We start from the raw sequence: 112,216 nt of genomic DNA, 5'->3' as shown, positions 1-112,216 counted from the left end.
TGATGTCCACGCCGTCGAAGGAGGTGTAGGGGAAGAGCTCCTTGGCCGCCTCGGGGAACGCCGCGTCGCCGGTGCCGACGTCCAGCCAGCTCTCCGGTTCCGGGAAGCGCAGCATCGCGCGGGCGGTGGCCAGCAGGCGGGCGCGGCGGGGGCGGTCCTGGGGCGGGTAGTGGAGGAGGCCGGGGTTCTGGAAGGCGTGGGCGCAGTCGCCGCAGGCGTCGAGTGTGAAGCCGTCGGTGCGCAGGCGGGTGCGCAGTCGGGTCGAGCCGCACCAGGGGCAGTCGTCGCGGCGCGGGGCACGGCAGAGGTCCGTGCCGTGGAAGAGGGCGGACATGGGCGGCTCCGGGCGCGAGAGAGATGCGACATTCAGCTGCAAAACGGAACGTATGGGATCGCGATCTTGGGTGCAACGACGTGGCCGCGATGTGGCGGCGATCCGTTCGACCGGGGCCGGTACTGTTCGGCGAATGAGCTCGCTTAATCTCGACGACTTCACCGATCTGATCGAGCGCCCCGACGGCGGGGTCCGCCGCGACGCCGAGGCGCGCCGGGAGCGTCAGATCGTGCCGCCCGGGTCGCTGGGCCGCCTCGACGACCTGGGTGAGTGGCTGGCCGCGGCGCAGGGCGTCGCTCCGGTGCGGCCGGTGGAACGGCCGCGGGTGGTGCTGTTCGCCGGTGACCACGGGATCGCCGAGCTGGGTGTCTCGGCGCGGGCCGCGGGCAGCGCGGGGCAGTTGGTGCGGGACGTCCTGGAGGGCGGCCGGCCGGTGTCGGTGCTCGCCCGGCGGCTGGGTGTTCCGGTGCGGGTCGTGGACCTGGGTCTCGACTGCGACCCCGGGACCCTGCCCGAGGACGTCGTGCGGCACCGGGTGCGGCGCGGCAGTGGGCGCATCGACATCGAGGACGCGCTGACCCTGGAGGAGGCGGAGGCCGCCTTCCGGGTCGGCGTCCGGATCGCCGACGAAGAGGCCGACTCCGGTACGGATCTGGTCGTGCTCGGCGATGTGAGCGTGGGCGGTACGACGGCGGCGGGCGTGCTGGTCGCCGCGCTGTGCGGGACGGACGCGTCCGTGGTGACCGGGCGGGGTGGGCTCGCCATCGACGACCTGGCCTGGATGCGCAAGTGCGCGGCGATCCGGGACGCGTTGCGGCGGGCCCGGCCGGTGCTCGGGGACCAGTTGCAGCTGCTGGCGACGACGGGCGGGGCCGACCTCGCCGCGATCACCGGTTTCCTGCTGCAGAGCGCGGTGCGGAAGATGCCGGTGATCCTGGACGGCGTCGTCGTGGCCGCGTGTGCGCTGGTGGGCCAGCGGGTGGCGTTCCGGGCGCCGGACTGGTGGCTGGCGGCCCACGACAGCGGCGAGCCCGGCCAGGCGAAGGCGCTGGACCGGATGGCCCTGGAGCCCCTGCTCTCCCAGGGCGTGAAGGTCGGCGAAGGACTGGGCGCCCTGCTGGCCCTCCCCATGGTCCAAGCGGCGGCATCCCTGGCAGCGGAGCTACCGGAAACGACGGAAGTGAAACTGCCGGAAACGACGCAGGAGGCACTGCCGGAACCGGCCCAGGAGGAACTGGAAAAGCCCGAAAACTGACCCTGCCCGCCGCGGTCAGCGGTCGTCCGGGGTGTGGCCGGTGTTTGGGTTCGGTGTGCCGCCGATCCAGTTCTGGAGGGTTCGGGTGGGGCCTGACCAGCGTTTGTCGTGGCGGGTGGCGCGGAGGGTGGATTTGGCTCGGGCGCGGGGGCGGCGGGTGTAGAAGCGGCGGGACCACAGGGAGCCGGGGCGGGCCAGGCGGAGGGCGCCGATCAGGGCGACGACGGGGACGATCACCCCGAAGACGGCCAGGAACGTCTTGCCCTTGGAGAGGGCCACCAGGGAGAGCAGGAAGTTCACGGCGACGGTCCAGATCACGCTGCCCCGGCCCTGGACTTCGTCCTCGCTGAGGTCGTTGACGCCGAACGGCGAGAAGCCGGACAGGACGAGGCCGACCAGGGCGGCGGTGAGAACGACGACCTCGACGCTCCGGCGGCCCTCCTCGGTCCAGTAGACGTCGGCCAGGTGCAGGATCAGCGCGAACTCGTCCAGGACCAGTCCGGCGCCGATGCCGAACACCACCGCGCACAGGGCCGCACCGAAACCGTTCCGGCCGCTCGCGACCGCGCCGAACCCGCCGATGACGGTGAGGATCACGCCGGGGACCACGTGGTGGATGTGCACCCCGCCGGCCTGGACGTTCCCGAAGGGGCCCTTGCCCGCCCGGATCAGGCGGGTGACGACCCGGGTGACGACGAAGGTGAGCACGAAGGCGGTGAGGGCGAGGAGCAGGGGCAGCTTGCCCGGTTCGATGATGTTGCGCTCCAGCCATGACCCCATGGGGCGAGTGTGCCCGGGCCGGGACGGGGCCGCGGCCGGTGTTGGGCCGTGGGAGTGGTGCGGCTAGCCTGCCCGGATGTCCCGCGCTCCCGCCCTCCACGGCCTCCGTTTCGCCTTCGGCACCCTCACCGTTCTCCCGGTCGGGGTCGAGCGGTGGGACCGGGACGCCGCGCGCGGCGGCATGCTCGGCGCTCCCGTGGTCGGGCTGGTCGTCGGGGCCCTGGCCGGCGCCCTCGGGCTGGTGCTGCTCTGCCTCGGCGCCGGGCCGCTGCTCGCCGCCGTCGCCTCCGCCGCCGTACCCGCTCTGCTCACCCGGGGGCTGCATCTCGACGGCCTCGCCGACACCGCCGACGGGCTCGGCAGCGGCAAGCCCGCCGAGGACGCGCTGCGGATCATGAAGCAGTCGGACATCGGGCCCTTCGGCGTCATCACCCTGCTGTTCGTCCTGCTCGCCCAGGTCGCCGCCCTCGCGCAGCTCTACGCCGACTCCTGGGCCCGCGGTGCCCTGGCCGCCCTCGTCAGCGCCGTCGCCGCCCGGCTGGCGCTCACCCTCGCCGCCCGTGCCGGGGTGCCCGCCGCCCGGCCGGAAGGGCTCGGCGCGGCCGTCGCCGGGGTGGTGCCGGTGCGCTCGGCGGTGGCCGTGACCGTCGCCGTCGCCCTGGGCACGGGCGCCGCCGGGGCGCTCCTGGGCGCCGGTGACGCCGTACGCGCCCCCCTCGCCGTCCTCGCCGCCCTCGCCGTCGCCGAACTGCTCCTGCGCCGCTGCGTCCGGCGCTTCGGCGGGGTCACCGGCGATGTCTTCGGCGGGGTCGCGGAGACCGCCGCCACCGGGGCCCTCGTCGTGCTGACGCTCGGCCTCTAGCAGGGCTCGCGCCACGCCCCCAGCTCGTACTTCTTCAGCAGCGAACTCAGGCCCAGCCGACGGGAGTCGGTGCAGAAGCGGCTGGTCGGCAGCTCGTACTCCACGTGGAAGACCGCCTTGTCCGCGTCGATGAACGGCTTGAGCGCGCCGCACTCGCCGTACTGCGCGCACTGCTCGTTCACCGCGAAGTCGAAGTCCCCCACCAGTTCCGGGATCTGGTCCAGGTCGTTCTTCAGGCCGACGGCCAGGCCCCGGTCATGGGCCAGCTTCGCGATCAGGCGGTTGTAGCGGAGCTGGTCGCGGGCGGTGAGCAGGAAGCCGGTGCGGTTGCGGTAGCCGTCCATGTTGTCCGGCTCCACCGCGTCGAAGCCCTTGTCCCGGCACATGTCGAGCCGGGCCGCCATCAGCGGCTCCAGTACGTCCGTACGGCGGATGTCCAGCCAGCGCTCCCCCTCCCAGCCGTTGCCCCGGCCCAGCACCTCGTCGGGGAACTCCGCCGCGTCCGGGCGGAACTCCTCCCAGGCGCCGGTGGAGAGGTAGCAGATCACCCTGCGGCCGTCCCGGTGCAGGCCCTCGACCGTCCGCTCCGAGTGGTCGAAGCCGTCGATGTCGTAGACCGGCACGTCGACGGAGGTGTCCAGGCGTCCGCTCAGCTGCCACTGCCAGTCCGTGCCGGGGCGGGGCTGCCAGCGGGCGCCCGGCGGCTTGCCGTCGGAGGCGGTGGTGCAGCCCGCGAGCAGCAGGACGAACAGGGCGGCCAGCGCGTACAGGCGTCTCACCGGGCGGGCTCCAAGGCGTGCGGCAACGTACCCCAGGGATGATCTCCCACTCCGGGCACCGCGCAGTGCACGGTGGCCCCGCGCGCCCGCGCCGGCCGCTCCGCGTCGACGCCCGCCGGGACGCCGTACAGCAGATGGCATACGCGCACCCCGGCGCCGTAGCTCTCCTGCCGCGGGGGCAGTTCGCGGTACGTCGACCAGGTGCCCTCGAAGGTGACCAGCACGTCGGCGATGCGGCCGTAGGAGGGGTGCGGTGGGGTGCCGTGGTTGAGGACGAGGGTGGCGCTGCCGAGGCCCCAGGCCGCGACCGCGAGCCGCTGGTAGTGCGCGAACTCCTCCCGGCCGGTGGCGACTTGGTCGAGGAAGGCGCCGTCGGTGCCGTACCAGTCGCGGTGCCGGGTGAGGTCGCGGAGCACGTCGGCGTGGGGACGGCGGCCGTAGCCGGTGTCGGTGTAGCCGAGGACCCGGACGTCCGCCGAGCGCAGCCGGGCGGCGAGGTCGGCGAAGGCCGGGTCGGGGCGGTCGCCGGGACCGCTGGCCGGGTTGAGGATCACGCCGTAGAGGCGCGGCGCGGCGGCGACGACCGCGTCCCACTCGGCCGGGCGGACGGCGGGGTGCTCGTAGTAGGGCACCAGCAGGTTCTTCATCTGTGGGCGGTCGCCCTTCCCAGCAGGACGCACACCAGTGCGGACTGCGCCACGGCCGCCGCCCCGTACACCGCCACGCCCACGGTGTGCGGGCCGCCGGTGTGGGTGACCAGGGCGAGCGTGTGGGCCAGGGCGGCCAGGACGCAGATCAGGGCGGCGCCGGTGACCGCGCCGAACGACTGGAGCAGCAGGCCCGTCCACATCACCACGCCGAGCAGGAGCAGTCCGGCGAGCCGGAGGCCGGAGACGGCGGGGGCGTGCGGCCACAGGGCGGTGGTGACGAGGTTGAGAGTGAGCAGGGCGGCCAGGTAGGCGGCGAGGCAGACGGCGACCGTGCGGGCGGTGGTGCGCCGGAACGCCCTCGGGGTGCTGCTGGCCCGCAGTCCGGCGAGGGAGCGGCTGCGGAAGCGGTGCAGGAGCCATTCGGCGGGGCCCATGCTGAGGGTGAGGGCCACGGCGGCGGGGGCGGCCACGGCGGAGCGCCCGTCGCCCGCGAGGACGTCGCCGAGGGCCGCGTACACGACCAGGACCCCGGTGCCGAGCCCGAAGAGGGCGTAGGGGAGGGAGGCGGCGAGGGGGACGGTGCCCGGTTCCGGGGCCGCCGTCGGGGTGCCGCCGCGCGGTGCCGCCGCCAGCACGGCCAGTACCGCCACCGCGGCCGCCGAGCCGAGGAGCAGCGACAGTCGTGCCGCGTCCGGCACGGGGTGGACCAGCGCCAGGACCGCCCCGGCCGTCATCGGCAGCAGGGCCGCCAGCAGGGCCCGTTCGCGGCCCAGCACCAGCAGGGCCGTCGCCGCGCCCAGGTAGCAGGACTGCCCCGCCGCGAAGGCGACCGCCGCCGGGGCCGCCGTACCGGCGGCGAGCAGGGCCACCAGGGCGCCCAGCAGCGCCCCGGCCGGCCCGCCCAGCAGCAGGGAGCGCCGGGCCGCGGCCCTGTCGCCCAGCCCCAGCCAGGTGTACGCCCGGTGCGCGAGACCCTGGTTCCAGGCCCAGCCGAACAGGGCGGCGGCCAGCAGCGGAACCGTGCCCGCCGGGAGGCCGTGGTCGCCCGGGGGGCCCGCGAGCAGGGGGGCGCCCAGGACGTAGCCGAAGCCGGGCAGGGCGAAGACGACGCCCCGCAGGAGACAGCCCAGGAGGCCGGCCCGCCACGGGTCGGGGGCGGGGCCCTCGGGCTCGGGGTAGCGGCGGGTCACCCGCTCGTACAGCTCCTCCGCCAGCGCGAAGGAGTTCCTGACGCCGTAGCGCTCGCGTATCTGGTCGTCCGAGAGGCCGTCGGACTCCAGCAGCGCGGCGATCTCGTCGGGGTGGACGGCGGCGGCGACGAAGTCGTCGAGCCGCTCGGCGAGTTCGTCGACCGGGTCGGGTCCGGCCCGGCCGGGGGTGCGCTGCCGGGGGATCACGGGCAGGGTGCCGGGGGCGCCCGGGGGCATCCGGAGGCCGCCGCTCACCAGTCGGTCCCGTCCGTCGCGACCTTCTCGTACCAGGGGTCGCGCAGTTCGAGGGTCCAGTCGGCGACGGTCTCGACGGTCGGCTCGTACACCTCGGGCAGACCCGCGAGTTCCTGGTAGATCGTCCGGAAGGCGTCCACGGAGCGGCGCAGGGTGAACCGGTCGATCACCCGCTGCCGGGACAGCTCGCCCAGGGCCAGGCGGCGTTCGCCGTCCCTGAGCAGGGTGAGGGCGGCCGCGGCCATCTTCTCCGGCTCGCGCGGCGGGACGACCAGTCCGGTGTCGCCGACCGCCTCGCGCACTCCCCCGACGTCCGTCGAGACCGTCGTACGGCCGCAGGACATGGCCTCGATGATCGAGAACGGGAAGCCCTCGGAGATCGACGACAGCATGACGACGTGTCCGGCGGCGTAGGCGCGCCAGACCTCGCTGATGCGGCCCTCGAAGGTGAGGCCGTCGGTGACGCCGAGTTCGGCGGCGAGCTTCTCCAGTCTCGTCCGGTACGCCTCGCCGCCGGGCGGGACCGGGCCGAACAGCCGCAGCCGGGTCTCGGGGAGTTCGGCGCGGACCATGGCGTAGGCGTGGAGCAGGGTCTCCAGGTCCTTGATGGGGTCGACCCGGCCGCACCAGGTGAGGGTGGGGATGTCGGGCTCGGGGCCGGCGTGCGGGAAGGCATGCGGGTCGACGCCGTTGTAGACCGTGCGGATCTTGCCGGTGTCGGCGCCGCCGCGCTCCTCCCAGCGGCGGTTGTACCGGTTGCACGGTGTGATCAGGTCGGCCGCCCGGTACCCGTGTGAATTGAGTTCACGGTAGAAGCCGAGCATGAACGCCTTCACCGGCCAGCGCTGTTCGGCGCTGCGATAGCCCAGGTAGCGCTCGCGCAGATAGATGCCGTGCTCGGTGAGGAGGAACGGTACGCCGTCCAGCCGGTGGGCGGCGAGCGCGGGCAGCGTGGCCAGTCCGCTGCTCACCGCGTGCGCCACCGAGTCCTCCGGGATCCGCGTGCCCAGCGGGCGCAGCGCGTGTTCCAGCAGGTCGGTCGCGGTGAGCGCGTCGTGCACGGTGGGCCCGGCGGCGGCCGTCGGCAAATGCGGCATCGTCCAGATCCACAGCAACGACCGCAGCGCGGACTCGGAGCGCAGCGCTGCGGACAGCTGCCCGGCGCGGGCGAGCTGGGCCAGCTCGTACAGCGCCTCGCCGAAGTCGCAGCCGGCCTCGGGGTCGAGGAAGGAGAGCAGGAAGCGCTCGTAGGAGTCGAGGAAGCGGCGGCGGGCCCGGCCGAAGGGGGCCCGCCGGTGTCCCGGACGCGGCCCCCAGGTCGGCACCGTGACATGCCGGCGGACGTTGGGCGGCAGCTCCCAGGTGACGGGTTCGCGGCCGCTGCCGGTGAGCGAGACGATGTCGAAGTCGACCTCCGGCATGCCCTTGACGAGCTGGTCGCACCAGGTGCTGACGCCGCCGTGGACGTGCGGGTAGGTGCCTTCGGTGAGCATGGTGACATGAAGGCCCGATCGCCTCATGCGTGAGTTCCCCCCTGCAGAACGGGTCTTACGGACCGACCGCGCACCCCGGGTGGTCAGGTTCCGGGGTGCGCGGGCCGGCTCAGGCCGACGGAAGCTTCAGCGTCAGCGCCGACTGCAGCGTCGCCGGTGTGGTCCAGGCCGAGCGCTCGCCCGCGTACGGCGTGCCGAACACGGTGGTGCCGAGCACCAGCTGCTTCCTGGTGCCCTCCGGTGCCGTCACCGGGATCTGGGTTCCCGACGGGGCGCTCACCGTCACGGTCGTGCCGATGCGGTACGCCGTGACCCGGTTGTCCGCCACCGCCGTACGCCAGGCCGCGCGGCGCTGGAGCTCGGTGCCGATGGCCTTCTGGGTGAGGTTCTCCACCGGGGTGTTGTCGGCGAACAGTGCCCGGTAGTCGGCCAGCACCTTCTCCATCACCGGGTAGAGGAGCCGGTCCTCGGCGAGGTTGGACTGGTGGGCGTAGTGCGGGCGCGGGTCGTTGCCGACCACGTGCCCGAGGGCGATACGGGCCTCCTGCGGGACGATGTACTCGTCGAAGCCGGTGGCCGGGTCCAGCGGCTCGTCGAGGCAGGTGGAGGCGGGGTTGGTCGCGCAGAGACCGCTGCCGCCGTCCTCCGCGGAGGCGTAGATCCAGTTGTACTCGTCGGCCATCTCGGCCTCGGTGCCGGTGTTGTAGTACACGTTCATCGGGTGCCGGGGCACGGTCAGGGCGGCGCCCACCGCGCGCTGCTCGGGCTCACGGGAGTTGTCCGAGGCGATCCACTTCACGCCGTTGTCGGCGAGGGCGCCGGCCAGGTTCGGGTTGTCGACCGGCTGCTGCGGGAGCGTCTTCAGCCCGGAGTGCTCGCCGGTGACCAGCTCGGTGCGGTCGACGGGGAGGCCCTTGGCCACGGCCCAGTTGTGGTTGTCGCGGATCTGCGCGGCGATCTCGGCGCGGCTCATGTACTTCGTCGAGCCGTCGGCGTTCTTCGCGCAGCTCCACGGCACGGTCGAGGTGTCCTGGACGCAGCCGAGGAAGGGGTGCGTCCAGGTGTGGTTGATCCAGCGGTACTGCGCCTTGTCGGCGAGCATCCGGGCGGCGAGCGGGTCGGTGCCGCCGTGCTCGGTCTTCCACTCCTCGCCGGAACCGGCGTTGAAGACCATGTCCATGGTGAAGCCGTGGGTGCGCTGCCACTGGGCGGCGTACCCCGCGTCCTCGGCCGTCATGCGGATCGGGTCGGTCTCCTCGCCGCCGCCGACGCAGTCGATGTCGCCGGGGGTGCAGTTGCGCTCGGTGTCCCAGCGGGCGTCGGGGGCGAAGACGTCGTCGACGTGCACCGCGAAGTAGTTGCGGTCCTGGCCGAGGTGCACGCCCTGGGTCAGCCACTCGACGATGCCGCGGGCCAGGACCCGGAACTGCTGCTGGTGCTGGTTGTAGGCGAAGGTCACCACCAGCTCGCGGCGCCCGTCGTGGGCGTACTCCCCGATCAGGCTGCCGCGCCCGGTGCCGTCGGGCACGGGGACGTCGACGTAGCTGGTGAAGCCGGCGCGGGGGCGGGCGACGTAGCCGTAACTCTCCTGGATCGTGGGGGCGTTGTCCTCGAACCGGAACGCGCCGTCCAGGTAGCCGAAGGACGAGGACTTCCCCGCGTCGGTGACGGCGGCCCGGCGTCCGTCGAGGCTGCCGGACCAGCCGCCCTCGGTGGTGAAGTCGAGGCCGACCCCCGGGTGCGCCCAGGTGTAGGCGTCGACCTGCGGGATGCCGTAGGTCCGCTCGTAGGTCTCCAGCGCGGTCTGCTCGGCGGAACCGCTGCCGAACGGGGCCTCGTTCGGCAGGACGACGCCCTGGAACTTGGCGCGCGGGCGGCCCCCGACCGTGTCGCTGAGGAACGCGGCGGTCACCGCGGGGCGTGCCGAATCGTTCAGGTCGATCGTCGTGTACGGGATGCCGGTGCCGCGCAACTGGGCGGCGATGGCCCGCACGGCGCTGCCGCCGTCGTCCACCACCAGCACCCTCAGGTCGACGCGCGGATCCACGGCCGCCGAGGCGCCGGGCACCCCCGGTCCCAGCGTCATCACTCCCGCGACCGTCAGGGCGGCCGCGGTCCTTCTCCATCTGCGCGCACGGTGCGCCATGTGTCGTCCCCTCCCCCAGAAGCCCCCCCTGGACGGAACCGAATCGGGGAGGATCCTTGGCAATCATGCGAAGCGGCGAGCCACCGGCTCACCGGAACGCGATGAGTGTGTCCCAGCTCACCGGGAGTGAGGGCCGGTAAGCGGCCATGACGCCACCGACAGGTGAACGCCCGCAGGAATGAGCGAACGGACCGTACGCGCGTAGGCTCGTCCCGAGTGTCAGCCGCACCGGGGAAGGCCCCGCTGAGCCCGCACCCGTTCAGCCGAACAGGGTCGGCCCGCGGGCCCGGTCGACCCACACCTCTCGGCCACTGCAACTTCACATCGGAAGCGAGATTTCACCACCGTGACTGCTCTCACTCTCAGCACCGCCGCGGCGCCCGGCCTGCGGGCCGACGCGATCGTGATCGGTGTCGCCAAGGGCGCCAAGGGCCCCGTGGTCGCCCCGGGCGCCGAAGCCCTGGACAAGGCCTACGACGGCAGGCTCGCCGGCGTCCTGGAGACCCTCGGTGCCTCCGGCGGCGAGGGCGAGGTGACCAAGCTCCCGGCCCCGTCCGGCTTCAAGGCCCCCCTCGTGGTGGCCGTCGGCCTCGGCGCGGAGCCCGAGAAGGACGCCGGGTACGGCGCGGAGGCGCTGCGCAAGGCCGCGGGTGCGGCGGCGCGTGCGCTGGCCGGCTCGAAGAAGGCCGCCTTCGCTCTTCCCCTCGCCGACGCCGCGGACGCCGGTGCCGTCGCGGAGGGCGCGCTGCTCGGCGCGTACTCCTTCGACGCGTACAAGGACAGCGGCAAGGACGGCAAGGGGCCGCTCGGCGAGGTCACCCTGCTCGGCGGGAAGCCGCGGGACAAGGCGTTCAAGGCCGCGCTCGAACGGGCCGCCGCCGTCGCCGAGGAGCTCAACCGCGCCCGTGACCTGATCAACACCCCGCCGAACGACCTCAACCCGGAGGCGTTCGCCGCGGTCGCCCAGGTGGCGGCCAAGGAGCACGGCATCAAGGTGCAGGTGCTCGACGAGAAGGCCCTCCAGAAGGGCGGCTACGGCGGCATCCTCGGCGTCGGCGCCGGATCCGCGGCGGGCCCCCGGCTGGTGAAGCTGTCGTACACGCACTCGAAGGCGAAGAAGCACCTCGCGTTCGTGGGCAAGGGCATCACCTACGACTCGGGCGGCATCTCGCTGAAGCCCGCCGGGCACAACGAGACGATGAAGTGCGACATGAGCGGGGCGGCGGCGGTGTTCGCGGCCGTCGTCGCCGTGGCGCGGCTGGGTCTGCCGGTCAACGTCACCGGCTGGCTGGCGCTGGCCGAGAACATGCCCTCCGGCACCGCCACCCGCCCGGGTGACGTGCTGCGGATGTACAGCGGCAAGACCGTCGAGGTGCTCAACACCGACGCCGAGGGCCGGCTGGTGCTGGCCGACGCCCTGTGGGCGGCCTCGCAGGAGAAGCCGGACGCGATCGTCGACGTGGCGACGCTGACCGGCGCGATGGTGCTGGCGCTGGGCAACCGGACGTTCGGCGTCATGGCCAACGACGACGCCTTCCGTACGGCGATCGTGGAGGCCGCCGAGGAGGTCGGCGAGGCGTCCTGGCCGATGCCGCTGCCGGACCACCTGCGCAAGGGGATGGACTCCCCCACCGCCGACATCGCGAACATGGGCGAGCGGATGGGCGGCGGCCTGGTCGCGGGCCTCTTCCTGCGGGAGTTCGTCGGCGACGGCATCACCTGGGCGCACCTCGACATCGCGGGCCCGGCCTTCAACGAGCAGGGGCCGTTCGGCTACACGCCGAAGGGCGGCACGGGCTCCGGTGTGCGCACCCTGGTGCGGCTCGCCGAGCTGACGGCCGCCGGCGACCTGGGCTGATCCGGTCCGGCGGGGCCTCGCTCGCGGGTAGCGCGAGGCCCCGCCGCTCGAGGACGGGTGGATCACCGCCGCGTGTGGTGTCTCACACGTCGGCCCGCCGTCTCGCCCGATGCCGACAAGTGCGAAGATGGGGCTCGGCAGGACAGGGCCCCCACCGAAGGGCCGAAAGCAAAGAGCGGCCGGACACCAGCCGCCGACCGGTCACTGGAGACCGGCGTGGCGCACATGCATGGAGGACGTGACGTGGCGAACGACGCCAGCACCGTTTTCGACCTAGTGATCCTCGGCGGTGGTAGCGGTGGTTACGCCGCGGCCCTGCGCGGGGCACAGCTGGGCCTGGACGTCGCCCTGATCGAGAAGGACAAGGTCGGCGGCACCTGCCTGCACCGGGGCTGCATCCCCACCAAGGCCCTGCTGCACGCGGGCGAGATCGCCGACCAGGCCCGCGAGAGCGAGCAGTTCGGCGTGAAGGCCACCTTCGAGGGCATCGACGTCCCGGCCGTCCACAAGTACAAGGACGGCGTCATCGCCGGCCTGTACAAGGGGCTGCAGGGGCTCATCGCCTCCCGCAAGGTGACGTACATCGAGGGTGAGGGCCGCCTCTCCTCGCCGACCTCCGTCGACGTCAACGGCCGCCGTGTCCAGGGCCGCCACGTCCTGCTGGCGACCGGCTCCGTGCCGAAGTCGCTGCCGGGCCTGGAGATCGACGGCAACCGCATCATCTCCTCGGACCACGCCCTCGTCCTGGACCGGGTGCCGAAGTCGGCGATCGTCCTCGGCGGCGGTGTCATCGGCGTCGAGTTCGCCTCCGCCTGGAAGTCCTTCGGTGCGGACGTCACCGTCATCGAGGGCCTCAAGCACCTCGTCCCGGTCGAGGACGAGAACTCCTCCAAGCTGCTCGAGCGCGCGTTCCGCAAGCGCGGCATCAAGTTCAACCTGGGCACCTTCTTCTCGAAGGCCGAGTACACCCAGGACGGTGTCAAGGTCACCCTCGCCGACGGCAAGGAGTTCGAGGCCGAGCTGCTGCTGGTGGCCGTCGGCCGCGGCCCCGTCTCCCAGGGCCTGGGCTACGAGGAGCAGGGCGTCGCCATGGACCGCGGCTACGTCCTGGTCGACGAGTACATGCGCACCAACGTTCCGACCATCTCCGCCGTCGGTGACCTCGTCCCGACCCTCCAGCTCGCGCACGTCGGCTTCGCCGAGGGCATCCTGGTGGCGGAGCGTCTGGCCGGTCTGAAGACCGTCCCGATCGACTACGACGGTGTCCCGCGGGTGACCTACTGCCACCCGGAGGTCGCCTCCGTCGGCATCACCGAGGCCAAGGCCAAGGAGATCTACGGCGCGGACAAGGTCGTCGCTCTGAAGTACAACCTGGCGGGCAACGGAAAGAGCAAGATCCTCAACACCGCGGGCGAGATCAAGCTCGTCCAGGTGAAGGACGGTGCCGTGGTCGGCGTCCACATGGTCGGCGACCGCATGGGCGAGCAGGTCGGCGAGGCTCAGCTGATCTACAACTGGGAAGCGCTGCCCGCCGAGGTCGCCCAGCTCATCCACGCCCACCCGACGCAGAACGAGGCGATGGGCGAGGCCCACCTGGCCCTCGCGGGCAAGCCGCTGCACTCGCACGACTGATCCCTCGGTCGACGAAGCGACGACACAGACTTCCGCAATCCGTTAGGAGCAACCGAAACCATGCCGGTTTCCGTAACCCTTCCGGCGCTCGGCGAGAGCGTCACCGAGGGCACTGTCACCCGCTGGCTGAAGGCCGAGGGCGAGCGCGTCGAGGCCGACGAGCCGCTGCTCGAGGTCTCGACCGACAAGGTCGACACCGAGATCCCCTCGCCTGCCGCCGGTGTCCTGGCCTCCATCAAGGTCGCCGAGGACGAGACCGTTGAGGTCGGCGCCGAGCTGGCCGTCATCGACGACGGCACGGGCGCGCCCGCTGCCGCCGAAGCCCCGGCCGCCGAGGCTCCGGCCGCCGAGGAGGCGGCCCCGCCGGCTCCCGAGCCGGCCCCGGCCGCCCAGCCGTCCACGGAGCAGGCGGCTCCGGCCCCGGCTCCCACCGCCGAGGCCGCTGCCGGCTCCGGCTCCGCCGAGGGCACCGACGTCGTCCTGCCCGCGCTCGGTGAGTCCGTCACCGAGGGCACCGTCACCCGCTGGCTGAAGTCGGTCGGGGACAGCGTCGAGGCCGACGAGCCGCTGCTCGAGGTCTCCACCGACAAGGTCGACACCGAGATCCCGGCGCCCACCTCCGGTGTGCTGCTGGAGATCACGGTCGGCGAGGACGAGACGGCCGAGGTCGGCGCCAAGCTCGCCGTCATCGGCGCGCCGGGTGCGGCTCCGGCCGCTGCCCCGGCTCCCGAGGCCCCGGCCCCGGCTGCCGCTCCGGCGCCCGAGCCCGAGCCCGCTCCGGCCCAGGCCGCCCCGGCCCCCGCCCCGGCTCAGGCTCCCGCTGCTCCGGCCGCCCCCGCCGCCCCGGCCCAGGCCGCTCCGGCTCAGGCCGCTGCCCCGGCCCCCGCGCCGGCCGCTCCCGCCGCTCCGGCCCAGGCCGCCCCCGCTCCGGCCGCTCCGGCGCCCGCCGCGCAGGCCACCGACGAGGGCGCCTACGTCACCCCGCTGGTGCGCAAGCTCGCCGCCGAGAACAGCGTCGACCTGGCCACCGTCAAGGGCACCGGCGTCGGCGGTCGCATCCGCAAGCAGGACGTCATCGCCGCCGCCGAGGCCGCGAAGGCTCCGGCTCCGGCCGCCGCGGCTCCGGCCGCCGCCGCCAAGAAGGCCCCGGCACTGGAGGCTTCCCCCCTCCGCGGCCAGACCGTCAAGATGCCCCGCATCCGCAAGGTCATCGGCGACAACATGGTCAAGGCGCTGCACGAGCAGGCGCAGCTGTCCTCGGTCGTCGAGGTCGACGTCACCCGCCTGATGAAGCTGCGCGCCCGCGCCAAGGACGCGTTCGCGGCCCGGGAGGGCGTCAAGCTCTCCCCGATGCCGTTCTTCGTCAAGGCCGCGGCCCAGGCGCTGAAGGCCCACGCGCCGGTCAACGCCAAGATCAACGAGGCCGAGGGGACCATCACCTACTTCGACACCGAGCACATCGGTATCGCGGTGGACTCCGAGAAGGGCCTGATGACCCCGGTCATCAAGAACGCCGGTGACCTCAACCTCGCCGGTATCGCCAAGGCCACCGCCGACCTGGCGGGCAAGGTCCGGGCCGGCAAGATCACGCCGGACGAGCTGTCGGGCGCGACCTTCACCATCTCCAACACCGGTTCGCGCGGCGCGCTCTTCGACACGATCATCGTGCCGCCGGGCCAGGTCGCGATCCTCGGCATCGGCGCCACGGTCAAGCGCCCGGCCGTCATCGAGACGGAGGAGGGCCCGGTCATCGGCGTCCGCGACATGACGTACCTGACCCTGTCCTACGACCACCGCCTGGTGGACGGCGCCGACGCGGCCCGCTACCTGACGGCGGTCAAGGCGATCCTGGAGGCGGGCGAGTTCGAGGTCGAGCTCGGCCTGTAACTCAGCTGGGCTTTCTGCCTGTACGGCGCCCCGTCCGGAAATTCTCCGGGTGGGGCGCCGCTGTTACGGAAGGCCGACGGCGACGCCCCATGAGCGCGGGCTGTGTCGATGTGCGACACCGCCGCATGGGCGCGATCAACCGCACACGAGCCTCGGCCGCGCGACGCCACTCGCAGCCGAGCCACTGGGCGCGGCTCGCGCCGTACGCCGTGTAAGCCTCGTCTCACCTGCGTGAAAGCCCCCCTGTGCGCCCCTCCGAGACGGACCGACGGCCGTATTGTCTAAGCGTCAAACGCGCGCCCTAAGGAGCCCTCATGACCGCGCCCGTCGTCCACTCGCTGCGCGAACAGATCCGCGAGCACATCCTGGAAGGGATCATCAGCGGACGCTGGCAGCCGGGCGAGCGGATCGTGGAGCGGCGGATCGCGACCGAGCTGGAGGTCAGCCAGACGCCGGTGCGCGAGGCGCTGCGGGAGCTGGAGTCGCTGCGGCTGATCGAGTCGGCGCCCAACAAGGGCGTACGGGTCAGGAATCTGACCGCCGCCGATCTCGAGGAGAGCTACCCGGTACGGGCCGGCCTGGAGGCCATCGCCGCGGAGCTGGCGGCCGCGCGGCTCGCGGAGGACTGTTCCGCGCTGGAGCCGCACGTCGCCGCGCTGTACGAGGCGGACCGGAACGCCGACGGGACGGCGCAGGTGCGGCACACCGTCGGTTTCCACCGGGAGATGGTGCGGGCCGCCGGGAATTCCGTCCTGCTGCACACCTGGGAAGGGCTCGGCATCGAGGTCTTCACCGCCCTCTCCATTCGCTGGCTGGGGACCGTCCAGCAGTCGTACGCCGAGGAGCACGAGGAGCTCGTGCAGGCCTTCCGGCGGCGGGACCCGCGGATCGCGGAGCTGGTCAAGGCGCACGTCCTCGGCTGCGCCCCGCGCCACGAACCCTGAGCGGACCCCCGCTCATACGTCGTCCGACCTGCATAAACAGACGGCACCCGGTGTCTCAGGGCGAGGCACCCCGTGCCGACTTTCTCGTTATCGAGAGGTTTTCCCCTTCAACCCTTTGATCGATCATCGATCAGGGAGTTACAGTCGCCGACGGGTCTGAACCGAGACCCACGCCCTGTCCTGCCAAAGACCAAGGGCACCCCCGAACCCTTACCGATGAGGGAACCCCCTTCGACTGAGGAAGGCGGCGACATGACCGACCCCAACGCCATCCAGCCGAGCGAGCTCGACCAGCTCCACGACCGGGACCCGGAGGAGACCGCCGAATGGCAGGCCTCCCTCGACGCGGTCGCCAGGGCGGCCGGCCCGCACCGTGCGGCTTACCTGATGCGCCGCACCCTGGAGCGCGCGGAGGGCACCGGCATCGCGCTGCCCAAGCTGCTGGAAACCGACTACCTGAACACCATCCCCACCGCCGCCGAGACGGCCGTCCCCGGTGACGAGGAGATGGAGCGCAGGATCACCGCCTGGAACCGCTGGAACGCGGCCGCCATGGTGACCCGGGGCTCGAAGTACGGCGTCGGCGGCCACATCGCCACCTTCGCCTCCGCCGCGTGGCTGTACGAGACCGGCTTCAACCACTTCTTCAAGGGGAAGGAGGCGGACGGCTCCGGTGACCAGCTCTACATCCAGGGCCACGCCTCCCCCGGCATCTACGCCCGCGCCTTCCTCGACGGCCGGCTGAACGAGCACCACCTCGACCGCTTCCGCCAGGAGTCCGGCGGCGACGGCCTCCCCTCGTACCCGCACCCGCGCCGCCTTCCCTGGCTGTGGGAGTTCCCGACCGTCTCCATGGGTCTCGGTCCGCTCTCCGCCATCTACCAGGCGCGCTTCAACCGGTACCTCACCCACCGCGGCATCAAGGACGTCTCCGCCTCCCACGTGTGGGCGTTCCTCGGCGACGGCGAGATGGACGAGCCCGAGTCGACGGCGGCCCTCGCGCTCGCCGCCCGCGAGGAGCTGGACAACCTCACCTTCGTCATCAACTGCAACCTGCAGCGCCTGGACGGCCCGGTCCGCGCCAACTTCAAGATCGTGCAGGAGCTGGAGGCCCAGTTCCGCGGCGCCGGCTGGAACGTCATCAAGACGCTGTGGGGTACGGCGTGGGACGAGCTGTTCGCGCTCGACACCACCGGCGCGCTGGTACGCCGGCTCCGCGAGGTACCGGACGCGCAGGTGCAGACGTACCAGACGCGTGACGCCGCCTACATCCGCCAGGACTTCTTCGGCAAGGACCCGGCGCTCGTGGAGATGGCGAAGCTGCTGAGCGACGACAAGATCCTGGAGTGCTTCCACCTCTCCCGCGGTGGTCACGAGGCGCGCAAGGTGTACGCCGCCTACAAGGCCGCCGTCGAGTTCAAGGGCGCGCCGACCGTGATCCTGGCCCAGACCGTCAAGGGCCACACCCTCGGCGAGGGCTTCGCGTCGAAGAACGCCAACCACCAGATGAAGAAGCTGACGGTGGACGAGTTCAAGACGATGCGTGACCTTCTCGAACTGCCCATCAAGGACAGCGACTTCGTCGACGGCCAGGTCCCCTACGGCCACCCCGGCGCCGACTCCCCCGAGGTCCGGTACCTCCAGGAGCGCCGCGCGGCCCTCGGCGGCCCGGCCCCGGCCCGTCGTACGCACGTGCTGGCGCCGCTGCCCGCGCCCGCCGAGAAGGCCTTCGCCTCCTTCGACAAGGGCTCCGGCTCGCAGAACGTCGCCACCACCATGGCCTTCGTCCGCCTGGTCAAGGACCTGGTCCGCGACAAGGAGTCGGGCAAGCGCTGGGTGCCGATCGTCCCCGACGAGGCGCGCACCTTCGGCATGGAGAGCCTCTTCCCGTCCCTGGGCATCTACTCGCCCAAGGGCCAGACGTACGAGCCGGTCGACCGTGACCAGCTGATGTACTACAAGGAGGCCAAGAACGGCCAGATCCTCAACGAGGGGATCACCGAGGCCGGTTCGATGGCCGACTTCATCGCCGCGTCCACCGCGTACTCCACGCACGGTGAGGCGATGATCCCGTTCTACATCTTCTACTCGATGTTCGGCTGGCAGCGCACGGCCGACCAGATGTGGCAGCTCGGCGACCAGCTCGGCCGCGGCTTCCTGATCGGCGCCACCGCCGGCCGGACGACGCTGACCGGTGAGGGCCTGCAGCACGCGGACGGCCACTCGCCGGTGATCGCGGCGACGAACCCGGCGGCCCTGACGTACGACCCGGCCTTCGCCTACGAGGTCGCGGCCATCGTCAAGGACGGTCTGCGCCGGATGTACGGCGAGGCGGCGCCCGGCGAGGACCCGAACGTCTTCTACTACCTGACCGTCTACAACGAGCCGCTGCCGCAGCCCGCGAAGCCGTCCGGGCTCGGTATCGACGAGGGCATCGTCAAGGGCCTGTACCGCTTCAACACGGCCGAGTCGGCGGGTGTGACCGTCCCGGCGAACGCCCCGCGCATCCAGCTGCTGGGCTCCGGTACGGCGATCCACTGGGCGCTGAAGGCGCAGCGGATGCTCGCCGAGGAGTGGGGTGTCGCGGCCGACGTCTGGTCGGCGACGTCCTGGACCGAGCTGCGGCGCGACGCCCTGGAGGCGGACGCGGCGCTGCTGCGGGGCGAGGAGCGGGTGCCGTACGTCCGGCAGGCGCTCCAGGGCGCCGAGGGCCCGGTGCTGGCGGTCTCCGACTACATGCGGCAGGTCCCGGACCAGATCGCGCAGTGGGTCGAGCAGGACTGGTCCTCGCTGGGCGCGGACGGCTTCGGTCTCTCCGACACCCGTGAGGCGGCCCGCCGCCACTTCGGTGTCGACGCCGAGTCCATCGTGGTCGCGGCCCTGGCCCAGCTCGCCAAGCGCGGCGAGACGCAGGCCACGGCGGTGAAGGAAGCGCGCGCCAAGTACGGCCTGTAGGACAACGGCCCGCAGGGGCACGGCCGGTAGGACAGGGCGTCAAGGAGGAGGCCCCCCACCTCGGTGGGGGGCCTCCTGCATGATGGCCGTATGCGCGCCGCCCGCCTGATCAAGATGGTCCTGCTCCTGCAGTCCCGGCCCTCCATGACCGCCGCCGAGCTGGCCCGGGAGCTGGAGGTGTCCGAGCGGACCGTGACGCGGGACGCGCAGGCGCTGTCGGAAGCGGGGGTGCCGGTCTACGCGGACCGGGGGCGGGCCGGGGGGTACCGGCTGATCGGGGGGTACCGGACGCGGCTGACGGGGCTGCACCGCAGCGAGGCCGAGGCGCTGTTCCTGAGCGGGGTGCCCGGTGCGCTCCGGGAGATGGGCCTCGACGACGCCGCCTCCGCCGCGCGGCTGAAGGTGTCCGCGGCGCTGCTGCCCTCCCTCAGGGACGCGTCCCGGACCGCCTCCCAGCGGTTCCATCTGGACGCGCCGAACTGGTTCAAGGAGCCCGAGACGCCCGCGCTGCTGCCCGCCGTCGCGGAGGCCGTGTGGGACGACCGTCGGGTGGTGGCGGTGTACCGGCGGGGCGAGGGCGAGGTGCGGCGGGAGCTGGAGCCGTACGGGCTCGTGCTGAAGGCGGGGGTCTGGTACCTGTGCGCGCGGGTCGCCGGGCACGGGACGTACCGCGTCTACCGCATCGACCGGTTCGCCGCCGTGGAGGCCGGGGAGGAGCGGTTCGAGCGGGACGAGGAGTTCGATCTGCCCGCCTTCTGGGAGGAGCGGGCCGAGCAGTTCGCGCGGTCCCTGCTGCGCGCGGAGGTGGTGGTACGGCTGTCCCCGGACGGGGCGCGCAGGCTGCCGTACCTCCTCGATCCGCTGTCCGCGCGGGAGGCGCTCGCGCGGGCCGGTGAGCCGGACGGGGACGGGTGGGTGCGCGTGACGGTGCCGGTGGAGTCCGAGGAGGTCGCGCACAGCCAGCTCGCGTCGCTGGGTCCGGAGGCCGAGGTTCTGGCCCCCGACTCCCTGCGGGCGCGCTTCGCGGCGGACGCGCGGCGGCTGGCCGCCCTGTACGGCACGGAACAGGCGCGATAACAACCGCGGACGCCCGATAACAATCCGCACCACTCCACGTGCGCCCCACCCGTCAAGGGCCGATGCTGGACCCGTGATGGACGAGACGGAGTTCTGGGAGCTGGTGGACGCCACGCGCGAGGCCGCCGAGGGCGACCCCGAGGAGCAGGCGGACCTGCTGGTGGACCGGCTGCTGCAGCTGGACCCGGAGATGGTCCTGGACTTCGCCCGCCACTTCGAGGCCCGCTACAACCGCGCCTACACCTGGGATCTGTGGGGCGCCGCCTGGGTGCTGCTGGACGGCGCGAGCGACGACGCCTTCGACTTCTTCCGGTGCTGGCTGATCGGCCAGGGCCGGGAGGTGTACGAGGGCGCGGTGCACGACCCCGACGCGCTGGCCGACCTCCTGGACGAGTTCGACGAGGAGCTCGACGGCGACGGCGAGGAACTCGGCTACGCGGCCGACGAGGCCTACGAACAGCTCACCGGCACCGTCGCCCCGGACCTCGGCATCCCGCCCGCCGCCACGGAACCGCAGGGCACCCCGGTCGACTTCGAGAACGAGCCGGCCCTGGCCGAGCGCTACCCCAGGCTCTGGGAACGCTTCCGGGCCTAACCCTCGCGTTCGGCTCACCCCGTTGCCGCGTCCCTTGGTGCCGCACGCTCAGTGGCGGCCCTGGAGGTGGGCCGCCAGTTGGCGGATCTGGGGTAGCCGGGCGCTGAGGGCCGCGCCGGGGCAGCTGGTCATGTAGCCGTCCCGGTGTCCCGCGAGGGCGTGCAGGGTGGCGCGGGTGCCGCGCGGGTAGCGGCTGAGGCTGTTGCTGGAGACCAGACGGACCTCGGCGCGCGGGTCGGTGCCGGACAGACCGAGTTTCCAGGCGGCCAGCGCGGCGATGGAGTCCGTCATGGCCTTGGGCACCTCCGCGCCGGCCGTGAAGGTGCCGAGGGCGGCGATCCCGGCGGTGCGGTGGTTGAAGCCCTGGGTGTGGGCGCCGGTGACGGCGCGGTCGACGCCGCCGGCGCGGCCCTCGTAGATGGTGCCGCAGCGGTCGACGAGGAAGTTGTAGCCGATGTCGTCCCAGTCCCGGGAGCCGGTCTGGCCGGTGTACAGGTAGCGGAGGATGCGGGGCGCCTCGGCGCAGTCGTAGGCGTTGGGCGAGTCGGTGTGGTGGAGGAAGACGGCCACGACCTTGTCGTCGTAGCGCGGTGGCGGCTGGGAGCGCCGGGTGTCCTCGTCGAGCCAGGCCGAGCGCGGCACGATGGGCGGCCGGGTGGCGCTGTGCAGGGCCGCGGGACGGGCCGCGAGGGCGCGCCCGGCCGCGGGGCGCTCCACGCCGCTCGCGCACAGGGCGAGGGCCGTGACGGCGGCGAGCCCCGGCAGACAGCCGAGTGCGGCGAGCGCCGGACGGGGTATTCGGCCGGGACGACGCCTTCGTGCCCCCCGCGTTCTTCGGAAGGCCGGTCGGAAGACACGCATGGACCCACTGTCCGACGGATCCGCTCCGCCCGCGATGTGTGCTCTGCCACCCGGTGGAACCATCGTCATGGTCTGCGGCGTTTTCCGGGTACACGCGCGCGTGGCTGATCACAGCACCTGTTCCGTGCGTACTGGATGGTCCGAGAGAAAGGCGGCTCCGTGGACCTGCTCGACATCCTGCTGTTGCTCGCGATCCTCGCCTACGCGGCTTCCGGCTACCGGCGCGGTCTGGTCGCCGGGTGCGTCTCGCTCGCCGGGTTCGTGGGCGGCGCGGTCATCGGTGTGTGGGTGCTGCCGTGGGTGATGGAGCTGGTGACGCCGGGGACGACCGCGGCGACGGTGACCGCGGTGCTGACGGTGCTGGTCCCGGCGGCGGTGGGGCACGAGCTGGCGGGGCGTCTGGCGCTGCGGCTGCGCCGCGAGCTGGACCGGGGTCCGCTGCGGGTGGCGGACGGCATCGGCGGGGCGGTGGCCAACTCGGTGGCCGTGCTGATCGTGGCCTGGGTCGCGGCGAGCGTGCTGGCCGCGTCCTCCTCGCCGCTGCTGACCTCGGCGATCCGGGACTCCCGGGTGCTGGGGACCGTGCAGGACGCGATGCCGGACACCACCCCGGCCTGGTTCTCGGGGGCCACCTCGGCGCTCACCGAGGCGGGCTTCCCGCAGGTGTTCAACCCGTTCGAGAACGAGTCGGCCGCCGAGGTCGCCCGGCCCACCGGCGACAGCGTCACCGCCGCCGCCACCGGCGCCGCCCAGCGGAGCACGGTCAAGATCGAGGGCGTCTCGGGCTCCCAGGGCCGCGAGGGCAGCGGTTTCGTGTACGCCGCGCGGCATGTGATGACCAACGCCCATGTGGTGGCCGGCATCGACGAGCCGAGCGTGCGGGTGGGCGGGGTGGGTCCGGCGTACGACGCCCGGGTGGTGCTGTTCGACCCGGACAAGGACGTGGCGGTGCTGTACGTGCCCGAGCTGAGCGCGCCGGTGCTGAAGTGGGACGACAGCGCGGCGCGCGGCGACTCGGCGGTCGTCGCCGGCTATCCCCAGGACGGCGACCTGAACCTCCAGGCGGCCACGGTCGCCAACCGGGTGCAGGCGACGGGCCGGAACATCTACAACGACGAGACCGTGACCCGGGAGATCTACTCGATCCGCTCCACCGTCCGCCCGGGCAACTCCGGCGGCCCGCTGCTGACCACGGAGGGCCGGGTGTACGGCGTGGTCTTCGCCCGCTCCACCTCCGACGCCGAGACCGGCTATGTGCTGACCGCGGACGAGGTCGCCGAGGACGCCGAGCGGGCGGCAGAGGCGACACGGGCGGTGGACACGGGCGAGCTGGTCACGTCGTAGAGACCAGAACCTCGCAGAGACCAGAACCTCGTAGAGACCAGAACCTCGTAGAGATCAGAGCGCGCGCCCCATGGCGACGTCGTCGACGTAGACGCCGTCCAGGCAGAACTCCTCGGGCAGGACGCCCTCCACCACGAAGCCCTCGGACTCGTAGAGCTTGCGAGCCGGGGTGTTGTGGCCGAGGACGCGCAGGGTGAGGCGGCGGGCGCCGCGGCGGCGGGCCTCGGCCACGGCCGCCCGGATCAGCGCGCGCCCCACCCCCAGGCCGCGCGCCTCCTCGGACACGGCGAGGCCCTGGATCTGCCGGACGTGCGCGTTCGAGGCGAGCGGGGTGGGGAAGGCGAGTCGGATGTAGCCGACGAGGCGGCGGTCCAGCTCGGCGACCAGGTAGTCCTCGGGGAGGTGGCGCTCGTCGAAGAAGGCGCGGTACGGCGGTTGCGGGCGGGGCGTGACCGCGTGCAGCGTCGACCAGGTGTCACGGTCGAGCCGGGCCAGCCGCTCCTCGTCGGCGGGCGCGGCGGTGCGTATGCGCGGCTGTCGGGACTCGGACATGCGGGTCACCCTACGGCGGTGGCGGACCGGGCAGGCGGGGCGGCGGGCGGAGGATGGGGCCATGGAACACTCGAAAATCGTGGTGGCGGGCGCGTCGGGGCTCATCGGCGGCGCCGTGGTCCGGTCCCTGAGGGCGGACGGGCACGAGGTGGTGCGCCTGGTGCGGCGCGCGGCGCGGGCGAAGGACGAGGTCCGCTGGGACCCCGAGGCCGGGTACGTCGATCCGGCCGGGCTCGCCGGGTGCGACGCGGTGCTCAACTTCGCGGGGGCCGGGGTGGGCGGGCGGCGCTGGACGGACGCGTACAAGCGGCGGATCCGGGACAGCCGGGTGCGGGGCACGGCGACGCTCGCCGAGGTCATGGCGGCGCTGCCCGAGCCGCCGCGGGTCTTCGTCAACGGCAGCGCGATCGGCTACTACGGCGAGACCGGCGACCGGGCCGTCGACGAGAGCGCGCCGCCGGGGACCGGCTTCCTGCCCGAGGTGTGCGTGGCGTGGGAGGGCGCGGCGGCGCCGGCCGAGCGGGCGGGGGTGCGGACGGTGTTCGTGCGCACGGGACTCGTGGTGGCGCGGCAGGGCGGGGCCTGGGGGCGGCTGTTCCCGTTGTTCAAGGCGGGGCTCGGCGGGCGGATGGGCGACGGCAGCCAGTACTGGTCGTACGTCTCGCTGCACGACGAGGTGGCGGCGATCCGGCATCTGATGGCGGCCGACGGGCTGTCGGGGCCGTTCAACGTGACCGCGCCCGAGCCGCTGACGAACCGTGAGATCACCGAGGTGATGGGGCGGGTGCTGCGCCGGCCGACGCTGTTCGCGGTGCCGGCGCCGGTGTTGCGGACGGTGCTCGGGGAGATGGCCGGGGATGTGCTCGGCAGCGCACGGGTGGTGCCGAAGCGGCTGCTGGAGTCGGGGTTCAGCTTCGCGTTCCCCGATGCCGAGGCGGCCGTACGGGCCGCGCTGTGACGAGGTGAGCCCGGTCGGCTGACCGCATGCGACCGTTGTGCGACCGTGCCCTGCCGATGCGCGACTTCCGCTGACCGATTGCCGCCCTAACCTCGACCCGAACTCGGGTATTCCCGGAGCCTGTTGGGGGCATGACGTCTCCACCGGCCGCGCAACCTCGAGGAGGGGCACGTGCTTGAGCCCGCGTACCAGGCGGACGTCGTCGTGGTGGGAGCCGGGATCGCCGGCCTCGCGGCGGCGCAACGGCTGACCAGTGCAGGAGTGAGCGTCACAGTCCTGGAGGCCGCCCATGAGGTGGGCGGCCGCATGTCGACCGAGAAGGTCGACGGCTTCCGGCTCGACCGCGTCGGGCAGCTGATGTCCACGTCGTACCCCGAACTGAGACTGACCCCGGGACTCGACGCGCTCGCCCTGCGCACCTTCGCCCCCGACATCCTGCTGCACAGCGACGGACGCCACCATCGCGTGGGCGCTCCGGCGTCCCAGGGTGGCGCAAGGGGCGCACTCCACACGGTGCGCGCCCTGGCGAGCGCCCCCCGGCCCACGTCGGCGCCCCGCGCGCCGCTGGGCACGGCGGTCGACCAGGCGCGGCTCGCCGCGGCGCTGGCCCGGCTCGCGGGCACCCCGGCCGCCCGACTGCTGGCCCGCCCGGAGTCGACGGCCGGGCGGTCGCTGACGGCCCGCGCCCTGCCCGCCCGCACGGTCGACACCTTCGTACGGCCGCTGCTCTCGGCCCTGCTGGGCGATCCGGAGCTGACGGTCTCCAGCCGGTGCGCGGACCTGGCGCTGCACTCCTTCGCCAAGGGGCGGCTGTGCGTGCCGGAGGGGGGCGCGGAGACCCTGCCCCGGCTGCTCGCCCGGTCCCTGCCCGCCGGGACCGTGCACACGGGGGTGCGGGTCACCTCGGTCTCCACGACCTCGGTGACCACCGCGGAGCACGGGGTGTACCGCTGCCGCGCCGTGCTCCTCGCCACCGGCGCACGCAGCGCCGCCGGCCTGCTGCCCGGGCTGCGGGTCCCGGACTTCCATCCGGTGACGGTCGTCCACCACACGACGGACGAGCCGCCGTCGAGCGGCGCCGCACTGCTCCTCGACGCCGACCGGGGCGGCCCGGTGGCGCACACGGCGGTGGCCAGCGCGGTGGACCCGGCCCGGGCCCCGGCGGGCCGCGCCCTAGTGTCGTCGACGGTGCTCGGCGCACCGCCCGCGGACCTCGACACCGCGGTCCGCAGGCATCTGGCCCGCCTGTACGGCACCTCCACCACCCGCTGGGAGACCCTGGCCGTCCACCACACGGCGGACGCGGTGCCGTCCATGCGCCCCCCGCACGACCGGCACCGCCCGGTGCGCCTGCTGGCGGGCCTGTACGTCTGCGGCGACCACCGGGACACCAGCACCGTCCAGGGCGCCCTGCACTCGGCCCGCCGCGCGGCGCGGTCGATCGTGAGCGACCTGGGAGTGACCGGCTCCCTGCACCGGGCGGACCCCCTGCCGGCGGCCCAGGCGGCCTGAGGCGGGCCGGCCGGCCTACCCCAGCGCGGCCACCTTGTCCCGGTACCCGCGCACCGGGGCGGCGTCCTTGTACGGTTCCAGCCTTCGCTCGAAGTCCCGGATGTACTCCACCGCCCGTACCGACCGCATCTCCGCCGCCTGGCCCGCGGCCTCCACGCCCAGCGCGCACGCCTGGTCGAGTTCGCCGAGGCCCAGGCGTGCGGTGGCGAGGACCACACGGCAGAACAGGCGGCTGCGGGCGAAGGCGGGGGCCCGCAGCTGCAGGGACCGCTCGGCGTGCTGCGCCGCCGCCCGGAACTGCTGCAGGTCGCGGTGGCAGTGGCCGAGTTCGTCGGCCAGCTGCGCCTCGTCGAAGAACCGGGCCCAGTGCGGCACCTCGTCGCCGGACCGCACCGCCTCCAGGGCGCGCTCGGCGCGGGCCAGGGACGCCGTACAGGCCCGTACCTCCCCCATCACCCCGTGCCCGCGCGCCTCGGCCGCGTGCAGCAGGGCCTGGACGGTGGGCGGGGCGGTCGTGCCGACGCCCTGCTGGGCCACCCGCGCGAGCTGCACCGCCTCCCGCCCGTGCCCGAGGTAGACGGCCTGCCGGCTCATGGTGACCAGCACGTACGAGCCGTACGCCCGGTCCCCGGCCGCCTGTGCCAGCCGCAGCGACTGGACGTAGTACCGCTGCGCGAGCCCGTGCGCGGCGATGTCGTACGACGTCCAGCCCGCGAGCCGGGTCAGATCGGCGGCCGCGGCGAACAGGCGGCGGCCGGTCTGCTCGCCGTAGGTGCCGCGCAGCATCGGCTCGCACTCGTGTTCCAGGTAGCGCACGAGGGCCTGGCGGGCATGGCCGCCGCCGTACATGTTGTCCAGGGTGCGGAAGAGCTCGCCGACCGAGCGCAGGGCGTTGATGTCGCCGCCGGTGACCTTCTGGCCGGGGCCGCGCTCGGCACCGCGCTGCCGGGGCACCGAGGAGCGGTTCTGCACCGGCACCCGGACCGGCGCCTCGCCGCGCGCGACCCGGTCGTCGGGCCGGCCGATCAGCCAGTCCCGGCTGGGCACCACCAGTCCGGCCGGGGTGAAGGCGATCTTGCGCAGCTCGGCATGGCTGCCGGAGTCCTTGCGCCACAGCCCGCTGACGATGTCGACGGCCTCCTCGGGGGTCGCGGCGAACTCCAGGCCCGCGTAGACGGGGGCGCAGGCGTCCAGACCGAGGTCCTGGGCGGTGAGCCGGCGGCCGAGGCGGCGGGTGAAGACCTCGGCGATCAGGGCGGGGGTGGTGCCGCGCGGCTGCTGTCCGCGCAGCCAGCGGGTCACGGATGTCTTGTCGTATCGCAGGTCCAGCCCGTGTTCGAGTCCGAGCTGGTCCACGCGACGGGCGAGACCCGCGTTGGAGAACCCCGCTTCTGCGATGAGCGCGGCGAGCTGGCGGTTGGGGGTGCGCTGCGCGGGTCGTTCCGTCATCTGCGGTGCGGTCTCCTGCCTTCCAGGCCTCTGACTTGCCCGGATTGCCTGTGAGCAGCCCTTATGGCCTCAGTGAACGGCGCGAATGTAGCGGAGAGTGAGCAGGCCATCGCACATTTCGTCACCCGTTCATCCGATCGTGTGAGGATTGCCCGCAAGACTGACGCTCGACCGGCAGTCGTACAGTGGCGTAGGCACCCTTCGTGCCTTACGACGTCCAGGGAGGCGCTTGCCGTGAGTGAGTTGCGGTTCGTCCGGATGGGGTTCGGAGCGAACGCCGTCGAGTACCAGCAGGCCTGGGACGAGCAGCGCCGGGTGCACGCGGCCCGGTTCGCCGACGAGATCCCCGACACCGTGCTGCTCCTCGAACACCCCCCGGTCTACACGGCCGGCCGGCGCACGGCGGACAACGAGCGGCCGCTGGACGGCACCCCGGTCATCGACGTGGACCGCGGCGGCAAGATCACCTGGCACGGTCCGGGCCAGCTGGTCGGCTACCCGATCCAGAAGCTCCCGCGCCCGGTGGACGTCGTGGCGCATGTACGGCGGCTGGAGGAGGCCCTGATCCGCACCTGCGCGGAGTTCGGCCTGGAGACCACCCGCGTCGAGGGCCGCAGCGGAGTGTGGGTGCTCGGCGACCCGGTCGAGCGGCGTCCCGCGCTCGGCGGTCTCTCGCTCGACTTCGACCCCCGGCTGCAGGACGAGGAGTTCGACCCGCGGCTGAACGGCCCCGAGTACGCCCCGTCCAACGCGGGCCAGCGCCGCGAGGACCGCAAGATCGCCGCGATCGGCATCCGGGTCGCCAAGGGCGTCACGATGCACGGCTTCGCGCTGAACGTGAACCCCGACAACAAGTGGTTCGACCGCATCATCCCGTGCGGCATCCGGGACGCGGGCGTCGCCTCCCTCGCCGCCGAGCTGGGCCGGGACGTGACCATCGACGAGGTGCTGCCGGTCGTCGAGCGGCACTTGACCGACGTCCTGCGGAACGCGGAGCTGAAGCCGCGGGAGATCGAGCGGGCGGCCGTCTGACGCCGGGAATCCGCCATCGGGCCGTGGGGTTGGCCTGACAGCAGGGCTGAGTAAACACGGGCGTACCCTGGTGTACGCCGAAGAATCGAAGCTACAGGGAGCCGATGTGTCCGCAGTCACACCCGACGGACGCAAGATGCTGCGCCTTGAGGTCCGGAACGCCCAGACCCCCATCGAGCGCAAGCCCGAGTGGATCAAGACCCGGGCGAAAATGGGTCCCGAGTACACCAAGATGCAGAACCTCGTGAAGAGCGAGGGCCTGCACACGGTCTGCCAGGAAGCCGGCTGTCCCAACATCTACGAGTGCTGGGAGGACCGCGAGGCGACCTTCCTCATCGGCGGCGACCAGTGCACCCGGCGCTGTGACTTCTGCCAGATCGACACCGGCAAGCCCGAGGCCCTCGACCGCGACGAGCCGCGCCGCGTGGGTGAGTCCGTGGTCACCATGGACCTGAACTACGCCACCATCACCGGCGTCGCCCGCGACGACCTGGAGGACGGCGGCGCCTGGCTGTACGCCGAGACGGTCCGCCAGATCCACCAGCAGACCGCGGGCCGCGAGGCCGGCCGCACCAAGGTCGAGCTGCTGGCCCCCGACTTCAACGCCGTGCCGGAGCTGCTGCGGCAGGTCTTCGACTCCCGCCCCGAGGTCTTCGCGCACAACGTCGAGACCGTCCCGCGGATCTTCAAGCGCATCCGCCCCGGCTTCCGCTACGAGCGGTCGCTGAAGGTCATCACCGAGGCCCGCGACTTCGGCCTGGTCACCAAGTCGAACCTGATCCTCGGCATGGGCGAGACCCGCGAGGAGGTCAGCGAGGCGCTGCGGCAGCTGCACGAGGCCGGCTGCGAGCTGATCACCATCACCCAGTACCTGCGCCCCTCCGTGCGCCACCACCCCGTGGAGCGCTGGGTCAAGCCGCACGAGTTCGTGGAGCTGAAGGAGGAGGCCGAGCGGATCGGCTTCTCCGGCGTGATGTCCGGGCCGCTGGTGCGCTCGTCCTACCGCGCCGGACGGCTGTACCAGATGGCCGTGGAGAAGCGCGGCTCGTACGTCGCCTCGCAGGCGGTCTGACGGCACCCAGTGCCACCGTGCGCGTGTGAACCTGCGCACAAGCAACTACCGCCCGGTAGCGGCCGATTGACGCGGTCCTGGGCGTCCCCGCAGATAGGGGCGCCTTCAGGACCGCGTCGTCGTTTTCGAGCCACACCTCGGGGCTTCATTCGCGTTTGACCGGCCGGTCACGCCCTGGTAACACCAAACAGTGACGCTGGACTCACAGCACGTACATCCGAACCTCCGAGGGGGGACCTCACTCATGCAGGCCGCGCCGGTACGCGCCACCGCCATTCCGTCCTTCAGCACTGCACTCCGTGCCGTCGAGTCGCTGCTCATGAGCGGCGGCCAGCGCACCGCCCGCCGCAATGCCTGGACGTCCGTCCTGGAGGACCGCCGCCGGGCCAAGGACCGGGTCGAGGCGCAGCAGATCCTGGAGCGGGTGCTCACCCCCGGTCCCTGACCGTTCGGTGACCGGCACTGCCGTCGTCGGCGCTCGCGGGGCCACGTAGACTTCGTGCCATGGCGAGAAGTGACAGCGCGGCGGATGCCGCTAACCCCGGGCGTCTGAAGCAGATCGCCCTGACGTACAAGATGACCCGCAGGGCCGACAAGAAGATCGGCTTCGTGCTGGCGGGCGTCTTCCTCCTCATCCTCGGTGTCTTTCTCGCGATCGGCTTCCTGATCGGTCACCCGATCTACCTCGGCATCCTGGGGGTGCTGCTCGCTTTCCTCGGCACGGCGATCGTGTTCGGGCGGCGGGCCGAGCGGGCCGCCTTCGGTCAGATGGAGGGCCAGCCGGGCGCCGCCGCTGCCGTACTGGACAACATCGGCCGGGGCTGGACGACCACCCCCGCGGTGGCGATGAACCGCAGCCAGGACGTGGTGCACCGGGCGGTCGGCAAGGCCGGGATCGTGCTGGTCGCCGAGGGCAACCCGAACCGGGTGAAGAGCCTGCTGGCGGCCGAGAAGAAGAAGATGAACCGCATCGTGGCGGACGTGCCGGTGCACGATCTGATCGTGGGCGTCGGTGAGGGCCGGGTCGAGCTGAAGAAGCTGCGGACGACCATGCTGAAGCTGCCGCGGGTGCTCTCGGGCCCCCAGGTGACCGCGACCAACGACCGCCTGAAGGCCATGGGCGACCTGATGAGCAACATGCCGCTGCCGAAGGGGCCGATGCCCAAGGGCATGAAGCTCCCCAAGGGCGGCCCGAAGGCCCGCTGAGCCGCAAGTCCGCTGAGCCGCAAGCCCGCTGAGCCTCAGGCCAGCGTTCTGAAGGACCGGTCGTAATAGACCAGCGGGGCTCCTTCACCCAGTCGTACACCCGTCACCCGGCCGATCAGGACCGTATGGTCCCCGGCCGGGTGACGTGCGTGTACGGCGCATTCCAGCACGGACGGGGCCCGCTCGACCGTCGGCAGTCCGCCGGGGCTCAGCCGCAGTCCGGCGGAGCCGAACTTGTCGGTGCCCTTGGTGGCGAAGCGCTCCGCGAGCGGGCGGTGGACCGGGGAGAGCACGCTCACCGCGAAACGGTCGCAGCGGGCGAAGGACGCGGCCGAGTCGGCCGAGTTCGCCAGGCACACCAGGACCATCGGCGGCTCCAGCGACACCGAGCAGAACGAGCTGGCGGTGAAGCCGCGGGGGGTGCCGTCCGGGCACCGGGTGGTCACCACCACGACACCCGAGGGGAACCGGCCCATCGCGGCCCGGAACTCCTCGGATGCCACCTCGGATGCCACCGCCGTGTCCGGTATGTCTGTGTCCAGCTCGGTCATGACGCGACTATCCGCGAGCCCCGCCGCCCCGGCAACCGGACGTCAGCTCCGGTCGGACAGGGCCCAGGCGCCGTAGGCGGCGCCCGTGGACTCGAAGGAGAGCGCCACGTGGGAGGCGGCGCTGTTCACGTCCCGCCAGAAGCGCTGCACCGGGTCGGTCGAGGACTGGCCGGAGGTTCCGCTGCTGCGGAAGACCCGGTCGACGGCCGAGACCAGCAGTTCCACCGCCAGCGCCAGGTCCCGGGCCCCGCGGACCGCCGCCTCGCCCCCGGCCGGGGACTCCGTCCCGTCGGCGACCGCCGCGGTACGCCGGACGAGGAGTTCCGCGGCGTCCGCCTCGGCGGCCGAGCGGGCCAGCGAGACCTGCGCCGAGGGCATCTCCCGTACGGCCCTCCCCCGCCGGTCGACCCGCGATCCGGTCCGCTCGACCCAGGCCCGCATGGCGCCCCGCACGGCGCCGACCAGCGGGGCGGCGAAGGGCAGCGAGTTCACGGCGTGCATCGGCACGATGTGGCAGCGGGCGTCCGAGGCGGGGGCGCGGCCGGCGTGCACGGCGGAGCGGGCCAGGGTGCGGTGCCCGGGCACGAAGACGTCGGAGAGCACCAGGGTGTCGCTGCCGGTGCCCCGCATGCCCACGGAGTACCAGCTGTCGGCGATGGTGAAGTCGTCCCGCGGCACCGCGAAGTACCGCACCTCGGGCCGCCCCTCGGGGTCCGCCGACGGCTCGTCGGGGACGGGCGCGCAGGCGAGCGCCCAGTCGGCGAAGTGCACCCCGCTGATGTACTTCCACTCACCGCTCAGCCGCCAGCCGCCGTCGACGCGGCGCGCGGTGCCGGACGGCATCAGAGCCGCGGCGAGCAGGGCGTCGGGTCCGGCCGCCCAGATCTCCGCCTGACCCCGCTCGGGCAGGAACGCCGCGTAGCGTCCGGCGTAGGCCGCCAGGGAGGCCGCCCAGGCGGCGGAGGTGCAGCCCTCGCCGACCCGGAAGACCGCCGAGGTCAGTTCGGTGAAGCCGCCGGCCGTGCCGCCGTGGGCGAGGGGAACGAAGTGCCGGGCGAACCCGGCGTCCCGCACCGCGTGCACCACCTGGGGCGAGAGCCGCCGTGCCTCCTCGGCCTCCTCGCTGTGCCGGGCCGCGATGACGGCGACCTCGGCCGCCCGGTCCACGATCGTCGACATGCTGTCGTACGACACTGTCCAACCACCTCCGCCAGAGTTGGCGGCAGTGTTTCGAACACCATTCGACGTCGTGGGGACCCCGGGCCGTGACCGCCGCGACGGTCACCCGACCGGCGTCAGATCCGGACCTCGACCGTGCGGGCCAGCCGGTCGTGCAGGCCGCGGCCGTCGCGGTCCCAGATCAGGGCCGGGACGGCGAGGCAGAGCAGGACCGTGCGCAGCAGGGCGCGCGGCGGATTGACCCGGCCGGTGTCCAGGGCGAGCACCCGCAGACCGAACAGGCGCTTGCCGGGCGTGAAGCCGACGCTGCCGAGGGTCAGGGCGCTCATCACGAACAGGATGAGCAGCGCCCAGTTGCCGGTGGTGCTGTCGTAGCCCTCCGTGATCAGGCCGTATGCGATCAAGAGGCACAGGCCCCAGTCCACGGCGAGGGCGCCCAGGCGCCTGCCCGGACGGGCGATGGAGCCGGGCCCGTGCTCCGGCAGACCGAGTTGCTCTCCCCGGTATCCGAGGTCGATACCGGCGTCCTCCATGGCCGCGCGGGGCCCGGAGAGCCACGATCCGATTGCTTGCCTGTTGTCCACCCGTCCACGGTACTGCGCCCCCATATGACCGAGGACAGTCGGGGTGCGTCGGGGCTACGGTGGAACGAGGGCCGGTTAACTTGTGCGAAACAAATGGGTCACGCCAGAGAAATCACGCGTCCCTAGGGTCGAGGTCAGCGTGTGCCACCGCACTGGCCGCACGAACGAACTACCACCCCGGCACGGACCGTCGGGAGTAGGAGGAGCTGGATGTTCCAGAACGCCGACGAGGCCAAGAAGTTCATCGCGGACGAGGAGGTCAAGTTCGTCGACGTCCGCTTCTGCGACCTGCCGGGCGTCATGCAGCACTTCACGGTGCCCGTCGAGGCGTTCGACCCGGACGAGGAGCTCGCCTTCGACGGTTCGTCGATCCGCGGCTTCCAGGCCATCCACGAGTCCGACATGGCGCTGCGCGCTGACCTGTCGACCGCCCGGGTCGACCCGTTCCGCCGCGACAAGACGCTGAACGTCAACTTCTTCATCCACGACCCGATCACGGGCGAGCAGTACTCCCGTGACCCGCGCAACGTGGCGAAGAAGGCGGAGGCCTACCTCGCCTCGACCGGTATCGCGGACACCGCGTACTTCGGTCCCGAGGCCGAGTTCTACGTCTTCGACTCGGTCCGCTTCGCGACCTCCGCGAACGAGTCCTTCTACCACATCGACTCCGAGGCGGGCGCCTGGAACACCGGTGCGCTGGAGGACAACCGCGGCTACAAGGTCCGCTACAAGGGCGGCTACTTCCCGGTCCCGCCGGTCGACCACTTCGCCGACCTGCGCGCCGAGATCTCCCTGGAGCTGGACAAGCAGGGCCTGAAGGTCGAGCGCCAGCACCACGAGGTGGGCACCGCCGGCCAGGCCGAGATCAACTACAAGTTCAACACGCTGCTCGCCGCGGCCGACGACCTCCAGCTCTTCAAGTACATCGTGAAGAACGTGGCCTGGCGCAACGGCAAGACCGCGACCTTCATGCCGAAGCCGATCTTCGGTGACAACGGCTCGGGCATGCACGTCCACCAGTCGCTGTGGAGCAACGGCGACCCGCTGTTCTACGACGAGGCCGGCTACGCGGGCCTGTCGGACATGGCGCGCTACTACATCGGCGGCATCCTCAAGCACGCCCCGTCGCTGCTGGCCTTCACCAACCCGACGGTGAACTCCTACCACCGCCTGGTGCCGGGCTTCGAGGCGCCGATCAACCTGGTGTACTCGCAGCGCAACCGCTCCGCTGCGATGCGTATCCCGATCACGGGCTCCAACCCGAAGGCCAAGCGCGTCGAGTTCCGCGCGCCCGACTCCTCCGGCAACCCGTACCTGGCCTTCTCGGCCCTGCTCCTGGCGGGCCTGGACGGCATCAAGAACAAGATCGAGCCGGCCGAGCCGATCGACAAGGACCTGTACGAGCTGGCTCCCGAGGAGCACGCGAACGTCGCCCAGGTCCCGACCTCCCTCCCGGCCGTCCTCGACTCCCTGGAGCGCGACCACGAGTTCCTGCTCGCCGGTGACGTCTTCACGTCCGACCTGATCGAGACGTGGATCGACTTCAAGCGCGCCAACGAGATCGCCCCGCTGCAGCTGCGTCCGCACCCGCACGAGTTCGAGCTGTACTTCGACGTGTGATCGACGCCTGAGCCGTTGTGCCGGCGCCCCCGTTCCTGTTTCTCAGGGCGGGGGCGCCGTCGTATCGTGGGGGTACGGCTGTTCGAGAAGGGTCTGCGGGGATGTCCGAACGGGACGACGGCGAGCGGGAGTTCGACATCAAGTGGGCGGACGCGGCCGCGCACAAGGAGCCGTCCGCGCGGGCGCGGATGCTCGCCGCCCGGTGGAAGGAGAACCCACCCGGCCCCGTGCCGTTCCGGGGCGACCCGGATCCGGTGCGGCACAGCCGGCGGCGGTCCTGGATATCCACCGCCGTGGTCCTGGGGAGCATCGCGGCGATCATCGTGCTGCTGGGGTACGTGAACCTCAGGGGCACCTACTAGCTTCGGGGCGCCCCTGGGTCACGAACCTTCGCTCAGCTGTTGCGGCCGCGGTCCTGGCGGCGGAACTGCATGGGCCGCTCGCGGCGGTAGCGGCGCTCCCACTTGGCCTGCGTGTCACGACGCTGCCGGTACGCGCGGTAGTCCGACGGCATCGAGCCGGGTCCGCCGCCCGACCGGGGGGTCGGCGACGCGACGCGCCCGTACCGCACGTACAGGAAGAGCACGGCGACGGCGGCGAGCCAGTAGAGCGGGTTCCCGAATCCCATGACAACCAGGACGACGGTCCCGGAAAGAACGATGGTGCCCATGACGGCCTCCCCTCCGTGGGCGTGGGTGGCTGAGATTAGTCCAGGCTAGGGAGCCGAGCACTCGGCGTGCATCCCCTTTTCCACCGGCCTAGAGTCGGATCGATTGCGCAAATGCCGCAATACGGTCGTACGGGAAGATTCTGTACGGGAAACAAGGGGTGCCCCACCATGAGCGATCTCTTCGTCATCGCCTATCACGACGTCGCCACCGCGAGCCAGGTCCGCGACAAGCTGTTCGAGCTGTCCAAGCAGCATCTGGTGGAGCTGGAGGACGCGGTGGTCGTCGAGCGCCACCAGGACGGCAAGATCAAACTGCATCAGGCGGTCAACCACACGGCGGTCGGCGCGGCCGGCGGTGCGCTGTGGGGCGGTGTGATCGGACTGCTCTTCCTGGCCCCGCTGCTCGGCGCGGCGGTGGGCGCGGCGGCCGGTGCGGCCGGGGGCGCGGTCACCGACACGGGCATCAACGACGACTTCATGAAGGACCTCAGCGCGAATCTGCGGCCGGGCGCCGCCGCGCTGTTCGTGCTGGTGAAGAAGGCGGCCGACGACAAGGTGATCCCGCAACTGACACCGTACGGTGGCGAGTTGGTGCAGACCTCGCTCAGCAAGGCCGACGAGGACCACCTGCGGGAGGCCATCGCGGCGGCGACCCGGAAGACGGAGCCCGCATGACGGCGCAGGTCTAAGCCCCTTGTTCGGACTCGCCCCGCCGGGATTGTCAGTGGCTTCCGTCAGGATGTGGTGACGGCTGTGACGGGTGGAGGTCGGAGGTCGGACATGGGTGACGGCGGGCCGCGGTACATCGGGGCGGCCGAGCGGCGGGCCCGGCTGGCGGTGCGGCATCGGCTGGCCGGGGAGGCGCGGGCGGGGAGCCCGGAGGAGGTCGCCGGGTCGCTGGTGGCGCTGCACGGTACCGATCCGGCGACGGTGTTCCTCGCCGTCGGGGCGCGGCTGGCGGACCCGGCGAAGACCGTCGCCGGTACGGAGCGGGCGCTGTACGAGGACCGTTCGCTGGTGCGGATGCACGGCATGCGGCACACGGTGTTCGTGTTCCCGACCGGGCTCACCGCCGTCGTGCACGCCTCCACCGGGCTCGCGGTCGCCGCCCGGGAACGCGCCTCGCTGGTCAAGGACATGGCGAAGGCGGGGGCGCCGGACGCGGAGTGGCTGCGGGAGGTGGAGGCGTCGGCGCTGTCCGCGCTGGCGCGGCGCGGGGAGGCGACGGCGGCCGAACTGGCCCGGGACGAGCCGCGGTTGAGGGAGCAGTTCGTGTACGCGGCCGGGAAGAGCTACGAGGGGGTGCACACCGTTTCGTCGCGGCTGCTGAGGGTGCTGGGGATCGAGGGGAAGGTCGTACGGGGGCGGCCGCTCGGTTCGTGGACGTCGACGCAGTTCCGGTGGGCGCCGGCGCCGGAGCATCCCGAGCTGGACCCTGCCGGGGCGCAGGCGGAGCTGCTGCGGCGGTGGCTGGCGGTGTGCGGGCCTGCCACGGAGGCGGATCTGAAGTGGTGGACGGGGTGGCGGGTGACCGAGGTGCGGCGGGCGCTGGCGGCGATCGGGGCGGAGGCGGTGGGGCTGGACGAGGGCACCGGATATGTCGTCGCCGGGGATGCCGGGCCGGTGGCGGAGCCGGGGCGGCCGTGGGCGGCGCTGTTGCCGGGGCTGGATCCCACGGCGATGGGGTGGCAGGGGCGGGACTGGTATCTGGCGCCGTCGCTGCGGGGGGCGTTGTTCGACCGGAGCGGGAACGTGGGGCCGACGGTGTGGTGGGACGGGCGGGTGGTCGGGGGGTGGGCTCAGCGTCCTGACGGGGAGATCGTGTGGCGCCTGCTGGATTCCTCCGGGGTGGGCCGGGAGGCGGAGACGGCGATCTCGGCCGAGGCGGAGCGGTTGCGGGAGTGGGTGGGCACGACCCGGTTCACGCCCCGCTTCCGCACACCGCTGGAGCGGGAACTGGCGGGGTGAGGGCCGGGGCCGGGCGGGGGCCGGCACGGAGTGGGGGCTGAGGTGCGGGTGCGGGTGATTCCCGACGCCGCTGGAGCGGGAGTTGCGGACCGAGGACCGGGACCGAGCCCCTGCTGCCGGCGCGGCCTGGAGTGCGGGTGCGGGTGCGGGTGAATCCGGACGCCGCTGGAGCGGACCTTGGCGAGACGAAGGCCGGGGTGCGGGTGCGGGTGCAGGGGAATCCGGACGCCGCTGGAGCGGACCTTGGCGAGACGAAGGCCGGGGTGCGGGTGCGCGTGAATCCCGACGCCGCCGGAGCGGGAGTTGCGGGCCGAGGACCGGGACCGAGCCCCTGCTGCCGGCACGGCCTGGAGTGCGGGTGCGGGGGAATCCGGATGTCGGCGGAGTGAGGGGGAGACCGGGGCGGGCTCCGGCGCGGAGTGGGGGCCGGGGTGTGGGTGTGGGTGAGGGTGGATTCACTCGCCCGCGCCGGCGGGGTGCCGGGGCCTCGCGGAGGCAAGGCGCCCGGCATGGGGCTCAGCGGTTGTAGCGCATGAACGCCCGCACCATGTGGCACGTCGTGTCCGACGGGGGATGGATGCCGATCTGCTCCGCGGTGTCGCGGATCGTCTCGTTGCGGGCCTGGTTCGGGACGTAGACCCCCGAGTCGAGCAGGGCTATGGCGAGGCGCATGGCCTTGAGGCGGCGGTTGTGGGTGACGTACCACTCGCGGGGGCGGCCCGCGGGCAGCGGGCGCTTCTCCAGCGGGACGTACGGCAGGTCCAGCAGGACCGGGCGCTTCGCGGTGGACTGGGTCGGCTTCGGCTTCAGTGCGGCAGCGGGCACAGGCATCCTCCTGTCGCGGTCAGGGCGCCGTCCGTCCGGACGCTCCGGCGACACCCTCGAACACTGCTTCCAGTCTACCGCCCACCACTGACAATCAGCAGAGCGCCCGCGCCATCAAACGCCCTGGTGAGAAAGGGGATTGACGGTCTGCCACAGCGGATCAGGGAGGGGCTCCTGGGGCCACAGGAAATCGAACAGAGGTGACCTCCGTCCCCATCCGCTTACCGTTGGCGACATGGAGATCTGGATCAATCCCGCCTGTTCCAAGTGCCGCGGCGCCCTCACCGTGCTGGACGCCGAGGGCGCCGACTACACCGTCCGCCGCTATCTGGAGGACGTCCCGAGCGAGGACGAGATCCGCGCCGTACTCGACCGGCTCGGCCTCGAACCGTGGGACATCACCCGCACCCAGGAACCCGCGGCCAGGGAACTCGGGCTGAAGGAGTGGGCGCGGGACGAGGCCTCCCGCGACCGGTGGGTCAAGGCGCTCGCCGAGCACCCGAAGCTCATCCAGCGCCCGCTCATCACCGCCGACGACGGCACCGCGGTCGTGGGGCGCACCGAGGAGGCCGTACGGGACGCGCTGTCCCGAAAGTGACGCGGGCGCACGGTTGTTGAGGGTTTGTCGCTCGGCGTGAACCGCGGCCGGGCGCCCTGTTACCCTCCGCCGCCATGACGTCCCCTGAGCACGGAACGCCGTACGGTCATCCCGGCGGCCCGTACGTGTACCCCGGCCCCCCTGACCCGCACGCCGCCTGGGTCGCCGAGCAGGAGCTGATACGCCGGCGGCGACTGCGCCGGACCGCGGCCGGGGTCGCGGGCGGGGTGCTGGTCGGGGCCGTGGTGGCCGGAGCCCTGCAGTTCGTGGGCGGCGACGGCGAGGCCCCGGCGGTGGCCGCGGACGCGACACCGAGCGCCGCCGCCGGGCCGTCCGGCGCCGAGGGCGTCCCCCGTGTCGACGCCGGCACGCCCTCCGGCGTCCCGAGCGCGCTGGCCTCGCTGCTGGAGCGCCCGATCATCAGCGCCGACCAGGCGTTCCCGCGGGAGACGGTCACGCTGGAGGACGGCTCCACCTTCGAGCGCGTCGACCGGGCCACCACCACCGACTGCGCGCGCGGGATGTCGCAGGCGCTGGCGGAGCTGATCGAGCAGGGCGGGCCGTGCGCACGGATGACCGCGGCCCTGTTCACGGACGCGGACCGGCGCTCGCAGGTGACGGTGTCGGTGCTGAGCTTCGAGCGCCCCGAGGACGCCTCGCGGGTGTTCATGATGGCCTCCATGGACCCGGTGACGTACCAGGTCGTCTCGCTGGACCCGGCGCCGGAGGCGGGGCTGCCGACCGTGCCGCCGGGGTCGCCGGGGCTCTTCGAGCGGCTGATGACCGTGCGGTCCGTGGTGTTCGCCAACGGGCAGTGGGGCGACGGCTCCGAGATGCGCCAGGAGGAGCTGACCCGTCAGACCCAGGGGCTGCTCCAGTACGTGAACGACGACGTGGTGGCCTACGAGGACGCCGCGCCCCAGGAGTGACCCAGGAGTGACCCAGCGGGAGTGGACCAGCAGAAGTGGACAACTGCCTTGTGGCACAGGTCACTTCGATCACTCCCGCAACCCCTGAGCAACTTCGTTCGGTATCTCGTACCTAGCGGCATACAGCTCCCCACCTCCCAGGAGGCGCGTATGTCACGCAGGAGAACCCTCAGCACGAAGAAGAAGGTGGCGCTGCTCGTCAGCGCCGCGACGGTGGCGGGCGGCGGTGCCTTCGTCATGGCGAGCACCTCGAACGCCGCCCCGCCGAAGACCGCCGCGGAGTCGAGTGTCTGCCAGGGACTCGCCACCGCCCTCGGCAACAATCTGCGGTTCATCGAGGAACAGCGGGCCAAGCCCGACGTCCAGTCGGCGGCCCGGATCACCAACCGCGAGGCGGTCGTCGCGCAGATCAAGGTCCAGCAGGAGGCGTCCGGGTGCGTCGTCGGGGAGTCGGCTCAGGGCTCCCAGGCCGCTCCGCCCGCCGCGCCGCCCGCGCAGTCGCAGCCGCCGGCGGAGCAGGCCCAGCCCTCGCAGCCACCGGCGGCGGCCGGGGAGCAGGTCTGCAACGGTTCCACCGTCACCCTCTCCGGGGAGGGCGGCGCCCCGGCCGCGTCCAGCAACCAGTTCCCGGCCGGCACCAGGCTGAAGGTCACCAACCTGGACAACAACAAGTCCACGACGGTGGAGGTCACCTCGGTCTCCGGCTCCTGCGTCCTGCTGAACAACGCCGCCTTCGAGCAGGTCCGCGAGCCCGGCAAGTTCCTGATCCGCCGGGCCGTGATCGAGAAGGTCGGGTGAGCCCCTGACCTTCCGCGGCGGAGCGGCGACCGGCTGTACCTCGGGGGGCAGCCGGTCGCCGCTCCATGCCCCTCGCCGCCACGGTTACGGCTCACAGCGTGAGACGCACCACAGCACCACCAGGTAACACGGGGTTCACATTCGAGCAATGACCGGGAAATCGCCTGTTGACAGGCTCGCGGGCATCAACGCGGCGCCCCAGTGCCGCAGCGCCGCAGCACCCGCAAGTGCGCCTAGAGACCCACCCCGAAGGATGTGGCCCGTGAGCTTCAAGGCTGAGTACATCTGGATCGACGGCACCGAGCCGACGGCCAAGCTGCGTTCGAAGACCAAGATCCTTGGCGACGACGCGAAGGGTGCCGAGCTGCCGATCTGGGGCTTCGACGGGTCTTCCACCAACCAGGCCGAGGGCCACGCCTCGGACTGCGTGCTCAAGCCGGTCTTCTCCTGCCCGGACCCGATCCGCGGCGGCGACGACATCCTGGTCCTGTGCGAGGTCCTGAACATCGACATGACCCCGCACGCCACGAACACCCGTGCCGCGCTGACCGAGGTCGCCGAGAAGTTCGCCGTCCAGGAGCCGATCTTCGGCATCGAGCAGGAGTACACGTTCTTCAAGGACGGCTACCCGCTCGGCTTCCCCAAGGGCGGCTTCCCGGCCCCGCAGGGCGGCTACTACTGCGGCGTCGGCGCCGACGAGATCTTCGGCCGTGACGTCGTCGAGGCCCACCTGGACAACTGCCTGAAGGCGGGTCTGGGCATCTCCGGCATCAACGCCGAGGTCATGCCCGGCCAGTGGGAGTTCCAGGTCGGCCCGCTGGCCCCGCTGGAGGTCTCCGACCAGATGTGGGTGGCCCGCTGGCTGCTCTACCGCACGGCCGAGGACTTCGGCATCGCCGCGACCCTGGACCCCAAGCCGGTCAAGGGCGACTGGAACGGCGCCGGCGCGCACACCAACTTCTCCACCAAGGCGATGCGCGAGGGCTACGACGCGATCATCACCGCGTGCGAGTCGCTCGGTGAGGGCTCCAAGCCGCTCGACCACGTCAAGAACTACGGCGCCGGCATCGACGACCGCCTGACCGGTCTGCACGAGACCGCCCCGTGGAACGAGTACTCCTACGGCGTCTCCAACCGCGGCGCCTCGGTCCGTATCCCGTGGCAGGTCGAGAAGGACGGCAAGGGCTACATCGAGGACCGCCGCCCGAACGCCAACGTCGACCCGTACGTGGTGACCCGGCTGATCGTCGACACCTGCTGCACCGCCCTGGAGAAGGCCGGCCAGGTCTGATCCGCCACTGCCCGGCAAGGGGCGCCCGCCGTCATGGCGGGCGCCCCTTCCGCTTGCCGGGCGGCGGCGCTCTGCTGACGGCAGACGCCTGTTCCCCTGCGCGCCCGGGCCGGGCAGAGTCACCCCATGAGACTTCTGGTGCTGGGTGGTACGGAGTTCGTGGGGCGGGCCGTGGTCGAGGCGGCACTCGGCCGGGACTGGGAGGTGACCGTCTTCCACCGGGGGCGGCACGAGGCCCCGGCCGGGGTCAGGGCGCTGCACGGCGACCGCACCGCCCCGGGCGGGCTCGCCGCGCTGGAGGAGGGCGAGTGGGACGCCGTCGTCGACACCTGGTCGGCGGCGCCCAGCGCGGTGCGGGATGCCGCACGGCTGCTGCGGGACCGCGTCGGGAGGTACCTGTACGTGTCCAGCTGCTCGGTGTACGACTGGGCCCCGCCCGCCGGTTACACCGAGGACGCGCCGACGGTGAGCGGCGCCTCCCCCGACGCCGGGCAGACCGCGTACGCCGAGGACAAGCGGGGCGGCGAGCTGGCGGTGCTGGACGCCTTCGGCCCCGACCGCGCGGTGCTGGCGCGGGCGGGGCTGATCATCGGCCCGTACGAGAACGTCGGCCGGCTGCCCTGGTGGCTGAACCGCACGGCCCGCGGCGGACCGGTGCTGGCGCCGGGGCCGCGGGAGCTGCCGATCCAGTACATCGACGCCCGCGACCTCGCCGACTGGCTCCTCGGCGCCGCGGAGCAGCGGCTGAGCGGCCCGTACAACCTGATCGGCCCTTCCGGACACGCCACGATGGGCGCGCTGCTCGACGCGTGCGCGGCGGTCACCGGCGGTACGGCCGAACTGCGCTGGGCCGAGCCGGAGGTGATCCTGGAGGCCGGGATCGAGCCGTGGGTCCAGTTGCCGGTGTGGGTGCCGCCGAACAGCGATCTGCATGCCGCTCTGCACGGCGCCGACGTCTCCCGGGCCGTGGCGACGGGGCTGCGCTGCCGTCCCGTCGAGGAGACCGTCGCCGACACCTGGAGCTGGCTGCGGAGCCTCGGCGGGACGGCGCCGATGCGCGCGGACCGCTCGACGAAGGGGCTCGACCCGGAGGTGGAGGCGAAGGTGCTGGCGTCGCTCGGTGGTCCCGGTGGTGTACCTGGCGACACCCCCTGAGCGGGGGCCCGGCCCCGTGACCCGGTCCCCGGGCTCGTCCAGACTTGCGCCATGACCACCACAGAGACGCACAGCAGGGCCCGCGGCATGACGCTCGCGGCGGTACGGGGACTGGGGCTGGCGCTGGTGCTGCTGCCGGGGGCGGTGCTCTGCTTCACGCTCTCCCTGGTGTCCATCGCGCTGATCCCCATCGGTGTCGGGATCGTCACCACGCCGTGGGTGCTCACGGGGGTGCGGGCGTTCGCGGACTGGCGGCGGGTCGTCGCGGCCCGGTGGGGCGGGGTGCGTATCCCTTCGGCGTACCGGCCGATACCGCCGGACGCCAACCCCTGGACCCGCACCTTCGCCATGCTCCGCGACCCGGCGACCTGGCGGGATCTGCGGTGGCTGCCGTTCGACATGACGGTCGGCTTCGTCACCGCGCTGCTGCCGGCCGTGCTCGTGCTGTACCCGCTGGAGGGATTCGCGCTGGCACTGGGCCTGTGGCGGATCTTCCCCGACGGGTACTGGTACGGATTCGTGCCGATCACCGGGCAGGCGTCGGCGTTCGGCGCGGCCGCGCTGGCCGCCGGGTTGCTGGTGCTCGCGCACTTCTGCAGCACCCGGCTGCTGCACACCCACTTCACGCTCACCCGGGCCGTTCTCGCCTCCAACCAGGGCCGGCTCGCCGAGCGGGTGCGCGTGCTGACCGAGACCCGGCGGGACGCCGTCGACACCTCCGCCGCCGAACTGCGCCGTATCGAACGCGACCTGCACGACGGGGCGCAGGCCCGGCTGGTGGCGATGGGCATGGACCTCGGCACCGTCGACATGCTGCTCGACAAGGACCCCGAGCAGGCCAGGCAACTCCTCGCGCAGGCCCGCAAGTCATCCGTCGACGCGCTCGCCGAACTGCGCGACCTGGTGCGCGGCATCCATCCGCCGGTCCTCGCCGAACGCGGACTGGGCGATGCCGTACGGGCGTTGGCGCTGCGGCTGCCGGTGGCCACCGAGGTGACGGTGGAGCTGCCGGGGCGGGCGCCGGCGCCGGTGGAGTCGGCCGCGTACTTCGCCGTCAGCGAAGTCCTCACCAACGCGGTCAAGCACTCCGGCGCCGACCGCATCTGGATCGACCTGCATCACGGCGAGGGCATGCTGCGGGCCACGGTCACCAACAACGGCAAGGGCGGCGCGGTGATCGGCGCCGGATCGGGGCTGGCCGGGGTGGAGCGCCGGCTGGGTACATTCGACGGCGTCCTGGCCGTCAGCAGCCCCGCGGGCGGTCCCACCCTGGTCACCATGGAGCTCCCTTGCGCGTTGTCCTAGCCGAAGACCTGTTCCTGCTGCGCGACGGACTCGTCCGGCTCCTTCAGGCCCACGGCTTCGAGATCGCGGCGGCCGTCGAGAGCGGACCGGAGCTGCAGCGGGCGCTGGCCGAACTGAAGCCGGACGTCGCCGTGGTGGACGTGCGGCTGCCGCCCACGCACACCGACGAGGGCCTCCAGTGCGCGCTGCAGGCCCGCCGGGACCGTCCCGGCCTCCCGGTGCTGGTGCTCTCCCAGCACGTGGAGCAGCTCTACGCCCGTGAACTGCTCGCCGACGGCGACGGCGGGGTCGGCTATCTGCTCAAGGACCGGGTGTTCGACGCGGAGCAGTTCACGGACGCCGTACGGCGGGTCGCGGCCGGCGGGACCGCGATGGACCCGCAGGTGATCCAGCAGCTGCTGACGCGGCGGGCGGCGGAGGACCGGCGGCCACTGGACCGGCTCACCCCGCGCGAGCGGGAGGTGCTGGAGCTGATGGCGCAGGGACGGACCAACGCGGCCATCGCGGGCCAGCTCGTCGTCACGGAACGGGCCATCGCCAAACACACCTCCAACATCTTCGCCAAACTGGATCTGGAGGTGTCGGACGACGACAATCGCCGCGTCCTGGCGGTTCTCGCCTATCTGGACCAAGGGCGGTGAAATGACAAGCGCCGAAGGGCAGTTGCCGTGAAATTCGTGGGACTGCTGAACACCCGTGGGACTGCGTCCGTATGGAAGGGAGCCGCTTCACTCCTGTCGGGCGCCTCGCTGCCCCGCAAGGAAGTCAGAGGAGTTCCATGGGACGCAACACACGAAAACGCCGTACGCCGCTGGCCACCAAGGCCATTGCCGCATCGGCGGCCCTAGCGCTCGGTGGGGGCGGGCTGATCTGGGCGAACTTCTACGCATCCGCGCACGAGTCGGGCCCGGACCAGAACCGGACGAGGTCCGCCGGCGCGCAGATCGCCACGATCGACTGCCCGGACGTCGGCCAGAAACTCACCGAGGTGCCGGGTCAGGCCCGTGGCGAGGTCGACGGCGAACTGGCCACGATGGACCAGCAGATCACCGAGGCCTACCAGCGGCTCGCGACGACGCGTGACGCCCAGGCCCGGGACGCCGCCTTCGTCCAGAACGCCATCCTCCAGCCGCTCAAGGACCGGCGGAAGGTCATCATCGACCGCATCCAGCTGGAGATCAACCGCGTCGGTGGCAACGCCTCGGAGGACCTGGACAACCTGTCCGGCTGCACCGGCACTCCCGCCGAGCAGCCGCAGACCAACGACGGCGGGACCGGCCAGGACCAGGGCGGCGACGGCGGCCAGGACCAGGGCCAGGAGGGGGACGGCCAGGACCAGGGTGACGGCCAGGACCAGGGCAACGGCGGACAGGCCGGCAACGGCCCGACCGCGGACGACTTCGTCGACATCACCCAGGTGCAGGCCAACGCCCAGCCGGGGGTCGGCGCCAACGGTCTGAAGGCGAACGGCAGGTCCGGCTCGCGCGGCAGCTTCACCACGAAGTGCGGCACCAACAGCAACGACAACCACAACACGGACAACGTGATCGTGGCCCCGGGTGTCAGCAACGGCGCCCACCACCTGCACGACTACGTCGGCAACCAGAACAACGACGCCTTCGCGAGCGACCAGGACCTGGCGGGGGCGCAGACCACCTGCCAGAACCAGGGCGACCGGTCGTCGTACTTCTGGCCGGTGCTGCGTCTGCAGGACGGCACGCAGGACTTCGACCAGAACAACGCCGGCGGCGGCACCGAGGGCAATGTCGGCAAGATCCTCGAACCCGTCCAGGCCCAGCTGAAGTTCGTCGGCAACAAGCGGGGTCCGGTCGTCGCGATGCCGCAGGCGCTGCGCATCATCACCGGCGACGCGAAGGCCTTCGTCAACGGCAACGCCAACGCCAACGTCAACTGGAGCTGCACCGGCTTCGAGAACCGGGTCCAGCTTAAGGACAAGTACCCGATCTGCCCCGAGGGCAGTGACGTGGTCCGCACGTCCAACTTCCAGAGCTGCTGGGACGGCCAGAACATCGACAGCGCCAACCACCGCACCCATGTGGCGTTCGTCCAGGCCGACGGCACCTGCGCCAACGGCTTCAAGGCGATCCCCCAGCTCCAGGTCCGGCTGGTCTACGACGTTCCCCCGCCGACCGTGGAGAACGGCCAGGTGGTGAACCCGTACGCGGTGGACACCTTCCCGGAGCAGCTGCACAAGCCGATCACCGACCACAACGACTTCATCAACTTCTTCTCCACGAGGCTGATGAACAAGATGGTCAACTGCATCAACAACGGCCAGCGCTGCCGGTGACGCCACTGCCGGTGACGCCATGAAGAAGGCCGGCGGTGAGGATTCCTCACCGCCGGCCTTCGCGTGTCTCAGTGGCCGCCGCTGTGCACCGAGTGGTCCGTGCCCTCCTCGATGTCCCCGCCGAGCGTCTCGCGCAGCGACGTGAGGGTGCTGGTCTCGTCGCCCACGGCCACCCACTTGCGGCCGACCAGGTAGTGACCGCCGTAGTCCTTCGCGCCGTTGATCCACTCGCGCTGGCCGCGGTCGGTGGCGAAGGTGGCGAGGATGAATCTGCCGTCGGGGTTCTTGCAGATGGCCTGCCGGATCTCGTCGGCGTCGGTCTGTATGTCGGGCCTGCACTTCACCTCGGCGGCCAGCTGCTCCAGACTGCCGGACGCCGTCTGCGGTACGGCCGCCTCGTCACCGCCAAAGCCGCACCCCGCGAGCGTCAGCACCGCCACCGCCGCGAGCATCGGTCGGGTCACCTTCATCAGTTCCTCCATACAGGGGCCTCCCGGTGGATACGGCTCCCGCGCGCGGAGCACTCAAAATACCGCTGCCCCGGTGCACGCCCGCGTGCGAGAGTGCTGCGGTGGACCAGGACTGGGAAGACCGCATGACCGCCGCCTGGGCGGGCTTCGACGACTACACCGAGGAGGAGGCGGACGACTTCCGGGCCGTGATCGACGCCCTGGTCGCCGAACTCCCGGACGACAGCCCGGTCGGCCCCTTCGAGCGGGCCTGCGCCTGGGACTCCACGGGCCACTCCGACCGGGCCGTGCCGCTGTACCGGGAGGCCCTGGCGCGAGGGCTCACCGGCTACCGGGGCCGCCGGGCGAAGATCCAGCTGTCCAGCTCGCTGCGGAACACCGGACGGGCCGAGGAGGGCGTCGCGCTGTTGACGCCCGAACTGCACGCACCGTCGGACGAGTTGGACGACGCGGTACGGGCCACCCTCGCCCTGTGCCTGTCCAGCCTCGGCCGGGACCGCGAGGGCCTTTCCCTGGTGCTGGGCGCGCTCGCGGCCCATCTGCCGCGCTACCAGCGGTCGATGGCGAACTACGCGCGGGCCCTGATGGAGCCCGGCGACTGAGGTCACCCGGTTGGCGGTGACCAACCAACGCGTCGCTCGTTTGGCTGGACGTGCAGTCACAGGATGTCGCCCCGCGCCCCACGCCCTCCTCCGCCACCGGCCCCGTCGTCGACGTCGACGTCGACGTCGACGTCGAACAGGCCGAGGCCGCGCTCGTCGAGCACTATCCCCGGCTGGTCCGGCTCGCCTATCTGGTGCTGCCGCCCGGGCTCGGCCGCAACCGCCGGGTCCTGACCGCCCACGCCCTCACCCAGCGGGCCCTGCCCCGCGGCCGGACCTCCGCCGCCGTGATCCCGGCCCAGGCGACCGGCCGGCCGGGCGACCCCGGGTACGCCTTCGTCCGCCTCCAGGTGGTGCGCACGGCGCTGGAGGCGGGCCTGCCGCTGGCCCGCAAGGCGTGGCCGAAGCGGTCCCAACTGCCGCCGCTGTTGCCCCAGGTGTGGGGCCTGCGGCTCTTCCCGCGCTCGGGCGGCGCCGACGAACTCGCCCTGGACCAGCGGCTCTCGGCGCTGACCGGCCCGGGGCGCGCGGCGTACGTCCTGCGCGGTCTGGAGAAGCTCCCGGACGGCGACGTACGCGAACTGCTGACGGCGGCCGGGGTCGAGGACGTGGAGGAGGCGCTGGAGGAGGCGGACGGCCTGCCCGCCGAGTACCCGCTGCTGGACTCCCCCGAGTTCGACCCCTGCTCGCTCCAGGCCCGGCCCACCGATCTGATGCGGCGCAGGCAGCACATGCGGGCCGCGCTGGTGGCCGGTGCCGCGCTGGTGGTGTGCGGGGCGCTGCTCGGGCTGCCCGGTGAGGGCTGGGGCCCCGACGGCGCGGCGGCGCCCTCGTACGCGCGGAACCCGGCCGCCGAGGCCGCCCTCGACCCGAACCGGCTGCTGAAGGTCCCGCCGGCCGCCTGGCAGTCCGCGTCCCGCCGCGACTTCTCCGTCTGGCCCGCGCGCGGCGAGCTGACCGACGACCGGGCGCTGCTGCGCCGGGCCCTCGCCGTGTGGGCCCGCCCCGGCGGGACGGTCAGCGTCTCGGTCACCCCCGGCACCTTCTCCGGCGGCCCCGCGGGCCCGCCGCAACTGCTGTACGCGGGCGCCGTGGACAACGCGCGCGTGGTGATCCTCTACGACGGACTGCGCATCGCCCGCTACGCCGAGCCCAAGGACGGCACGGCCGGTGCCGCCATGGACTTCGCGCGGGTCGACAACGCCACCGGCGCCGAGGCGAACGCCGTGGTGCTGGGGCGGGCCGACGTCAACGTCCGCTATCTGATGGCGCCGTGGGTGAAGAAGGCCGCCGAGCGGGACCTGCTGAAGCCGGGCTCCGGGGCGATGGCGCTCCCCCTGACCGACGGGGTGACCGCACCGCTGGCCAGCCCGGCCGCCCAGCAGTCGAACTGCACGTCCTGGAACGTGCTGGAGGTGACCGACGGCGACGGCACCCGCCTGATGTCGGACCTCGGCGAGCTGGTCCCGGCCCGGCTGACCACCGGCCGCCCGGGCTCGGTCAAGGACGCCTCCGGCGCCGAGGAGCTGCGGACCTGGGCGCCGTACGCCTGCTCGCTGTCGGCGGTGCGGGCGCAGGGGGTGCGGACGGTGAACGCCTGGGAGTACGCGCGCCAGCCGCTGCCGGACGCGAGCGGCACGGCCGACTGGGCGTGCACCCGCGCCGAGACCTGGCGGGGCGGCGGCACGCGCGTGCTGGCCCAGTTCCGCACGCCGGGCGGCACCCACGGGGCGGTGGCCGCGAAGGCCGAGAACGTCCCGGCGTGCGGTCCGCGCGATCCGCATGTGCTGGCCGGGGTGCTGTGGAAGTCGCAGGGCGGGTCCTGGTACCTACTGGCGGCGGGCAGCCGGGACACGGAGTCCATCCGGACGTCGGGCGGGGTGAGCGCGGCCGCCGAGGGCTCGGTGCTGGCGGCGAAGACCCGGCAGGGGGCGCAGGCCGAGCTGAAGGGCACCCTCGAGGACGGGCGGGCCATCAACGCGCTCGGCTAGATCGCGAAGGCGGCAAGAAGTCGGTGCAGGAGGGTTTCCCTCGGACTTACCCGTCAGTACATTGACGCCATGTCTAACAAGGCCAGGTCTGACCAGCAGGCCCGGGGGCCCCTGCCCGTCGAGGACGAGTGGACCGCGCTCAAGGCGCGCAAGGTGTCCTTCTCGTGGGACGGCACCCCGCTGCACTGGGTGCCGGGTGACCCGTTCACCTCGCACACCATCAATGTGCTGCACCTGCTGCTGCCCGCGGGTGAGCGGTGGTTCGTGCAGGTGTACAAGCAGGTGCTGCCGTACATCCGGGACGAGCGGCTGCGCGAGGACGTCATCGGGTTCATCGGCCAGGAGGCGATGCACTCCCAGGCCCATGACGAGGTCCTGCCGCATCTGAAGGAACAGGGGCTCGATCCGACGCCGTACACCGCGCAGGTGGACTGGCTGTTCGAGAAGCTGCTCGGGGACCGGACCCTGCCGCCGGGCCGGGCCAGGCGCTGGTGGCTGATGGAGCGGGTCGCGCTGATCGCGGCCATCGAGCACTACACCGCGTTCCTCGGCCACTGGGTGCTCAACGCCGAGGAGCTGGACCGCCGGGGCGCCGATCCCACCATGCTGGACCTGCTGCGCTGGCACGGCGCCGAGGAGGTCGAGCACCGGTCCGTGGCCTTCGACCTGTTCCTGCATGTCGACGGCGGCTACCGGCGGCGGGTGCGGACCTGGGCGACGGCGTTCACGGCGCTGGTGTTCCTGTGGCAGCGCGGGGCCCGCTTCTTCATGGCCAACGACCCGACCCTGCTGGACGGCAAGGCGAGTTTCCGGGCCTTCTACGTCCGGGGGCGGCGCGGGGTGCTGCCCTCCACCGGGGACATGCTCCGCTCGATCCCCCGCTATCTGAGCCGGGAGTACCACCCCTCCCAGGAGGGCTCCACCGAGCAGGCGGTCGCCTATCTGGCCTCCTCCCCTGCCGCCGTCGCCGCTGTCGCCGCCGTCGCCACCGAGAAGGAGAGCAAGTGATGCCGAGGCTCAGCACGGTCGTGGTCGTCGCGGGCGCGGCGCTGCTCGCGAGGCGGGCCCTGCGCCGCCGTGTCCAGGCCGCGCCGCTGTGGCCGATGCCGGCGCTGGACGAGCCGGTCTCCGGGCGGCCCCGGAGCCGGGCGCTGCGGCTGCTGGTGACCGCGCACGAGCCGATCGCCGACGGGGTCGTGAAGCTGCGCCTGGAGGGGCACGGCCTGCCCCGGTGGGAGCCCGGCGCCCATCTGGACCTGGTGCTGCCCTCGGGGCTCGTGAGGCAGTACTCGCTGTGCGGGGACCCGGAGGACACCTCCTCGTACACCGTCGCCGCCCGGCTGGTCGAGGACGGGCGGGGTGGTTCGCGCGAGGTGCACGAACAGGTGCAGGAAGGCGTCGAGCTGGAGGTGCGCGGGCCGCGGAACCGCTTCCCGCTGGTGGCGGCGCCCGGTTACGTCTTCGTCGCCGGGGGCATCGGGATCACGCCGATCCTGCCGATGCTGCGGGCGCTGCCCGAGGGCACCGACTGGCGGCTGCTGTACGGCGGGCGGACGCGGGCCTCGATGCCGTTCCTGGAGGAGGTCGAGAAGCTGGACGCCGGGCAGGGCCGGGTGACCGTGGTCGCCGAGGACGAGGACGGACTGCCCGATCTGGTCCGGCTGTTCGCGGCGGCGCCCGAGGACGCGGCCGTCTACTGCTGCGGTCCCGAAGGGCTCATGGCGGCGGTGGCGGAGCGGGCGCCGGGGGTCCGTACGGAGCGGTTCGCGCCCCGCGCCCCGGCCGGCGGCGACGGCTCGTTCGAGGTGGAACTGCGGCGCAGCGGACGGGTGCTGACCGTGCCGGCCGGCTCGTCCGTGCTGGCCGCCGTGCGGGCCGAGCTGCCGGACACCCTCTACTCCTGCGAGCAGGGGTTCTGCGGGACCTGCCAACAGCGGGTGCTGGAGGGCGAGGTGGAGCACCGGGACGAGCTGCTGACGGACGCGGAGCGTGACGACTCGATGCTCATCTGTGTGTCGCGGGCACGCGGTGAACGCCTGGTGCTGGACATGTGAACATCCTTGGCCGGTGCGGCCCGTTCGGGGGCCGAATCCGATCGGTAAGGTGTTCGTATGAGTACCGGGGTGCGCCGCAGAATGGGCGTCGAGGAGCGACGGCAGCAGCTGATCGGCGTCGCCCTCGACCTGTTCAGCCGCCGCTCGCCCGACGAGGTCTCCATCGACGAGATAGCGTCGGCCGCGGGCATCTCCCGTCCGCTGGTCTACCACTACTTCCCCGGCAAACTGAGCCTGTACGAGGCCGCGTTGAAGCGGGCCTCGGACGATCTAGCGTCCCGGTTCGTGGAGCCGCAGGAGGGTCCGCTGGGGGCGCGGCTGCTGCGCGTGATGCGCCGCTACTTCGACTTCGTCGACGAGCACGGCCCCGGTTTCTCGGCGCTGATGCGCGGTGGCCCGGCGGTCGGCTCGTCGACGACGAACGCGCTCATCGACTCCGTACGGCAGGCCGCGTACGTCCAGATCCTGTCGCATCTGCGGGTGCAGGACCCGCCCGCGCGGCTGGAACTGGTCGTCCGGTCCTGGATCTCGCTGGCCGAGTCGACGGCGCTGATCTGGCTGGACGGCCGGCGCATCCCGCGCGCCGAGCTGGAGGTGCAGCTGGTGCACGACTTCGCCGCGCTGGCCGCCGTGAGCGCCGCCTTCGACGAGGAGATGACGGCGCTGCTGCGCCGCGTCCTGAAGGACGAGACGGCCGACGGCCCCTTCAGCGACCTGGCCGCCCGGCTCATCACCCTGGCGTCCTAGATCTCGCCCTTGCGGTAGGAGGGGTCGAGGTCGCGGACCTCGGCGGAGACCTGCACCCGGTAGCCGTCCTCCGGCTCGACGAACTTGCGCAGCAGGTCCACCACCGCCTCCGTGAGCTCCGCCTTCGTCTCGTCGGTGCGTCCGGCGAGCAGGCCGATCGAGACATGCACCAGGCCGTGGCCCTCGACGTCGGCGCCGACCGCCACGTCCTCCCCGCGCACGACCTGCGTCTTGCACGCCTCCAGGCGTGCGGCCGCCTTCTCGACGACCAGTTGGTGCAGCGCGCTCGCGAACCCCTCCCAGTCGACATCGTCCCGCCCGGTCCGGGTGACGAGGATCTGTGGCATGGGCACTCCTGTTCTACGGCGACACCGCTCACCCTAGCCGCAGCGCCAGCATCGCGATGTCGTCCTCCCGCTCATGGCCGAAGCAGCCCAGCAGGGTGTCGCACAGTGAGGCGAGGTCCGCCGGGGCCGCGCTCGCGGCGGTGCGGAGCTGGTCCATGGACACGGCGAGGTCGACTCCGCGGGTCTCGATCAGACCGTCGGTGACCATCAGGAGGCGGTCGCCGGCGGCCAGCTTCACCTCGGTGGGTTCGGGCCGGTCGAGGCCGAGGCCGAGCAGCGGACCGCGCACCTTCACGTACTCGGAGTCGCCGTCCTCGCGCAGGACCAGCGGCGGGATGTGGCCCGCGTTGGCGATCCGCAGGCGCCCGGAGTCGGGGTCGGTCAGCACCAGGCAGACGGTCGCCGTGACCTCGGGGTGGTAGTGCTGGAGCATCCGGTCGAGCCGCTCCGCCAGCACCCGGGGATCGCCGTCCTCCACGCAGTAGGCGCGCAGGGCGTGCCGGATCTCGACCATCACCGTGGCCGCCTCCAGCGAGTGCCCGACGACATCCCCGACCGCGGTGAGAATGCCGTCCGGGGTACGCAGCGCCGCGTAGAAGTCGCCGCCGATCTCGGTCTCCCGGGTGGCGGGCACGTACCGCACGACGAGGTCGACGCCGGGCAGCGGAGGCAGGCGTCGCGGGGCGGGCAGGAAGCTGCGCTGGAGGGTGAGCGCGATGTGCCGCTCCGCCCGGTACATGAACAACGGTTCGGCGGCGAAGGCGGTGGCCTGGGCGAGCCGGAGCAGCGACACGTCGTCCAGCGGGGTGTCCCGGGCCGGGGTGGCCACGCACACCGGTGTCCGCCCGTCCTGGGTGAACGCCAGCACCAGCCGGGCGTCGTCCTGCCGGCCGGACCGGAAGAACCCGGCGGGCCACAGCGGGGCGGGCACGACGGTGCTGTGCACTCCGGTGCGGCCCTCGGCGATCCGGGTGATGAGCCGGGCCACCGCCTCGTGCGCGCTGGTGTCCGGCATCGCGAGCCGGCTCCTGGAGGTGCCCGAGTCCATCTCGCCGTTCGGGCCGAGGACGAAGACCACGGCGTCGGTGCCGGTGATCCGCGCCGCGCCCTCGGCGGCCGCTTCGGCAAGCTCCCGCGGGCAGCGGGCGGCCTGCACGGTGACGATCGCCTCGGACAGCAGGGTCAGCCGGTGCGCGAGGAGTTCGAAGCCGCCGCGGCGGCGCGCGCCGCGCACCGCCGCCCGCACCACGGCCTGGATCTCCTGGGGTTCGGCCGGCACGCTCAGATAGGCGTCGCCGCCCGCGTCCAGGCCCATGCACCGGTCGTTGGGGCCAATGGCGGCGGCGGAGAAGTGGACGACGGGCAGATCCGCCGTGGAGGGCCGGGCCCGCACCTGGCGGCACAGCTCGAAGCCGCTCATGTCCGGCAGTCCGACGTCCACGAGCGCCACATCCGGCAGGGCCCCGCCCCGCAGCCGCGCCTCGAGTTCGAAGAGCGCTTCGCCGCCGCTCGCCACCGGCACCACCCGGTGACCGGCGCGGCGCAGCACGGCGCCCATCGCGTATCGGTTGGCCGCCACGTCGTCCACGACCATCACGGTGGTCGCGCTCGGCCGCTGGTCGTTACCGTCCATCACCGGTGGCCCTCAGAACGCAGAGAGGGTGGAGCGGACCCCGGACAGGGACCGCTCCACCCAACTTAGTGCGATGTCAGGCAGTTCGCGAGAAGACTGCCACCGTGCGCCCCGGAACGGCGAAGGTCCCGGATTCCTTCTCGTACGACGATGTCCTGACGATAGGATCCGCGCCGGCGGCCTGCACCTCGTGCAACACGTATCCCTTTCCTGCCAGTTCGCCGATCCGCTGTTCCTGCGGCTCGGGCGTCGCGTTGAACACGACCACGAGGTCGCCGAGCGTCATGGTGATCACGCCGGGCGTCTCGTCCTTCCCGGACAGCGGGAAGGCGAGCTTCGACTGCACCTGCTCGGCCGAGCCGAGCGAGAAGGCGGCCTCCGTGGACCGGATCCGCAGCAGGTCCCGGTACGCCGCCGAGGCGCCGTCGATCTGCTCGCACCCGACCTTCACCGTGCCGAGCAGCGGTGTGGCGTACGGCCACTTGGACTGGTTGTCGGCGGCCATCGGCAGTCCGCGGCCGAAGCCGTTGCCGTCGGCGCAGTTCCAGTGGATCGCGTTGAACCAGTCGCCGCTGTCGTAGGAGTTGCGGTCCAGCGACTTGGAGCGCAGCAGGTCGGTGCCGGCCTGGGAGAGCGCCGGACCCTGCGAGAGGGTGGCGGTCGCCATGGCGAGGACCTGCATGCGGGCCCGGTCGTCGGCGCCGACCGTGCTGGGCAGCTTGAAGGCGAGGGCGTCGAACAGGGTCTCGTTGTCGTGGGCGTCGGCGTAGGCGAGGGCGTCGCCGGGCGCGTCCGCGTATCCGGCCGGCCGGCCGTTGTAGTCGACCTCGGCGCCGGTGACCTCCTTGCCGTCGGTGTCGGTGAACCGGTATTTCGCGAGGTTGCCGGACAGACCGACCTTGATCAGATCCTGGTAGTGCAGCAGCCGGGCCTTCTGCTCGGCCGTGGTGCCGTTGTTCTTCGAGGAGTTGGGCTCGGTGTACAGGCCGGACGCGAAGCCCTGGACGCCGGGGTCCTCGTCGAAGGGGCCGCCGCCACGTACGGCGTCGCGGGCCCGGTCGGAGAAGGTGGCGATGCCCGTCCCCGCCATGTTCTGCTGCGTGGCCTGGGTGAAGCGGGCGTCGTCGGCGACCTCGCCGAAGTTCCAGCCCTCGCCGTACAGGATGATCTTCTTGCCGTCGACGCCGTCCTTCTCAAGGGTCAGGGCGTCGAGGGCCTCGCGGACCGCGAGGATGTTCTCCTTCGGGTGATGGCCCATCAGGTCGAAGCGGAAGCCGTCGACCTTGTACTCCTTGGCCCAGGTGACGATCGAGTCGACGACCAGCTTGCCCATCATGGCGTTCTCGGTCGCGGTGTTGGCGCAGCAGGTGCTGTTGGCGACCGAGCCGTCGGCGAGGAGCCGCTGGTAGTAGCCAGGCACGATCCGGTCCAGGACGCTCGTCGCGGCCTGGCCGCCGGCGGCGGTGTGGTTGTAGACGACGTCCATGACGACCCGCAGGCCGTCCTCGTTCAGCGCCTTGACCATCTCGCGGAACTCGATGTTGCGGGCGGTGCCGTCCGGGTCGGTCGCGTAGGAGCCCTCGGGGACCGTGTAGTGGTACGGGTCGTAGCCCCAGTTGTAGGCGTCCTTCGCGGCGATCTTCGCCACGCACTCCTGCTGCCGGTCGGAACCGGCCGGGAAGGAGGCCAGGTCGCAGCCGACGGTCGCCTGGTCGGCCTTCTTCTCGGGGATGGTGGCGATGTCGAAGGCGGGCAGCAGGTGGACGTAGGAGGTGCCCGATTCGGCAAGCTTGCGCAGGTGCTTGGAGCCGTCGCTGAGCTTGTCGGTGAAGGCCAGGTAGGTGCCCCGCTGGGCGGCGGTGCGGTCCTCGACCGAGAAGTCCCGGACGTGCAGTTCCTGGATCTGCGCGTCCTTCAGCGGCACGGCCTCGGGCTTGGTGTACGTCGTCCAGCCCGCCGGGGTCAGGGACGTGTCGGCGAGGTCGACGAGCAGGCTGCGCTCGGAGTCGGCGGTCAGGGCGAGGGAGTAGGGGTCGGTGACCTTGTTGGTGACGACCTCGCGGACGCTGGGCGCCCACACCTTCACGACGTACCGGTAGGGCTTGTTCTTCCAGGACGCGGGGCCGGTGACGGACCAGACGCCGGTGGCCGAGTCGCGCTTCATGGCGGCGGTGGCGCCACCGATCTCCAGCTTGACCGACTGCGCGGTCGGCGCCCAGACGGCCAGCGTCGGGCGGCCCTTGCGGAACGTCGGGCCGAGGTCGGCCCGCGTGCCGTCGTAGAGGTCGTCCAGCACTCCCCCGATCTGCACGCCGGTCGCCGCGAGCACCGCCCCGTTCACGGCTCGTTGGGAGGCGACGACCTGGCCGCGCAGGGCCTCGCGGACCCGGTCGCGGTCCCGGGGGTCGACCGAGTAGGCGGTGTACGACTTCAGGTGCGGGAACTTCGCCTTCTGGGCGTCGGTGAGCGTGCTCTTGGTCAGCCGGAGCCAGCGCTGGTCGGCGCCGGTCAGCGTGCCGTCCTCGACGGCGATGGAACCGGTGCGCGAGTACAGCAGCTGGGTGGAGGCTGCCGCGTCCGAGCCGTGCCAGGCGACCGTGTTCCGGTCGATCCAGACCGCCTTGGAGGTGGTCAGGTCGAGGGCGGCCGCGCTGCCCGCGGGCTGCGGCAGGAGGTACTTCTCCTGGCCGTTCAGCAGCCACACCTCGTGGCCGTTGGCCGTGAGGTCCAGCGACTGGTCGGAGGGGAGGTCCTTCTCGTCGCCCTTGTGGATGATGTAACTGAGGCTGCCGGCACCCTCGGTGAGCGGCACCTCGTACACCGCGCCGAAGGCGTCGGTCCGCACCGGCTTGAGCGGGTTCGACCACTCGGTGGGGTTCGCGGCGCCGGTCCAGACGTGCAGGCCCCAGCCGTCGTAGTCGCCGTCGGCGCGGTGGTAGTGCAGAACGGCCTTGGACGTGTCCTGCGCCGGGTACTCCGGCCGCTCGGTCACTACGTCCTCCTTGCCCTGCTCGATCCAGATCTCCCCGGTCTTGGTGACGTCGATCGTGCGGTCGGCGGAGACGTCCTTGTTGCCGTCCTTGTCGATGACCAGGAAGCCGACGCTGGAGGCGCCGGGCTTCAGCTTGACGTAGGCGAAGGCGCCGTAGGCGTCCCGGCCGATGAAGGGGTGGCTGTCCGGCCACTCGGTGGACTCGCCGTCGGCGAGGTCGCCCCAGGCGTACAGGCCCCAGTCGGTGTAGTCACCGTCGGCGCGCTTGTAGTGGACGATCGCGTAGTCCCGGGAGGAGGCGGTCGGGATCTCCGGGGCGGGCGGGGTGCCGGTGGTGGACGCGGCCGTCGCCGAGGCGGTGCGCCCGGCGGAGTCGATCACGACCGCCTTGTAGCGCAAGGCGGTGCCGGGTGCGACGTCCTTGCCGATGGTGTGGGTGACCTTGTAGGGGGCGTGGTCGGCGGAGCCGAGCGTGAGCCACTTGCCGGTACCGGTCTGGGCGGCGAAGACGACCCGGTTGAGCTGACCGCCGTCGACGTCGGCGGAGATCTCCACGGTGCCGGTGGCACCGGCGGCCGGGGCCTTGAGGGTGAGCGCCGGCTTGGCGGCGGGGGCGGCGAGCCGGCCCGCGGCCTTGAGGACGATCGCGGAGCCGGCCGGGACGGTGACGGTGAGCTTCTTCTCGGCGTCACTCCTGAGGGAGTCCTCGGTGCCGTGGATGCCCTGGAAGCGCATGCCCGCCGAACCGGTCGCGAAGGTCGCCGACTTCGCCTCGTCGGCGTTGTTGAAGGCGACGACGTACTCCGTCGTGTCGGTGGCGAAACGGGAGAAGGCGTAGACGCCCGCGCCGTCGGCCGCGTGGCGCTCGGTCTGGACGCCGTCGGTCAGGGCCGGGTGGGCCTTGCGCAGCTTCGCGAGAGCACTGATCTGCCGGTAGAGCGGCGCACCCGTGTCGTAGGCGTCGCTCACGTGGGTGCGGTCGGTGCCGATCTGGTCGTCGTCCAGGTAGTCGGCGGTCTTGGAGGCGAACAGGGTCTGGCGGGCGTCCTTGTCGCCGCCGGCGCCGGTGAAGCCCTGCTCGTCGCCGTAGTAGACGACCGGGTTGCCGCGGCTGAGGAACATCAGCTCGTTGGTGAGCTTCGCCTTCTTCAGCAGCTCGGCGTCGGTGGCGTCCTTGTCGTCCTGGTTCAGGAAGTACCCGATGCGGCCCATGTCGTGGTTGCCGAGGAAGGTGACCTGCTCGTACGCGTTGGCCTTGCCGGTCGTGTACTTGTAGTCGTCGGCGAAGACCGAGGCCAGCCGCTGCGCGCTGCCGCCCTGGGAGGCGTACTGACGGGCCGCCTCCTGGAAGGGGAAGTCCAGCGTGGCGTCGAGGCCGCCCTCGGTGACGTACGGGGCGGTGATGTCGGTGTCGGCGGAGTAGACCTCGCCGAACATGAAGAAGTCGTCCCGGCCCTGCTTGGCCGCGTAGGAGTCGAGGGCGGTGGCCCACTGGGTCCAGAACTCCATGTTCACGTGCTTCACGGTGTCGATGCGGAAGCCGTCGATGTCGAAGTCCCTGACCCACCGCTGGTAGATCTTCGCCATGCCTCTGACCACCTCGGGACGCTCGGTCCACAGGTCGTCGAGGCCGGAGAAGTCGCCGTGGGCGGAGCTCTCACCGGCGAAGGTGGAGTCGCCCCGGTTGTGGTACATCGTCGGGTCGTTGAGCCACGACGGGACCTTGTTGTTCTCGGACACCTTCGGGGTGCGCGGGAAGGAGTCGGTGTCGGTGTCCGGGAAGCCCGCGGAGCCGTCGGCGTAGTCGGCGTCGTCGAAGGGCTCGCCGTCCTTCGTCAGGTACGGGAAGGCGCCCTTGGCGAGGTAGCCGTAGGACTTCTCCGCGTAGTCGACGACGTCCGCCGTGTGGTTGGTGATGACGTCGAAGTAGACCTTCATGCCCTTGGCGTGCGCCTTGGCGATCAGGGTTTCGAGGTCCTTGTTGGTGCCGAAGTGCGGGTCGACCTGGGTGAAGTCGGTGATCCAGTAACCGTGGTAGCCCGCGGAGGCGTTGGCCCCGGTGCCCTGCACGGGCTGGTTCTTGAAGATCGGCGCCATCCAGATGGAGGTGGTGCCGAGGCCCTTGATGTAGTCGAGCTTCCGGGTCAGGCCCTTGAGGTCGCCGCCCTGGTAGAAGCCCTTGTCGGTGGGGTCGTAGCCGGTCGCCAGGCGCGAACCGGTCAGACCGCCCTTGTCGTTGCCGCTGTCGCCGTTGGCGAAGCGGTCCGGGAGCACGAAGTAGAACTGCTCGCGGGTGACGTCGTGCCGGGCGGGCTCGGCCGCCAGCGTTGCGTCGGAGGGGGGCGCGGGCGGGGTGTCGGCCCCGGCCGCGAGGGGCTGGACGAGCGCCGCGGCCAGCGCGGTCACGGTGACCGCGGCGACCCGTCCGGCATACGCGGTACGACGCCTGGGCGGCGCCAACCATCTAGGTATCACTGACGTGAACTCCTTGCGATACGGCTCTGTTGGGTCCGACCCCGCGCGACCGTATCGCCGCCGTAAGCGTTACAGCAAGAGTCCTGAAATGATTGGCAAGAGCTTTCAGCTCTGCAGGCCGCTCCGGCTCAGCAGCTGGACTTGCCGGCGTAGATCGCCAGGGCGGTGCGGGCGCCCAGGGTGGCCGAGAACTGACCGCTGGAGTTCACGGTCACCGTCGTGTTGTTCTGCACGTTGCAGTACGTGCCGGCCGGGAGGGAGGTCTGGTAGGTGCGGGTCAGACTGCCCGGCTCGTGGTTGATGGCGACGTAGCCCTTGCTGCCGCGGCCGAAGGCGATGGCGTCGGCGCCGTTGTCCCACCAGTTGGTGACGGCCTGGCCGCGGGTGGCGTTGCGGAAGGCGACCATGGACTTGATCTCCGGCCAGGCGTGCTGGCACTTCCAGCCGTTCTGCCAGCAGGCGCTCACCTGGCCGCCGTTGGGCGGGCCGGCGTCGTGGTCGGTGAACTCGTAGCCGGAGTTGATGTCGGGGGCGCCGTAGGGCCAGGCCAGCATGAAGACGTTGGCCAGGGTGTAGGTGGCGTTGTCCTTGTAGCTGAGCGTGGAGCCGTTGCGCTCGGTGTCATGGTTGTCGACGAAGACACCGGAGACGCCGCTGCTCAGGTAGCCCCAGCCCTCGCCGTAGTTCTTCAGGTAGGCGAGGTTCTCGTTGGTGAAGACCCGCTTGAGGTCGTAGGCGTAGCGGAACTCCTGGACGTCGCCGTTGCCGGTGTACTCGGTGGGCTGGACGGCCTCTCCGCTGCCGAAGATGACCTCCTGCTTCCAGTACGCGTTCGGGTTGGCCAGCCGCGACTTGATGTCGGCGAGGTCGGCGGCCGGCATGTGCTTGGCCGCGTCGATGCGGAAGCCGTCCACGCCGAGGGAGAGCAGGTCATTCATGTACCCGGCGATGGCGCCCCGGACGTAGGACTCACCGGTGTCCAGGTCGGCGAGGCCGACCAGTTCGCAGTTCTGGACGTTCGCGCGGTCCGCGTAGTTGGTGATCTGCGCGGTGCAGTTGTCGAAGTCGTAGGAGGAGTACAGGCCGGGGTAGGCGTACTTGGTGTACGACGAGCCGCCGGTGCCGGTGCCGCTGCCCGCGGACATGTGGTTGATGACGGTGTCGACGACGACCTTCACCCCGGCCGCGTGACAGGTGTTGACCATGTTCTGGAACGCCGCACGGTTACCGAGCCGACCGGCGATCTTGTAGCTGACCGGCTGGTACGACGTCCACCACTGCGCGCCCTGGATGTGCTCGGCGGGCGGGGAGACCTGGACGTAGCCGTAGCCGGCCGGGCCGAGGGTGTTGGTGCACTCCTTGGCGACGGAGGCGAAGTTCCACTCGAACATCACCGCGGTGACGTCCTTGGTGCCGGGTGGGGAGGCATGGGCGGTGCCGGGGACCAGAGCTCCGGCCGCCGTGGCGGCGAGCGCGGTCGCGGTGACGGACCATCTCGATATCACGGGGTACTCCTTGTGGGGACAGCAGGCGTCCTTGCCTGGTGTCCGCGGAACGTACCGCTAACGAAACGTTTACAGCAAGAGTCTTGAAACCAGCGGCAAGAAATTTCATTGAAGACCGGACATGACGGAGGGCCCGCCGAAGCGGGCCCTCCGTGGTGCGTGACCGTCAGGCCGTGGTCCACCACACCGTGGTGTCGGACGGGACCTTGGCCTCGCCCTCCACCTCGGCGACCTCGCCGCTGGCGAGCAGGAGGCGGCCGTGGACCGGGGTGGTGATCGACTCGCCCGTCGTGTTGGCGACACAGACGAACTCGCCCCGGCGGAAGGCCAGGACGCCCTCGGGGGCCTTCAGCCACTCCACCGCGTCCCCGGCGCCCAGGTCCGGGTGGTCGCGGCGGGCGGCCAGGGCCGCGCGGTACAGCTCCAGGGTCGAGCCCGGGGCGCCGGACTGCGCCTCCACGCTCAGCTCCGCCCAGACGGGCGGCTGGGGCAGCCAGCTGCCGCCGCTGCCGAAACCGTACGAGGAACCCTCGCGGGTCCACGGGATCGGCACCCGGCAGCCGTCGCGGAAGCCGTCCTGGCCCTCGCCCCGGAAGTACGCCGGGTCCTGGCGGACCTCGTCGGGCAGGTCGACGACGTCCGGCAGGCCCAGCTCCTCGCCCTGGTAGACGTAGGCCGAACCCGGCAGCGCAAGCATCAGGAGCGTGGCCGCGCGGGCGCGGCGCAGGCCCAGTTCGCGGTCGCCCGCGGTGCGGATCTGGGTGCCGAGGCCGGGCGGGTTGGCGAAGCGGGTCGCGTGGCGGGTCACGTCGTGGTTGGACAGCACCCAGGTGGCCGGGGCGCCCACCGGGCGCATCGCCTCCAGGGTGCGGTCGATCACCGTGCGCAGCTCCGCGGCGTCCCATTCGGTGCTGAGGTACTGGAAGTTGAAGGCCTGGTGCAGCTCGTCGGGGCGGACGTAGTTCGCGGTGCGCTCCACGGTCGGGGTCCAGGCCTCGGCCACGAAGATGCGCTCGCCGGCGTACTCGTCGAGGATCGTGCGCCACTGCCGGTAGATGGCGTGCACGCCGTCCTGGTCGAAGAACGGCATGACATCGTTGCCCAGCAGCTTGAGCTGATCGTGCGCCCCGAGGTCGGGCAGGCCGTCCGCCTTGACCAGGCCGTGGGCCACGTCGATGCGGAAGCCGTCGACGCCGATGTCCAGCCAGAACCGCAGGATCGAGCGGAACTCGTCGCCGACCGCCGGGTGGTCCCAGTTGAAGTCGGGCTGCTCGGGCGCGAACAGGTGCAGGTACCACTCGCCGGGCGTGCCGTCGGGTTCGGTGACCCGCGTCCAGGCCGGGCCGCCGAAGATCGACTCCCAGTCGTTGGGCGGCAGTTCGCCGTTCGCGCCCTTGCCGGGCCGGAAGTGGTAGCGGTCCCGCAGCGGGGAGCCGGGGCCCTCGCGCAGCGCCCGCTTGAACCACTCGTGCTGGTCGGAGGAGTGGTTGGGCACCAGGTCGACGATGATGCGCAGGCCCAGCTCATGGGCGTCGCGGATCAGCGCGTCGGCGTCCAGGAGGCTGCCGAACATGGGGTCGACGGCCCGGTAGTCGGCCACGTCGTACCCGGCGTCGGCCTGCGGGGAGGCGTAGAAGGGGCTCAGCCACACGGCGTCCACGCCGAGGTCGCGCAGGTACGGGAGTCGGGAGCGTACGCCTTCCAGGTCGCCCATGCCGTCGCCGTTGCTGTCGGCGAAGCTGCGCGGATAGACCTGGTAGATCACCGCGTCCCGCCACCAGTCGCGGCGATGGGCGACGGTGGCTACGGCGGAGGTCGGTGCCGGGTCGGCGGAGTGCTGGCTCATGATGTCCTTGGGAGATCTGACGGAGTCATCGGGTCAGGGTGCGTACGGCGGCAGGGTGTCGTGCCGAGACGGCCGCGGTGGCAGCGGGGTCGGATGGCCGCCGCGGCCGTCTCGAGTCAGGGGAGGGCAACGCCGTTCGGGGGCGCGGGGAACTGCGCGACAAGCCACGACGGCGCCGCAGCCGAACGACGGCAGTTCCACCCCAGCGGCTCTTACCCCTTCGTGCCGCCCGCGGTGAGGCCGGTCACCAGGTTCTTCTGCACGAGATAGAAGAACGCGGAGACAGGTATCGCGATCAGAACCGCGGTCGCGGCCATCAGCTGCCGCTGCGCATCGTGCTCGCTGACGAAGGTCTGCAGAGCGACGGCGAACGTGTACTTCGTGTCGGACAGCATGAACGTCGAGGCGAAGGCGACCTCACCGAAGGCGGTGATGAAGCTGTAGAAGCCGGCGACCGCCAGACCGGGCTTGGCGAGCGGCAGGATCAGCCGCAGGAACGTGCCGAAGGGGTTCAGCCCGTCGACGCGTCCGGCCTCGTCGATCTCGAACGGGATGGTGTCGAAGTAGCCCTTGAGCAGCCAGGCGCAGTACGGCACCGCGGTCGAGCAGTAGACCAGGATCAGACCGAGGTAGCTGTCGACCAGCTGGAGGTCGGAGAGGATCTGGTACATCGGCACGATGAGCACGGCGATGGGGAACATCTGGGTGACCAGAAGGACCCACATGAACTTCCGGTAGCCCGGGAAGCGCATCCGCGAGACCGCGTACCCGGTGGTCGCGGCGATGATCACGCCGATGACCGTGGTGCCGAGCGAGACGATCAGCGTGCTCCACAGCCAGTGGAAGAAGTTCGTCTCCTGCAGCACGAACGAGTAGTTGTCCAGCGTCATCTTCCCCCAGATGCCACCGGGGTGCAGGTAGTCGTCCTTGTCCGGGCCGAGCGAGAGGAAGACCAGCCAGGCGATCGGGAAGAGGGCGACGAGGCTCGCGACGATCAGGATGCCGTGCGAGACGAGCGAGCCCGCGAGACCGGGCTCACCGCGCCGGATCGCCTTGCCCTGGGTGGGGGCCACACGGATCTCCTTCTTCGCCTCGGCGGAGGTCTCAACGGTAGTGGTGCTCATAAGAACTCCTGCCTCAGATCGCGAGCTGCTGGTCATTGCGGTTCAGCCAGCGGCGGTAGAAGGAGGTGAAGACGATCAGGATGGCGAGCAGCAGCATGCCGTAGGCGGCCGACTGCGCGAAGTCGCGCGGCTGCTGTCCGAAGCCGAGGTAGTAGGCCCACGTGACGAGGATCTGGGCGTCCGGGGCGGTGTCGCCGAAGAGCAGGAAGATGATGGCGAACTGGTTGAAGGTCCAGATGATGCCGAGGAGCACGACGGTGGAGCTGACCGAGCGCAGGCCCGGCAGGGTGACGTAGCGGAACTGCTGCCACTTGGTCGCGCCGTCCATCTCGGCCGCCTCGTAGAGGGTGTTGTCGATGGACTGCAGTCCGCCGAGCAGCGAGAGCATCATGAACGGCACACCGCACCAGGTGTTGACCATGATCGCGGCGAACCGCTGCCAGAAGGTGTCCTCCAGCCACAGCGGGGTGGGCAGGTGGAGCGTCTCCAGGAAGGAGTTGATGACGCCGCCGTCGGCGAGCATGAAGCGCCAGCCGAAGACGGTGACGAAGGTCGGCACGGCCCAGGGCAGGATCAGGATCAGCCGGTACAGGGTGCGGCCGCGCAGCTGCTGGTTGAGCAGCAGGGCGAGGCCGAGGCCGATGGAGTAGTGCAGGGCGACACAGGCGGCCGTCCACACGATCGTCCAGATGAAGTGCGACCAGAACCGGTCGTAGGCGGTCTCGCCCCACAGGATGTCGGCGTAGTTGTCCAGGCCGATGAACTTGTAGGTGGCCTCGATCTCGTTGGCGCCGATCGTGCGGGCCGTGTTGAGGCTGTTGGCGTCCGTGAGCGTCAGATAGAAGCCGTAGCCCAGGGGGTACAGCACGAGGACGCCGAGCACGACGATCACCGGCGTGATCATCGCGTAGGCGTACCAGTGCTTGTGGTACGAGTGCTTCAGGCGCTGGCCCAGCCCGGGCCGCGGCGCGCGGTCACCGCGGCGCTTGCCGGTGGCGCGGTCGATGGCGACTGTCATGGTTCTTCGACACCTTCTGGGAGATCACGGTTGGGCCAGGCCACAGGCCGGTGGCCGCCGGGTCCGTCCCCTGTCGGGCGGGACCCGGCGGCCACGGACGATCACTTGCTGAAGTCCGGCACCAGCTTGGCGATGGCGGTCTCAGCGCTGCTCAGGCCCTCGTCCAGGGACTTCTTGCCGCCGGCGATGGCGAGCAGCTCGGTGTCCACCGGACCCCACAGGGAGCTGTACTCGGGCAGGGCCGGGCGCGGCTGGGCGGCGGCGAGCACCGTCTGGTAGCCGGCGATGCCCGGGTCGGCCTTGACCTCGTCGGTGTAGGCGTCGTCGCGCGTGGGAAGCGTGGAGTTCTTCAGCGCGATGGTCTCCTGGGCGTGCGCGGAGGTCATGAAGTTGACGAACTTCAGCGCGGCCTCCTGGTGCGCGGCGTCGGAGCCGGCGTACACGGAGAGGTTGTGGCCGCCGGTCGGGGCGCCCGCCTCGCCGGAGGAGCCGGCCGGGACGGTGGCGATGCCGAGGTTCGCCTTGTCCTTGAACGCCGAGCCCTTGTAGAAGTTGGTGATCTCCCACGGGCCCTGGATGATCGAGGCGACCTTGCCGCTGACGAACGCCTCCTGGATGTGGGCGTAGGCGTCGGCGGTGGTGTCGGCCTTGTGCAGGCCCTTGCCGTCGAAGAGGTCCAGCCAGGTGCCGTAGGCCTTCTTGGCCTCGGCGGAGTTCACGGTGATCTTCTTGGCTTCGGCGTCGACGGTGTCGGTGCCCTCGCCGTAGAGGAAGGACTGGGCGTAGTAGGCCTGGGTGGAGCCCCAGTAGCCGTCGACGCCGGTCTTCGACTTGATCGTGGCGGCGGCCTTCTTCAGGTCGTCCCAGGTCTTGGGGGCCTCGACGCCGGCCTTCTCGAACAGTTCCTTGTTGTAGACGAGGGCGAGCGTGTCCGTGGTGAACGGGACGCCGTAGGTCTTGCCCTCGTACTTGGCCTGCTCGATCAGGTTGGGCTTGAACTTGCTCTCGTCGGCGAGGGCCTCGGTGCCGTCCAGCGGCAGGAAGAAGCCCTTCTTGGCGAAGGCGGGGGTCCAGCCGACCTCGGAGCGGAGGATGTCCGGGGCGCCCTTGGAACCGGCGGCGGTGTCGAACTTGTTCTGCGCCTGGTCGAAGGGGACGTTGACGTACTTGACCTTGATGTCCTTGTTGGCGGCCTCGAACTCCTCGACCAGGGCCTTGTACGTCGGCGCCTCGTTGGTGGCGTTGGAGGTGTCCCACCAGGTGAGGGTGACCGGACCGTCGGCCTTGTCGCCGCTGTCGCCGTCTCCGCCGCAGGCCGTCGCCGCGAGGGCGAGGGACGCCACCAGCGCGGTGGCCGCTATGCCACGCCGCATGAGTTCTCCTTGAGGGTGAAAAGCCCGTGTGGTGCAGGCGGCGGCCCCGTCTGCCGCTCCTGCTGTCTTGCCGACTGCGCCGATGGGGGTGCCCCCACGCCTTCGAGGCAGTGGGGGAGGCCGCCGGGCGTCGGAAACGTAACAGCCAGGTAAGCGTCGCGAAAGAGCTTGCAGAAAAAAAGTGCAAGGCATCACCGAAGTTACCCGGACGTGACCGCTCGGCGACCGCCGTGAGACCGTTGTTCTGCGGGGTTGAGCGGCCAAGGACGGGGTTGTGCAAGACTCTGCAAGCTCTTGCCATCGGTTTCACGAGGGGACGCCATGTCGCAGCAACCCGCAGCGCGCCGGTCGAACGCCCGCACCCGGCGTCCGATTGGTGTGCAAGGTGACATACGGCCGGTACAGTCCAGTGCCGTGACCACACGGCTTGCTGACATCGCTGCGCAGGCGGGGGTGAGCGAAGCGACCGTCAGCCGGGTCCTGAACGGGAAGCCGGGCGTCGCCGCCACCACCCGCCAGTCCGTTCTCGCCGCCCTCGACGTGCTCGGGTACGAACGCCCGGTACGGCTGCGACAGCGCAGCGAGGGCCTGGTGGGCCTGATCACCCCGGAGCTGGAGAACCCGATATTCCCGGCCCTGGCCCAGGTCATCGGCCAGGCGCTGACCAGGCAGGGCTACACACCGGTGCTCGCCACCCAGACGCCCGGCGGCTCCACCGAGGACGAGCTGACCGAGATGCTGGTCGACCGCGGGGTCGCGGGGATCATCTACGTCTCCGGACTGCACGCGGACACCACGGCCGACATGCAGCGCTACGAGCGACTGCGCGCCCAGGGCGTCCCCTTCGTCCTCGTCGACGGCTTCTCCCCCAAGGTGCAGGCGCCCTTCATCTCCCCCGACGACCGGGCGGCGATGACGCTCGCGGTCACACATCTGGTCTCCCTCGGTCACACCCGGATCGGTCTCGCGCTCGGCCCGAAGCGGTTCGTGCCGGTGCAGCGGAAGATCGACGGCTTCGTCCGCACCATGCAGGACCAGCTGGGTCTCGCCGCCGAGTTCATAGAGACCCAGTTCGTCCAGCACTCGCTGTACACCCTGGAGGGCGGTCAGGCGGCCGCCACGGCGCTGATGGACCGCGACTGCACGGCGGTGGTCTGCGCCAGCGACATGATGGCGCTGGGCGCCATACGGGCCGCCCGGCAGCGCGGCCTGGAGGTGCCGACGGACATCTCGGTCGTCGGCTTCGACGACTCCCCGCTGATCGCCTTCACCGACCCGCCGCTGACGACGGTCCGCAAGCCGGTCCCGGCGATGGGCCAGGCCGCGGTGCGTACGTTGCTGGAGGAGATCGGCGGGACTCCGGCACCGCACAGTGAATTCGTGTTCATGCCGGAACTGGTGGTGCGCGGTTCGACCGCTTCGGCCCCTGGGGACCGAAATCGTCCCTAGGTCGGAGACTGAACGACCGGGTACCGTGCACCCGTCGTAGAACGTGCGACCGGAACCAGACCAGGGGATGATCGGTGGGGGAAGGCGTTTCTGGCAGACTCTGTGCCTATGGGTGACATGACCGTGACCGAGCTGGAGGACCGCGCACAGGCGGCCGTTCCGCACCCCGTCACGGCGGCGGACAGACCGGGTCTGCTGCGCCGGATGCGCGCTCCGCGCCGGCCCCGGCTGTGGTTCGAGATCCTGCTGATCGCGGTGAGTTACTGGACGTACTCACTCGTCCGCAATGCCGTCCCGGAGCAGAAGTCCGAGGCACTGCGCAACGCCGACTGGATCTGGAAGGCGGAGCAGACGCTCGGCCTCGCCGTCGAGCAGTCGTTCAACCACGCGGTGAACTCCGTGACTTGGCTGATCGTGGGCATGAACTACTACTACGCGACGCTGCACTTCGTGGTGACGCTGGGTGTGCTGGTGTGGCTGTACCGCAGCCACCCGGGACGCTACGCGGCGACCCGCACGGTGCTCTTCGCGACCACGGGTGTGGCCCTGCTCGGTTACTACCTGTATCCGCTCGCCCCGCCCCGGCTGATGACCGGCGGCGCCTTCATCGACACCGTGCTGGTCCACCAGACGTGGGGTTCGATGGCCTCGGGCGACCTGAAGAACATGTCGAACCAGTACGCCGCCATGCCCTCGATGCACATCGGCTGGTCGCTGTGGTGCGGGCTGACCATCTTCGCGCTGGCGTCGGTGCCGTGGGCGAAGGTGCTGGGCGTGCTCTACCCGGTGGTCACGCTGGTCGTCATCGTCGCCACCGCCAACCACTTCTGGCTGGACGCGGTCGGCGGCCTGCTCTGCCTGGCCTTCGGCTACGCGGTGGTACGGCTGTGGTACGGAGCGCTGCCGCACGCCCTGCCCAAGCTGGTGCCGGCCCCGGTCCCCCGCCGCTAGCCGGTGTAGAACAGCGCGTCCACCACGGCCCGGGCCCGGCGGGCGGTGCGGCGGTAGTCGTCGAGCATGTCGCCGACGTGGCCGGGGCCGTAGCCGAGGTAGCGGCCCACCGCGGCCAGTTCCCGGGCGTCCGAGGGGAAGGTGTCGCCGGCGCGGCCGCGGACCAGCATCACGGCGTTGCGGACCCGGGTGGCGAGGACCCAGGCCTCGTCGAGGGTGGCCGCGTCCTCCGCGGGCATCAGGCCGGCTCCGGCCGCCGCGGACAGCGCTGCCCGGGTGCGGGTGGTGCGCAGGCCGGGCTGGGTGGCGCCGTGGCGCAGCTGGAGGAGCTGGACCGTCCATTCGACGTCGGAGAGCCCGCCGGGTCCCAGCTTGGTGTGGAGCTTGGGGTCGGCGCCGCGCGGGAGGCGCTCGGACTCCATACGGGCCTTCAGGCGGCGGATCTCGCGGACCGCGTCGTCGGTGAGGCCGGCCGGCGGGTAGCGCAGGGGGTCGATCAGTTCGACGAAGCGGCGGCCCAGGTCCTCGTCCCCGGCGACCGGCTCGGCCCGCAGCAGCGCCTGGGACTCCCAGCCGAGGGACCAGCGGCGGTAGTAGGCCTCGTAGGACTTCAGGGTGCGCACCAGGGGGCCCGACTTGCCCTCGGGGCGCAGGTCGGCGTCGATCAGCAGGGGCGGGTCGGCGCTCGGGATCTGCAGCAGGCGGCGCATCTCGGAGACGACGCGGTTCGCGGCCTGGGCGGCCTCGTGCTCGTCGACGCCGTCGCGGGGCTCGTGCACGAACAGGACGTCCGCGTCGGAGCCGTAGCCCAGCTCGTGGCCGCCGAAGCGGCCCATGCCGATGACGGCGAACCGGGTGGGCAGGGTGTCGCCCCAGCCCTCGCGGACGACCGCGCGCAGGGTGCCGGCCAGGGTCGCCGCGGTCAGGTCGGAGACGGCGGCGCCGACCCGGTCCACCAGGGCGCCCTGGTCGGCCTCGGCGGGATGGGCCTCGGTGCCGTAGGAGCCGACGATGTCGGAGGCGGCCGTACGGAACAGCTCGCGGCGGCGTACGCCGCGGGCCGCGGTGACGGCCTGGGCGCCGCTGTCGGCGCGGTTGACCGCGGCGAGGATCTCCTGTTCCAGATGGGCGCGCGGGCGCGGTGCGAGGCCGCCGCTGTCACCGTCGCCGAGCAGGGCCACCGCCTCGGGGGCGCGCATCAGCAGGTCCGGGGCGAGCCGCCCGGCGGACAGCACCCGCGCGAGGTTCTCGGCCGCCGCGCCCTCGTCCCTGAGCAGCCGGAGGTACCAGGGGGTCTTGCCGAGGGCGTCGGAGACCTTGCGGAAGTTGAGCAGGCCCGCGTCGGGGTCGGCGGAGTCGGCGAACCAGCCGAGCAGGACGGGCAGCAGGGTGCGCTGGATGGCGGCCTTGCGGGTGACGCCGGACGCCAGTGCCTCCAGGTGCCGCAGCGCGCCGGCCGGGTCGGCGTAGCCGAGCGCGACGAGCCGCTCGCGGGCCGCCTCGCTGCTCAACCGGGCCTCGCCGGGGGCGAGTTGGGCGACGGCGTCGAGCAGCGGCCGGTAGAACAGCTTCTCGTGCAGCCGCCGTACGACGGAGGAGTGCCGCCGCCACTCGCGGTTCAGTTCGGCCACCGGGTCGCTGCGCAGGCCCAGCGAGCGGCCGATGCGCCGCAGATCGGCCTCGTCCTCGGGGACGAGGTGGGTGCGGCGCAGCCGGTAGAGCTGGATGCGGTGCTCCATGGAGCGCAGGAAGCGGTAGGCGGCGTCCAGTTGGGCGAAGTCGGCGCGGGCGACGTAGCCGCCGGCGGCGAGGGCCTTGAGGGCTTCCAGGGTGGAGCCGCTGCGCAGGGAGGAGTCGGCCCGTCCGTGCACCAACTGCAGCAGCTGTACGGCGAATTCGACGTCCCTGAGGCCGCCGGGGCCGAGCTTGAGCTGGCGGTCGACTTCGGCGAGGGGGATGTTCTCGACCACCCGGCGCCGCATCTTCTGCACGTCGGCGACGAAGTTCTCCCGCTCGGCGGCTTTCCAGACGAGGGGTTCGAGGGCGGCGACGTACTCCTCGCCGAGGTCGAGGTCACCGGCGACCGGGCGGGCCTTGAGCAGTGCCTGGAACTCCCAGGTCTTCGCCCAGCGTTGGTAGTAGGCGAGGTGGCTGGAGAGGGTACGGACCAGCGGGCCGTTCCTCCCCTCGGGCCGCAGGTTGGCGTCCACGGGCCAGATCGAGCCCTCGACGGTGGTCTCCGAGCAGATCCGCATCATGTGCGAGGCGAGCTTGGTGGCCGCTCTGAGGGCCTTGGTCTCGTCGACCCCCTCCGCCGCCTCGCCGACGAAGATGACGTCGACGTCGGAGACGTAGTTGAGTTCGTGGCCCCCGCACTTGCCCATCGCGATCACCGCGAGCCGGCACGCGGCGGCGTCGTCGGGGGCGGCGGCCCGGGCGAGGGCGAGCGCGGCGCGCAGGGTGGCGGTGGCGAGGTCGGCGAGTTCCGCGGCGGACTCGGCGACATCGGTGGTGCCGCACACGTCACGGGCGGCGATGGACAGCAGACAGCGCCGGTAGGCCACCCGCAGCGAGACCGGGTCGGTGGCCTCGGCCAGGCCCCGCTCGAACTCGGCGACGCCGGGGTGCAGGTCCCGGGGCTCGTAGGTGACCAGGGCACGCCAGTCGTCGGAGTGCCGGGCGAGGTGTTCGGCGAGCGCGGTGGAGGCGCCGAGGACGCCGAGGAGGCGGTCGCGCAGCGGCTTGGCGGCTATCACGGTGTCCAGCAGGCCCCGGCCGGACTGGGCCTCCAGCAGGCGGACCAGGCCGTGCAGGGCGAGATCGGGGTCGGCGGTGGCGCCGAGGGCCTCCAGCAGCACCGGGTCGTCGCGCACGGGGGCCAGTTCCGGGGCCTCCAGCAGCCGCTCGGCGGCGCTCGGGTCGGTGAAGCCGTGCCGAAGCAGCCGCGTGAAGGTACTGCTCCTGCGCCCCGGCGCCGTCATCCTGGGCCTCCCGTCCGATCAAGGTCGTACGCGCCCGAGCCTAACCGCTGCGCTCGGCTCGGGCGGGGTGAGCCCGGTCGGGAACGGAACCTTCTCTTATCGGTGGCGCGGGGCGGTGTTTTCCGCTTCGGTGAGCGTGAACCGTTCGGCCAGATTCGTTGGCGATTCTCCAGGGAGGACCAGTTATGGACTTCACGCTCGAAGTGATCCCGCTGCCCGTGAGCGACATCGACCGGGCCCGGGACTTCTACCGGGACAAGGTCGGCTTCCACGTCGACATCGACCAGGAGGTCATGCCCGGGATGCGGATCGTCCAGCTGACGCCGCCGGGCTCGGGGTGCTCGATCGCGCTGGGCGACAGCCTCTGGGAGATGGGACCGGGCGCGCGTCCCGCCCCGGGTTCCTACCAGGGCCTCCAGCTGTGCGTGGCGGACATCAAGGCGGCGCACGCGGAGCTGGTGGAGCGGGGCCTGGAGGTGTCGGAGCCGGTCCAGTACACGCCGGACGACGGCGCCACGTTCATGTACTTCAAGGACCCCGACGGCAACGGCTGGTCGATCCAGGAGTACCGCCGCAGGGCGACGGAACCGCTGCACAAGATGCTGTCGGACCAGGCCGGCCAGGGCGACTGAGGCCCTGGCCCGACAACACCTCGGGCCGACGGCGCCCTGCCGTCGGCCCAGGTGTGCCTACAGCACCGGCAGGTTCTTCCGCAGTTCGAAGGCCGTGACCTCGGACCGGTACTCCTCCCACTCCTGGCGCTTGTTGCGCAGGAAGAAGTCGAAGACGTGTTCGCCCAGGGTTTCGGCGACCAGGTCGCTGTTCTCCATCAGGGTCAGGGCCTCGCCGAGGTTCTGCGGGAGGGGCTCGATGCCCATCGCGCGGCGCTCGGCGTTGGACAGCGCCCAGACGTCGTCCTCGGCGCCCGGAGGCAGCTCGTAGCCCTCCTCGATGCCCTTGAGGCCGGCGGCCAGCAGGACGGCGTAGGCCAGGTAGGGGTTGGCGCCGGAGTCCAGGGAGCGGACCTCCACGCGCGCGGAGCCGGTCTTGCCGGGCTTGTACATGGGCACGCGGACCAGGGCCGAGCGGTTGTTGTGGCCCCAGCAGATGTACGACGGCGCCTCGCCGCCCGCGCCGGCCGTGCGCTCGGAGCCGCCCCAGATGCGCTTGTAGGAGTTCACCCACTGGTTGGTGACCGCCGAGATCTCCGCGGCGTGCTTGAGCAGGCCCGCGATGAAGGAGCGGCCGACCTTGGAGAGCTGGTACTCCGAGCCCGACTCGTAGAAGGCGTTGCGGTCGCCCTCGAAGAGGGAGAGGTGGGTGTGCATGCCGGAGCCGGGGTGCTCGCTGAACGGCTTGGGCATGAAGGTCGCCTGCACGCCCTGCTCCAGCGCCACCTGCTTCATGACCAGGCGGAACGTCATGATGTTGTCCGCGGTGGACAGCGCGTCGGCGTAGCGCAGGTCGATCTCCTGCTGGCCGGGCGCGCCCTCGTGGTGGGAGAACTCCACCGAGATGCCCATCGACTCCAGCATGGTGATCGCCTGGCGGCGGAAGTCCATGCCGACGTTGGTCGGGGTGTGGTCGAAGTAGCCGGAGTTGTCGGCCGGGGTGGGGCGGGAGCCGTCCAGGGGGCGGTCCTTCAGCAGGAAGAACTCGATCTCGGGATGGGTGTAGAAGGTGAAGCCCAGGTCCGAGGTGCGGGCGAGGGCGCGCTTGAGGACGTAGCGCGGGTCCGCGAAGGACGGGGAGCCGTCGGGCATCAGGATGTCGCAGAACATCCGGGCCGTGCCGGGGGTCTCCGCGCGCCAGGGCAGGACCTGGAAGGTGGAGGGGTCCGGCTTGGCGATCATGTCGGACTCGTAGACCCGGGCGAAGCCCTCGATGGCCGAGCCGTCGAAGCCGATGCCCTCGTCGAAGGCCTGCTCCAGCTCGGCCGGGGCCACGGCGACGGACTTGAGGAAGCCCAGCACGTCCGTGAACCACAGGCGTACGAACCGGATGTCGCGCTCCTCCAACGTACGGAGCACGAACTCCTGCTGCTTGTCCATCTTCCGCTTCCCCATCCTTGCTGGTCAGGCCGCCTGCCCCGCGCACCGCGGGAAGTCGGTCGGGCACCTGAGCATCACACCACAACAGCATTTCGCGCGCGTTGCCGACCTTGATCGGCCGTCCGACCTCGGTCTGAACGCCCGGCGTGCCGCGCGTGCGCCGCTCTGCCGCCCATCTTGCCTGCTCGGACCGACATCCGTAATGCCCGGCCGTCGGCGGCTGTGGCCCACAATGGTCCTTGGGGCACCTGTCGGGTGCCTGTCGATTGCGTTGCGATCCGGCCCATTCCTGTGACCTCCCTTCGAGAGGTCCCTGCTTCCCCATTACGATCAGCGGACTCGACCGTCCCTTTTCCCCAGAAGGACATCACGCCATGGGATCCGCCAAGAAGAGCAACTCCGCGGCGCGCAAGGCCCGCATAGAAGAGATGCGGCGCGCCGAGCAGTCCCGCGAGCGCCGCAACCGGATGCTCACCATCGGCGCCAGCGTGACGGTCGTCGCCGCCCTGGTCGTCGGCGGTGTCGTCCTGGTCCAGTCGCAGTCCGACGACAGCGACTCGGTCGACTCCAAGACCACGGGTTCCCTGGTGGCCGGTGCCGACGGCGTGAGCACCTGGCAGGGCGGCAAGCTGAGCCAGACCCACGTCGACAAGAAGGTGAAGTACCCGGTCGAGCCCCCGGTCGGCGGCGACCACAACGCGGTCTGGCAGAACTGCAACGGCGACGTCTACACCGAGGAAGTGGCGAACGAGAACGCCGTGCACTCCCTGGAGCACGGCGCGGTCTGGGTGACGTACACCAGCAAGGCGTCGAAGGCGGACGTGGACGCGCTCGCGGCGAAGGTGAAGAAGACGCCGTACACGCTGATGAGCCCGTACGAGAACCAGAAGGCGCCGATCATGCTCTCGGCGTGGGGCGCGCAGCGCACGGTGAAGAGCGCGAGCGACCCGGACCTCGACAAGTTCTTCGAGAAGTACGTCCAGGGCGAGCAGACGCCGGAGCCGGGCGCCGCGTGCACGGGCGGTAAGGCGCAGTGAGGAAGCACGTCGGCTGGATCGCGGGGACCGCGGCGGCGGTGCTCGTCGCGGCCGGCGCGATCACCTACGCCGTCGCGGAGGACGGGGGGTCCGACGCGGCCCCCGCCGCCGGCTCCGCGGACGCGGGGTTCGCGCGGGACATGGCGGTGCACCACCAGCAGGCCGTGGAGATGTCGTACATCGTGCGTGACCGCACGGACGACGAAGAGGTGCGGCGCCTGGCGTACGACATCGCGCAGACGCAGGCCAACCAGCGCGGGATGCTGCTGGGCTGGCTCGATCTGTGGGAGCTGCCGAAGTTCTCCGCGGAGCCGCCGATGACCTGGATGGACATGGGTTCCATGCCCGCCGGCGAGGACGGCGCGCTGATGCCCGGCATGGCGACGAACACCGAGATGAAGAAGCTGAACAAGCTCAGCGGCGAGCAGGCGGAGGTCTTCTACCTCCAGCTGATGACCGACCACCACAAGGGCGGCGTCCACATGGCCGAGGCCTGTGTGAAGCGGTGCGAGGTGGGCGTGGAGAAGCGGCTCGCGCAGACCATGGTCAACGGTCAGGAGTCGGAGATCGGGCTCATGGCGGACATGCTGAAGGACCGGGGCGCGAAGGCCCGGCCGTAGGCCCCGCTGAGAGCGGACGGCCCCCCTCCCACCCCATCGCGTCGCTCTGACGATTACACTGGGCGCGTGCCTCAACTTCGCCTCGCCCTGAATCAGATCGACTCGCGCGTCGGTGACCTCGCCGGGAACACCGAGTCGATCCTCCGCTGGACCCGGCACTCCGCCGAGCAGGGAGCGCATCTCGTGGCGTTCCCCGAGATGGCGCTGACCGGGTACCCCGTCGAGGACCTGGCCCTGCGGTCCTCCTTCGTGGAGGCGTCCCGCGCGGCCCTGCGCGCGCTGGCCGCCCGGCTCGCCGAGGAGGGCTTCGGGGAGCTGCCGGTGATCGTCGGCTACCTCGACCGCTCCGAGGCGGCCCAGCCGAAGTACGGCCAGCCGGCCGGCGCCCCGCGCAACGCGGCGGCGGTGCTGCACGGCGGCGAGGTGGTGCTCACCTTCGCCAAGCACCACCTGCCGAACTACGGCGTCTTCGACGAGTTCCGCTACTTCGTGCCCGGCGACACCATGCCGGTGGTGCGGGTGCACGGCGTGGACGTGGCCCTCGCCATCTGCGAGGACCTGTGGCAGGACGGCGGCCGGGTGCCCGCGGCGCGGTCCGCCGGGGCCGGCCTGCTGGTCTCCATCAACGCCTCGCCGTACGAGCGCAACAAGGACGACACCCGTCTCGAACTGGTCCGCAAGCGCGCCCAGGAGGCGGGCTGCACCACCGCCTATCTCGCCATGATCGGCGGCCAGGACGAGCTGGTCTTCGACGGCGACTCGATCGTGGTCGACGCGAGCGGCGAGGTGATCGCGCGGGCGCCGCAGTTCGCGGAGGGCTGTGTGGTGCTGGACCTCGACCTGCCGGCGGCCGCCGCCGACGCCCCGGAGGGCGTGGTGGACGACGGGCTCCGGATCGACCGCCTGGTGCTCTCCGAGGAGCCGCTGCCCGCGTACGAGCCGGAGCTGGCGGGCGGTTACGCCGACCGTCTGGAGGACGACGAGGAGGTGTACTCGGCGCTGGTCGTGGGCCTGCGGGCGTATGTGGCCAAGAACGGCTTCCGGTCGGTCCTGATCGGTCTGTCCGGCGGCATCGACTCGGCACTGGTGGCCGCCATCGCCTGCGACGCGGTGGGCGCGGAGAACGTGTACGGCGTCTCGATGCCGTCCAAGTACTCCTCCGAGCACTCCAAGGGCGACGCGGCGGAGCTGGCCCGGCGGACGGGCCTGAACTTCCGGACGGTCCCGATCGAGCCGATGTTCGACGCCTATATGACGTCCCTGGGTCTGACCGGCCTGGCGGAGGAGAACCTCCAGTCCCGGCTGCGCGGCACCCTGCTGATGGCGATCTCCAACCAGGAGGGCCACATCGTCCTGGCGCCGGGCAACAAGTCGGAGCTGGCGGTGGGCTATTCGACGCTGTACGGCGACTCGGTGGGCGCGTACGGCCCCATCAAGGACGTGTACAAGACGTCGGTCTTCCGCCTCGCGGAGTGGCGGAACCGGGCGGCGGCCGAGCGCGGCCAGACCCCGCCGATCCCGGAGAACTCCATCAGCAAGCCCCCGAGCGCGGAACTGCGCCCGGGCCAGGTCGACACGGACTCCCTGCCCGACTACCCGGTCCTGGACGCGATCCTGGAGCGCTACGTCGACCGTGACGACGGCGCCGACGTGATCGTCGCGGCCGGCTACGACCCGGCTCTGGTGGCCAAGACCCTGCGCATGGTGGACACGGCGGAGTACAAGCGCCGCCAGTACCCGCCGGGCACGAAGATCTCCCCCAAGGGATTCGGCAAGGACCGGCGGCTGCCGATCACGAACGGCTGGCGCGAGACCGCGTAGGGGAAGCAGGGACGGACATACGGCAGCCCGCCGACGGGGGAGATCGGCGGGCTGCCTCTGTGCCGCTGTGGCTCTAGTGGACGGAGTGCTCCTCCAGCGGGAAGGTCCCGCCGACGACGTCCTCCGCGAACGCCTTGGCCGCGTCGCCCATGGCCCGGCGCAGGTCGGCATACTGCTTGACGAACTTCGGCACGCGCCCGCCGGTCAGGCCCATCATGTCCGTCCAGACCAGGACCTGGGCGTCCGTCTCGGCGCCCGCGCCGATGCCGACCGTCGGGATGTGCAGGACCCGGGTGACCTCGGCCGCGAGTTCGGCCGGGACCAGTTCCAGCACGACCGCGAAGGCGCCCGCGTCCTGGACGGCCTTGGCGTCGCGCAGCAGCTGGGCCGCCGCCTCCTCGCCGCGGCCCTGGACGCGGTAGCCCATGGCGTTGACGGACTGCGGGGTCAGGCCGATGTGGGCCATCACCGGGATGCCGGACTCGACCAGCAGCTCGATCTGGCGGTGCGAGCGCTCGCCGCCCTCCAGCTTCACCGCGCCGACGCCGGCCTCCTTCACCAGCCGGGTCGCCGAGCGCAGCGCCTGCACCGGGCCCTCCTGGTAGGACCCGAAGGGCAGGTCGCCGACGATCAGGGCGCGTGAGGTGCCGCGTACGACGGCGGCCGACAGCATGGTCATCTCGTCGAGGGTGACGGGTACGGTGGTCTCGTAGCCGAGGTGGCAGTTGCCCGCCGAGTCCCCGACCAGCATGACCGGGATGCCCGCCTCGTCGAAGACGGACGCGGTCATCGCGTCGTAAGCGGTGAGCATGGGCCACTTCTCGCCCCGCTCCTTGGCGGCGGCGATGTCGCGGACGGTGATGCGGCGGGTGCCCTTCCCCCCGTACAGCGCCTTGCTGCCGCCGGAGGGTGAGTTCTGGGCAGCCGAGAGCTGCGTCATGGCAACGGCTCCTTACGTCATCTCGAGGCGCCCTGACGGCGTCCCCGGACCACCTCCATGGTGGCACCTCGTGCCAGGCGCGGCTAGGGGGACCCCGGTCACGCTCGAGCGGGGTGAGAGCCGGGGGTGAGAACCGGGGGTGAGAACCGGGGGTGAGAACCGGGGGTGAGAACCGGGGGTGAGAACCGGGGGTGAGAACCGGGGGTGAGAACCGGGGGTGAGAGCCGGGGGTGAGAGCCGGGGGTGAGAGCCGGGGGTGAGAGCCGGGGGTGAGAGCCGGGTAAGAGAATTACGATACGAGACGGATCCGTATTGCAAATCGCCTACCCTGGACGGCATGACTGTCTCCGCTCCCCCTGTACCCCGGATACCGGAAGCGGTGCACCGGCGCCGCTGGGCCATCCTCGGCGTGCTCATGCTGAGCCTGCTGATCATCGTGCTGGACAACTCGATCCTGAACGTCGCCGTCAAGACGATCTCGACCCCCGCCCCGACCGGCCTCGGCGCCACCCAGAGCGAGCTGGAGTGGGCCATCAACGCCTACACCCTGGTCTTCGCGGGGCTGCTGTTCAGCGCCGGTCTGCTCGGTGACCGGCTCGGGCGCAAGCGGATCCTGCTGGGCGGGCTCGCCGTCTTCGGCATCGGCTCCGCGCTCGCCGCGTTCGCCGGATCGCCGGGCGAGCTCATCGCCTACCGGGCGGTGATGGGCCTCGGCGCCGCCTTCGTCATGCCGGCCACCCTCGCCGTCCTGATGAACGTCTTCGAGCGCGAGGAGCAGCCCAAGGCCATCGGCATCTGGGCGGGCGGGGTGGGTCTGGCCATCGCCATCGGCCCGATCACCGGCGGCGTGCTGCTCGACCACTTCTGGTGGGGCTCGGTGTTCCTCATCAACGTCCCCATCGTGCTGGTCGCCGTCGCGCTGATGATCTGGCTGGTTCCCGACTCCCGCGACCCGGACCCCGGCCGCGTCGACCCGGTCGGCGTGGTCCTGTCCGTCGCCGGCCTGGTCCTGCTGGTCTACGGCATCATCCGGGGCGGCGAGCTGGCCGACTTCACCGATGTCACCGTGGTGTCGACGATCGGGGCGGGGCTGGCGTTCCTGGTCGCCTTCGTGGTGTTCGAGAAGCGCAGCGACCACCCGTCGATCGACGTCGGCTACTTCCGCGACAAGGTCTTCTCGGCCGCGATCGCCGCCATCGCGCTGGTCTTCTTCGCGCTGATGGGCGTGACGTTCTTCTCCGTCTTCTACACCCAGAGCGTGCGCGGCTACTCGCCGCTGGAGACCGGCCTGCTGTTGCTGCCGCTGGCCGTCGCGCAGCTGCTGTTCGCGCCGCGCGCCCGCCTCCTCGTGGACCGCTTCGGCAACCGGGCCACCACCACCGCGGGCATGGCGCTGATCGCGGCGACGCTGGCCGCGTTCGCCACGCTGGACGCGGACACGCCGATCTGGATCCTTGAGGTGATCTTCTTCCTCATGGGCACCGGCATGGCGCACATCATGACGCCGGTCAGCGTCGTGATCATGCAGACCCTGCCCCGGGAGAAGGCCGGTTCCGCCTCCGCGCTCAGCAACACCTTCCGCCAGGTCGGCGGCGCCCTCGGGATCGCGGTCCTCGGCTCGGTGCTCTCCACGGCGTACCGCTCCTCGATCGAGGACGACCTCGGCGCGGTGCCGGCCGATTTGCGGCACACCGCGGGCGAGTCCATCGAGTCGACCCTCGCGGCCGCGGCACGGCTCGGCCCCGAGGGGCAGCCCCTGGTCGACCGGGCCAACGACGCCTTCCTGCACGCCATGCACGTCACGGCCCTGGGCGGCGCGGCGGTGGCGGTGGTCGGAGCGGTGGTGGTGGCACTGTTCCTGCCGGGGCGGACTGGGGAGCGGTCCTGAGGCCGAGGGGACTCCGGGGCGGTCCTCAGGCCGGGCGGAACTGGGGGCCGGTCCAGAGGCCGGGGGACTCCGGGGCGGTCCTCAGGCCGGGGGAACCGGAGGCCGGTCCAGAGGCCGGGCGGAACCCCGGCCTGGTCCTCAGGCTGGGCGGGTCGACCAGCATCTTGGCGACAGCGCCCCCGGCCGCGCCGGCGCCCGAAATGACCGCCCGCAGCTGCCCGATCTCCCGCCGGCTCAGCCGCGCCGCGTTCCGCAGCGCCGCCAGCGCGGAGGGCCGGTCCTCAGGCCGGGGGGAACGCCGGGCCGGTCCACTGGCCGAGGGAACTACGGCCCGGCCCCGGGGCCGCGGGGAACCCCGGCCCGGGTCCAGGGGCCGCAGGGAACTCCAGTCCGGTCCGGAGGCCGCGGGGAACTCCAGCCCGGTCCAGGGGCCGCCGGAAACCCCGACCCGGGTCCAGGGCCGCAGGGAACTCCGGTGCTGTCATGAGGCCGGGCGGGACTCCGGGCCTGTGCTGAGGGAGAATCCCCGGACCACAGAAGGGACGCACACGTGACAGTCGCCGACAGCCAGCCCGGACCGGTCCGGGGCCGCCCGCGCAGCGAGGCCGTGGAGCGCGCCATCATCGAGGGCGTGATGCGGCTGCTGGAGGAGGGCGTACCGCTCGCGGAGCTCTCCATCGAGCGGATCGCCCGTACCGCCGGTGTCGGCAAGGCCACCATCTACCGGCGCTGGCGCGGCAAGGAGGAGCTCTTCGTCGACGTCGTACGCGCCGCCGAGCCCCCCGACCCCGAGCTGCCCGGCACCTCCATGCGCGACGACCTCGTCGTGCTGCTGGAGTCGCTGCGCCGACGCGGACTGGTCAGCCGCTCCTCGGCGATCCTGCACAACGTGCACGCCCAGATGAAGAGCAGCCCCAAGATCTGGGCGGCGTACCACGCCCTCGTCGTCGCCCCCCGGCGCCGGCTCGGCATCGAGGTGCTGCGCCGCGGCCAGCGCGACGGGGAACTCCGCAAGGACGTCGACGTGGAGCTGCTCAACGACCTGTTCGTGGGCCCCATGCTGCTGCGGTCCGTGATGCGCCCGGACGCGGACCTGCCGGACGGGCTGCCCGAACAGATCGTCGACACCCTGCTGGAAGGGCTGCGGCCCGTCAGCTCACCGTCCGTCAGTTCGCCTCCCGCGTAGCGGATGTGCGCGTTTCGTCACAGAGCGCGCTTTCCACCGGCGTACCCGGAACTCCGGGAGCCGACTTGTACGTCCTCGTGCCCGTACGGCCGTCATGGGACGGCAGGAAGAGAACCGATCATCCCCTAGGGTCGTAAGAGCGGGGGTTGAAGGTGTGCACGGCAGGCAGTGAGGCGACGGTATGGCGCAGCAGGCGTACATGACGGAGACGGACAGCGGCGGCTCGGGACCCGAGCGCCGGGGAAACCGGTTCCGGCGTCTGCTGGGAAGACTGGTGGCCGGCTGGCGCGGTGATCCCCGGATCTGGCGCCGGGGCATCGTCACGGCCGTGTTCGCGGTGCTGCTCGCCCTGGTCATGCTGCTGCACGCGCAGATCCCGAACGCCATCGGCAACCTGGGCAGCCTCATCGAGACCTTCCTGCCCTGGATCGGCGTGCTCGTCCCGCTGCTGGTGCTGGTGGCCCTGCTGCGCAAGTCCGCGACCGCGCTGATCGCGGTGGTGCTGCCCGCGGTGGTGTGGCTGAACCTCTTCGGCGGGCTGCTCACCGACAAGACCTCCCCCGGCGGCGACCTCACGATCGCCACGCACAACGTCAACGCCGACAACACCGACCCGTCGGGCACCGCCCGTGGGGTGGCCGCCTCCGGCGCGGACGTGGTGGCGCTGGAGGAGCTGACCGCGAGCGCGGTGCCGGTGTACGAGGAGGCACTGGCGTCGACGTACAAGTACCACTCGGTGCAGGGCACGGTCGGGCTGTGGAGCAAGTACCCGCTGAGCGGGGTGAAGGCCGTGGACATCAAGCTGGGGTGGACCCGGGCCATGCGCGCGGCCGTCAGCACGCCGTCCGGGGAGATCGCGGTGTACGTCGCCCACCTGCCGTCGGTGCGGGTGAAGCTGGAGGCCGGGTTCACCGCCCGGCAGCGCGACAAGAGCGCGGACGCGCTGGGCGAGGCCATCGCCGCCGAGGAGCTGCCCCGCAGTGTGCTGCTCGGGGACCTCAACGGCACGATGAACGACCGCGCGCTGAACGCCGTCACCTCCCAGATGCGCTCCACGCAGGGCGCCGCGGGCACCGGATTCGGGTTCAGCTGGCCGGCGTCGTTCCCGATGGCGCGGATCGACCAGATCCTGGTGAAGGGCATCGAGCCGATCACCTCCTGGACGCTGCCGGAGACCGGGAGCGATCACCTTCCGGTGGCCGCGCGTGTGAAGGTCGACACAACCGCCTCGTAAAAGCCGCTGGTCACCCGGGCGTAACCTCCAGGAATACTGGGCCAGAAGGCGTCGGCGGCCCCCTCCCTGGCCTCCTCCGCCAACCAGGCCGCCTTCAACCTGGCCAACGCCGGCGGCGCCTGGATCGGCGGCCTGGCCCTGACAGCGGGCCTCGGCGTCACCTCCCCCGCCCTCACGGGTGCCGCCCTGGCCGTCCTGGGCCTCGGCGTGGCAGGCACGGCCTACGCGGTGGACCGCCACCGCGTCCCCCTCTCCACCCCCGAGCGCCTGATCGCCGGGCACCTGCCGCAGGGGACGGAGACCGTGCGGTCCTGACGGGGCGCTTGTCGGCAGCCTGTAGGCGCCCGTCGGTCGCCTGTCGGTGGTTTGTCGGTGGGGGTTGGCAGGTTGGGGGCATGACGCGAATCGATGTGAAGGGCGGCGCCGGGCGTGCCGTCACCGTGCGGGGACTGGTCAAGCACTACGGCGAGACCAAGGCGCTGGACGGGGTGGATCTGGAGGTGCGGGAGGGGACCGTGATGGGGGTGCTCGGGCCCAACGGGGCCGGGAAGACCACCCTCGTGCGGATCCTGTCCACCCTGCTCGCGCCCGACTCCGGGCAGGCCACGGTCGCCGGATACGACGTCGTGCGGCAGCCCCGGCAGCTGCGCCGGGTGATCGGGCTGACCGGGCAGTACGCCTCCGTGGACGAGAAGCTGCCGGGCTGGGAGAACCTGTACCTCATCGGGCGGCTGCTCGACCTGTCCCGGCGGGACGCCCGCGCGCGGGCCGACGAGCTGCTGGAGCGGTTCTCGCTGACCGACGCCGGGAAGCGGCCCGCCGCCACCTACTCCGGCGGTATGCGCCGGCGCCTCGACCTCGCCGCCTCGATGATCGGGCATCCGGCCGTGCTGTATCTGGACGAGCCGACCACCGGGCTCGATCCCCGTACCCGCAACGAGGTCTGGGCCGAGGTCAAGACCATGGTCGGCGACGGCGTCACCGTGCTGCTGACCACCCAGTACATGGAGGAGGCCGAGCAGCTCGCCGACGAGCTGACGGTCGTCGACCGGGGCAAGGTCATCGCCAAGGGCGGCATCGAGGAGCTGAAGGCGAAGGTCGGCGGCCGGACCCTGCGCGTCCGGCCGGCCGATCCGCTGCAGCTGCGGCCGCTCGCCTCCCACCTCGACGGCCTCGGCATCACCGGGCTCGCCACCACCACCGTCGACGCCGACCGCGGCGCCCTGCTGGTGCCGATCCTCAGCGACGAGCAGCTCACCGCCGTCGTCGGCGCGGTGACCGCACGGGGCGTCACGCTCTCCTCCGTCACCACCGAACTGCCCAGCCTCGACGAGGTGTTCCTGTCCCTCACCGGCCACCGCGCCAGTGCCCCGCAGGACGCCGTACCCACCGACAACCGCGAGGAGGTCGCCGTATGAGCGCCACCACCGTCACCACGGCCGACGCCCGCATCCCGGTGCGCGGCCACCTCCGGCACACCGGCGCGCTCGTCCGGCGCAATCTGCTCTGGATCCGGCAGGACCCGGAGTCGATGGCCGACGCCGTGCTCTTCCCGATCGTCTTCACCCTGCTGTTCGTGTACGTCTTCGGCGGCTCCATCGGGCAGTCCCTGGGCGGCGGGCAGGAGGCGTACGTGCAGTACGTCGTGCCGGGCATGCTCGCCATGATGGGCATGACCATGGCGCAGGGGGTGGGCACCGGCTTCAACCAGGACTTCAACACCGGTGTCATGGACCGCTTCCGGTCGCTGCCGATCGGCCGCGGCTCGGTGCTGTTCGCGAAGATCGCCGTAGAGCTGCTGCGGATGCTGTTCGCCACCGCCGTCCTGATGATCGTGGCCCTGCTCGTGGGGTTCGACATCACCAGCTGGGCCGGACTGCTCGCCTCGGTGGCCCTGTCCGTGGCGTTCGGCTCGGCGCTGATGTGGGTCTTCCTCACCCTCGGCGTGGTGATGAAGAACGCCCAGTCCGTGCAGGCGATGGGCTTCCTGGTGCTGATGCCGCTCCAGTTCGGCTCGTCGATCTTCGCGCCGACCGAGTCGATGCCGGGCTGGCTGCAGAACTTCACCGACTACAACCCGCTGTCCGCCCTCGCCGACGCGGCCCGCGGGCTGATGAACGGCGGTCCGGTCGCCCACGACCTGTGGCTGACGCTCGGCTGGTCGGTCCTGCTCACCGCGGTCATGGCGCCGATCGCCATCCACAAGTTCCGCACCAAGACCTGACGGTCACACCAGGGCGGCGGCCTCCTTCGCGGTGAGGTCGCCGCCCTCGGCGCACCCGGCCTCGTACGCCTCGTCGTCGAGGACCGCGCGCACCGCGGCCACCGCCCGGTCCCGGCACTCGCGTTCCAGCGTGGAGTTCCGGTGCCCCGGCGGCCACAGCGCCTCGGCGGCCCCGAGACAGCGGGCCGCGTCGAGCGGGGCGCTCGGGGCCAGCGCCACGGCGGCGATGACCAGGCACCCCGAGACCAACTGCGGGGCCATCGCCTGCGACAGCGGATCGTCCGCCTGCTCCAGGGCGCGCCGCAGCTTCTCCCGGGCCTGGTCGTGGAGCCCGTCGGAGGCGTCCAGCCAGGCCTCCCCGCTGAGGATGAACGCGTCGAAGACATGGAACTGCGCGAGGCCGAAGTCCTCGCGCAGCAGCCGCATCTGCTCGCGCGCCTCGGCGGTACGGCCGGTGATGCTGAGCCAGCCGGCGAGGATGACCCGGCTGAACGGCATCGCCTCGCTGTGCCCGCCGTCCAGTCCGTCGATGACCTCCCGCAGCAGGCGTTCGCCCTCCTCGGGCTGCCCGCCCTCCAGCAGCGCTCCGGCCAGCCGGGCGGAGAGGACGGCCTCCTGGGCGTGCGCGCCGAGGCGGCGGGCGTGTTCGACGGCCGCCTCGTAGTCGGCGGCGGCCTCCAGGAAGGCGCCCTTGCGCTCGCGGGCCTCGCCGCGCGCCGCCAGCGCCTCGGCGCTGCCCCAGGCGTCACCGAGCCGCCGGTAGATGGCCAGCGACTCGTCGGCGTCCTGGGCGGCGGCCGCCGCGCGGACGGGGCGGTGGGCGAGGAGATTGGCCCGCATCTGCAGGGTGGCGGCCAGTTCCCAGTCGTAGCCGGGGGTGCGGCGGCAGGTCTCCACGGCGGCGTCGAGGATCGTGCCGACCCGGCCGATGTCGCCGGTGAGCATCACGGCGAAGATCGCGAGCAGGCCGGGGCTGCGGCAGGTCTGCGGCAGGCCGGGCTCGTAGACCTCGGCGATGGTGCGCAGCTTCTGCTGGGCGGCCGGGTTCTGCCAGGCGGCGATCTCGGTGTCCATGCAGGCGAGATGGGCCAGATGGACCCCGCGCCGCGCCTCGGCCAGCACCTCGCCGGTGTACGGGGGCGGCTCGGCGGTGACGCGCCGCCAGACCGGCTCCGCCCGGCGCACGGGCTCGGCGAAGGGGTCGGGGCCGAGCGTCATCACCTCCGCGCACCAGCCGCGGGCCTCGATCCTGAGGTCGCGCATCTGCCAGTACCAGGCCAGTGACAGCACCAGGGTCACCGCCTCCTGCTCGTCGCGTTCGGCGACGGCGTGCCGCAGGGCGGTGCGCAGGTTCTCGTACTCCCGCTGGAGCCGTTCCACGGCCTCCAGTTGGCGCGGGCCGCGCAGCAACGGGTCGGTGGTGCGGGCGAGTTCGCGGTAGTACGTCAGATGCGCGCGCTCGGCGCGGGACCGGTTCCCGGCCTCGTCCAGGCGCTCGCCCGCGTACTCGGCGACGGTCTCCAGCAGCCGGTAGCGCATGGCGCCGTCGCCCGAAGGGGCGGCCACCACCAGGGACTTGTCGACGAGGGAGCCGAGCGCGCCGAGGGCGGCCGGTCCGCACACGGCCTCGGCGGCGGGCAGATCGCAGCCGCCGGCAAAGACGGACAGCCGGCTCAGGACCGCGCGTTCGTCCTCGTCGAGCAGGTCCCAGGACCAGTCGACGACGGCCCTGAGGGTCTGCTGGCGGGGCAGCACGGTCCGGCTGCCGGAGGTGAGCAGCCGGAAGCGGTCGTCGAGCCGGTCGGCGATCTGGCGGGGGGTGAGCATCCGCAGCCGGGCGGCGGCGAGTTCGATGGCCAGGGGCAGTCCGTCGAGGCGGCGGCAGATCTCGGCGCAGGCATCGGGGTCGTCGTCGACGCTGAACCCGGGCCGGGCGGCGGCCCCGCGGTCGGCGAACAGCCGTAGCGCGTACGGCTGCGGCAGCGGCTCCACCGGCCGCAGCACCTCGCCCGGTACGCCGAGGGGTTCACGGCTGGTGGCCAGGACGGTCAGGCCGGGACAGCGGGCCAGCAGGTGGTCCGCGAGCCTGGCGGCGGCGTCGACGACATGCTCGCAGTTGTCGAGGACGATCAGCATGCGGCGCCGGGCGCAGTGCTCCACCAGCCGGTCGAGCGGGTCGTCGTGCCGGTCGGCGACGGCGCTGCGGAACTCCTCGGCACCGGCGCCGTACAGCACGGTCTCGCGGGCGCCCACGGCGGTCAGCACCGTCTCCGGTACGGCGGCCGGGTCGTCGACGGGTGCCAGCTCGGCCAGCCAGATCCCGTCGCGGGCGGTGTCCCGGAGCGTTTCCGCGGCCTCCTGCGACAGCCGGGTCTTGCCGGCGCCGCCGGGTCCGAGCAGCGTGACCAGCCGGGCGCGGCCGAGGTCTCCGCGGATGGCCTCGATGTCGGCTTCCCGGCCGACGAAGGAGGTGAGCCGGGCGCGCAGGTTGCCGGGCGTGGCCGGAGCCGCCGGTTTCAGCAACTCGGCGTGCAGTTCCCGCAGTTCGGCCCCCGGGTCGGATCCCAGCTGCTCGGCCAGCAGCTGTCGTACGTCGTCGTAGGCGGCCAGTGCCTCGGCGGCTCGGCCGGTGTCGCGCAGCGCGCGCAGGCGCAGTGCCTGCAGCGGCTCGTCGAGCGGATGGGTGTCGCACAGCGCGGTCAGTTCCGGCAGCGCGGTCTCGGCCTGGCCGAGGGCGAGGGCGGCGGTGTGCCGGGCGCGCAGGGCGTCCAGGCGCCGGGTCTCCCAGCGGGCGGCCTCGGCGGTGCGGTCGGGGAGGTCGGCGAGGACGGGGCCGCGCCACAGGGCGAGGGCGTCGTCGAGGACGCCGGCGGCCTTGGCGGGGTCGCCGTCGGCGAGGGCGCGGATGCCGTCGGCGGTGAGCCGTTCGAAACGGTGCAGGTCGATGTCGTCGGGGCCGGCGGCCAGCCGGTACCCGCCCTCGACGGATTCGACGGCCTCGGCACCGAGCACCCGGCGCAGCCGCCCGACGAGCGCCTGCAACGCCCCCGCGGCGTCGGCGGGCGGATCCGCGCCCCACACCTCGTCCACGAGCACCTGCACGGGCACGGCCCGTCCGCCCCGCAGAGCCAACACACTGAGCAACGCCCGCAACCGCGCCCCACCGACCGGGAGGGGGGCGCCGTCGGGGCGAAGGGCCTGAGTAGTACCGAGGATGCGATAGCGCACGGGGTCCATTGTCTCCGGAGGGCGGGGGGTGAGCGCGGGGCGGGCTCGGGGGGCCGGGATCTCGGGGGTCACCGGCGGTCCGGGATCTCCAAGGTCACCAGTGCTCCCGCCTCTCTCCGCCCCCGGCCCGGGGTGGGTGGGTCAAGGTCGGTGAACCACTTCGGGCAGGTCTCCGCCGGGCGCAGTGAGCGTGTGCCCGGCACCGGGTGCCAGGTGCGCGAGCCGGGGTCGGTCTCGGCGTACTCCTGGCTCACCACCCGGAGGGCCCGCACCCGCCCCCGGGCCTCGGGCCACTCGCCGCCGTGCCGTTCCACCGTGAGCAGTCCGGCCAGGCGGACCCAGTCGCCGGGCCGCTCCTCGCCGAGGGCCTCCGGTGGCATGACGTCGACGGGGTCCTCGTGCAGGGCCACGGTCAGTCCCGTCTCCTCCCGGAGGACCCGGATGCCCTCCAGGTCCGCCACCTCCCCGACGACCTTCGCCGGCTCGTCGTCCCAGTCGCCGCCCAGGACGTCCCCGGAGTCGTTGAGCAGCAGCGGCCAGCTCACCTCGTCGCCGACGGAGAACGGCGTGCCGCAGCACTCCATCTGCCAGTCCGCGTAGAACACGTGCCAGATCCCCATCCCCCCACCTTCTCCGGAACCAAGGTCGGCCCGCGAGACGTTTTCCCGGTGCGCCCGGTACCGTCGGGCGGCAGCACACCGCCTGCCGACCAGTTCAGGGAGCCGCATGACCGCCATCACCACCCGCCACAGCGACCGGCGGATGAGCCCCGTCTTCGTGGGGATCCTCGCTGTCACGGCGGTGACCGGCTGGGCCACCTGGACCGGGTTCGCCGAGCAGCCGGGGCTCGCCGTGTTCCTGTTCGTGACGGCGGCCTGGATCGTCTCCCTGTGCCTGCACGAGTACGCCCACGCCCGCACCGCCCTGCACAGCGGTGACATCACGGTCGGCACGAAGGGCTACCTCACGCTGAACCCTCTGAAGTACACGCACGCCCTGCTGAGCATCGTGCTGCCCGTCCTCTTCGTGATCATGGGCGGGATCGGTCTGCCCGGCGGTGCCGTCTTCATCGAGCGCGGCCGGATCCCGGGGCGGTGGCGGCACAGCCTGATCTCGGCGGCGGGCCCGCTCACGAACCTGCTGTTCGCGGCCGTGTGCACGGCACCCTTCTGGCTCGGCGCGCTGGACGGCGTGCCCGACCACTTCCGGGTCGCGCTCGCCTTCCTCGCCCTGCTCCAGGTCACGGCGGCGATCCTGAACTTCCTGCCGGTCCCGGGCCTGGACGGCTACGGCGTCATCGAGCCCTGGCTGCCGTACAACGTCCGGCGCCAGGTGGAGCCGTTCGCGCCGTTCGGGCTGCTGTTCGTGTTCGCGCTGCTGTGGCTGCCCGCGGTCAACAGCGGGTTCTTCGACCTGGTCGACGCGGTGCTGCGCGCCCTCGGGGTGAGCGAGCTGGAGACGGCGCTCGGCTGGGACCTCTACCGGTTCTGGTAGGCCGCGGCCTTCTGGCGCTTCAGGTAGTACCAGCACATGTTGGACGACAGCCCCGCCAGCAGCACCCAGACGATCCCCAGGAAGCTGCCCTGCACGAAGGAGACGACCGCGGCGGCCACCGCGAGGAGGCAGACGATCAGGGCGTAGAGGGCGAGGCGGGGCATGCGGGGGGCTCCTGTCGGGGGGACACTGCGGTACGACGGCCTCCAGTGTCCCCCATCCCCTCATACGTCCGTGATGCGGAGCCCCGCGTGCGCCTTGTAGCGCCGGTTGACGGAGATCAGGTTGGCGACCAGGGACTCGACCTGGTGGGCGTTGCGCAGCCGCCCGGCGAAGATGCCGCGCATGCCGGGGATGCGGCCGGCCAGCGCCTGGACGGTCTCCACGTCCGCGCGCGCCTCGCCGAGGACCATCACATCGGTGTCGATCTCTTCGATCGCGGGGTCCTGGAGCAGCACCGCCGACAGATGGTGGAAGGCGGCCGTGACCCGGGAGTCCGGCAGCAGGGCCGCGGCCTGCTCGGCGGCGCTGCCCTCCTCCGGCTTCAGCGCGTAGGCGCCCTGCTTGTCGAAGCCGAGCGGGTTGACGCAGTCGACGACCAGCTTCCCGGTGAGTTCCTCGCGCAGCGACTCCAGGGTCTTGCCGTGGCCCTCCCACGGCACGGCGACGATCACGATGTCGCTGCGGCGGGCGCACTCGGCGTTGTCGGCGCCCTCGACACCGTGCCCGAGTTCCTCGGCGGCCGTCCGCGCGCGGTCCGCCGCACGGGAACCGATGATCACCTTCTGGCCGGCCTTGGCGAGCCGGTAGGCCAGGCCCTTGCCCTGCGGCCCGGTCCCGCCGAGCACGCCGACGACGAGCCCGGAGACATCGGGAAGGTCCCAGGGGTCCTTGGCGGGGGCCTTCTGTGCAGCACTGTCGGTAGAGGTCATGGCCCGACTGTACGTCCGCGCCGACGCCCCCTCGGCCGGGGCCGGGATCAGGTGAGCCGCGTCACGGGCACCCGCCGGAAGATGCCGACATGTCGTACGGCATCCCCAGGTTGGGGGAATTCGGGGTGAACTGCCGGTCCCGGGTGGCCCGGTGCGGCAGGATGCGGGGTCATGGACGCCGTACGGGTCGCGCTGCTGCGTGAAGTGCTCGCCGGGACCGAGTGGTTGGGGGCCACGCGGAGGTTCGCGGGTGTGCTGCGGGGTTCGGTGGTCTCGCACGGCGGGGGGCTGTTGCTGGTCGGGACGCCGGAGTACGAGCCGTGGCATCTCGCGGCGCATCTGGTGGACGAGGCCGCGTGGTCGGGCACGCCGGAACTGACGCCGACGCTGGTACGGCATGACGCGCGCGCCGAGGATCCGGCGCATCTTGCGGTCGGGCTGGGGCGGCTCGCGGCGGCGCGGCGCGGGGAGACGCTGCTGGTGGTGTCGCCGCAGGGGCCGGACGCGGGATTGCTGGAGCGGGTGCACGACGCTCGGCGGGCCGGGGCGACGGTCCTGGCACTGAGCGACAGCGACGGCAACGGCAACGGCGACCTGACGACGATGGCGCACGAGTCGCTCGCGGTGCCCGAGGCCACGGATCTGGACCTGGACACGGTGCAGCACCTGGTGAGCGCGGCGGCCGGGGAGAACTCCGTCCCCTCCCCCCGGGCCCGCCGTCGCTTCCGCGACCGCTTGTCGGCCCTGGCGGACCAGTTGACGGCACCACCACCGGCGCGCTGGTGACCGACGCGGCGAAAAGAAGTTGCCCCGCTCCCTCCTCCCTGCCGAGCATGGCCTCTCGTGAGTTCCTTCCTTCCCGATCTGTCCCCCTGGCGGGCCTCCGCCGACTTCCGGCGGCTGTGGCTGTCGGGGCTGGTCTCCGGCTTCGGCAGCTTTCTGACGTTCGTGGCGCTGCCGGTGCAGGTCAAGGAGCTGACCGGCTCCGCGGCGGCGGTCGGGGCGATCGGTGCGGTGGAGGTGATCCCGCTGATCGTCTTCGGCCTGTACGGCGGGGCGCTCGCCGACTCGCTCGACAAGCGCGGCCTGATCATCTGGACCGAGGCGGGCCAGGGTGTGCTGAGCGCGGCGCTGCTGGTGAACGCCCTGCTGCCGGAGCCCGCCGTATGGCCGCTGTATGTCGTGGCGGCCCTCTCCTCGGCGCTGGTGTCCGTGCAGCGCCCGGCGCTGGACTCGCTGTGGCCGCGGATCGTGGCGCATGACCACCTCCCGGCCGCCGCCTCCCTGAACGCGCTGCGCTGGACGGTCGGCGGGGTCGCGGGCCCGGCGGTGGCGGGTGTGGTCGTGGCGTACGCGGGGCTGGGCTGGGCCTACGCCGCCGACCTGCTGACCTTCGTCGTCTCGGTCGTACTGATCCTTCCGCTCGCCTCCTCCCCCGCCGCGCACGAGGCCGCGAAGCCGTCGCTGAAGGCCATCGCCGAGGGCGCCCGGTACGCGTGGAGCCGCAAGGAACTCCTCGGCACCTATGCCATCGACCTGGCCGCGATGTTCCTGGCGATGCCGCTGGCGCTGCTGCCGTTCCTGGCGGACGAGCTGCGCGCGGAGTGGGCGCTCGGGCTGATGTACGCGGCGCTGCCACTGGGGTCGCTGCTGGTGAGCGTGACCAGTGGCTGGACCGGGCGGATCCATCGGCACGGGCGGATGGTGGTGCTGGCGGCCGCGCTGTGGGGTGTGGCGATCGCGGCCGCCGGGGTCGTGGGCAATGTCTGGCTGGTGCTGCTGTTCCTGACCGTGGCGGGCGGCTGCGACATGGTCAGCGGGATCTTCCGCGGAGTGATGTGGAACCAGACCATCCCGGACGAGCTGCGGGGGCGGCTCGCCGGGATCGAGTTGCTGTCGTACTCGGTCGGGCCGACGCTCGGCCAGGTCAGGGCGGGCGGTTTCGCCGCGTGGTGGGGCGTGCGGGCGTCGGTGTGGTCCGGTGGTCTGCTGTGCGCCGGGGCGGTGGGGCTGCTGGCGCTGTGCCTGCCGAAGCTGATGACGTACGACGCCCGAACGAGCGAGCACGCGAAGAGCGTGCGTGAACAGCGCACGGCGGCCCGGGCGTCGGCTCCGGCCGAGTCCTGATCAGGTGTCGTCGGCGCCCTTGGGGGCGTCGTGCCAGTTGGGGTCGTTCTCCCACTGGACGTTGCGCTCGCGGGCGGTCTCCATCGCGTGCTCGGCCTCCCTGCGGGAGGCGTACGGACCGAAGCGGTCCTTGCCGGGGCAGTCCGGACCCTCCTCGACCTTCTTGTGCTCCAGGCAGTAGTACCACTCGCCCGGCTTTCCGGCGGTGCGCTTCTTGAACAAGGCCATGACCAGCTCCTCTCGCCACGGACATGTTCCCCCACGGCGGCTCGTTAGACTCGCTGGCATGTCTGGCCAGTCGCTGCTCGTACCAGGGGAGCTGTCTCCCACCCGTTCCGTACCCGGAAACATCCGCCGTCCCGAGTACGTCGGCAAGCCCGCGCCGACGCCGTACTCGGGTCCGGAGGTGCAGACTCCGGAGACCGTGGAGGCGATGCGTGTCGCCGGCCGGATCGCCGCGCGGGCGATGGCCGAGGCGGCGAAGCTGATCGCGCCCGGGGTCACCACCGACGAACTGGACAAGGTGGCGCACGAGTACATGTGCGACCACGGCGCCTACCCGTCGACGCTCGGCTACCGGGGCTTCCCGAAGTCGCTGTGCACCAGCCTCAACGAGGTGATCTGCCACGGCATCCCGGACTCCACGGTGCTGCGCGACGGCGACATCGTCAACCTCGACGTGACGGCGTACATCGGCGGGGTGCACGGCGACAACAACGCGACGTACCTGGTCGGGGAGGTGGACGAGGAGAGCCGCCTGCTGGTGGAGCGCACCCGTGAGTCCCTGAACCGCGCCATCAAGGCGGTCAAGCCGGGCCGCCAGATCAATGTCATCGGCCGGGTCATCGAGTCGTACGCCAAGCGCTTCGGCTACGGCGTGGTCCGCGACTTCACCGGCCACGGCATCAACTCGTCCTTCCACTCCGGCCTGATCATCCCGCACTACGACAGTCCGCACGCGACGACGGTCATCCAGCCCGGGATGACCTTCACGATCGAGCCGATGCTGACGCTGGGCACGCACGAGTACGACATGTGGGACGACGGCTGGACGGTCGTGACGAAGGACCGCAAGCGGACGGCACAGTTCGAGCACACGCTGGTGGTGACGGAGACCGGCGCGGAGATCCTCACGCTGCCGTAGCGGCCCTGGAACCCGCCCCTGCTGGGGGCGGGTTTTTTCTTGTACGCTTTTACCGACAGCGCGTCGGCAACCTATTGACTTAGGTAAGCCTTACTTGGAGGATGCGCGGTATGGACTCCTTCTCGACAGTCATCCGCACCGCTTCGCACGAGCAGCACGTGGAGGCGGAGACCTCGACGTTCATGAGCGACCTGCTCGGCGGACGCCTCGGCGTCGACGCCTATGCGCGCTACACCGAGCAGCTGTGGTTCGTCTACGACGCACTCGAGAGCGAGGCCGGAGGGCTGGCGTCCGATCCGGTGGCGGGGCCGTTCATCCAGCCGGAGCTGTTCCGGCTGCGCGCGCTGGAGAAGGACCTGGCGCATCTGCGGGGTCCCGAGTGGCGGGCGGGCGCGTCGGCGCTGCCGGCGACGCGGGCGTACGCGGACCGGGTGCGCGAGTGCGCCCGGGAGTGGCCGGCGGGCTATATCGCCCACCACTACACCCGCTACCTCGGCGACCTCTCCGGCGGCCAGATCATCCGCGACAAGGCGGAGCGGACCTGGGGCTTCGAGAAGAAGGGCGACGGCGTCCGCTTCTACGTCTTCGAGGAGATCACCAACCCGGCCGCCTTCAAGCGGGGCTACCGGGAACTGCTGGACGCGGTCCGGGCGGACGACCTGGAGAAGCAGCGCGTGGTGGCCGAGTGCAAGCGGGCGTTCGCCTTGAACACGGCGGTCTTCCGGGCGCTGGGCGAGGAGTTCCCGCTGTCGGCGTGAACCCCGGTCAGCGTTCCAGGACGACCCGGCCCCCCAGCTCCACCCAGCCACCCGGCTGCGGGGCCGTGAGCAGCTGGGAGCCCGCGCCCTGGGTGATGTTCAGGGCGCGGCCCAGCCGTTCCGTCAGCAGCAGCGCCGCCGCGCCGGTGGCCTCGTCCTCCTCGATCCCGTCGCCCCGGCCGGGAAAGCCGCGCGCACGGACCCGGCCCGCCGCCTCGTCCTCCCACGCCCAGGCGTAGAGCCACTCCCCAGGGGCGGGCACCACCAGCGCGTCGACCTCGGCGGCGGACGCGTACTGCCGCAGGGTGCGCGCCGGCGCCCACTCCGGCCGGGCCTCGATCCAGCAGAACTCCCCGTCCTGCCGGGCACCGACCACCCCCGCCGGCGTCACCAGTTCCGGCACGTCCAGCAGCCAGGCCGCGCCGACGCAGGGATACCCCGCGAACGGCAAGCGGACGCTGGGCGTGTAGATGTCGATGACCCCGCGCTCGGGATCATCGACGAACACCGTCTCGCTGAACCCGAGTTTCGCCGCGAACGCCTGCCGTTCCTCCGGCTCCGGCAGCACCGAGCCCTCGCGGACCACGCCCAGCTCATTGCCGTATCCACCGCGCGGCCCGCAGAAGACCCGGAGCACGTCGTAATCAGTCACGGGGGAATTGAAACATCACGAGCCCCCGCTTCCTGGGGGCTGGTCGCCCGGTAGGGTTCGCCTCCGGGATGGGGAAGGCGAAAGGACCCGATGAGCAGGGATCGCAGCCCTCGAAGGCTCCGCAGGCTTGACCGGAGGGTGCTGATAGCAGCCTCCGTGACCGCTTTGTCGTTGACGGCGAGCGGGTGCGTCGTGGTGCACGGGGAACGGGAGTTGATCCCCACCGCCACCCGGGCCGAGGCCGCAAAGGCGCTGAAGGACTTCACCGCCGCGTACAACGCCGCCGACAAGGCGTACGACAGCTCCCTGGACGCCGACCATGTCACCGGCGCCCTCGGCGACATCGACGAGGCGCGGCTGAAGGCGGGCCGGGCCAACAACCCCGACGGCAACCCCGGCCACTCCCCACTGGAGTTCACCGACGCCGAGTTCACCATCCCCAAGAAGCCGGGCTGGCCACGCTGGTTCCTGGCCGACGTCCGGGCCAACCGCGGCGGCGACTCCCGCTGGCTGCTGGTGTTCACCCGGGGCGCTCTCGAAGACCCGTGGGAGGCCGCCTACTTGACGCTGGTGGCGCCCGACGAGATGCCGGAGTTCAAACTCGACAAGGACGGCTGGGCCGAGGCGGTGGACCCGAACTCCACCGAACTGGCCGTCGCACCCGGCGACTTGAGCTCGTCGTACACGACCTATCTCAAGGGCGGCGGGGCCATCTTCGCCAACGGCAGCCACACCTCCGGCTGGCGGGACAAGCGCGCGAAGAACGCGGAGAAGCCGGGTCTGGTCACGCAGTACATCGACGAGCCGCTGACCGAGGGCGACTACCGGCCGCTGGCGCTGCGCACGACGGACGGCGGGGCGCTGGTGTTCTTCACCACGCACCACTACCAGAAGCAGACGGCCGCCCCGGGCACCTCGGTGCCCACCCCCAACAAGGACGTACAGGCCCTGACGAAGGGCGAGATCAAGCAGTCACTGACGATGGAGTTCGTCTCGAACGAGGTGGCGCTGGACCCGGTGAAGGGCACGGGCAACGTGTCGGTGCTGGGCCGGATCGAGGGTCTGACGGGCGCCAAGGGCGAGTAGCGCCGGCGCTCTTCGGGTCAGCGGCGCGAGGGCCAGGCGGGCTGCGCGGGGCCGGAGTCCTGGTCGGCGTGGCGGGTGCCGACGTCGGTGAGGACCTCCAGCAGGGTGAGCGGATCCGGCAGCGGATGCTCGGGCCCGCGCACCCAGCGCACGTGCTGGTCGTCGCCGGTCAGGCGGGCGGGCGGCACCAGGACGTACGAACCGCGGCAGTGCCACCGTAGACCCGGATGCTCGTCCATCGTCTCGGGGTGGCAGTCCAGCTCGCAGGGCCACCACTCGTCCTCGTCCTCGGGGGTGCCGCGGGTGAGGGTGAAGAAGAGCATGCGGCCGGCGTCGCTCTCGGCGACGGGGCCGACCTCGATACCGGCGTCGAGGAGCCGGCCGAGGGCCTCGCGGCCCGCTTCCAGGGGGACGTCCAGGACGTCGTGGACCATGCCGGTGGCGGTGATGAAGTTGGCCTGCGGCTGGTGGCGGGCCCAGCGCTCGATCTGGGAGCGTTCGGTGGTGGACTGCGTCTGCCAGGCGAACGACACGGGGTGCTGGGCGGGGGTCGGACAGCCGACGCGGTCGCAGGAGCAGCGGTAGCCGGGCGCCGGGTAGGCGGCGGGCGCGAGCGGCAGTCCCGCCGAGGCGGCGGCGAGCAGCAGGGCCTCACGACCGCCGTCGCCGGTGGTCTGCTGGGGGCGGCGGCCGCGCAGCCACCGGGAGAGTTTGCTCTGAGGGCCTCGGTCGCCGAACTCCGCGCTCATCTATCTCCTCGCCTCGCCGTCGTGCGACACAGCATGCCTTATCGTCCCACCATCGTGCGCTCCGGGGGGCCGTAGCCGACAACAGGGGTAGGTGGGGCGAGGCCCGGGATCGAGTGTCATTGCACGCTTTGGCGGGATTTACGCCCCTACGGTGTCGCCATGGTCACCTGGACCGCACTGACCGCGACCGTGGCGTGCACGGCCTCCCTGATCTCCCCGGCCCCGCTGGAGTGGGGCCCGGCCCCGCTGACCGTCGACGCGCTCCCCCGCATCACGTACGTCGCCCATCGCGGCGGCGCCCGTGAGGTCCCCGAGAACAGCATGTCGGGGCTGATGGCGGCGTACCGGCGCGGGACGGCCCACGTCCTGGACTTCGACACGCGCCTGCTGCGCGACGGGACTCCGGTGGTCCTGCACGACCCGACCCTGCGGCGCACGACGGGCCGGTCCGGGGCGGTGCGGTCCCTGGACGCCGGCGACTGGCGGGCGGTACGGCTGCGTCCGGCGCCGTCCCTGCCGGGCCGCTGGCGTCCGGAGCGGCCGCCGACGGTGGCGGAGGTGCTGGACCGGTTCGGCGGCCGGATCGTGCTGATGCTGGAGGCGAAGGACCCGGCGGCCCTGGACCGGCTGGCCCGGCTGATCCGCGCCCGGGACCTGACCCGCTCGGTGCTGGTGAACACGAACGACCCGAAGGTGGCGTGGCGGGCGGACCGGCTGGGCCTGGTGACGCAGCTGTGGCGCTCGGCCCGCCAGCTGCGCACGGACCGCCCCGCTCGCTGGCGGTCGTACGTGGATGTGCTGGACGTGGACCACCGGGCCCGGGACGGGGATCTGCGGCGGGCGGTGCGGTCCGGGATCCCCCGGGTGTGGGCGCACACGGTGGTGACGCCGGCCCAGCGGGACCGGGTGCTGGCGCTGGGCTGCGACGGGGTGATCACGGATGCGCCGGGGCGGCTCGCGCGGGCGGCCGAGCGGGCGGCTCAGCGGGGAGTTCAGCAGGTGGTTCAGCGGGGGGCGATGCCGTGGAGGGCGTAGTCGACGAGGGTGTCGGTGTACTCGTGGGAGATGGGCCCGGTGTACTGCAGCCACCGCTGCGCGAGAGGTGAGACGAACAGTTCCAGGGCGATGCGCGGATCGACGTCCGGGCGGACGTCCCCGGCGTCCTGGGCGGAGCGCAGGCGCTCGACGTAAAGCTGCAGCGAGGGTTCGAGGAGCTTGGCGACGAACGCGCGCCCGAGCTGTTCGTTGACGACGCCCTCGGCGGCGAGCGCACGGGAGGGCACCTCGAAGCGGGGGTCCTTGAGCTCGTCGACGGTGGCGCGGAGCACGGCCTTGAGATCGGCGGCGAGGTCGCCGGTGTCGGGGATGCTGTACGGCTCCTGCCCGGCCTCCCGGTTCGCCTGCTCGCCCAGGTCGAGGAACGCCTCCATGAGCACCTCGGCCTTGGAGGACCACCAGCGGTAGATGGTCTGCTTGCCGACCCCGGCGCGGGCGGCGATCCCCTCGATGGTGGTCTTGGGGTACCCGACCTCCCCGACGAGGGCGAGGGCGGCGTCGTAGATGGCCCGGCGGGACTTCTCACTGCGGCGGGTGGAGTCGGGGGCGAGGTTCTTGGCCATGGTTCGAACTTACCAGGTAGACAAGACGCAGCGTCTCGCCGGAGCGGGAGCCGGAGCCGCCAGAGCCGGAGCTGGAGCTGTTAGGCGTCGTCGGCCGGGGGCCAGGGGTCGCCCCAGGCCGCGTCCCGGGCCGCCTTGTAGAGGTCGCCGTGGCGTTTGGTGACCGTGGTGCGGGTGAGGGCGGGGTCCGTTTCGCACAGGTCGAGGAGGACCTGGCCCTTGCGGATCTGGGGCTTGCGGACGACGCGGGAGGGGGCGGGGGTGGCCGGGAAGCGGGTGGCGGCGACGTAGGCGAACTTCTCGTCCTCGTAGGCGAGGGAGCCGCCCTTGATCTGGCGGTGCAGGGAGGAGCGGCTGACCCTCGTCGAGAAGTGGCACCAGTCGGTGCCGGGGACGATGGGGCAGGCGGCGCTGTGGGGGCAGGGGGCGGCGATCCGGAAACCGGCCGCGATGAGCCGCTGCCGGGCCTCGATGAGCCGGGTGTAGCCGTCGGGGGTGCCGGGTTCGACGATGACGACGGCCTGGGCGGCGGAGGCGGCGGTGTCGACGAGGGTGGCGCGATCGGCTTCCGCTAGCTCGTTGAGGACGTAGGAGATGGTGACGAGATCGGTGCTCTCGATGGAGAGCGCTGATCCGATACGAGAGCGCTGCCAGCGGACGTCGCGCAGGGCCGGGTTGGCGGCGGCGATCTCCCGGCCGAGGGCGAGGGCGGGCTCGGCCCAGTCCAGCACGGTGACGCTCCGCTCGGCGGGCCAGGTCGCGCTGACGGCCCAGGTCGCGGCACCGGTGCCGCCCCCGACATCGATGTGGCTCGCCGGAACCCACTCGGGCGCGGCCTCGGCGAGTGCCTCCACCGCGGCGTGCACCGCCTCGAAGGTGGCGGGCATGCGGTAGGCGGCGTACGCGACGACGTCGGCGCGGTCCCGGAGGATCGGGGCGTGGGTAGGGGTGGCCCCGCGATAACTGGCGATCAGCCGCTCAACGGCAGCGGCGGCCTGCCGGGGCGGGAGCCCGTCGAGCAGACCGGCGAGAGCGGCACGCAGGGTATCGGCCGGGGCAGCGGGGTGGTTCACCCACCGATTCTAATCTCGGGAAGGCCGCGGGAAATCCAGCCCCTCCGGCGCTTGAGGAGCGGGGGTCCAGGGGGCAGAGCCCCCTGCGGCGGGGGCGAAGGGGTGCAGCCCCTGGAGGATGGGACGGGTAGGGGCGGCGGGGGCGAGGAAAGCCCCCGGCACCGCTGCCGTACCCCCGTACCCCGTATCCCCGTATCCCCGCGCCCCCGCGCCCCCGCGCCCCCGCGTCAGCGTTCCCGTACCGCCCGAGCCACCCGTGTCCCCGCCGCCGCCCGGGGGCGGCTGTCCGCGGGCCGGCGCCTGGGGTGCACCGTGTTGGCCAGCAGGACCAGGAACGTGTCCGTGGCCCGGTCCAGCACCAGCATCGTCCCCGTGAAGCCGGTGTGCCCCGCCGCCCCCCGCCCCGCCAGCTCCCCCATGAACCCCGCCTGATCGAGCGCGAACCCCAACCCGGGCGGCGTCAGCAGCAGTTCCACGAAGTCCGGGCCGAGGATGCGCGCGGGACCGTACGAACCGCCCGCGAGCAGCGCCCGGCAGAACACCGCCAGATCGCGGGCCGTCGAGAACAGCCCCGCATGCCCGGCCACCCCGCCCAGCGCCCACGCGTTCTCGTCGTGCACCACTCCCCGCAGCATCCCGCGGTCCACCTTCGCCCACGGCCGCCGCTGGTACTCCGTCGCCGCCGCGCCGGGGCAGGGGCCGAAACGCGTCGCCGTCATCCCGAGCGGCCGGGTGATGCCGTCGTGGATCAGCACGTCCAGGCCACGCCCGGTGATCCGCTCCAGCACGTGCTGCAGCACCAGCGGGTTGAGATCCGAGTAGCAGTACGTCCCCGGCACCCCCACCGGCACCTCCGCCTGCAGCCGCGCCAGCCTCTCCGCGTCGTCCGCGCAGGAGTACAGCGGAAGTTCGGGCCGCAGCCCGGAGGTGTGCGTCAGCAGCTGCCGTACCGTCACCCCGAACCGCGCCGCCCCGCGGAAGTCGGGCAGATACGCGCCCACCTCCGCGTCGATGCCGAGCGTGCCCCGCTCGATCTGCTGCACCGCCGCGACCGCGGTGAACACCTTGGTGAGCGACGCGAGGTCGAAGGGCGTCGTCACGGTCATCGGTACCCGGGCGGCGGGCGGCAGCTCCACGCCCGTGTCCGTCTCGGGGTCGTAGGAGGCATAGCGGACCGCCCAGCCCGCCGCCGCTTCCACGGCGACGCAGGGGCCCCGTCCGGCGATCACCACCGCGCCCGCCGCCCAGGGCCGCTCACCCGTGGTGAGGGCCCGGACATCGTCGACGAGACGGCCGAGTTCCGCCGGGTCGAGCCCCGCCCGCTCCGGTGTGTCGCCGCGCAGTCTCGGTGCGCTCAGCTCCCCGCTCCCTCCACGCTCGCACGCCCCTGACCGCTCGTCCGCCGGTGCCAGGGACGGCACATTCCCACGAAGCAGGCCGACGCCACCAGTGCGGCGGCCAGTTGGACGACGGCCATCGGGACCGCGGTGTCCTCCCCGGCGACCCCTACCAACGGGGAGACCACCGCGCCGATCAGAAACGACGACGTACCCAGCAGCGCCGACGCCGAACCCGCCGACTGCTTCGTCCGCAGCAGCGCGAGGGTCTGGGTGTTGGGCAGGGTCACGCCCATGGCCGACATCAGGACGAACAGCGCCGCGGCGACCGGCGCCAGGCCCACCTCGCCGAACACCCCCGTCGACATCAGCAGCAGCGCGCTCGCCGCCAGCACCACCACGCCCAGACCGGCCGTCAGCACCGCGTCCAGGCTGACCCGGCCCACCAGCACCTTGCCGTTGATCTGGCCGACGATGACCAGCCCGACCGAGTTCAGGCCGAACAGCAGGCTGAAGGTCTGCGGCGAGGCACCGTAGATCTCCTGGATCACGAACGGCGACGCGGCGATGTACGCGAACAGCGCCGCGAAGGAGAACCCGCCGGTCAGCATGTAGCCCGCGAAGGCCCGGTCCGCCAGCAGCCCCCGCATCGAGCGCAGCGCCTCGCCCACGCCTCCCTCGTGGCGGTCGGCGGGCGCCAGCGTCTCCGGCAGCCGCGCCCACACCAGCCCCGCGAGCAGCGCCCCGACCACCGTCAGGACGACGAACACGCCCCGCCAGTCCGTCACCCGCAGGATCTGGCCGCCGATCAGCGGCGCGATGATCGGCGCGACCCCGGAGATCAGCATGAGCGTGGAGAAGAAGCGGGCCATCGCGATGCCGTCGTAGAGGTCGCGGACGACCGCGCGCGCGATCACGATCCCGGCCGCGCCCGCGAGACCCTGCGCCAGCCGGAAGGCGACCAGGGCCTCGACGGTGGGCGCGAGCGCGCACAGGGCGGTGGCGACGACGTAGACGGCGAGGCCGATGAGCAGCGGGCGCCGGCGGCCCCATCGGTCGCTCATCGGGCCGACCACGAGCTGGCCGAGCGCCATACCGGCCAGGCAGGCGGTGAGGGTGAGCTGGACGGTGGCGGCGGGCGCGTTCAGAGCGCCGGTGACCTGCGGGAGGGCCGGGAGGTACATGTCCATGGCCAGCGGGGGCGTGGCGGTCAGGCCGCCGAGGACGAAGGTGACGAGCAGTCCGGTGCGCCGCATGGCGCGGGCGGCCGGTTCCGTCTTCGGTACGGCCGCCTGCGTCTCGTTCGGTATGGATGCCCTGGACGCCCCGCTGTCGGGCATGTGCCCTCCCTCTCCTCGCGATACGACACCTATGCTCTCAGCTCGAACACAGTGCCGAGGGTCACGACAGCAAGGGTGGGGTTCGGGGATGACGGAGCAGAAGGTGCGCTGGGGGATCCTGGCGACCGGCGGGATCGCGGCCGCGTTCACGGCGGATCTGGTCGACCTGCCGGACGCGGAGGTCGTGGCGGTGGCCTCGCGGTCGCAGGCGTCGGCGGACGCGTTCGCGGAGCGCTTCGGGATCGCGCGGGCGTACGGCGACTGGGCCGCGCTCGCGGCGGACGAGGACGTCGACGTCGTCTACGTCGCCACCCCGCACTCGGCGCACCGGGTGGCCGCCGGGCTGTGTCTGGAGGCCGGCCGGAACGTGCTGTGCGAGAAGGCGTTCACGCTGAACGCGCGCGAGGCGGAGGAGCTGGTCGCCCTCGCCCGGGCGCGCGGGAGCTTCCTGATGGAGGCGATGTGGATGTACTGCAATCCGCTGGTCAGGAAGGTGAAGGCACTCGTCGACGACGGGGCGGTCGGTGAAGTGCGCAGTGTGCAGGCCGACTTCGGGCTCGCCGGGCCCTTCCCGCCCTCGCACCGCCTGCGCGACCCGCTCCAGGGCGGGGGCGCGCTGCTCGATCTCGGGGTGTACCCGGTGTCGTTCGCGCAGTTGCTGCTCGGGGAGCCCTCGGACGTCGTCGCGAGAGCGGTGCTCTCCGACGAGGGCGTCGATCTCCAGACCGGAGCACTGCTCTCCTGGGAGAGCGGTGCTCTCGCTTCGGTGCACTGCTCCATTGTCGGCGGTACGGCGACCTCTGCGTCGGTCACCGGCTCGCTCGGCCGGATCGACATCCCCTCCGGCTTCTTCTTCCCGGACCACTTCGTGCTGCACCGGGACGGCCGCGACCCCGAGGAGTTCGCCGCCGACCCGGCCGACGGCCCCCGCAACAGCCTGCGCCACGAGGCCACCGAGGTGATGCGCGCCCTGCGGGCCGGGGAGACCGAGTCCCCGCTCGTCCCGCTGGACGGCACCCTCGCCGTGATGCGGACGCTCGACGCGATCCGGGACCGCGTCGGCGTCCGCTACCCGAGCGAGACCGGCGCGACCGGCGCGAACGGCGCGAACGGCGCGAACGGGGGGATCGAGGGCGAGCCCGGCGCGCCCGTGCTCACGCCGGCCTGAGCCCCGGCTCCCCCGCCTCGGTGACGAAGGACGCGGCCGTCGTGACCGGCGCCCCCGGCGTGGTCACGTACGGCACCGTCTTGAAGTCCGCCCGCGCCCGCCGCTCGTCCAGCGCGACGGTCACATAGCCGCGCCGGCCGTTGTAGAACTTCAGGTGCGGGTTGGCGGTCATGTAGGTGTCCCAGTTGGCGGGCCGGTCGGCGCCGTCCCGGCCGCTGGCGATCGAGGTCGCCACGATCTCGGTGCCCCGCACCCGCGAGGCCGGGTCGTCGAAGTCGTCCTTGATGTCGAAGGCGTACCCGACGTGCACATCGCCGGTGAGCACCATCAGGTTCTCCACCCCGGCGGCCTCGGCGCCGTCCAGGACCCGGCGGCGGGAGGCGCGGTAGCCGTCCCAGGCGTCCATCGAGACCCGGGACGGCTCGGTCAGGTCGAACTTGCGCTGCGAGAAGACGACCTGCTGCGGGACGACGTTCCACACCGCTCGCGACCGCTGCCAGCCGTCCAGCAGCCACCGTTCCTGCGTCTGGCCGGTCATGGTGCGCGCCGGGTCGTCGACCTCGGGCCCGGGCACCTTGGCGCCGTCGCCCTGGGCCTGGTTGCTGCGGTACTGCCGGGTGTCGAGCACGTCGAACTGGGCGAGCCGGCCCCAGTGCAGCCGCCGGTACAGCTGCATGTCGGGGCCCTCGGGCAGCTGCGGGCGGCGCAGCGGCTGGTTCTCCCAGTAGGCGCGGTAGGCGGAGGCCCGGCGCAGCAGGAACTCCTCCGGCGGGACGCTGTTCTCGGGGGTGTCGTCGGCGTAGTTGTTCTCGGTCTCGTGGTCGTCCCAGGTGACGACGAAGGGGTGCGCGGCGTGCGCGGCGCGCAGGTCGGGGTCGGACTTGTAGAGGGCGTAGCGCAGGCGGTAGTCCTCCAGCGTGACCGTCTCGCGGTTGAAGAGCGCGGGCAGGGTGCGGTCGGTGTAGTTGCGGGCGCCGCCGACGGAGCTGACCGCGTACTCGTAGAGGTAGTCGCCGAGGTGGAAGACGACGTCGACGTCGTCGGCGGCGAGATGGCCGTACGGGGTGAAGTAGCCGTCGTGGTACGCCTGGCAGGAGACCGCGGCGAGCTTGAGCCCGGAGCTGTGGGCGCCGAGGCCGGGGGCGGTGCGGGTGCGGCCGGTCTCGGAGATCCACTTGCCGACGCGGAAGCGGTAGTAGAGGACGCGGTCCGGGTCCAGGTGGTTCACCTCGACGTGGACCGTGTGGTGGAACTCGGGGTGGGCGGTGGCGGTGCCGCGTCTGACGGTGCGGCGGAAGTTCTCGTCGCGGGCCAGCTCCCAGTGCACGGTGACGCGCTCGGCGGGCAGGCCGCCGTCGGGCTGGTAGGGGGCGGGTGCGAGCCGGGTCCACAGCAGGACGGAGCCGGGCAGCGGGTCGCCGGAGGCGACGCCGAGCGTGAAGGGGTCGTCGGTGATCCGGGCGGCGTCGAGTTCGGCGGCGCCGGCGACACCGGCCGTCGGCAGGTTCACCGCGAAGGCGAGCGCGGCGGCCGCGCCGGTGACCGTGAGGAAGCGGCGCCGGCCCAAATGGCGAGCGGCGGCGCGGAGTTCGGGGTCGTGCTGTGACGAGTCTGCTTCGAGTGTCATCCGGTCCTCCCCTGGCGAATGAATGCACCCCGCATTGGAGTGGCCGGGGACGACTCACGATTGGCGCGTACACAACACCCGGATGGCGGACAGATGAGGTCCGGATGGCGGACCCTCGCCTAGGCTGCGGGCCCATGAATGCGAAGCAAACGGGCAAGCCGAGGACCGCCGTGGTGACCGGGGCGGGTTCCGGCATCGGACGCGCGGTCGCCGTGGAGCTGCTGCGCGCGGGCTGGTCGGTGGCGCTGGCCGGCCGCCGCATCGCAACACTGGAGGAGACGGCGGCCCTGGCCCCCGAGGGCGCCGCCCTCGCCGTACGCACGGACGTGTCGCGGCCGGAGGACGTGGCCGCGCTGTTCGCCGCGGCGGTGGACCGGTTCGGGCGGGTCGACCTGCTGTTCAACAACGCCGGGACGTTCGGGCCCGGCGGGGTGCCGGTGGAGGAGCTGCCCTACGACGCCTGGCGGCACGTGGTGGACACCAACCTCAACGGGGCGTTCCTGTGCGCGCAGGCGGCGTACCGGCAGATGAAGGAGCAGGACCCGCAGGGCGGCCGGATCATCAACAACGGCTCGATCTCCGCCCATACCCCCCGTCCGCACTCCGTCGCCTACACGGCGACCAAGCACGCGCTGACGGGCCTGACCAAGTCGCTGTCGCTGGACGGGCGGCCGTACAACATCGCGGTGGGACAGATCGACATCGGCAACGCGGCGACCGACATGACGGCCCGCATGCAGACCGGCGCGCTCCAGGCCAACGGCGAGGTCGCGCCCGAGCCGGTGATGGACGTGGCCGATGTGGCGCGCACGGTCCGGCACATGGCGGAGCTGCCGCTGGAGGCGAACGTGCAGTTCGCGACCGTCCTGGCGACGGCCATGCCGTACGTGGGCCGCGGCTAGGCCCCGGCCTTCACAACGTACACATGCGGAATTCGAGCGTCCGCCCGATTGCGGCCGGTCGGCGCCCTATGCTCAAATCGCCTCCACAAGAGCTTCACACTTGGAGTGGAGAGCTTCCGCCGGACCACACCGAGGGGGGAACGGCAGCCGTCCCACGGCGCGGGTTGGGGGTGGGCCTCGCGCGGGACCGCGGGGGTGCACTCCGCGCCGTGGACGGCTGCCGGATACGCCGGGGGGCGGCTCAGCGCCCCAGGATGCCGTCGACTTCCGCCAACTGCTCCCCGGTGAGCGGCCCCTGGGCGAGGGCCCCCGCGTTCTCCTCGGCCTGCGCGACCGTACGGAACCCGGGGATCGGCACCGTGTGCGGGCTGCGCGCCCAGATCCAGGCGAGGGCGCCCTGGGCGAGCGTACGGCCGCCGCTGGTGAGGATCTCCCGGAGCGCGTCGACCCGCTTCAGCCACCCGGGGTCGGCGCCCTCCGCCGAGAACCCGGGCAGCCAGGCGGGCGGCGCGCTGCGGATGTCCCCGGCGTCCAGCGCCTGCCCGGCGGCGCGCCTGCCCGTCAGCAACCCCATGGCGAGCGGACTGCGGTTGATGCTCGCCAGGTTCGACTCCGCGCACAGCGCCAGCATCTCGGGGGCGTCCTGGAGCACGTTGAGCCTGTGCTGTACGGCCGTACAGTGCGCGCCCTTCGCGAACACCGCGGCGCGGGCCGGATCGTCGGTGCTCCAGGCGTAGGCCCGGACGAGCCCTTCCCGCACGAACTCCTCGCACACCTCCCGGAGTTCGGCGGCGCGTTCGGGATCGGCCTCCGACAGGTGCAGCTGGTACAGGTCGACGTAGTCGGTGTCCAGGCGCCGCAGTGACGCGGTCAGGGCCCGGCGCGCGTACGCCGCGGAGTCGTCGGCGCCGGTGAGGGTGCGGGCCTCCTCGTCGAAGACGTTGCCCCACTTGGTGGCGACGACGGCATCGGCCCGGCGCTTGCCCAGCGCACGGCCCAGGACGCGCTCGCTGTGCCCGGTGCCGTAGGTGTCGGCGGTGTCGAAGAAGGTCACACCGAGGTCGAGGGCGCGCCGGACGGCCCGTACGGACTCCTCGTCGTCGACCCGGCCCCAGCCGAGGGGCAGCCCGTGCGGGTCGGTCCACTCACCGCCGATGGCCCAGCAGCCGAAGCCGAGCGCGCTGACGTCGATGCCGCTGCGGCCCAGGGTCCTGAAGTTCGTCTCCATGACGGCAGACGCTAGGAGTTGGAGCGCACTTCAGCGCAAGGGGTCGGTCGTACGAGGCAAGGGGTCGTACGAGCGCTACGCCTGCCCGGTCTCGAAGCGGCTGATCCGGCCGCTGTCGTCGACCTCGAAGCGCCACCGGGTGCGCATCTCGCCCCAGGTGTCGTTGCGGTAGCGGGCGATGAGGGCGTGGCCGCCGTCGGACTCGCGGTCGACCTCCAGGTGCCCGCGGGACTGGAAGATCTCCCGGTCGACCCAGTCGCCGAGGTCCCGGTCGGAGCCGTCGTCCGCCATGGTCGCGTCCGGGGCGAGCAGGGCCATGAAGGCGTCCCGGTCGTGCTGGTTGACGGCGGTCACGAAGTCCCGGACGACCGGGTCGCTGAGATTCTTCGGTTGGATCGTCATGACGGCAGACTCACACCGCTCCCGGCACCCCGCCACCCGAACGGCGGCCCGGGCAGGCCCGCCGGGCGCGACCGGTGCGACGGTGGAGGCGCGGGTGGGGACTGTTGCCGCCGACTGCCACGGGAGACATCGTGAGCGCTTACGACCGACGTGATCTGGGCCTGCTGCTGCTCCGGCTGGGTGCCGGCGGGGTGCTCGCCGCGCACGGCGCGCAGAAGCTGTTCGGCTGGTTCGGCGGGGGTGGCATCGAGGGCACCGGCAAGTTCATGGAGTCCGTGGGGTACCGGCCCGGCCGGGTCAACGCCACGATGGCCGGGCTCGCCGAGGCGGGCGGCGGCACGCTGCTGGCGCTCGGCCTGGCCACCCCGGCGGCGGGCGCCGCGGCCGGCGGCGCGATGGCGGGCGCCGCCGCGGTGCACACCCCGAACGGCTTCTTCAACGCGAGCGGCGGCTACGAGTACGCGGCGACCCTGGGCCTGGCCGCCCTGGGCCTGGCGGTCACCGGCCCCGGCCGGCTCTCCCTGGACCACGCGCTCGGCCATGTCGTCGACCGGGGCTGGATGGTCCCGGCGGCGTTCGCGGCGACGGCCGCCGGCACCGCGGTGGTCGTGGGCATGCGCAACAAGCGGCTGCGGGAGGAGCGGGAGGGCGAGCAGGTGGCCTTGTTCGAGCAGGAGTTCTCGCGGTAGGCCCCTGGCGTGCCATGAAACCCTGCTCACATGACTGAACAGGCCACGCCTCCCGAACGGGCCACCACCCCTCCCGACCTTTGGTCCGGCATCGACGAGCTGTGGTCCTGGCTGGAGGCCAACCGCCCGCTCGACGGCCGCGAAGCCATGCTCCTGCGCATGCTGAAGCTGTCCGAGGAGGTCGGCGAGGTCGCCGAGGCGGTGATCGGGGCGACCGGCCAGAACCCGCGCAAGGGCGTCACGCACACCTGGGACGACGTCCAGGCGGAACTCTGCGATGTCGTGATCACGGCCCTGGTGGCCCTGCGGACACTGACCCCGGACACCCGGGAGGTCTTCGCCGGGCATCTGGCGCGGGTGCGGGAGCGATCGCTGGGGAGGCCACCGGTCGCCGCACCGGTTGAGTAGGACCACCTACGCGGGTCTGATCCGGGCGTCGGCCTCGCCGCGGGCGGCGTGCTCGGGCGTCCAGGCGAGGCCGCCGTCGGGTCACCAGGCCGTCATGGCATGGGCCCGGACTCACATCCCCTGCTGCTCCATGAGCCGCATCAGATTGCGCTTGCGTCGGTGGGCGGCGCGCAGAGCCTGGACGTGGGCGGCGAACTCGTCCTCCGTACCCAGGCGTCGGTGGCAGTCGCGGATGCTCAGGAGCAGACTGACGAGCCGCTCGTAGACCGTGTTGCCGGTCTGCTGGGTGAGCGGTTCGGCCAGGCGCAGGTAGACGCCGAGCGCGTCGGCGGGACGGTCGGCCCGCGCCTGGTCGGCGAGGAGGAGCCACTGCCGGTCGTCGGCGCCGACTTCGGTGGCGGCCTGCCAGGCTGCGTCGAGGTCCTTGTCGTCGAGCAGGGCGTCGATGAGGACTCGGCCGCCGTGACGCTGTCCTTCGGCGTCGGCGCGCAGCAGGGTGAGCGCCTCTTCGCGCTCAGTCGGCCAGCAGTCGGCCGCCTCAGCGGCGGCGCGCAACTGCCGGTACGTGAGCAGCGTAAGGCGGGCGCGGAAGTGGTCACGGCGCAGATCAACGGCGTCGCACAGCCGTGCCGCTCGCGCGTAGCGGTCGCAGAGGTAGTCGACGAGGGCGGTGTCCACGGTGGCGAGGTCGCGCGTGTCCCGGATGCCGCGTTCCGCCCAGTCCAGCGCTTCCTCGGTGCGCCCCGCGCCGTCCAGTTCGCCGGCGATGAGCAGGTGTGTGTGGCCGCTCGCCGCAAGGTCGGCCGCGTACACGGCAATCACCGTCTCGATGTCGCCGCCCGCCTTGGCCAGGCGCTCCATCAATGCCTTCTCCGCCCAGCCCTTGCGCTTGCTCCGCCACGCCTTGGTCGCCAGCTCACGCAGGGTGGACATGCCCTGTCCGCCGAGGATGTCCTCGTAGTCGAGTGGGTCGATGTCGATGAGGCCGTCATCGAATGCGCCGAGCGCGTGAGCGACCAGCCAGCGCGCGAGCTCCTCCGAGTCCGGCCGTGCCGCACGGCACGCTTCGAGGTGGGCGTCGGCGAGCGCGTCACCGACCTGACCGAGCCCGCCGTCGGAGTCGTCCACGCTGTCCACAGCGTCGGCCAGCAACCGCATCGCCTCCCGCGCCGCGTCGATCGCCTCGGCGGCCCGGCCTGAGCGAGAGAGCGCGACGATCGCGGACACCGCCTGCCCGGCCTGGTCGGCGTAGGCATGGGCGTCGGCATACTCGACGTACCCGTAGCGGGCGAACGGGCCGATGTCCAGGAGCTCACGGATGCGGGACCGGACCCCGGCCACATCCCCGCGTGCGCTCGAAGCCCGCAACTCAAGGCGGCTCCGCAACTTGCGGTCCTCGCCGATCTGCTCCCGCACCAGCGCGAGCAACTCGTCCCTGGACAGGGCGGACAGCCACTCATCGAGGTCCTGCCCTCGGCGCCGGGCGGCCTTGCGCTGTCGCGGCAGGCTCTCCCGCTGCGCGAGTACCGTCAGCCCGAGGGCGACCAGGTGTTTGCAGAAGTTGCCTTCCTGGCCGTAGGGGCAGTCGCATTCGCCGGAGAGTCCGACGGGATCCTCGAGTGTCAGCTCCACCAGGTACGGCTCGGTTCCGTGGACGGTTGCTGTGATCCAGCCGTCACCGACCTCCACTGCCGAGACGGCGTCGCGGTATCCGAGCCCACGCGCGAACGAACGAGCGCCGGCCAACTCCTGGAGCCTCGCCTCGGTGAGGCCTTCCGCGTCCATTCCGCTCAACTCCCCTGGTGCGCTTGATGTGCTGCCTCAAGGGTGGCGTAGGCGGAGGGTGCTTTGTCGCGGTTGCTCAAGATTCCTGGAGATCGCCGAGCAGTAGATCCAGGGCGGCCTCCTCATGCAGGGCGATACCCAAGGCATCCATAGTCGGGGCCAGTTCGGCATCCCAGGCCGCCTCGATCGATGGGCCGGTGAGGGAAAGCGACGGCGTGCCCTGCAACTGCGCGCGTGTCGCAAGGTATTCGTAGTCTGCCGCCGCCATGCGCCACGGTTCCGCCTGGTACCGCCCGATGACGCGGTTGGCGAGCGCGATGCCCGGCCAGTCGAAGTCACCGTGGTAGGCGAAGACACAGCCGGCCGCCGACAGCGCGTCCAGCAGGGTAAGGACCACGGTCGCGGCACTGCCTGAGGTGCAGATCAGGGGCGCGGTGCAGGCGGTGTCCGCGGCGGCCTCCACCACGCGCGGGTTCTCGCAGACATGGACACACGTGCGTGGGGGGAACGTGAGGTGCAGGGCGCGGAGTTCGCGCAGTGTTACATGCGCCTCCAGGCGGTGGTCGGCGCGTTGACGCAGGGCCGCTTCCTGCCAGGTGGCGCCTGTCGGCCGTAGACCGTAGGTGAGCACGGTGCTGGAGACCTCGTCGGGGGTGACCGAGGCCTGGCGCCACAGAGCACGGCGGCCGGGTGCGTCACTGGGGAAGTCCACGCCTCGGGCCATCGCTATGCCGCGCTGGACCAGGCGGGCCAGCACCGTGCCGTCGTCCAGGCCGTGGGCAGAGCCGGTGGTGCGGGTGGCGAGTTCGCCGCGGCCCCAGGTGGCGGGGGTGGGTTGCGTGTCTGTGCCGGGGAAGAGGGTGGCCAGAGTGTCGATGGCTTGGGTAATGGTGGTGAGCGCGGTCTCGCCGGACGGCTGTCGCATCAGCGTGCCGCCCCGCCGTATCTCCTCGAGCCATTGGCGGGCCCACGCCTGGTCTGCCAGCGGCGTGGCGGCGAGGGCCGTTTCCGTGGCGGACCACAGGCGGGTGCGTTCGGCCTGCGCCGCGTCCCGCACCGCCCGCCGGTCGGTCAGCGGCGGGCCCAGTGCCGTCAGGGTCTCGGACAGGCTCCGGCCGACCGCGCTGGTGCGCAGGCGGGTATCCAGGTCGGGCAGGCGGATCGTGGCGGTGACGCCGGTGATGGGTTTGGCCAGGAGGAGGGAGAGGGCCTGGCGCTCCTCGGCGTCCAGGTCCTGGAGTCGGATGGTGCCGGCCGGTAGGAGGCCGCTTCGTTCGAGACGGGTTCGGGCTGTCGTCCACAGGCGCTTGAGCCCTGGGCGGGTCAGGAAGGCCAGGGTTTCGGCGGTCAGCGGCTGCTCGCTCTCCGCCTGGGCGTCCGTTGAGGCGTCCGTCATACCGATACCAGCCGCCTCTGTCGCCCGTTCCACGTGTAGTGGAGCGTGGCC

98 protein-coding genes and 1 pseudogene (1 of these 99 cut by a window edge) are annotated in these 112,216 nt (G+C 71.9%); 56 read left to right on the top strand and 43 right to left on the bottom strand.

Going from position 1 to position 112,216, the window contains the following annotated elements; genetic code table 11:
- On the bottom strand, window positions 1-334 hold the start of the coding sequence (locus ACWD1Z_RS20640; RefSeq protein WP_451120547.1) for a class I SAM-dependent methyltransferase. 398 nt of this gene lie to the left of the window's left edge; the window shows 334 of its 732 coding nt (coding positions 1-334); it begins with the start codon at window positions 332-334; its stop codon lies beyond the left edge, outside the window.
- Window positions 335-467: 133 nt separating this feature from the next.
- Here ACWD1Z_RS20640 and cobT point away from each other — a divergent pair, with 133 nt between their 5' ends.
- On the top strand, window positions 468-1,589 hold the full coding sequence (gene cobT / locus ACWD1Z_RS20635; protein WP_451120545.1) for a nicotinate-nucleotide--dimethylbenzimidazole phosphoribosyltransferase: 1,122 nt from the start codon (window positions 468-470) through the stop codon (window positions 1,587-1,589).
- A 15-nt stretch (window positions 1,590-1,604) separates the two neighbouring features.
- Here the strand turns inward: cobT and ACWD1Z_RS20630 are convergent, their stop codons facing one another.
- Window positions 1,605-2,369: a hypothetical protein gene (locus ACWD1Z_RS20630; protein WP_451120544.1), complete on the bottom strand. Its 765-nt coding sequence runs from the start codon at window positions 2,367-2,369 to the stop codon at window positions 1,605-1,607.
- A 76-nt stretch (window positions 2,370-2,445) separates the two neighbouring features.
- Between ACWD1Z_RS20630 and ACWD1Z_RS20625 the strand changes: the two genes are divergently transcribed.
- Window positions 2,446-3,231, top strand: a complete 786-nt coding sequence (locus ACWD1Z_RS20625) for an adenosylcobinamide-GDP ribazoletransferase (RefSeq protein ID WP_451120542.1) — start codon at window positions 2,446-2,448, stop codon at window positions 3,229-3,231.
- On the opposite strand, the gene ACWD1Z_RS20620 is transcribed toward ACWD1Z_RS20625, so the two are convergent.
- From ACWD1Z_RS20620 to ACWD1Z_RS20600, 5 genes are all read right to left on the bottom strand, one after another.
- The gene (locus ACWD1Z_RS20620; RefSeq protein WP_451120541.1) at window positions 3,228-4,010 is read right to left on the bottom strand and encodes an endo alpha-1,4 polygalactosaminidase; all 783 of its coding nucleotides are present in this window, start codon (window positions 4,008-4,010) and stop codon (window positions 3,228-3,230) included. The two genes, ACWD1Z_RS20625 and ACWD1Z_RS20620, sit on opposite strands and share 4 nt — an antisense overlap.
- Window positions 4,007-4,657: a spherulation-specific family 4 protein gene (locus ACWD1Z_RS20615; protein WP_451120540.1), complete on the bottom strand. Its 651-nt coding sequence runs from the start codon at window positions 4,655-4,657 to the stop codon at window positions 4,007-4,009. Before ACWD1Z_RS20615 ends, ACWD1Z_RS20620 begins: the two co-directional genes overlap by 4 nt.
- Window positions 4,654-6,105, bottom strand: a complete 1,452-nt coding sequence (locus ACWD1Z_RS20610; RefSeq protein ID WP_451120538.1) for a hypothetical protein — start codon at window positions 6,103-6,105, stop codon at window positions 4,654-4,656. The genes ACWD1Z_RS20615 and ACWD1Z_RS20610 overlap by 4 nt, the downstream gene beginning before the upstream one ends.
- Window positions 6,102-7,625 (bottom strand): GT4 family glycosyltransferase PelF, encoded by a 1,524-nt coding sequence (gene pelF / locus ACWD1Z_RS20605; RefSeq protein ID WP_451120537.1) that lies wholly within the window; start codon window positions 7,623-7,625, stop codon window positions 6,102-6,104. Before pelF ends, ACWD1Z_RS20610 begins: the two co-directional genes overlap by 4 nt.
- Before the next feature lie 82 nt (window positions 7,626-7,707).
- On the bottom strand, window positions 7,708-9,744 hold the full coding sequence (locus ACWD1Z_RS20600; protein ID WP_451120535.1) for a hypothetical protein: 2,037 nt from the start codon (window positions 9,742-9,744) through the stop codon (window positions 7,708-7,710).
- Window positions 9,745-10,090: 346 nt separating this feature from the next.
- On the opposite strand from ACWD1Z_RS20600, the gene ACWD1Z_RS20595 reads away from it, so the two are divergent.
- The 7 genes from ACWD1Z_RS20595 to ACWD1Z_RS20565 all read left to right on the top strand — a co-directional run bounded on the left by ACWD1Z_RS20595 (window position 10,091) and on the right by ACWD1Z_RS20565 (window position 20,692).
- A complete protein-coding gene (locus ACWD1Z_RS20595; protein WP_451120533.1) occupies window positions 10,091-11,602 on the top strand; it encodes a leucyl aminopeptidase in 1,512 nt (503 codons plus the stop codon).
- 243 nt (window positions 11,603-11,845) lie between these two features.
- Window positions 11,846-13,234 (top strand): dihydrolipoyl dehydrogenase, encoded by a 1,389-nt coding sequence (gene lpdA, locus ACWD1Z_RS20590; protein ID WP_451120531.1) that lies wholly within the window; start codon window positions 11,846-11,848, stop codon window positions 13,232-13,234.
- A 60-nt stretch (window positions 13,235-13,294) separates the two neighbouring features.
- Window positions 13,295-15,121, top strand: coding sequence for a 2-oxoglutarate dehydrogenase, E2 component, dihydrolipoamide succinyltransferase (sucB, locus tag ACWD1Z_RS20585; RefSeq protein WP_451120530.1), 1,827 nt, complete (start codon window positions 13,295-13,297; stop codon window positions 15,119-15,121).
- Window positions 15,122-15,435: 314 nt separating this feature from the next.
- Entirely contained in the window at window positions 15,436-16,065 is a 630-nt protein-coding gene (locus ACWD1Z_RS20580; protein WP_451120528.1) for a GntR family transcriptional regulator, read from the top strand.
- Window positions 16,066-16,317: 252 nt separating this feature from the next.
- On the top strand, window positions 16,318-19,020 hold the full coding sequence (gene aceE, locus ACWD1Z_RS20575; RefSeq protein WP_451120526.1) for a pyruvate dehydrogenase (acetyl-transferring), homodimeric type: 2,703 nt from the start codon (window positions 16,318-16,320) through the stop codon (window positions 19,018-19,020).
- Between the two features lie 90 nt (window positions 19,021-19,110).
- Entirely contained in the window at window positions 19,111-20,097 is a 987-nt protein-coding gene (locus ACWD1Z_RS20570; protein ID WP_451120525.1) for a helix-turn-helix transcriptional regulator, read from the top strand.
- A 76-nt stretch (window positions 20,098-20,173) separates the two neighbouring features.
- Complete coding sequence (locus ACWD1Z_RS20565) at window positions 20,174-20,692, top strand: DUF4240 domain-containing protein (protein ID WP_451120686.1); 519 nt, start codon at window positions 20,174-20,176, stop codon at window positions 20,690-20,692.
- 48 nt (window positions 20,693-20,740) lie between these two features.
- Here ACWD1Z_RS20565 and ACWD1Z_RS20560 read toward each other — a convergent pair whose 3' ends face one another.
- Window positions 20,741-21,553, bottom strand: coding sequence for a peptidoglycan recognition protein family protein (locus ACWD1Z_RS20560; protein ID WP_451120523.1), 813 nt, complete (start codon window positions 21,551-21,553; stop codon window positions 20,741-20,743).
- Window positions 21,554-21,712: 159 nt separating this feature from the next.
- On the opposite strand from ACWD1Z_RS20560, the gene ACWD1Z_RS20555 reads away from it, so the two are divergent.
- The gene (locus ACWD1Z_RS20555; protein ID WP_451120521.1) at window positions 21,713-22,897 is read left to right on the top strand and encodes a MarP family serine protease; all 1,185 of its coding nucleotides are present in this window, start codon (window positions 21,713-21,715) and stop codon (window positions 22,895-22,897) included.
- 54 nt (window positions 22,898-22,951) lie between these two features.
- Here the strand turns inward: ACWD1Z_RS20555 and ACWD1Z_RS20550 are convergent, their stop codons facing one another.
- Window positions 22,952-23,449 carry an N-acetyltransferase family protein gene (locus ACWD1Z_RS20550; protein ID WP_451120519.1) on the bottom strand — a complete coding sequence of 166 codons (498 nt, stop codon included), beginning with the start codon at window positions 23,447-23,449 and terminating at the stop codon, window positions 22,952-22,954.
- Between the two features lie 61 nt (window positions 23,450-23,510).
- Here ACWD1Z_RS20550 and ACWD1Z_RS20545 point away from each other — a divergent pair, with 61 nt between their 5' ends.
- Together ACWD1Z_RS20545 and ACWD1Z_RS20540 are read left to right on the top strand one after the other, a co-directional pair.
- Entirely contained in the window at window positions 23,511-24,407 is an 897-nt protein-coding gene (locus tag ACWD1Z_RS20545) for a TIGR01777 family oxidoreductase (protein ID WP_451120517.1), read from the top strand.
- 171 nt (window positions 24,408-24,578) lie between these two features.
- Window positions 24,579-25,919, top strand: a complete 1,341-nt coding sequence (locus tag ACWD1Z_RS20540) for an NAD(P)/FAD-dependent oxidoreductase (RefSeq protein ID WP_451120516.1) — start codon at window positions 24,579-24,581, stop codon at window positions 25,917-25,919.
- A 15-nt stretch (window positions 25,920-25,934) separates the two neighbouring features.
- Here ACWD1Z_RS20540 and ACWD1Z_RS20535 read toward each other — a convergent pair whose 3' ends face one another.
- A complete protein-coding gene (locus ACWD1Z_RS20535; protein ID WP_451120514.1) occupies window positions 25,935-27,368 on the bottom strand; it encodes a regulator in 1,434 nt (477 codons plus the stop codon).
- Window positions 27,369-27,602: 234 nt separating this feature from the next.
- Between ACWD1Z_RS20535 and lipB the strand changes: the two genes are divergently transcribed.
- From lipB to ACWD1Z_RS20515, 4 genes are all read left to right on the top strand, one after another.
- Window positions 27,603-28,400 (top strand): lipoyl(octanoyl) transferase LipB, encoded by a 798-nt coding sequence (gene lipB, locus ACWD1Z_RS20530; protein ID WP_451120512.1) that lies wholly within the window; start codon window positions 27,603-27,605, stop codon window positions 28,398-28,400.
- A gap of 106 nt (window positions 28,401-28,506) precedes the next feature.
- Window positions 28,507-29,472 (top strand): lipoyl synthase, encoded by a 966-nt coding sequence (lipA, locus tag ACWD1Z_RS20525; protein ID WP_451120511.1) that lies wholly within the window; start codon window positions 28,507-28,509, stop codon window positions 29,470-29,472.
- 244 nt (window positions 29,473-29,716) lie between these two features.
- Entirely contained in the window at window positions 29,717-29,917 is a 201-nt protein-coding gene (locus ACWD1Z_RS20520; protein ID WP_451120510.1) for an SCO2195 family GlnR-regulated protein, read from the top strand.
- 59 nt (window positions 29,918-29,976) lie between these two features.
- Window positions 29,977-30,678 carry a DUF4191 domain-containing protein gene (locus ACWD1Z_RS20515; protein ID WP_451120509.1) on the top strand — a complete coding sequence of 234 codons (702 nt, stop codon included), beginning with the start codon at window positions 29,977-29,979 and terminating at the stop codon, window positions 30,676-30,678.
- 35 nt (window positions 30,679-30,713) lie between these two features.
- Here the strand turns inward: ACWD1Z_RS20515 and ACWD1Z_RS20510 are convergent, their stop codons facing one another.
- From ACWD1Z_RS20510 to ACWD1Z_RS20500, 3 genes are all read right to left on the bottom strand, one after another.
- Window positions 30,714-31,229, bottom strand: a complete 516-nt coding sequence (locus tag ACWD1Z_RS20510; RefSeq protein WP_451120508.1) for a flavin reductase family protein — start codon at window positions 31,227-31,229, stop codon at window positions 30,714-30,716.
- 42 nt (window positions 31,230-31,271) lie between these two features.
- Window positions 31,272-32,423: an acyl-CoA dehydrogenase family protein gene (locus tag ACWD1Z_RS20505; protein WP_451120506.1), complete on the bottom strand. Its 1,152-nt coding sequence runs from the start codon at window positions 32,421-32,423 to the stop codon at window positions 31,272-31,274.
- Window positions 32,424-32,524: 101 nt separating this feature from the next.
- Window positions 32,525-32,992: an RDD family protein gene (locus ACWD1Z_RS20500; protein WP_451120504.1), complete on the bottom strand. Its 468-nt coding sequence runs from the start codon at window positions 32,990-32,992 to the stop codon at window positions 32,525-32,527.
- Between the two features lie 210 nt (window positions 32,993-33,202).
- Between ACWD1Z_RS20500 and glnA (ACWD1Z_RS20495) the strand changes: the two genes are divergently transcribed.
- Window positions 33,203-34,612 (top strand): type I glutamate--ammonia ligase, encoded by a 1,410-nt coding sequence (gene glnA / locus ACWD1Z_RS20495; RefSeq protein WP_250070264.1) that lies wholly within the window; start codon window positions 33,203-33,205, stop codon window positions 34,610-34,612.
- Between the two features lie 101 nt (window positions 34,613-34,713).
- The gene (locus tag ACWD1Z_RS20490) at window positions 34,714-34,974 is read left to right on the top strand and encodes an SCO2583/SCO2584 N-terminal domain-containing protein (RefSeq protein ID WP_451120502.1); all 261 of its coding nucleotides are present in this window, start codon (window positions 34,714-34,716) and stop codon (window positions 34,972-34,974) included.
- Between the two features lie 32 nt (window positions 34,975-35,006).
- Here the strand turns inward: ACWD1Z_RS20490 and ACWD1Z_RS20485 are convergent, their stop codons facing one another.
- Window positions 35,007-35,282 carry a hypothetical protein gene (locus ACWD1Z_RS20485; protein WP_451120501.1) on the bottom strand — a complete coding sequence of 92 codons (276 nt, stop codon included), beginning with the start codon at window positions 35,280-35,282 and terminating at the stop codon, window positions 35,007-35,009.
- A gap of 168 nt (window positions 35,283-35,450) precedes the next feature.
- Here ACWD1Z_RS20485 and ACWD1Z_RS20480 point away from each other — a divergent pair, with 168 nt between their 5' ends.
- Together ACWD1Z_RS20480 and ACWD1Z_RS20475 are read left to right on the top strand one after the other, a co-directional pair.
- The gene (locus tag ACWD1Z_RS20480; protein WP_451120500.1) at window positions 35,451-35,957 is read left to right on the top strand and encodes a DUF1269 domain-containing protein; all 507 of its coding nucleotides are present in this window, start codon (window positions 35,451-35,453) and stop codon (window positions 35,955-35,957) included.
- Window positions 35,958-36,062: 105 nt separating this feature from the next.
- Window positions 36,063-37,250, top strand: a complete 1,188-nt coding sequence (locus ACWD1Z_RS20475; RefSeq protein ID WP_451120498.1) for a winged helix DNA-binding domain-containing protein — start codon at window positions 36,063-36,065, stop codon at window positions 37,248-37,250.
- 516 nt (window positions 37,251-37,766) lie between these two features.
- On the opposite strand, the gene ACWD1Z_RS20470 is transcribed toward ACWD1Z_RS20475, so the two are convergent.
- Window positions 37,767-38,075, bottom strand: coding sequence for a hypothetical protein (locus ACWD1Z_RS20470; RefSeq protein ID WP_389416414.1), 309 nt, complete (start codon window positions 38,073-38,075; stop codon window positions 37,767-37,769).
- A gap of 235 nt (window positions 38,076-38,310) precedes the next feature.
- Here ACWD1Z_RS20470 and ACWD1Z_RS20465 point away from each other — a divergent pair, with 235 nt between their 5' ends.
- From ACWD1Z_RS20465 to ACWD1Z_RS20430, 8 genes are all read left to right on the top strand, one after another.
- Window positions 38,311-38,673 (top strand): arsenate reductase family protein, encoded by a 363-nt coding sequence (locus tag ACWD1Z_RS20465; RefSeq protein ID WP_451120496.1) that lies wholly within the window; start codon window positions 38,311-38,313, stop codon window positions 38,671-38,673.
- 74 nt (window positions 38,674-38,747) lie between these two features.
- On the top strand, window positions 38,748-39,602 hold the full coding sequence (locus ACWD1Z_RS20460; protein WP_451120494.1) for a hypothetical protein: 855 nt from the start codon (window positions 38,748-38,750) through the stop codon (window positions 39,600-39,602).
- Window positions 39,603-39,752: 150 nt separating this feature from the next.
- Entirely contained in the window at window positions 39,753-40,400 is a 648-nt protein-coding gene (locus ACWD1Z_RS20455; protein WP_451120492.1) for a hypothetical protein, read from the top strand.
- Between the two features lie 262 nt (window positions 40,401-40,662).
- A complete protein-coding gene (gene glnII / locus ACWD1Z_RS20450; protein ID WP_451120490.1) occupies window positions 40,663-41,691 on the top strand; it encodes a glutamine synthetase in 1,029 nt (342 codons plus the stop codon).
- 126 nt (window positions 41,692-41,817) lie between these two features.
- Window positions 41,818-42,846 (top strand): SDR family oxidoreductase, encoded by a 1,029-nt coding sequence (locus ACWD1Z_RS20445; RefSeq protein ID WP_451120488.1) that lies wholly within the window; start codon window positions 41,818-41,820, stop codon window positions 42,844-42,846.
- A 51-nt stretch (window positions 42,847-42,897) separates the two neighbouring features.
- Complete coding sequence (locus tag ACWD1Z_RS20440) at window positions 42,898-44,151, top strand: sensor histidine kinase (protein WP_451120486.1); 1,254 nt, start codon at window positions 42,898-42,900, stop codon at window positions 44,149-44,151.
- The gene (locus ACWD1Z_RS20435; protein ID WP_389416407.1) at window positions 44,136-44,792 is read left to right on the top strand and encodes a LuxR C-terminal-related transcriptional regulator; all 657 of its coding nucleotides are present in this window, start codon (window positions 44,136-44,138) and stop codon (window positions 44,790-44,792) included. Before ACWD1Z_RS20440 ends, ACWD1Z_RS20435 begins: the two co-directional genes overlap by 16 nt.
- A 137-nt stretch (window positions 44,793-44,929) precedes the next feature.
- Window positions 44,930-46,462 carry a DUF1996 domain-containing protein gene (locus ACWD1Z_RS20430; protein ID WP_451120484.1) on the top strand — a complete coding sequence of 511 codons (1,533 nt, stop codon included), beginning with the start codon at window positions 44,930-44,932 and terminating at the stop codon, window positions 46,460-46,462.
- Window positions 46,463-46,530: 68 nt separating this feature from the next.
- On the opposite strand, the gene ACWD1Z_RS20425 is transcribed toward ACWD1Z_RS20430, so the two are convergent.
- The gene (locus ACWD1Z_RS20425) at window positions 46,531-46,932 is read right to left on the bottom strand and encodes a hypothetical protein (protein ID WP_451120482.1); all 402 of its coding nucleotides are present in this window, start codon (window positions 46,930-46,932) and stop codon (window positions 46,531-46,533) included.
- A 125-nt stretch (window positions 46,933-47,057) separates the two neighbouring features.
- Here ACWD1Z_RS20425 and ACWD1Z_RS20420 point away from each other — a divergent pair, with 125 nt between their 5' ends.
- The 5 genes from ACWD1Z_RS20420 (at window position 47,058) to ACWD1Z_RS20400 (ending at window position 52,326) form a co-directional block, all read left to right on the top strand.
- Entirely contained in the window at window positions 47,058-47,534 is a 477-nt protein-coding gene (locus ACWD1Z_RS20420; protein WP_451120684.1) for a tetratricopeptide repeat protein, read from the top strand.
- 50 nt (window positions 47,535-47,584) lie between these two features.
- A complete protein-coding gene (locus tag ACWD1Z_RS20415) occupies window positions 47,585-49,525 on the top strand; it encodes a hypothetical protein (protein WP_451120480.1) in 1,941 nt (646 codons plus the stop codon).
- A 69-nt stretch (window positions 49,526-49,594) separates the two neighbouring features.
- A complete protein-coding gene (locus tag ACWD1Z_RS20410; protein ID WP_451120478.1) occupies window positions 49,595-50,533 on the top strand; it encodes a metal-dependent hydrolase in 939 nt (312 codons plus the stop codon).
- Window positions 50,533-51,579 (top strand): PDR/VanB family oxidoreductase, encoded by a 1,047-nt coding sequence (locus ACWD1Z_RS20405; RefSeq protein ID WP_451120476.1) that lies wholly within the window; start codon window positions 50,533-50,535, stop codon window positions 51,577-51,579. The genes ACWD1Z_RS20410 and ACWD1Z_RS20405 overlap by 1 nt, the downstream gene beginning before the upstream one ends.
- 57 nt (window positions 51,580-51,636) lie before the next feature.
- Window positions 51,637-52,326 (top strand): TetR/AcrR family transcriptional regulator, encoded by a 690-nt coding sequence (locus ACWD1Z_RS20400; protein ID WP_451120474.1) that lies wholly within the window; start codon window positions 51,637-51,639, stop codon window positions 52,324-52,326.
- Here ACWD1Z_RS20400 and ACWD1Z_RS20395 read toward each other — a convergent pair.
- The 8 genes from ACWD1Z_RS20395 to ACWD1Z_RS20360 all read right to left on the bottom strand — a co-directional run bounded on the left by ACWD1Z_RS20395 (window position 52,323) and on the right by ACWD1Z_RS20360 (window position 66,639).
- Window positions 52,323-52,673, bottom strand: coding sequence for a 5-carboxymethyl-2-hydroxymuconate Delta-isomerase (locus tag ACWD1Z_RS20395; protein WP_451120472.1), 351 nt, complete (start codon window positions 52,671-52,673; stop codon window positions 52,323-52,325). The two genes, ACWD1Z_RS20400 and ACWD1Z_RS20395, sit on opposite strands and share 4 nt — an antisense overlap.
- A gap of 28 nt (window positions 52,674-52,701) precedes the next feature.
- On the bottom strand, window positions 52,702-54,306 hold the full coding sequence (locus ACWD1Z_RS20390) for a SpoIIE family protein phosphatase (RefSeq protein WP_451120470.1): 1,605 nt from the start codon (window positions 54,304-54,306) through the stop codon (window positions 52,702-52,704).
- Window positions 54,307-54,382: 76 nt separating this feature from the next.
- Window positions 54,383-59,773, bottom strand: coding sequence for a pullulanase-type alpha-1,6-glucosidase (gene pulA, locus ACWD1Z_RS20385; protein WP_451120468.1), 5,391 nt, complete (start codon window positions 59,771-59,773; stop codon window positions 54,383-54,385).
- 128 nt (window positions 59,774-59,901) lie between these two features.
- The gene (locus ACWD1Z_RS20380) at window positions 59,902-61,278 is read right to left on the bottom strand and encodes an alpha-amylase (protein WP_451120466.1); all 1,377 of its coding nucleotides are present in this window, start codon (window positions 61,276-61,278) and stop codon (window positions 59,902-59,904) included.
- Window positions 61,279-61,444: 166 nt separating this feature from the next.
- On the bottom strand, window positions 61,445-63,124 hold the full coding sequence (locus tag ACWD1Z_RS20375; protein ID WP_451120465.1) for a glycoside hydrolase family 13 protein: 1,680 nt from the start codon (window positions 63,122-63,124) through the stop codon (window positions 61,445-61,447).
- 212 nt (window positions 63,125-63,336) lie between these two features.
- Window positions 63,337-64,248, bottom strand: a complete 912-nt coding sequence (locus ACWD1Z_RS20370; protein WP_451120463.1) for a sugar ABC transporter permease — start codon at window positions 64,246-64,248, stop codon at window positions 63,337-63,339.
- A gap of 13 nt (window positions 64,249-64,261) precedes the next feature.
- The gene (locus tag ACWD1Z_RS20365; RefSeq protein WP_250070237.1) at window positions 64,262-65,266 is read right to left on the bottom strand and encodes a carbohydrate ABC transporter permease; all 1,005 of its coding nucleotides are present in this window, start codon (window positions 65,264-65,266) and stop codon (window positions 64,262-64,264) included.
- A 101-nt stretch (window positions 65,267-65,367) separates the two neighbouring features.
- Window positions 65,368-66,639: an extracellular solute-binding protein gene (locus ACWD1Z_RS20360; protein WP_451120461.1), complete on the bottom strand. Its 1,272-nt coding sequence runs from the start codon at window positions 66,637-66,639 to the stop codon at window positions 65,368-65,370.
- Between the two features lie 414 nt (window positions 66,640-67,053).
- Here ACWD1Z_RS20360 and ACWD1Z_RS20355 point away from each other — a divergent pair, with 414 nt between their 5' ends.
- On the top strand, window positions 67,054-68,088 hold the full coding sequence (locus tag ACWD1Z_RS20355) for a LacI family DNA-binding transcriptional regulator (protein WP_451120459.1): 1,035 nt from the start codon (window positions 67,054-67,056) through the stop codon (window positions 68,086-68,088).
- 108 nt (window positions 68,089-68,196) lie between these two features.
- Window positions 68,197-69,039, top strand: coding sequence for a phosphatase PAP2 family protein (locus tag ACWD1Z_RS20350; protein ID WP_451120457.1), 843 nt, complete (start codon window positions 68,197-68,199; stop codon window positions 69,037-69,039).
- On the opposite strand, the gene ACWD1Z_RS20345 is transcribed toward ACWD1Z_RS20350, so the two are convergent.
- On the bottom strand, window positions 69,036-72,020 hold the full coding sequence (locus ACWD1Z_RS20345; RefSeq protein ID WP_451120455.1) for a bifunctional [glutamine synthetase] adenylyltransferase/[glutamine synthetase]-adenylyl-L-tyrosine phosphorylase: 2,985 nt from the start codon (window positions 72,018-72,020) through the stop codon (window positions 69,036-69,038). The two genes, ACWD1Z_RS20350 and ACWD1Z_RS20345, sit on opposite strands and share 4 nt — an antisense overlap.
- Before the next feature lie 185 nt (window positions 72,021-72,205).
- Between ACWD1Z_RS20345 and ACWD1Z_RS20340 the strand changes: the two genes are divergently transcribed.
- Window positions 72,206-72,652 (top strand): VOC family protein, encoded by a 447-nt coding sequence (locus ACWD1Z_RS20340; protein ID WP_451120453.1) that lies wholly within the window; start codon window positions 72,206-72,208, stop codon window positions 72,650-72,652.
- A gap of 57 nt (window positions 72,653-72,709) precedes the next feature.
- On the opposite strand, the gene glnA (ACWD1Z_RS20335) is transcribed toward ACWD1Z_RS20340, so the two are convergent.
- A complete protein-coding gene (gene glnA / locus ACWD1Z_RS20335; RefSeq protein WP_250070229.1) occupies window positions 72,710-74,071 on the bottom strand; it encodes a type I glutamate--ammonia ligase in 1,362 nt (453 codons plus the stop codon).
- Between the two features lie 374 nt (window positions 74,072-74,445).
- Between glnA (ACWD1Z_RS20335) and ACWD1Z_RS20330 the strand changes: the two genes are divergently transcribed.
- From ACWD1Z_RS20330 to ACWD1Z_RS20320, 3 genes are all read left to right on the top strand, one after another.
- Window positions 74,446-75,108 (top strand): DUF3105 domain-containing protein, encoded by a 663-nt coding sequence (locus ACWD1Z_RS20330; RefSeq protein WP_451120452.1) that lies wholly within the window; start codon window positions 74,446-74,448, stop codon window positions 75,106-75,108.
- Window positions 75,105-75,728 (top strand): DUF305 domain-containing protein, encoded by a 624-nt coding sequence (locus ACWD1Z_RS20325; RefSeq protein ID WP_451120450.1) that lies wholly within the window; start codon window positions 75,105-75,107, stop codon window positions 75,726-75,728. Before ACWD1Z_RS20330 ends, ACWD1Z_RS20325 begins: the two co-directional genes overlap by 4 nt.
- 66 nt (window positions 75,729-75,794) lie before the next feature.
- Window positions 75,795-77,549, top strand: coding sequence for an NAD+ synthase (locus tag ACWD1Z_RS20320; RefSeq protein ID WP_451120448.1), 1,755 nt, complete (start codon window positions 75,795-75,797; stop codon window positions 77,547-77,549).
- A gap of 73 nt (window positions 77,550-77,622) precedes the next feature.
- Here the strand turns inward: ACWD1Z_RS20320 and panB are convergent, their stop codons facing one another.
- Window positions 77,623-78,489 carry a 3-methyl-2-oxobutanoate hydroxymethyltransferase gene (gene panB, locus ACWD1Z_RS20315; RefSeq protein ID WP_389416384.1) on the bottom strand — a complete coding sequence of 289 codons (867 nt, stop codon included), beginning with the start codon at window positions 78,487-78,489 and terminating at the stop codon, window positions 77,623-77,625.
- Window positions 78,490-78,826: 337 nt separating this feature from the next.
- On the opposite strand from panB, the gene ACWD1Z_RS20310 reads away from it, so the two are divergent.
- The 6 genes and pseudogenes from ACWD1Z_RS20310 (at window position 78,827) to ACWD1Z_RS20285 (ending at window position 85,021) form a co-directional block, all read left to right on the top strand.
- Window positions 78,827-80,377, top strand: coding sequence for an MFS transporter (locus ACWD1Z_RS20310; RefSeq protein WP_451120446.1), 1,551 nt, complete (start codon window positions 78,827-78,829; stop codon window positions 80,375-80,377).
- Window positions 80,378-80,927: 550 nt separating this feature from the next.
- On the top strand, window positions 80,928-81,563 hold the full coding sequence (locus ACWD1Z_RS20305) for a TetR/AcrR family transcriptional regulator (RefSeq protein ID WP_451120444.1): 636 nt from the start codon (window positions 80,928-80,930) through the stop codon (window positions 81,561-81,563).
- A 181-nt stretch (window positions 81,564-81,744) separates the two neighbouring features.
- Window positions 81,745-82,797, top strand: a complete 1,053-nt coding sequence (locus ACWD1Z_RS20300; protein ID WP_451120442.1) for an endonuclease/exonuclease/phosphatase family protein — start codon at window positions 81,745-81,747, stop codon at window positions 82,795-82,797.
- A 42-nt stretch (window positions 82,798-82,839) separates the two neighbouring features.
- Window positions 82,840-83,112: pseudogene (locus tag ACWD1Z_RS20295) on the top strand (MFS transporter); the annotation flags it as partial.
- A gap of 80 nt (window positions 83,113-83,192) precedes the next feature.
- Complete coding sequence (locus ACWD1Z_RS20290; protein ID WP_451120440.1) at window positions 83,193-84,215, top strand: ATP-binding cassette domain-containing protein; 1,023 nt, start codon at window positions 83,193-83,195, stop codon at window positions 84,213-84,215.
- Complete coding sequence (locus tag ACWD1Z_RS20285) at window positions 84,212-85,021, top strand: ABC transporter permease (RefSeq protein ID WP_389416379.1); 810 nt, start codon at window positions 84,212-84,214, stop codon at window positions 85,019-85,021. The genes ACWD1Z_RS20290 and ACWD1Z_RS20285 overlap by 4 nt, the downstream gene beginning before the upstream one ends.
- A 3-nt stretch (window positions 85,022-85,024) precedes the next feature.
- On the opposite strand, the gene ACWD1Z_RS20280 is transcribed toward ACWD1Z_RS20285, so the two are convergent.
- Both ACWD1Z_RS20280 and ACWD1Z_RS20275 read right to left on the bottom strand, forming a co-directional pair.
- A complete protein-coding gene (locus ACWD1Z_RS20280) occupies window positions 85,025-88,258 on the bottom strand; it encodes a BTAD domain-containing putative transcriptional regulator (RefSeq protein WP_451120438.1) in 3,234 nt (1,077 codons plus the stop codon).
- A 59-nt stretch (window positions 88,259-88,317) separates the two neighbouring features.
- Window positions 88,318-88,869: a DUF6578 domain-containing protein gene (locus ACWD1Z_RS20275; RefSeq protein WP_451120436.1), complete on the bottom strand. Its 552-nt coding sequence runs from the start codon at window positions 88,867-88,869 to the stop codon at window positions 88,318-88,320.
- Between the two features lie 106 nt (window positions 88,870-88,975).
- Here ACWD1Z_RS20275 and ACWD1Z_RS20270 point away from each other — a divergent pair, with 106 nt between their 5' ends.
- On the top strand, window positions 88,976-89,743 hold the full coding sequence (locus ACWD1Z_RS20270; RefSeq protein ID WP_451120434.1) for a site-2 protease family protein: 768 nt from the start codon (window positions 88,976-88,978) through the stop codon (window positions 89,741-89,743).
- Here ACWD1Z_RS20270 and ACWD1Z_RS20265 read toward each other — a convergent pair.
- Complete coding sequence (locus ACWD1Z_RS20265; RefSeq protein ID WP_451120433.1) at window positions 89,728-89,907, bottom strand: hypothetical protein; 180 nt, start codon at window positions 89,905-89,907, stop codon at window positions 89,728-89,730. The genes ACWD1Z_RS20270 and ACWD1Z_RS20265 overlap by 16 nt on opposite strands.
- 60 nt (window positions 89,908-89,967) lie before the next feature.
- The gene (gene npdG / locus ACWD1Z_RS20260) at window positions 89,968-90,675 is read right to left on the bottom strand and encodes an NADPH-dependent F420 reductase (RefSeq protein WP_451120431.1); all 708 of its coding nucleotides are present in this window, start codon (window positions 90,673-90,675) and stop codon (window positions 89,968-89,970) included.
- A 171-nt stretch (window positions 90,676-90,846) separates the two neighbouring features.
- Between npdG and ACWD1Z_RS20255 the strand changes: the two genes are divergently transcribed.
- Together ACWD1Z_RS20255 and ACWD1Z_RS20250 are read left to right on the top strand one after the other, a co-directional pair.
- The gene (locus ACWD1Z_RS20255) at window positions 90,847-91,461 is read left to right on the top strand and encodes a hypothetical protein (protein WP_451120430.1); all 615 of its coding nucleotides are present in this window, start codon (window positions 90,847-90,849) and stop codon (window positions 91,459-91,461) included.
- Window positions 91,462-91,518: 57 nt separating this feature from the next.
- The gene (locus ACWD1Z_RS20250; protein ID WP_451120428.1) at window positions 91,519-92,802 is read left to right on the top strand and encodes an MFS transporter; all 1,284 of its coding nucleotides are present in this window, start codon (window positions 91,519-91,521) and stop codon (window positions 92,800-92,802) included.
- On the opposite strand, the gene ACWD1Z_RS20245 is transcribed toward ACWD1Z_RS20250, so the two are convergent.
- Window positions 92,803-93,030 carry a hypothetical protein gene (locus ACWD1Z_RS20245; RefSeq protein ID WP_451120426.1) on the bottom strand — a complete coding sequence of 76 codons (228 nt, stop codon included), beginning with the start codon at window positions 93,028-93,030 and terminating at the stop codon, window positions 92,803-92,805.
- 58 nt (window positions 93,031-93,088) lie between these two features.
- Between ACWD1Z_RS20245 and map the strand changes: the two genes are divergently transcribed.
- Complete coding sequence (gene map / locus ACWD1Z_RS20240; protein ID WP_451120424.1) at window positions 93,089-93,946, top strand: type I methionyl aminopeptidase; 858 nt, start codon at window positions 93,089-93,091, stop codon at window positions 93,944-93,946.
- A 110-nt stretch (window positions 93,947-94,056) separates the two neighbouring features.
- Window positions 94,057-94,704, top strand: coding sequence for a biliverdin-producing heme oxygenase (locus tag ACWD1Z_RS20235; protein WP_451120422.1), 648 nt, complete (start codon window positions 94,057-94,059; stop codon window positions 94,702-94,704).
- Between the two features lie 7 nt (window positions 94,705-94,711).
- Here ACWD1Z_RS20235 and ACWD1Z_RS20230 read toward each other — a convergent pair whose 3' ends face one another.
- Window positions 94,712-95,356: a PhzF family phenazine biosynthesis protein gene (locus ACWD1Z_RS20230; RefSeq protein WP_451120420.1), complete on the bottom strand. Its 645-nt coding sequence runs from the start codon at window positions 95,354-95,356 to the stop codon at window positions 94,712-94,714.
- A gap of 90 nt (window positions 95,357-95,446) precedes the next feature.
- Between ACWD1Z_RS20230 and ACWD1Z_RS20225 the strand changes: the two genes are divergently transcribed.
- Window positions 95,447-96,442, top strand: coding sequence for a hypothetical protein (locus ACWD1Z_RS20225; protein ID WP_451120418.1), 996 nt, complete (start codon window positions 95,447-95,449; stop codon window positions 96,440-96,442).
- Window positions 96,443-96,459: 17 nt separating this feature from the next.
- Here the strand turns inward: ACWD1Z_RS20225 and ACWD1Z_RS20220 are convergent, their stop codons facing one another.
- Complete coding sequence (locus ACWD1Z_RS20220; RefSeq protein ID WP_451120416.1) at window positions 96,460-97,191, bottom strand: bifunctional DNA primase/polymerase; 732 nt, start codon at window positions 97,189-97,191, stop codon at window positions 96,460-96,462.
- Between the two features lie 159 nt (window positions 97,192-97,350).
- Between ACWD1Z_RS20220 and ACWD1Z_RS20215 the strand changes: the two genes are divergently transcribed.
- Window positions 97,351-98,226, top strand: a complete 876-nt coding sequence (locus ACWD1Z_RS20215) for a glycerophosphodiester phosphodiesterase (protein WP_451120414.1) — start codon at window positions 97,351-97,353, stop codon at window positions 98,224-98,226.
- On the opposite strand, the gene ACWD1Z_RS20210 is transcribed toward ACWD1Z_RS20215, so the two are convergent.
- From ACWD1Z_RS20210 to ACWD1Z_RS20195, 4 genes are all read right to left on the bottom strand, one after another.
- Window positions 98,196-98,810 (bottom strand): TetR/AcrR family transcriptional regulator, encoded by a 615-nt coding sequence (locus tag ACWD1Z_RS20210; protein ID WP_451120412.1) that lies wholly within the window; start codon window positions 98,808-98,810, stop codon window positions 98,196-98,198. The two genes, ACWD1Z_RS20215 and ACWD1Z_RS20210, sit on opposite strands and share 31 nt — an antisense overlap.
- Window positions 98,811-98,890: 80 nt before the next feature.
- The gene (locus ACWD1Z_RS20205) at window positions 98,891-99,883 is read right to left on the bottom strand and encodes a small ribosomal subunit Rsm22 family protein (RefSeq protein ID WP_451120410.1); all 993 of its coding nucleotides are present in this window, start codon (window positions 99,881-99,883) and stop codon (window positions 98,891-98,893) included.
- A gap of 227 nt (window positions 99,884-100,110) precedes the next feature.
- A complete protein-coding gene (locus tag ACWD1Z_RS20200; protein ID WP_451120408.1) occupies window positions 100,111-101,304 on the bottom strand; it encodes a serine hydrolase domain-containing protein in 1,194 nt (397 codons plus the stop codon).
- On the bottom strand, window positions 101,238-102,560 hold the full coding sequence (locus ACWD1Z_RS20195) for a multidrug effflux MFS transporter (RefSeq protein ID WP_451120406.1): 1,323 nt from the start codon (window positions 102,558-102,560) through the stop codon (window positions 101,238-101,240). The genes ACWD1Z_RS20200 and ACWD1Z_RS20195 overlap by 67 nt, the downstream gene beginning before the upstream one ends.
- Before the next feature lie 88 nt (window positions 102,561-102,648).
- Here ACWD1Z_RS20195 and ACWD1Z_RS20190 point away from each other — a divergent pair, with 88 nt between their 5' ends.
- Entirely contained in the window at window positions 102,649-103,728 is a 1,080-nt protein-coding gene (locus ACWD1Z_RS20190) for a Gfo/Idh/MocA family protein (RefSeq protein ID WP_451120404.1), read from the top strand.
- Here ACWD1Z_RS20190 and ACWD1Z_RS20185 read toward each other — a convergent pair.
- Window positions 103,715-105,355: an alkaline phosphatase D family protein gene (locus tag ACWD1Z_RS20185; protein ID WP_451120402.1), complete on the bottom strand. Its 1,641-nt coding sequence runs from the start codon at window positions 105,353-105,355 to the stop codon at window positions 103,715-103,717. The two genes, ACWD1Z_RS20190 and ACWD1Z_RS20185, sit on opposite strands and share 14 nt — an antisense overlap.
- Before the next feature lie 134 nt (window positions 105,356-105,489).
- Here ACWD1Z_RS20185 and ACWD1Z_RS20180 point away from each other — a divergent pair, with 134 nt between their 5' ends.
- Complete coding sequence (locus tag ACWD1Z_RS20180; protein ID WP_451120400.1) at window positions 105,490-106,257, top strand: SDR family oxidoreductase; 768 nt, start codon at window positions 105,490-105,492, stop codon at window positions 106,255-106,257.
- A gap of 241 nt (window positions 106,258-106,498) precedes the next feature.
- Here ACWD1Z_RS20180 and ACWD1Z_RS20175 read toward each other — a convergent pair whose 3' ends face one another.
- Together ACWD1Z_RS20175 and ACWD1Z_RS20170 are read right to left on the bottom strand one after the other, a co-directional pair.
- Window positions 106,499-107,485, bottom strand: coding sequence for an aldo/keto reductase (locus tag ACWD1Z_RS20175; RefSeq protein WP_451120398.1), 987 nt, complete (start codon window positions 107,483-107,485; stop codon window positions 106,499-106,501).
- 75 nt (window positions 107,486-107,560) lie between these two features.
- A complete protein-coding gene (locus ACWD1Z_RS20170; protein ID WP_451120396.1) occupies window positions 107,561-107,887 on the bottom strand; it encodes a nuclear transport factor 2 family protein in 327 nt (108 codons plus the stop codon).
- A 131-nt stretch (window positions 107,888-108,018) separates the two neighbouring features.
- Between ACWD1Z_RS20170 and ACWD1Z_RS20165 the strand changes: the two genes are divergently transcribed.
- Together ACWD1Z_RS20165 and ACWD1Z_RS20160 are read left to right on the top strand one after the other, a co-directional pair.
- Window positions 108,019-108,576, top strand: a complete 558-nt coding sequence (locus ACWD1Z_RS20165; RefSeq protein ID WP_451120394.1) for a DoxX family protein — start codon at window positions 108,019-108,021, stop codon at window positions 108,574-108,576.
- Window positions 108,577-108,606: 30 nt separating this feature from the next.
- Entirely contained in the window at window positions 108,607-108,984 is a 378-nt protein-coding gene (locus tag ACWD1Z_RS20160) for a MazG-like family protein (protein WP_451120392.1), read from the top strand.
- Between the two features lie 111 nt (window positions 108,985-109,095).
- Here ACWD1Z_RS20160 and ACWD1Z_RS20155 read toward each other — a convergent pair whose 3' ends face one another.
- On the bottom strand, window positions 109,096-110,769 hold the full coding sequence (locus ACWD1Z_RS20155; protein ID WP_451120390.1) for an SWIM zinc finger family protein: 1,674 nt from the start codon (window positions 110,767-110,769) through the stop codon (window positions 109,096-109,098).
- 76 nt (window positions 110,770-110,845) lie between these two features.
- Window positions 110,846-112,165, bottom strand: coding sequence for a TIGR02679 family protein (locus ACWD1Z_RS20150; protein ID WP_451120388.1), 1,320 nt, complete (start codon window positions 112,163-112,165; stop codon window positions 110,846-110,848).
- Between the last annotated feature and the right edge of the window lie 51 nt (window positions 112,166-112,216).

Source organism: Streptomyces sp. NPDC002784 (assembly GCF_053592135.1).
Note: the sequence above shows the minus strand (reverse complement) of the source record. Positions and strands in the feature narration are given on the sequence as shown.

Excerpts from the sequence above, each read along its gene's own strand:
- cobT (WP_451120545.1), top strand. The coding sequence starts at position 468 with ATGAGCTCGCTTAATCTCGACGACTTCACCGATCTGATCGAGCGCCCC.
- ACWD1Z_RS20630 (WP_451120544.1), bottom strand. The coding sequence starts at position 2,369 with ATGGGGTCATGGCTGGAGCGCAACATCATCGAACCGGGCAAGCTGCCC.
- ACWD1Z_RS20625 (WP_451120542.1), top strand. The coding sequence starts at position 2,446 with ATGTCCCGCGCTCCCGCCCTCCACGGCCTCCGTTTCGCCTTCGGCACC.
- ACWD1Z_RS20615 (WP_451120540.1), bottom strand. The coding sequence starts at position 4,657 with ATGAAGAACCTGCTGGTGCCCTACTACGAGCACCCCGCCGTCCGCCCG.
- pelF (WP_451120537.1), bottom strand. The coding sequence starts at position 7,625 with ATGAGGCGATCGGGCCTTCATGTCACCATGCTCACCGAAGGCACCTAC.
- ACWD1Z_RS20600 (WP_451120535.1), bottom strand. The coding sequence starts at position 9,744 with ATGGCGCACCGTGCGCGCAGATGGAGAAGGACCGCGGCCGCCCTGACG.
- sucB (WP_451120530.1), top strand. The coding sequence starts at position 13,295 with ATGCCGGTTTCCGTAACCCTTCCGGCGCTCGGCGAGAGCGTCACCGAG.
- ACWD1Z_RS20580 (WP_451120528.1), top strand. The coding sequence starts at position 15,436 with ATGACCGCGCCCGTCGTCCACTCGCTGCGCGAACAGATCCGCGAGCAC.
- aceE (WP_451120526.1), top strand. The coding sequence starts at position 16,318 with ATGACCGACCCCAACGCCATCCAGCCGAGCGAGCTCGACCAGCTCCAC.
- ACWD1Z_RS20570 (WP_451120525.1), top strand. The coding sequence starts at position 19,111 with ATGCGCGCCGCCCGCCTGATCAAGATGGTCCTGCTCCTGCAGTCCCGG.
- ACWD1Z_RS20565 (WP_451120686.1), top strand. The coding sequence starts at position 20,174 with ATGGACGAGACGGAGTTCTGGGAGCTGGTGGACGCCACGCGCGAGGCC.
- ACWD1Z_RS20560 (WP_451120523.1), bottom strand. The coding sequence starts at position 21,553 with ATGCGTGTCTTCCGACCGGCCTTCCGAAGAACGCGGGGGGCACGAAGG.
- ACWD1Z_RS20550 (WP_451120519.1), bottom strand. The coding sequence starts at position 23,449 with ATGTCCGAGTCCCGACAGCCGCGCATACGCACCGCCGCGCCCGCCGAC.
- ACWD1Z_RS20545 (WP_451120517.1), top strand. The coding sequence starts at position 23,511 with ATGGAACACTCGAAAATCGTGGTGGCGGGCGCGTCGGGGCTCATCGGC.
- ACWD1Z_RS20535 (WP_451120514.1), bottom strand. The coding sequence starts at position 27,368 with ATGACGGAACGACCCGCGCAGCGCACCCCCAACCGCCAGCTCGCCGCG.
- ACWD1Z_RS20520 (WP_451120510.1), top strand. The coding sequence starts at position 29,717 with ATGCAGGCCGCGCCGGTACGCGCCACCGCCATTCCGTCCTTCAGCACT.
- ACWD1Z_RS20515 (WP_451120509.1), top strand. The coding sequence starts at position 29,977 with ATGGCGAGAAGTGACAGCGCGGCGGATGCCGCTAACCCCGGGCGTCTG.
- ACWD1Z_RS20510 (WP_451120508.1), bottom strand. The coding sequence starts at position 31,229 with ATGACCGAGCTGGACACAGACATACCGGACACGGCGGTGGCATCCGAG.
- glnA (WP_250070264.1), top strand. The coding sequence starts at position 33,203 with ATGTTCCAGAACGCCGACGAGGCCAAGAAGTTCATCGCGGACGAGGAG.
- ACWD1Z_RS20490 (WP_451120502.1), top strand. The coding sequence starts at position 34,714 with ATGTCCGAACGGGACGACGGCGAGCGGGAGTTCGACATCAAGTGGGCG.
- ACWD1Z_RS20485 (WP_451120501.1), bottom strand. The coding sequence starts at position 35,282 with ATGGGCACCATCGTTCTTTCCGGGACCGTCGTCCTGGTTGTCATGGGA.
- ACWD1Z_RS20480 (WP_451120500.1), top strand. The coding sequence starts at position 35,451 with ATGAGCGATCTCTTCGTCATCGCCTATCACGACGTCGCCACCGCGAGC.
- ACWD1Z_RS20475 (WP_451120498.1), top strand. The coding sequence starts at position 36,063 with ATGGGTGACGGCGGGCCGCGGTACATCGGGGCGGCCGAGCGGCGGGCC.
- ACWD1Z_RS20465 (WP_451120496.1), top strand. The coding sequence starts at position 38,311 with ATGGAGATCTGGATCAATCCCGCCTGTTCCAAGTGCCGCGGCGCCCTC.
- ACWD1Z_RS20460 (WP_451120494.1), top strand. The coding sequence starts at position 38,748 with ATGACGTCCCCTGAGCACGGAACGCCGTACGGTCATCCCGGCGGCCCG.
- ACWD1Z_RS20455 (WP_451120492.1), top strand. The coding sequence starts at position 39,753 with ATGTCACGCAGGAGAACCCTCAGCACGAAGAAGAAGGTGGCGCTGCTC.
- ACWD1Z_RS20445 (WP_451120488.1), top strand. The coding sequence starts at position 41,818 with ATGAGACTTCTGGTGCTGGGTGGTACGGAGTTCGTGGGGCGGGCCGTG.
- ACWD1Z_RS20440 (WP_451120486.1), top strand. The coding sequence starts at position 42,898 with ATGACCACCACAGAGACGCACAGCAGGGCCCGCGGCATGACGCTCGCG.
- ACWD1Z_RS20430 (WP_451120484.1), top strand. The coding sequence starts at position 44,930 with ATGGGACGCAACACACGAAAACGCCGTACGCCGCTGGCCACCAAGGCC.
- ACWD1Z_RS20425 (WP_451120482.1), bottom strand. The coding sequence starts at position 46,932 with ATGAAGGTGACCCGACCGATGCTCGCGGCGGTGGCGGTGCTGACGCTC.
- ACWD1Z_RS20420 (WP_451120684.1), top strand. The coding sequence starts at position 47,058 with ATGACCGCCGCCTGGGCGGGCTTCGACGACTACACCGAGGAGGAGGCG.
- ACWD1Z_RS20410 (WP_451120478.1), top strand. The coding sequence starts at position 49,595 with ATGTCTAACAAGGCCAGGTCTGACCAGCAGGCCCGGGGGCCCCTGCCC.
- ACWD1Z_RS20405 (WP_451120476.1), top strand. The coding sequence starts at position 50,533 with ATGCCGAGGCTCAGCACGGTCGTGGTCGTCGCGGGCGCGGCGCTGCTC.
- ACWD1Z_RS20400 (WP_451120474.1), top strand. The coding sequence starts at position 51,637 with ATGAGTACCGGGGTGCGCCGCAGAATGGGCGTCGAGGAGCGACGGCAG.
- ACWD1Z_RS20395 (WP_451120472.1), bottom strand. The coding sequence starts at position 52,673 with ATGCCACAGATCCTCGTCACCCGGACCGGGCGGGACGATGTCGACTGG.
- ACWD1Z_RS20390 (WP_451120470.1), bottom strand. The coding sequence starts at position 54,306 with ATGGACGGTAACGACCAGCGGCCGAGCGCGACCACCGTGATGGTCGTG.
- ACWD1Z_RS20375 (WP_451120465.1), bottom strand. The coding sequence starts at position 63,124 with ATGAGCCAGCACTCCGCCGACCCGGCACCGACCTCCGCCGTAGCCACC.
- ACWD1Z_RS20370 (WP_451120463.1), bottom strand. The coding sequence starts at position 64,248 with ATGAGCACCACTACCGTTGAGACCTCCGCCGAGGCGAAGAAGGAGATC.
- ACWD1Z_RS20365 (WP_250070237.1), bottom strand. The coding sequence starts at position 65,266 with ATGACAGTCGCCATCGACCGCGCCACCGGCAAGCGCCGCGGTGACCGC.
- ACWD1Z_RS20360 (WP_451120461.1), bottom strand. The coding sequence starts at position 66,639 with ATGCGGCGTGGCATAGCGGCCACCGCGCTGGTGGCGTCCCTCGCCCTC.
- ACWD1Z_RS20350 (WP_451120457.1), top strand. The coding sequence starts at position 68,197 with ATGGGTGACATGACCGTGACCGAGCTGGAGGACCGCGCACAGGCGGCC.
- ACWD1Z_RS20345 (WP_451120455.1), bottom strand. The coding sequence starts at position 72,020 with ATGACGGCGCCGGGGCGCAGGAGCAGTACCTTCACGCGGCTGCTTCGG.
- ACWD1Z_RS20340 (WP_451120453.1), top strand. The coding sequence starts at position 72,206 with ATGGACTTCACGCTCGAAGTGATCCCGCTGCCCGTGAGCGACATCGAC.
- glnA (WP_250070229.1), bottom strand. The coding sequence starts at position 74,071 with ATGGACAAGCAGCAGGAGTTCGTGCTCCGTACGTTGGAGGAGCGCGAC.
- ACWD1Z_RS20330 (WP_451120452.1), top strand. The coding sequence starts at position 74,446 with ATGGGATCCGCCAAGAAGAGCAACTCCGCGGCGCGCAAGGCCCGCATA.
- panB (WP_389416384.1), bottom strand. The coding sequence starts at position 78,489 with ATGACGCAGCTCTCGGCTGCCCAGAACTCACCCTCCGGCGGCAGCAAG.
- ACWD1Z_RS20310 (WP_451120446.1), top strand. The coding sequence starts at position 78,827 with ATGACTGTCTCCGCTCCCCCTGTACCCCGGATACCGGAAGCGGTGCAC.
- ACWD1Z_RS20300 (WP_451120442.1), top strand. The coding sequence starts at position 81,745 with ATGGCGCAGCAGGCGTACATGACGGAGACGGACAGCGGCGGCTCGGGA.
- ACWD1Z_RS20290 (WP_451120440.1), top strand. The coding sequence starts at position 83,193 with ATGACGCGAATCGATGTGAAGGGCGGCGCCGGGCGTGCCGTCACCGTG.
- ACWD1Z_RS20285 (WP_389416379.1), top strand. The coding sequence starts at position 84,212 with ATGAGCGCCACCACCGTCACCACGGCCGACGCCCGCATCCCGGTGCGC.
- ACWD1Z_RS20280 (WP_451120438.1), bottom strand. The coding sequence starts at position 88,258 with ATGGACCCCGTGCGCTATCGCATCCTCGGTACTACTCAGGCCCTTCGC.
- ACWD1Z_RS20275 (WP_451120436.1), bottom strand. The coding sequence starts at position 88,869 with ATGGGGATCTGGCACGTGTTCTACGCGGACTGGCAGATGGAGTGCTGC.
- ACWD1Z_RS20270 (WP_451120434.1), top strand. The coding sequence starts at position 88,976 with ATGACCGCCATCACCACCCGCCACAGCGACCGGCGGATGAGCCCCGTC.
- ACWD1Z_RS20265 (WP_451120433.1), bottom strand. The coding sequence starts at position 89,907 with ATGCCCCGCCTCGCCCTCTACGCCCTGATCGTCTGCCTCCTCGCGGTG.
- npdG (WP_451120431.1), bottom strand. The coding sequence starts at position 90,675 with ATGACCTCTACCGACAGTGCTGCACAGAAGGCCCCCGCCAAGGACCCC.
- ACWD1Z_RS20255 (WP_451120430.1), top strand. The coding sequence starts at position 90,847 with ATGGACGCCGTACGGGTCGCGCTGCTGCGTGAAGTGCTCGCCGGGACC.
- ACWD1Z_RS20245 (WP_451120426.1), bottom strand. The coding sequence starts at position 93,030 with ATGGCCTTGTTCAAGAAGCGCACCGCCGGAAAGCCGGGCGAGTGGTAC.
- map (WP_451120424.1), top strand. The coding sequence starts at position 93,089 with ATGTCTGGCCAGTCGCTGCTCGTACCAGGGGAGCTGTCTCCCACCCGT.
- ACWD1Z_RS20235 (WP_451120422.1), top strand. The coding sequence starts at position 94,057 with ATGGACTCCTTCTCGACAGTCATCCGCACCGCTTCGCACGAGCAGCAC.
- ACWD1Z_RS20225 (WP_451120418.1), top strand. The coding sequence starts at position 95,447 with ATGAGCAGGGATCGCAGCCCTCGAAGGCTCCGCAGGCTTGACCGGAGG.
- ACWD1Z_RS20220 (WP_451120416.1), bottom strand. The coding sequence starts at position 97,191 with ATGAGCGCGGAGTTCGGCGACCGAGGCCCTCAGAGCAAACTCTCCCGG.
- ACWD1Z_RS20215 (WP_451120414.1), top strand. The coding sequence starts at position 97,351 with ATGGTCACCTGGACCGCACTGACCGCGACCGTGGCGTGCACGGCCTCC.
- ACWD1Z_RS20210 (WP_451120412.1), bottom strand. The coding sequence starts at position 98,810 with ATGGCCAAGAACCTCGCCCCCGACTCCACCCGCCGCAGTGAGAAGTCC.
- ACWD1Z_RS20195 (WP_451120406.1), bottom strand. The coding sequence starts at position 102,560 with ATGCCCGACAGCGGGGCGTCCAGGGCATCCATACCGAACGAGACGCAG.
- ACWD1Z_RS20190 (WP_451120404.1), top strand. The coding sequence starts at position 102,649 with ATGACGGAGCAGAAGGTGCGCTGGGGGATCCTGGCGACCGGCGGGATC.
- ACWD1Z_RS20185 (WP_451120402.1), bottom strand. The coding sequence starts at position 105,355 with ATGACACTCGAAGCAGACTCGTCACAGCACGACCCCGAACTCCGCGCC.
- ACWD1Z_RS20180 (WP_451120400.1), top strand. The coding sequence starts at position 105,490 with ATGAATGCGAAGCAAACGGGCAAGCCGAGGACCGCCGTGGTGACCGGG.
- ACWD1Z_RS20175 (WP_451120398.1), bottom strand. The coding sequence starts at position 107,485 with ATGGAGACGAACTTCAGGACCCTGGGCCGCAGCGGCATCGACGTCAGC.
- ACWD1Z_RS20170 (WP_451120396.1), bottom strand. The coding sequence starts at position 107,887 with ATGACGATCCAACCGAAGAATCTCAGCGACCCGGTCGTCCGGGACTTC.
- ACWD1Z_RS20160 (WP_451120392.1), top strand. The coding sequence starts at position 108,607 with ATGACTGAACAGGCCACGCCTCCCGAACGGGCCACCACCCCTCCCGAC.
- ACWD1Z_RS20155 (WP_451120390.1), bottom strand. The coding sequence starts at position 110,769 with ATGGACGCGGAAGGCCTCACCGAGGCGAGGCTCCAGGAGTTGGCCGGC.
- ACWD1Z_RS20150 (WP_451120388.1), bottom strand. The coding sequence starts at position 112,165 with ATGACGGACGCCTCAACGGACGCCCAGGCGGAGAGCGAGCAGCCGCTG.